75 protein-coding genes, 1 tRNA gene and 1 pseudogene (1 of these 77 only partly in view) are annotated in these 82,850 nt (G+C 32.0%); 43 read left to right on the top strand and 34 right to left on the bottom strand.

Translation table 11 applies throughout. The features are described from left to right. Positions 1 to 194, bottom strand: partial view of an HD domain-containing phosphohydrolase gene (locus DYH56_RS04155; RefSeq protein ID WP_199532973.1) — the 5' end (the start) only. Its footprint begins 1,303 nt before the window's first position; 194 of the gene's 1,497 nt are visible here — the first part of the coding sequence; its start codon is at positions 192 to 194; its stop codon lies beyond the left edge, outside the window. Beyond that, positions 187 to 1,161, bottom strand: coding sequence for an ABC transporter substrate-binding protein (locus DYH56_RS04160; protein WP_114641600.1), 975 nt, complete (start codon positions 1,159 to 1,161; stop codon positions 187 to 189). The genes DYH56_RS04155 and DYH56_RS04160 overlap by 8 nt, the downstream gene beginning before the upstream one ends. A gap of 910 nt (positions 1,162 to 2,071) precedes the next feature. Between DYH56_RS04160 and DYH56_RS04165 the strand changes: the two genes are divergently transcribed. The 3 genes from DYH56_RS04165 to DYH56_RS04175 all read left to right on the top strand — a co-directional run bounded on the left by DYH56_RS04165 (position 2,072) and on the right by DYH56_RS04175 (position 5,327). Continuing rightward, complete coding sequence (locus tag DYH56_RS04165; RefSeq protein ID WP_114641601.1) at positions 2,072 to 3,328, top strand: dicarboxylate/amino acid:cation symporter; 1,257 nt, start codon at positions 2,072 to 2,074, stop codon at positions 3,326 to 3,328. Between the two features lie 116 nt (positions 3,329 to 3,444). Beyond that, entirely contained in the window at positions 3,445 to 5,166 is a 1,722-nt protein-coding gene (ade, locus tag DYH56_RS04170; RefSeq protein WP_114641602.1) for an adenine deaminase, read from the top strand. 75 nt (positions 5,167 to 5,241) lie between these two features. After that, positions 5,242 to 5,327, top strand: a tRNA-Leu gene (locus DYH56_RS04175). A gap of 85 nt (positions 5,328 to 5,412) precedes the next feature. On the opposite strand, the gene DYH56_RS04180 is transcribed toward DYH56_RS04175, so the two are convergent. The 6 genes from DYH56_RS04180 to DYH56_RS04195 form a co-directional block, all read right to left on the bottom strand. Beyond that, complete coding sequence (locus DYH56_RS04180) at positions 5,413 to 6,828, bottom strand: recombinase family protein (RefSeq protein WP_114641603.1); 1,416 nt, start codon at positions 6,826 to 6,828, stop codon at positions 5,413 to 5,415. Between the two features lie 177 nt (positions 6,829 to 7,005). Next, entirely contained in the window at positions 7,006 to 7,173 is a 168-nt protein-coding gene (locus DYH56_RS15875; protein WP_158539047.1) for a hypothetical protein, read from the bottom strand. 9 nt (positions 7,174 to 7,182) lie between these two features. Further along, a complete protein-coding gene (locus DYH56_RS04185; RefSeq protein WP_114641604.1) occupies positions 7,183 to 7,641 on the bottom strand; it encodes a tyrosine-type recombinase/integrase in 459 nt (152 codons plus the stop codon). 106 nt (positions 7,642 to 7,747) lie between these two features. Next, a complete protein-coding gene (locus DYH56_RS04190; RefSeq protein WP_114641605.1) occupies positions 7,748 to 8,236 on the bottom strand; it encodes a hypothetical protein in 489 nt (162 codons plus the stop codon). 508 nt (positions 8,237 to 8,744) lie between these two features. Beyond that, positions 8,745 to 8,906, bottom strand: coding sequence for a hypothetical protein (locus DYH56_RS15880; RefSeq protein ID WP_158539048.1), 162 nt, complete (start codon positions 8,904 to 8,906; stop codon positions 8,745 to 8,747). A gap of 297 nt (positions 8,907 to 9,203) precedes the next feature. Next, complete coding sequence (locus tag DYH56_RS04195; RefSeq protein ID WP_114641606.1) at positions 9,204 to 9,425, bottom strand: helix-turn-helix transcriptional regulator; 222 nt, start codon at positions 9,423 to 9,425, stop codon at positions 9,204 to 9,206. A gap of 159 nt (positions 9,426 to 9,584) precedes the next feature. Here DYH56_RS04195 and DYH56_RS04200 point away from each other — a divergent pair, with 159 nt between their 5' ends. From DYH56_RS04200 to DYH56_RS04220, 6 genes are all read left to right on the top strand, one after another. Continuing rightward, complete coding sequence (locus DYH56_RS04200; RefSeq protein ID WP_114641607.1) at positions 9,585 to 10,256, top strand: helix-turn-helix domain-containing protein; 672 nt, start codon at positions 9,585 to 9,587, stop codon at positions 10,254 to 10,256. A 146-nt stretch (positions 10,257 to 10,402) separates the two neighbouring features. Then, on the top strand, positions 10,403 to 10,531 hold the full coding sequence (locus DYH56_RS16345; RefSeq protein WP_255414672.1) for a hypothetical protein: 129 nt from the start codon (positions 10,403 to 10,405) through the stop codon (positions 10,529 to 10,531). Next, positions 10,528 to 10,701: a P-loop NTPase fold protein gene (locus DYH56_RS16440; RefSeq protein WP_114641608.1), complete on the top strand. Its 174-nt coding sequence runs from the start codon at positions 10,528 to 10,530 to the stop codon at positions 10,699 to 10,701. The genes DYH56_RS16345 and DYH56_RS16440 overlap by 4 nt, the downstream gene beginning before the upstream one ends. A 528-nt stretch (positions 10,702 to 11,229) precedes the next feature. After that, on the top strand, positions 11,230 to 12,030 hold the full coding sequence (locus tag DYH56_RS04210) for a serine/threonine protein kinase (RefSeq protein ID WP_114641609.1): 801 nt from the start codon (positions 11,230 to 11,232) through the stop codon (positions 12,028 to 12,030). Further along, positions 12,002 to 13,150 (top strand): hypothetical protein, encoded by a 1,149-nt coding sequence (locus DYH56_RS04215; protein WP_114641610.1) that lies wholly within the window; start codon positions 12,002 to 12,004, stop codon positions 13,148 to 13,150. The genes DYH56_RS04210 and DYH56_RS04215 overlap by 29 nt, the downstream gene beginning before the upstream one ends. Before the next feature lie 4 nt (positions 13,151 to 13,154). Further along, positions 13,155 to 13,673 carry a hypothetical protein gene (locus tag DYH56_RS04220; protein WP_114641611.1) on the top strand — a complete coding sequence of 173 codons (519 nt, stop codon included), beginning with the start codon at positions 13,155 to 13,157 and terminating at the stop codon, positions 13,671 to 13,673. A 6-nt stretch (positions 13,674 to 13,679) separates the two neighbouring features. Here the strand turns inward: DYH56_RS04220 and DYH56_RS04225 are convergent, their stop codons facing one another. Together DYH56_RS04225 and DYH56_RS04230 are read right to left on the bottom strand one after the other, a co-directional pair. After that, on the bottom strand, positions 13,680 to 14,447 hold the full coding sequence (locus tag DYH56_RS04225; RefSeq protein ID WP_114641612.1) for a PP2C family protein-serine/threonine phosphatase: 768 nt from the start codon (positions 14,445 to 14,447) through the stop codon (positions 13,680 to 13,682). Positions 14,448 to 14,831: 384 nt separating this feature from the next. Beyond that, positions 14,832 to 15,122, bottom strand: a complete 291-nt coding sequence (locus DYH56_RS04230; protein ID WP_114641613.1) for a hypothetical protein — start codon at positions 15,120 to 15,122, stop codon at positions 14,832 to 14,834. Between DYH56_RS04230 and DYH56_RS04235 the strand changes: the two genes are divergently transcribed. The 13 genes from DYH56_RS04235 to DYH56_RS04295 all read left to right on the top strand — a co-directional run bounded on the left by DYH56_RS04235 (position 15,109) and on the right by DYH56_RS04295 (position 33,119). Further along, positions 15,109 to 15,546, top strand: a complete 438-nt coding sequence (locus DYH56_RS04235; RefSeq protein WP_147269587.1) for a hypothetical protein — start codon at positions 15,109 to 15,111, stop codon at positions 15,544 to 15,546. The two genes, DYH56_RS04230 and DYH56_RS04235, sit on opposite strands and share 14 nt — an antisense overlap. A gap of 176 nt (positions 15,547 to 15,722) precedes the next feature. After that, on the top strand, positions 15,723 to 15,908 hold the full coding sequence (locus DYH56_RS04240) for a hypothetical protein (RefSeq protein ID WP_114641615.1): 186 nt from the start codon (positions 15,723 to 15,725) through the stop codon (positions 15,906 to 15,908). A 250-nt stretch (positions 15,909 to 16,158) separates the two neighbouring features. After that, on the top strand, positions 16,159 to 16,791 hold the full coding sequence (locus DYH56_RS04245; protein WP_114641616.1) for a hypothetical protein: 633 nt from the start codon (positions 16,159 to 16,161) through the stop codon (positions 16,789 to 16,791). 454 nt (positions 16,792 to 17,245) lie between these two features. Next, a complete protein-coding gene (locus DYH56_RS04250; RefSeq protein ID WP_147269588.1) occupies positions 17,246 to 18,418 on the top strand; it encodes a tyrosine-type recombinase/integrase in 1,173 nt (390 codons plus the stop codon). Between the two features lie 102 nt (positions 18,419 to 18,520). Then, entirely contained in the window at positions 18,521 to 19,099 is a 579-nt protein-coding gene (locus tag DYH56_RS04255; protein ID WP_114641618.1) for a hypothetical protein, read from the top strand. Positions 19,100 to 19,106: 7 nt separating this feature from the next. Further along, the gene (locus tag DYH56_RS04260; protein ID WP_147269589.1) at positions 19,107 to 19,313 is read left to right on the top strand and encodes a hypothetical protein; all 207 of its coding nucleotides are present in this window, start codon (positions 19,107 to 19,109) and stop codon (positions 19,311 to 19,313) included. Between the two features lie 398 nt (positions 19,314 to 19,711). Then, the gene (locus DYH56_RS04265; RefSeq protein ID WP_114641620.1) at positions 19,712 to 21,058 is read left to right on the top strand and encodes a ParB/Srx family N-terminal domain-containing protein; all 1,347 of its coding nucleotides are present in this window, start codon (positions 19,712 to 19,714) and stop codon (positions 21,056 to 21,058) included. A gap of 54 nt (positions 21,059 to 21,112) precedes the next feature. Continuing rightward, complete coding sequence (locus DYH56_RS04270) at positions 21,113 to 22,900, top strand: radical SAM protein (protein WP_114641621.1); 1,788 nt, start codon at positions 21,113 to 21,115, stop codon at positions 22,898 to 22,900. A gap of 611 nt (positions 22,901 to 23,511) precedes the next feature. Then, positions 23,512 to 24,222 carry a hypothetical protein gene (locus DYH56_RS04275; protein WP_114641622.1) on the top strand — a complete coding sequence of 237 codons (711 nt, stop codon included), beginning with the start codon at positions 23,512 to 23,514 and terminating at the stop codon, positions 24,220 to 24,222. A 210-nt stretch (positions 24,223 to 24,432) separates the two neighbouring features. Further along, positions 24,433 to 26,346 carry a UvrD-helicase domain-containing protein gene (locus DYH56_RS04280; RefSeq protein WP_114641623.1) on the top strand — a complete coding sequence of 638 codons (1,914 nt, stop codon included), beginning with the start codon at positions 24,433 to 24,435 and terminating at the stop codon, positions 26,344 to 26,346. Positions 26,347 to 26,362: 16 nt separating this feature from the next. Then, positions 26,363 to 29,737, top strand: coding sequence for a DEAD/DEAH box helicase family protein (locus tag DYH56_RS04285; protein WP_114641624.1), 3,375 nt, complete (start codon positions 26,363 to 26,365; stop codon positions 29,735 to 29,737). 15 nt (positions 29,738 to 29,752) lie between these two features. Beyond that, positions 29,753 to 31,621 (top strand): DUF8724 domain-containing protein, encoded by a 1,869-nt coding sequence (locus DYH56_RS04290; RefSeq protein ID WP_114641625.1) that lies wholly within the window; start codon positions 29,753 to 29,755, stop codon positions 31,619 to 31,621. Then, the gene (locus DYH56_RS04295; protein ID WP_158539049.1) at positions 31,599 to 33,119 is read left to right on the top strand and encodes an NERD domain-containing protein; all 1,521 of its coding nucleotides are present in this window, start codon (positions 31,599 to 31,601) and stop codon (positions 33,117 to 33,119) included. Before DYH56_RS04290 ends, DYH56_RS04295 begins: the two co-directional genes overlap by 23 nt. A 320-nt stretch (positions 33,120 to 33,439) precedes the next feature. On the opposite strand, the gene DYH56_RS16445 is transcribed toward DYH56_RS04295, so the two are convergent. Beyond that, a complete protein-coding gene (locus DYH56_RS16445) occupies positions 33,440 to 33,649 on the bottom strand; it encodes a TM2 domain-containing protein (RefSeq protein ID WP_114641627.1) in 210 nt (69 codons plus the stop codon). Positions 33,650 to 33,983: 334 nt separating this feature from the next. Here DYH56_RS16445 and DYH56_RS04305 point away from each other — a divergent pair, with 334 nt between their 5' ends. Beyond that, positions 33,984 to 34,604 (top strand): recombinase family protein, encoded by a 621-nt coding sequence (locus DYH56_RS04305; RefSeq protein ID WP_114641628.1) that lies wholly within the window; start codon positions 33,984 to 33,986, stop codon positions 34,602 to 34,604. A 163-nt stretch (positions 34,605 to 34,767) separates the two neighbouring features. On the opposite strand, the gene DYH56_RS04310 is transcribed toward DYH56_RS04305, so the two are convergent. From DYH56_RS04310 to DYH56_RS04335, 6 genes are all read right to left on the bottom strand, one after another. Further along, positions 34,768 to 35,004: a hypothetical protein gene (locus DYH56_RS04310; protein ID WP_114641629.1), complete on the bottom strand. Its 237-nt coding sequence runs from the start codon at positions 35,002 to 35,004 to the stop codon at positions 34,768 to 34,770. 52 nt (positions 35,005 to 35,056) lie between these two features. Further along, entirely contained in the window at positions 35,057 to 36,883 is a 1,827-nt protein-coding gene (locus DYH56_RS04315; protein ID WP_114641630.1) for a hypothetical protein, read from the bottom strand. Positions 36,884 to 37,292: 409 nt separating this feature from the next. After that, complete coding sequence (locus tag DYH56_RS04320) at positions 37,293 to 38,345, bottom strand: ADP-ribosylglycohydrolase family protein (RefSeq protein ID WP_114641631.1); 1,053 nt, start codon at positions 38,343 to 38,345, stop codon at positions 37,293 to 37,295. A gap of 463 nt (positions 38,346 to 38,808) precedes the next feature. Next, positions 38,809 to 40,458 carry an IS1182 family transposase gene (locus DYH56_RS04325; protein WP_233499996.1) on the bottom strand — a complete coding sequence of 550 codons (1,650 nt, stop codon included), beginning with the start codon at positions 40,456 to 40,458 and terminating at the stop codon, positions 38,809 to 38,811. Between the two features lie 93 nt (positions 40,459 to 40,551). Then, positions 40,552 to 41,661 carry a hypothetical protein gene (locus DYH56_RS04330; protein WP_114641632.1) on the bottom strand — a complete coding sequence of 370 codons (1,110 nt, stop codon included), beginning with the start codon at positions 41,659 to 41,661 and terminating at the stop codon, positions 40,552 to 40,554. Positions 41,662 to 42,044: 383 nt separating this feature from the next. After that, on the bottom strand, positions 42,045 to 43,490 hold the full coding sequence (locus tag DYH56_RS04335) for an autotransporter outer membrane beta-barrel domain-containing protein (protein WP_114641633.1): 1,446 nt from the start codon (positions 43,488 to 43,490) through the stop codon (positions 42,045 to 42,047). 480 nt (positions 43,491 to 43,970) lie between these two features. On the opposite strand from DYH56_RS04335, the gene DYH56_RS04340 reads away from it, so the two are divergent. The 3 genes from DYH56_RS04340 to DYH56_RS04350 all read left to right on the top strand — a co-directional run bounded on the left by DYH56_RS04340 (position 43,971) and on the right by DYH56_RS04350 (position 50,376). Then, positions 43,971 to 45,527 carry a pectate lyase-fold domain-containing protein gene (locus DYH56_RS04340; protein WP_114641634.1) on the top strand — a complete coding sequence of 519 codons (1,557 nt, stop codon included), beginning with the start codon at positions 43,971 to 43,973 and terminating at the stop codon, positions 45,525 to 45,527. 836 nt (positions 45,528 to 46,363) lie between these two features. Then, positions 46,364 to 48,355, top strand: a complete 1,992-nt coding sequence (locus DYH56_RS04345) for a hypothetical protein (protein ID WP_114641635.1) — start codon at positions 46,364 to 46,366, stop codon at positions 48,353 to 48,355. Between the two features lie 920 nt (positions 48,356 to 49,275). Beyond that, positions 49,276 to 50,376, top strand: coding sequence for a YkvI family membrane protein (locus DYH56_RS04350; RefSeq protein ID WP_114641636.1), 1,101 nt, complete (start codon positions 49,276 to 49,278; stop codon positions 50,374 to 50,376). 91 nt (positions 50,377 to 50,467) lie between these two features. Here the strand turns inward: DYH56_RS04350 and DYH56_RS04355 are convergent, their stop codons facing one another. Then, positions 50,468 to 51,022, bottom strand: a complete 555-nt coding sequence (locus DYH56_RS04355; RefSeq protein ID WP_114641637.1) for a cupin domain-containing protein — start codon at positions 51,020 to 51,022, stop codon at positions 50,468 to 50,470. Positions 51,023 to 51,223: 201 nt separating this feature from the next. Here DYH56_RS04355 and DYH56_RS04360 point away from each other — a divergent pair, with 201 nt between their 5' ends. Continuing rightward, entirely contained in the window at positions 51,224 to 52,336 is a 1,113-nt protein-coding gene (locus tag DYH56_RS04360; RefSeq protein ID WP_114641638.1) for an alanine racemase, read from the top strand. Between the two features lie 92 nt (positions 52,337 to 52,428). Further along, positions 52,429 to 53,067, top strand: coding sequence for a DUF819 family protein (locus DYH56_RS16240; RefSeq protein ID WP_114641639.1), 639 nt, complete (start codon positions 52,429 to 52,431; stop codon positions 53,065 to 53,067). A gap of 101 nt (positions 53,068 to 53,168) precedes the next feature. Here the strand turns inward: DYH56_RS16240 and DYH56_RS04370 are convergent, their stop codons facing one another. Both DYH56_RS04370 and DYH56_RS04375 read right to left on the bottom strand, forming a co-directional pair. Further along, positions 53,169 to 53,492 (bottom strand): hypothetical protein, encoded by a 324-nt coding sequence (locus DYH56_RS04370; protein WP_114641640.1) that lies wholly within the window; start codon positions 53,490 to 53,492, stop codon positions 53,169 to 53,171. A 113-nt stretch (positions 53,493 to 53,605) separates the two neighbouring features. Continuing rightward, entirely contained in the window at positions 53,606 to 54,466 is an 861-nt protein-coding gene (locus DYH56_RS04375; RefSeq protein ID WP_114641641.1) for a DUF6694 family lipoprotein, read from the bottom strand. A 347-nt stretch (positions 54,467 to 54,813) separates the two neighbouring features. Here DYH56_RS04375 and DYH56_RS04380 point away from each other — a divergent pair, with 347 nt between their 5' ends. The 8 genes from DYH56_RS04380 to DYH56_RS04415 all read left to right on the top strand — a co-directional run bounded on the left by DYH56_RS04380 (position 54,814) and on the right by DYH56_RS04415 (position 60,116). After that, on the top strand, positions 54,814 to 55,590 hold the full coding sequence (locus DYH56_RS04380) for a GGDEF domain-containing protein (RefSeq protein ID WP_158539050.1): 777 nt from the start codon (positions 54,814 to 54,816) through the stop codon (positions 55,588 to 55,590). Positions 55,591 to 55,914: 324 nt separating this feature from the next. Continuing rightward, entirely contained in the window at positions 55,915 to 56,484 is a 570-nt protein-coding gene (locus tag DYH56_RS04385; RefSeq protein ID WP_114641643.1) for a toxin-antitoxin system YwqK family antitoxin, read from the top strand. Positions 56,485 to 56,648: 164 nt separating this feature from the next. Continuing rightward, the gene (locus DYH56_RS04390) at positions 56,649 to 56,921 is read left to right on the top strand and encodes a DUF4242 domain-containing protein (protein WP_114641644.1); all 273 of its coding nucleotides are present in this window, start codon (positions 56,649 to 56,651) and stop codon (positions 56,919 to 56,921) included. 80 nt (positions 56,922 to 57,001) lie between these two features. After that, positions 57,002 to 57,664, top strand: a complete 663-nt coding sequence (locus DYH56_RS04395; RefSeq protein ID WP_114641645.1) for a class I SAM-dependent methyltransferase — start codon at positions 57,002 to 57,004, stop codon at positions 57,662 to 57,664. Between the two features lie 758 nt (positions 57,665 to 58,422). Then, the gene (locus tag DYH56_RS04400; protein WP_114641646.1) at positions 58,423 to 58,902 is read left to right on the top strand and encodes an NUDIX hydrolase; all 480 of its coding nucleotides are present in this window, start codon (positions 58,423 to 58,425) and stop codon (positions 58,900 to 58,902) included. 45 nt (positions 58,903 to 58,947) lie between these two features. After that, complete coding sequence (locus DYH56_RS04405; RefSeq protein WP_114641647.1) at positions 58,948 to 59,298, top strand: hypothetical protein; 351 nt, start codon at positions 58,948 to 58,950, stop codon at positions 59,296 to 59,298. A gap of 176 nt (positions 59,299 to 59,474) precedes the next feature. After that, positions 59,475 to 59,747 carry a hypothetical protein gene (locus tag DYH56_RS04410; RefSeq protein ID WP_114641648.1) on the top strand — a complete coding sequence of 91 codons (273 nt, stop codon included), beginning with the start codon at positions 59,475 to 59,477 and terminating at the stop codon, positions 59,745 to 59,747. 153 nt (positions 59,748 to 59,900) lie between these two features. Next, the gene (locus tag DYH56_RS04415) at positions 59,901 to 60,116 is read left to right on the top strand and encodes a hypothetical protein (protein WP_114641649.1); all 216 of its coding nucleotides are present in this window, start codon (positions 59,901 to 59,903) and stop codon (positions 60,114 to 60,116) included. 292 nt (positions 60,117 to 60,408) lie between these two features. Here the strand turns inward: DYH56_RS04415 and DYH56_RS04420 are convergent, their stop codons facing one another. Beyond that, a complete protein-coding gene (locus DYH56_RS04420) occupies positions 60,409 to 61,437 on the bottom strand; it encodes a M42 family metallopeptidase (RefSeq protein ID WP_114641674.1) in 1,029 nt (342 codons plus the stop codon). Between the two features lie 17 nt (positions 61,438 to 61,454). Then, positions 61,455 to 62,957, bottom strand: a complete 1,503-nt coding sequence (locus DYH56_RS04425) for an ABC transporter substrate-binding protein (RefSeq protein WP_114641650.1) — start codon at positions 62,955 to 62,957, stop codon at positions 61,455 to 61,457. 454 nt (positions 62,958 to 63,411) lie between these two features. Here DYH56_RS04425 and DYH56_RS04430 point away from each other — a divergent pair, with 454 nt between their 5' ends. Further along, on the top strand, positions 63,412 to 64,176 hold the full coding sequence (locus DYH56_RS04430; protein ID WP_114641651.1) for a DeoR/GlpR family DNA-binding transcription regulator: 765 nt from the start codon (positions 63,412 to 63,414) through the stop codon (positions 64,174 to 64,176). A gap of 97 nt (positions 64,177 to 64,273) precedes the next feature. Here the strand turns inward: DYH56_RS04430 and DYH56_RS04435 are convergent, their stop codons facing one another. The 4 genes from DYH56_RS04435 to DYH56_RS04450 form a co-directional block, all read right to left on the bottom strand. Further along, positions 64,274 to 65,548 carry an ArsB/NhaD family transporter gene (locus DYH56_RS04435; RefSeq protein WP_114641652.1) on the bottom strand — a complete coding sequence of 425 codons (1,275 nt, stop codon included), beginning with the start codon at positions 65,546 to 65,548 and terminating at the stop codon, positions 64,274 to 64,276. Between the two features lie 25 nt (positions 65,549 to 65,573). Beyond that, complete coding sequence (locus DYH56_RS04440) at positions 65,574 to 66,497, bottom strand: PTS sugar transporter subunit IIA (protein ID WP_114641653.1); 924 nt, start codon at positions 66,495 to 66,497, stop codon at positions 65,574 to 65,576. Positions 66,498 to 66,684: 187 nt separating this feature from the next. Beyond that, positions 66,685 to 67,659: a sugar phosphate isomerase/epimerase family protein gene (locus tag DYH56_RS04445; protein ID WP_114641654.1), complete on the bottom strand. Its 975-nt coding sequence runs from the start codon at positions 67,657 to 67,659 to the stop codon at positions 66,685 to 66,687. A 101-nt stretch (positions 67,660 to 67,760) separates the two neighbouring features. Then, positions 67,761 to 68,621: a YitT family protein gene (locus DYH56_RS04450; protein WP_114641655.1), complete on the bottom strand. Its 861-nt coding sequence runs from the start codon at positions 68,619 to 68,621 to the stop codon at positions 67,761 to 67,763. A 162-nt stretch (positions 68,622 to 68,783) separates the two neighbouring features. On the opposite strand from DYH56_RS04450, the gene DYH56_RS04455 reads away from it, so the two are divergent. The 3 genes from DYH56_RS04455 (at position 68,784) to DYH56_RS04465 (ending at position 72,294) form a co-directional block, all read left to right on the top strand. Next, positions 68,784 to 70,055 (top strand): MFS transporter, encoded by a 1,272-nt coding sequence (locus DYH56_RS04455; RefSeq protein ID WP_114641656.1) that lies wholly within the window; start codon positions 68,784 to 68,786, stop codon positions 70,053 to 70,055. Between the two features lie 91 nt (positions 70,056 to 70,146). Next, on the top strand, positions 70,147 to 71,517 hold the full coding sequence (locus DYH56_RS04460) for an alanine/glycine:cation symporter family protein (RefSeq protein WP_114641657.1): 1,371 nt from the start codon (positions 70,147 to 70,149) through the stop codon (positions 71,515 to 71,517). Positions 71,518 to 71,529: 12 nt separating this feature from the next. After that, complete coding sequence (locus DYH56_RS04465) at positions 71,530 to 72,294, top strand: DeoR/GlpR family DNA-binding transcription regulator (protein WP_114641658.1); 765 nt, start codon at positions 71,530 to 71,532, stop codon at positions 72,292 to 72,294. 94 nt (positions 72,295 to 72,388) lie between these two features. Here the strand turns inward: DYH56_RS04465 and DYH56_RS04470 are convergent, their stop codons facing one another. The 6 genes and pseudogenes from DYH56_RS04470 to DYH56_RS04495 form a co-directional block, all read right to left on the bottom strand. Beyond that, a complete protein-coding gene (locus DYH56_RS04470; RefSeq protein WP_114641659.1) occupies positions 72,389 to 73,306 on the bottom strand; it encodes a cation diffusion facilitator family transporter in 918 nt (305 codons plus the stop codon). A gap of 51 nt (positions 73,307 to 73,357) precedes the next feature. Then, on the bottom strand, positions 73,358 to 74,014 hold the full coding sequence (locus tag DYH56_RS04475; protein ID WP_114641660.1) for a TetR/AcrR family transcriptional regulator: 657 nt from the start codon (positions 74,012 to 74,014) through the stop codon (positions 73,358 to 73,360). Positions 74,015 to 74,070: 56 nt separating this feature from the next. Continuing rightward, positions 74,071 to 75,750 (bottom strand): BCCT family transporter, encoded by a 1,680-nt coding sequence (locus DYH56_RS04480; RefSeq protein WP_114641661.1) that lies wholly within the window; start codon positions 75,748 to 75,750, stop codon positions 74,071 to 74,073. A gap of 151 nt (positions 75,751 to 75,901) precedes the next feature. Then, positions 75,902 to 76,069: pseudogene (locus DYH56_RS04485) on the bottom strand (cold-shock protein); the annotation flags it as partial. 136 nt (positions 76,070 to 76,205) lie between these two features. Then, complete coding sequence (locus DYH56_RS04490; protein ID WP_114641662.1) at positions 76,206 to 77,543, bottom strand: APC family permease; 1,338 nt, start codon at positions 77,541 to 77,543, stop codon at positions 76,206 to 76,208. Positions 77,544 to 77,556: 13 nt separating this feature from the next. Next, positions 77,557 to 78,741 carry a MalY/PatB family protein gene (locus DYH56_RS04495; RefSeq protein ID WP_114641663.1) on the bottom strand — a complete coding sequence of 395 codons (1,185 nt, stop codon included), beginning with the start codon at positions 78,739 to 78,741 and terminating at the stop codon, positions 77,557 to 77,559. A 443-nt stretch (positions 78,742 to 79,184) separates the two neighbouring features. Between DYH56_RS04495 and DYH56_RS04500 the strand changes: the two genes are divergently transcribed. The 3 genes from DYH56_RS04500 (at position 79,185) to DYH56_RS04510 (ending at position 81,701) form a co-directional block, all read left to right on the top strand. Then, positions 79,185 to 79,646 carry a MarR family transcriptional regulator gene (locus DYH56_RS04500; RefSeq protein WP_147269590.1) on the top strand — a complete coding sequence of 154 codons (462 nt, stop codon included), beginning with the start codon at positions 79,185 to 79,187 and terminating at the stop codon, positions 79,644 to 79,646. 517 nt (positions 79,647 to 80,163) lie between these two features. Next, complete coding sequence (locus tag DYH56_RS04505; protein WP_114641665.1) at positions 80,164 to 80,769, top strand: vWA domain-containing protein; 606 nt, start codon at positions 80,164 to 80,166, stop codon at positions 80,767 to 80,769. Positions 80,770 to 80,978: 209 nt separating this feature from the next. Further along, the gene (locus DYH56_RS04510; protein WP_114641666.1) at positions 80,979 to 81,701 is read left to right on the top strand and encodes a sulfite exporter TauE/SafE family protein; all 723 of its coding nucleotides are present in this window, start codon (positions 80,979 to 80,981) and stop codon (positions 81,699 to 81,701) included. 204 nt (positions 81,702 to 81,905) lie between these two features. On the opposite strand, the gene sixA is transcribed toward DYH56_RS04510, so the two are convergent. Then, positions 81,906 to 82,361, bottom strand: coding sequence for a phosphohistidine phosphatase SixA (gene sixA / locus DYH56_RS04515; protein WP_158539051.1), 456 nt, complete (start codon positions 82,359 to 82,361; stop codon positions 81,906 to 81,908). A gap of 63 nt (positions 82,362 to 82,424) precedes the next feature. Next, positions 82,425 to 82,619 (bottom strand): hypothetical protein, encoded by a 195-nt coding sequence (locus tag DYH56_RS04520; protein ID WP_114641668.1) that lies wholly within the window; start codon positions 82,617 to 82,619, stop codon positions 82,425 to 82,427. Between the last annotated feature and the right edge of the window lie 231 nt (positions 82,620 to 82,850).

Raw genomic sequence — 82,850 nt, forward strand, 5'->3', positions numbered from 1 at the left:
AGAATTGAAATTCCGAAATCCAAACCGGACAAGGTGGAGGAAACCTGGTCTTTGACTTGTTTTTCAAAATAATTATGAAAAATGTTTTCGGTCAGAGAAAAAGTTAAAAAAATATTTACCATTACTGCTGCTACTATTCCGGCAACAATTTTAAAATATAGTTTCATAAAGGATTTATTCCATTTCTTAATCATCTACACCGCCTGCCTCTTGAGCTACTGGGTTCCCATCAAAGAGTTTATCCGTATCAACATCCTTTGAAATTAACTTATGCTCAACAAGAAATACTTCAATTTCTTTTAATTCATCCCTGAATTTTTCCGAAGAAAAAATATTTTTATTTTCTTCCAGAGTAAAAAAATTAAAACTTTCGTAGAAACTTTTAAATTCATCATATGTCACCCCTTCCTTGGAAGCCATCAACTGATAAGCTTCTTGAGGGTTGTCTTTTACAAACTGCTGTGCCCTGTACCAGGCGCGGATAATGTTGGCATAGTCCTTTTTCCTGCTTTGCAAAACCTTGTCCCTGGCTACCAAGGTATCGGTATAATTTAAGGTGTCGGAAGTGGTAACCATTATTTTGCCGTCTCCCTCATCAGCTGCCCGGCTCAGAAAAGGTTCGTAGGTAAAGGTGGCATCGACCTCACCGGAGATAAATTTTCTCATCCCTTCTTCTGAACTCACAGAAATTATTGTAACATCTGTGTCCTCCAACCCTCCTTTTTTTAAAACTTTATGCAGTAAAAATTGTTCATCGGTTCCTACTTCCACCGCTATCTTCTTCCCATTCAGTTCTTGAATGTCCTCGATGTAATCTTTAACTACCAAACCATCTGCCCCGTAGGTTGTATTTGCAGAAAGGATTATCTTGGCCGCTTCTCCCCTGGAATCATAGTATACAGCATTAAAATAAGAGGAGTGCATCAAATCAATATTCCCAACATAAAGGGAGTCCATATTGTCCGACCATGTGGAAAATCTCACTATTTCCACAGGTGTATCACCGAAATACCCTTTTTCCTGGGCTATATACCACAACTCACAGGGAGGCCAGCCATTAACCCCTATTTTAATGGGTTCCTTATAGGAACTACATGCTGTGAGTAAAATCAGGATTACTGCTAAAAATAAATTTATAATTCTGCTGTTCTTAGCTCTCATATTCTCCTCCTCTGTAATTAAATAATGATCTTAGATAAAAAAGTATAATTTTATATCCGATCCCTTCTATGGAACTAAAATAATGACTACAGACTAAAATATTAAAAAGCCATTAATCTTAAACATAAAAGCATTAAATTTTAATTAAAAGGAATACGAATTATGAAACTATCCCTAGTTTACAACATAAGAGGGTAATTTCCTACAATTTAACTCAAATTACTATCTTAGTAAGATATTTAATTCTTCATCACAAAGAAATGAGATAAAGTTTTGAATAATCTGAGAAAATCTATGAAATCTGTAAAAAAAAATCTAAGAACCTCAGTGTACTCCGAGTCTCTGCGTTGAAAGGTTTTACTGGTTAAAATTGGCGATAAAAATAGGTTCTAAGGGTTCCGCCCTTAACTGGGGTCATTTTTCTCTTGAAAGAAAAACGAACCAAAAAGTTCAAGAAGTTTATAATTGTCTTATCGGGCAAGTGCCAGTGATTCTCATTTCTTAGTGGGATGCCTGACGGGCATGGTGGGTAGGACGAAACTCGCAGGGTGTTTACTGGGAAGTAGGACGACTATAAACTTCAAAAGAAGAAATCCTTTGTGTAACTCTTTATCTCTTTTCTTAGTGATGAAGGGTTGAAGTTTTCTAAGATTAAATACTCAGAGAAAATCTGTGTAATCTGCGACAAAGAAAAGTTCTAAAGTTAGATCCTTCATTACCTTTACTTTGTTACTCCCTCCTAAAGAAATCTTAAAGATTATAATACAATAGTATTATTTATAGTTTTTTCGTATAAATATAATATTATTTAGATATTTTTATTAATCCTTATTTTTTAGTATAATCATACTGTATTAAAGTTTGATAAGAATTAACATTATCATGTATATTATAGTAGGAGTGTGAAAGTATGAAAAAAATGACATTAACAACTAAGATCTTAGTTAGTTTAGCAGGTGGGATAATAGTTGGACTGCTGCTGTTTCCCCTAAAGAATATACCCTTTGTAGAGCACTATATAATCGGATTTTTCCTGAAATTAGGCGGATCTGTATTTATAAAATCAATTAAAATGCTGGTGGTTCCTCTGGTTTTTATTTCCTTAACAGTGGGAAGTTCTGCTATAGGCGACACCAAAAAACTCGGAAGGATTGGAATAAAAACTTTAAGTTTTTATTTGTTTACAACAGCTGTTGCAATAACAATAGCCCTTGTCTTGGCCAACATAATAGACCCGGGAAACGGTTTAGTCATTGAAAGTATCAGTAAAACCAGCACAGTTGTCAGCGACTCTAAATCTTTTGTGGATGTCCTTATTGATATCGTTCCATCCAACCCCATCTCAGCCATGGCCAAGGGGAATATGTTACAGGTAATATTTTTTGCCCTCCTTACAGGTATGGGACTGACTATCCTGGGAGATAAAGTCAGCAAGATAAAAGATCTATTTGACCAGTCCAATGATCTGATTTTAGAGCTGGTAAACCTTATCATGCAGCTGGCTCCCATTGGTGTCTTCTGTCTTATTGCTACAACATTTTCCACATTGGGATATCAGGCTATGGTTCCACTATTTAAATATATAATGACTACACTTTTGGCACTGTTAATCCATGTTTTAGTCACATATCAGGGTCTTTTATACCTGGCAGCTAAAATAAACCCCATTGTATTTATAAAAAAATTCATCCCTGCTATCTCTGTGGCATTTTCTACATCCAGCAGCGGAGCTACAATCCCTGTTAATTTAGAGATTCTCAGAGAAAAATTTGGTGTTTCAAAGTCTACAAGTTCGTTTACTATACCACTGGGAGCATCTATAAATATGGATGGAACCTCTATTATGCAGGGGGTCGCTGTGGTCTTTATAGCTTCTGCCTATGGAATCCAATTAAATATGGGGGATTACATGATGGTTATTTTAACTGCCACCCTGGCATCTATCGGCACAGCAGGTGTCCCGGGAGCCGGCCCTATCATGCTTTCAATGGTTCTTACCCAGGTGGGATTGCCCATTGAGGGAATAGCTCTTATCATGGGGGTAGACAGGATAATAGATATGAACAGGACTGCTGTAAATATAACCGGAGACGCTGTCTGTACCCTGATTATAGCTAAAAGTGAGGGGGAAGATATAAGTGGAGAAGTTAAAGCAGAATTAATTTAAAGGAAATTTCATAAAAAAAGCCAATTTATTGAGTAGAACCTTACTTTAAACTGGCTTTTTTTATTATGCCTATCGGGATCCAACGTCACGTTGCTTTTTTATTGGAGGAGATTATTATGAATAACTTAGCTGAATTTATAGATGTTTTGACCCGGAGAAAAAAATCGGACCTGGTTTTTAAAAACGCAAAAATTATAAATGTATTCAGTCATGAAATTATAGAGGGAAACTTGGCTGTCCATGGAGACCGGATCGTAGGAGTCGGTGATTTTTCCGGGATTTTTGAAATCGATCTTTGTGGTGCTTATATTTCCCCCGGTCTCATGGATGCCCATGTTCACATTGAATCTTCCATGCTGACCCCTGAAAATATGGCAAATTTAGTTCTTCCCAGAGGTACTACCACTATCATCGCCGATCCCCATGAGATAGCCAACGTGTCGGGGAGGAGAGGGGTCGACTATATTCTGAAAGCCACTGAAGATATCCCGCTAAATGTCTTTATCAACCTCCCATCCTGTGTCCCTGCTACGACCTTTGAATCTTCCGGGGCTGTTTTAGGGGCAGATGATCTGAAGGAGTTTATCCACCATAAAAGGGTTCTGGGTCTGGCAGAATTTATGAACTTTCCCGGAATTATAAAAAAAGATCCTGAAGTTTTAAAAAAATTGGATCTGGCTCATAGGAACAATAAAATTATCGACGGCCATGCTCCTAATATGGATAGCAATGATATCCGTACCTATGCAGGGGTAGGAATATCCACAGATCATGAATCTGAAACCTACGATGAATTATTAAATAAAATAAGAAATGGAATCTATGTGCTGATCAGAGAAGGGTCGGGGGCTAAAAATTTAGAAACCTTAGCCAGAGGTGTATCCAATAATCTTCTTCTTACAAGGTGGTGCTGTCTGTGTACAGATGATTCCCACCCCGAAACCCTTATCAGAGAGGGACATATAGACCACCTCCTGAAAAAATTAGTGAGGTTAGATATAGATCCTATTACTGCTGTCCAAATGGCAACCATAAATACTGCCAAATGCTATGACTTGGATAAATTAGGAGCTATTGCCCCCGGATATAAAGCAGATTTAGTTATTTTTCAGGACCTCATTGATTTCAAGGTGTTAAAAACCTATAAAGACGGCAGGGAGGTCTATGATGGTAAACATAAGGTAGAGGTTCAAAATACCTATATGGATAAAAAATTACTTTCCAGTGTAAATATAGACATAAATAAAAAAGACCTAAAAATATTTTTGAAGAATGGAAGGGTAAATATGATCGAACTTATCCCCGGGAGTTTACTTACAAAAAAAACTGTCTCTCGGGTAATTTTAGAAGAGGGGGAGTTTAAAACAGCAAATAATTTGGGAGTTTTAAAATTGTTTGTAATTGAACGTCATCATGGGACAGGAAACATAGGAAAGGGTCTCGTTACAAATTTTGGTGATTTCAAAGGAGCTATAGGTTCTACAATCTCCCATGATTCCCATAATCTAGTGGTTATAGGAGATTCAGATGAAGATATCTTTCTCGCCATTGAGGAAATAAAAAAAATGAAGGGAGGACTCTGCCTGATTCATGATAAAAAAATCATATCTTCCATCCCCCTTGAGATAGGGGGAATTATGACGCAACTTTCTGGTGAAAAGGTAGCATTAAAAGTAAAAGAATTATTAGATTCAGCCTATAAATATGGAGTAAATACAAAATTAGACCCATTAATAAACCTAGCTTTTTTAGCCCTCCCGGTTATCCCAGAAATAAAATTAACTGATCGCGGTTTATTTGATTTTAAATCTTTCACCCATATATCTTTAGAGTTATAAGTGTGGAAAGTTACAACTTTATTGAAAAAAGGCTTGCTTTTCTCTGGGACTTCTAGTATAATTATTTTTGTAGATGCCTGAGTGATGGAATGGTAGACATAGGGGACTCAAAATCCCCCGGGCGTATGCCCTTAAGGGTTCAAGTCCCTTCTCAGGTACCATATAACCCCTCTACGTTTAGAGGACTAATACAAAAATTAATTGAATAACAATAAAAAAAGAAGTATTAATTATAATACTTCTTTTTTAGTATTCTAAAATTATATCATATTCAAAATCTTTTCTATTATTTATATCTTTTATCACTATCTCTTTTATGATCATTCTTAAAAGTTCTCGCAGATCTATTAGTTCATAATTTTTATAGTTGTTTGAAACTTCTACCAATATCTCAAAATTTTCATCTGATCCATCTTCTTTCTTTTTTATTGTTTCTTCTAGGTTAGATATTTCTTCTGTTACAACTTCTAAATCTTTACCTATTTTTTCTCTATTTTTAGTAAATTCAGATTCATCTATCAACTCTTTCAAAAGTAGTGTAAGCAGCCTATCCTTTTCTTTTAATATGCTAATCTTTCTATTTTTGTATACTTCTAAACTTTTTACTAACTCTACATTGTCTATAGATATATCATTTATTTCTCTTAATTGCTCAAATTCTTTCAATCTTTCAAATATCTGTTCCTCTATTAGATCTGCATCAACTTTCTTTTTACAATTGTCACATTGATAACTCCTATATAATCTATCATATTTTTTTACATAGTTTCCATTCCCATACATCTTTTTCATACAGCTGCACTTGATTAACCCTCCTAATATAAAATTAGATTTTTTTATGTTTTTTTTATTTAAAGCCCGATTACCTTTGATATATAGTTGTACCTTATCGAACATCTCTTTATTTATAATAGCTTCTTGGCTACCTTCTACTAATATATATTCTCCTGTTCTCTGCTTTTTCTTGTTGTGCAGATTATTTTTTCTAACACCAAATCTATACTTTCCTATATAAAAAGGATTAGTTAAGATCCATCTCATACTTTCTACGGGTTTCCCAAATAAATCAGCCGTTTTTTTAAGAGATTGATTTCCTATAAAAGTAGTAAAGAAATTTTTTACCTGCCTTGCTCCTACTTCATCTATAATAATATTTTTTTCTTCATCCCTTTTATATCCTATGGGAAGCTGTCCTGCCATCCAATGACCTTTTTTAGCCCTCTCATATGCACTAGATTTTACTCTAGATGATATTTGCTCTCTCTCATATTGAGCTAATCCAGCATTTATTGTAAAAAATAACCTCCCTGTGGAAGTTGTAGTATTTAAATCTGGTTGAGAGATCGAAACAAAATCTACATTTTTTTCTATAATATTTGAAATAAATGAAATCATTGTATTACTTTTTCTCGATATTCTAGAGGTTTCATAAACTAATAATATATCAATTTTTCCATTATCTATATCTCTTTGTAACTCCTTAAAGCTTTCTCTTTCATCGTCTCCTCCACTTCCAACATCTTCATAAATTTTATGAAGGTGATAGTCGTGAAGTTCACAATAAGATTCTATCTTTGATATTTGAGTCTTTAAGGAATCATTTTCTTCCTGCATACTAGTAGAAACCCTCACATAGGCTCCTACATTTTTTTTACTTTTCATCTTTCTTCCTCATTTTTTTTACTTTTCATCTTTCTTCCTCATTTTTTTTAATAATTTTACTATATTAACTTTTCTTTCATTACTCATAAATAATCTCCTCCATTTTCTACATTAATTCATTCATAGAATTTATTCACTTTTTTCTTCATAAGGGGCTTATATACACCTAGCATGGTACTAACCAAAGTATCCAATATAATTGAAGATAGTTTTTCCCATCTTGGTGTTTGTAAAAATTTTGGTCTTTTTTATATCATATTTTTTACCTATTTCAATTAAATCTGATTCGTATTCATTGTAGTTATCTGCAAAGGCTAAAACTCCATTTGTTAGTTTTATAATCATGATCTCCTCCTATTTGTAAAATTCATTGTTGGCAGTATGTATGGCATTGTCAAAATGTTCATCGACATATTTTAGATAAATCAAAGTATTTCTTATATCTGAATGTCCTAAAAACTTTTGTAACTGGACTAAATTGACCTTATTGTTTAACAAGAATATAGTCATGGAATGTCTGAACCTATGCACGTTAATATTGTTTTTTAGATCCAGATATTCTAACCAGTCTTTTTTCGACTGAGCAGTTATCCCTTGCCTGGTAAGAGGTGCTTCGCCTATTTTCTTGGCTAAGATAAAATTATCATTGCATAATTCATTTAATAGCTTATACTGGAGCAAGGCAGTCTTTAATTCTACACTGAATGGAAGAGATCTATAGGTCAATTCTTTTTGGTTATCTGCTATATAGCTAATTTCTAATTTTCTAATAATGACCATTATTTGGCCGTTTTCCAATGTCTGCATTCTCATGTCTTATCCTCCTTGAAGTTCACTCTTGGATGTGATAAAATACCTGTGTTGGGGTGGTATTTATCACTCGTTAAGACTTAGATGTTTCGAGCATTTAAGTTTTTTTTCATCCCATTTCTTCTACTTTTTTTATTGCTGTTACTCTAGAACCATTAATTCTGCCTTTTATAAGTAATACTTTCTCCAGATTTTTATGAACAAAATGTTTACTCAGGCTCACATTATAGATTTTTGAATTTTCATCTTCCATCTTATAAAAATGTCTGCTGTTTATTTTAGTTCCTCTCAGATATCTCAATCTTTTTTCAAATGGTTTACTCTTAGTTTTGAAATGATTATTTAGTATTACCTTGGTGCCTTTTTCCACTATGATAAATTTCAAAACCTTTTCTTCTTTCAGCTCATGCATTAGATTTAAGAATAATTCATCTATAGGAAAATTCTTTTTTAATAAGATCACTTCTTCTCCAATCTTCACATCTGACAAAGCTTTTTTTATTTTATTCATCTTTCTCTGTACTTTGGTTACTTCTAGGTACTTTTTCTTTCCTGTTTCATATTTTTCTAACCCCTTATGTATCTTTTTTTTATTCATTTTTATCAACTCCTTAGGTATATAGTTATTTTATTTTTTACTTGACTTCCAGATGCGGTTTTTTCAAACTTATTGGAACAACGAGTTGCCAGTGAAGATAGTTATCCCATCAATAGGTTACAACTATCTAATATTCAAGCTTACCGTTTACAACTGAGAGCTTCATTACGAAAGTGTGAGTTTATTTATCCTCACCAGGTAGATTAGCTAATGCCACGATTCCCTCACCATTTCCCCGAAAGAAACCTACTATCCTGTATATTTGGTCCACCGCTGCTTATTTATTGAGTATGTCGCCAAGCCACGACACATCTTGCTTTTGTCTACTGCCATCCATTATTTCTTCATATAGAAGCCTCCTGGTTATGCAGTTCATCAGCATAGAACTTTGGGAGGTTATTTGATTGTCTTGTTACTGATTTAAAGAACTTTATATAATCCTTTATTTGTTATATTCTCGATATGGTCCACTCCAACACATATCTATCCCACGTCCTGTCCTTTACACTCAAAATAATCTAAACTGTTTCTCTCCAGTAGAAGTGATGTCATAGAGCCTATTTTCAATCTCTTTGGCTAATACCTTCATCTCCTCAGTTATCTTATTAAGTATAATTTTTTCTTTATTTCTAAATCTGATTTCTATAGGTACAGCATTTTGGATCCCCATGAGCTCCTCCTACAAATAATCTCCACCCTATATTCATAGGGGGAAAGGAACTCCTAAGAGATCCCTAATGACTTTTAACATCAAGTACTAAATAATACAGCCTACTAGTTGTCAAACTACGTGTACGTGCAAACAAACATTTCATAACTGATGAGGTTATATTGGCAAATGTAAAAAATAATTATTAATTTTAGAAGTTTGTGAGCTGTATAATTTAGAACTTAATATAAAGTCTTTTTTCACCCTAATTCTCAAAACTCAAGTTGTAAATTTTTAACGCATAATAAAAATAAATATTTATTTAGCGCACACGACAAAACTAACATCTAAAACCCTTGAATATTCTAGTAAAGTGTTCAATGATATTGCTTTCCCATCTTCTAAATTATTTAATGTTATTGATATAGAAGATCTAGTAATCTCTAGCTTCCTTGCCAATTCTGATTGAGATATTTTTTTAATTTTTAACGTCTTTCTAATCTCAAGAGCAAGCTCTTTTTTTTCAAGTATATATTTCAATTTCTCCCTCCCTGAGTGCTAACTGTTTACTTTACAGTCGAATATTATAATATTTCATCCAAGCTGTCAAGTAAATATTTATCATTTTTTTTTTAATCGTTAAACAAAAGCTTAACAGAACGTGTTAAATATACTATTATTACTAATAGGAGGTTGGTTATGAATTATAATAAATTTTTAAAGAAAAAACGTGAAGAAGTCGGACTTTCGACCAGAGGACTAGCAAATAAAATAGGTGTAACAGGATCATATATTTCAATGATTGAAACAGGAAAATCTAAAAATCCACCTTCGGAAAAAATATTAAAAAAACTTTCAGAAGCCTTACATATGACTCCTTCTGAAGAAAAAAAGTTTTTCGAACTTGTGGATGAAGAAACATTGCCAGAGAGAGTAAAAAAAAAATTAAAAGCTTTAAATCAAATAGAATCAAATTTGGGACCTAGCGAAATAGAGGAAATGATAAATGTCCCTGTCTACGACTCTGTCTTAGCAGGATGTAATGATGTATTTGAATCTGCCCCTGTAGATTACATCCCTCTTCCTAAAAGTATGGCTGAAGGTTGCGTAATTATCAACGTAAGAGGAGACAGCATGGAACCTACATTAAAAGATGGTGGGAAAGTTCTTCTAAAAAAAGATGTAGAGGTTGAATATAATGAATTAGGTGTATTCATCTACGAGGGAGAAGCATTAATAAAAAGGTATAAATGTTTTGATGGAAAACATTTCTTATATTCAGATAATCCTGATTATCCACCAAGAGAAGTAAGAGAAGAAGATGATTTTAAAATATGTGGAAAAGTTCTTTGGTTAATGGCTAAGTCTTAGAATAATAATAATAATAATAACAATAATAATAATAAAAGAGATAAGAACGATTACTAATAATAGTAGAATCAAATGAATAATTAACTTTAAACTCTGAATTAAAAGAGAAAGCAGAAATAGTTTAAAAAAATATTGCTAAAAAAGGGTTGAAAACATTATTTGAAATTATGCTTAAAAACTTTAAAATGACGGATAGAAATATTGAAAATTTAAAAGAATTATTTACTGGTCTTAATGAAAGTTCTTTAAATGAATATAAAGAATATAAAAAATGATAAATGACTTTAAGAGAACTTTATCAGAAGAAGCTATTATAGGGAATATTTTTAAACCTAAAGTCATCTTAGTCGATGAATTAGATAGATGTAGGCTTGATTTTGCTATTACAGTTTTAGAAACAATAAAACATATGTTTGATATAAATAACATAATATTCATTTTTTAATAAACAAATCACAATTAAAATCTAGTGTAAGTAGCATTTATGGAGAAGATTTTAAAAGACAATCAAAGATTGCATATAGTAATCGTTAATATTTTTACCATTCGTTGAATCACCAAATGTCTAGCAAACCTACAATTAAAGGTGTAACAAAAGAAAAATATGCACAGAAAATAATCAGGACATATACCGAGTTCAGAAATATTGATGAAATGAAGGATAAAGTTATTGAATTTTATGCGAAGGAGTAGGTTTGTAATCCATAAGAGAATTCTCTTATAAAAATAGATATACATGATGGTTTAAAAATATAAAAGGCAGAGAGAAATATCTTTTATCTATGCAAAAATAATTATAAATAATGAACCTCATTATAAATAAAAATCTAAAAACATTGTAAAAGAACTAAAAAAAAGTTAAAATACAATCAATTCCTTGTTATACATCATGGGAATTGTAAAAGTATACTAGGCTATTCTATTAAAGTGGCAGACTAAATGGAAAATAAAGTATAGAAGGAGAGATCATATAATGAAATATATTGTAATTGATTCAATGAAAGAATCTGGTCAAAGAGCCGTTTTTCTTGTTGACCATGAAAAATATGGAAGATGTATCTTAAAAAAATTACCATTATCTGGAATTGAAAGAGCACTTAGAGAGTGTAAATGGCAAGCCGATAATGAATCACCATACTTCCCCCAAAATTTAGATTTTGGTTTAGATGAAACAAAAACTTTTTTCTATATATATGAAGAATATATAGAAGGGAATACTCTTGAAGCTTGTATAGAAACGTTTAAAAATGATGAAGGTAAAGTGATAAATTTATTATTACATCTGATAGTAGGGTTACAAGAATTATGGAAAGAAGGGCATATTCATAGGGATATCAAACCAGCTAATATAATATGTACAGATGATTTAACTCCTATTATTTTGGATTTAGGTATTACAAAATTCTCAGGTGAAGCTTCTTTAACTGTTGGAGAATTTGTCCCACACACACCTACTTATGCTTCACCTGAGCAACTTAATTGCCTAAGAGGGTTGATCACATTTAAAACAGATTTATTTTCTATAGGAATTATTCTTTTAGAAGCTTATTTAGGAAAACATCCTTTTGGAGAGAACTTAGAAGAAATTAAAAGGAATATTAAAAATGGTTCGTATACTAAACCCGAAAATTGTAGCGAAAGTTTTTCAAAGTTAATAGATAAATTACTTTCTAAAGAACCTTTCAAAAGATTTCGAAAAAGTGAAAATGTAATTGATTTTATAAAAGAACACTGGAGGGATATTTATGAAAATTTTACACCAATTAGGTCATAATAATAAATGGAATCGTGACGCATATACAAATAATCTTGCGGGAAAGGGTTTTATTCTATCACCTGTTAACATCAAACCTAATAAAATTAAAACTTATTTTACTGGTGAAATGCTAAAAAACTCTTTTTTAGATCCACAATGCTATAAATTAGAAGATAAAAAAGAATCTTTGAATGCTTACCCATATTTTTTAGATGAACTTCAAGAAGGGTTACATAGTATTGCTCTTGATTCTCGTAGCGAAGAAATATCTCGAAAATGTATTGATTTTCAAATGGAGTTTGATTTTTCACATTTAGTTATTCCCGCAATGTATAGTGAAACTGATCTCGATTTTCAACTTAAAAGAAATAAGAGCATTTTCATTGATCCATTTTTGAATGATATAAAAAATAAAAATATAAATAAAAAAATTCTTTTAACAGTTATTGTTCACGAATCATATATTTGTAGTAGTGATTTGAGATTATATTTATTAAATTGGATTTCATCATTTCCAGAAATTGATGGAGTATATTTAATTCCAAAAACAACTTCCGAAGAGCCTATTGATAATGAAAAATTTTTATTTAATTTTTTAGAATTTATTAATTATTTAAAAGAAATGGAGTTAGAAACTTATATTGGTTATACAGGGATTGAAGGACTTATTTATTCCGCAGCTATGCCAGACGCTATTACAGTGGGAGTTTATAAGAATTTAAGAAGCTTTTCGTTAAATAGATTTTCAAAAGAAAAAACTGGTATGCGTTCTCCTTATCCACGTATTTTTTCTCATATTTACTTGAATTGGATTCGTTATGATAATGCTTTGCTAATGCCTAATATCGAAAGTTTTTTTGACATGACTAATTATAATGTAAAAAACTTCTATCCCGAAGGGAAAAATCCACATTTCAGTAATCCATTGCTTTATCTACATTACTTTGATTGTTTTAATAGGCTCTGTGAAAAATTACCTCATAAACAGACTGATAGAATCGATTGGCTCATTTCATATATTAACAATAGTATTAATATATTAATTAAGCAATCTGACCCAGAAGAATTTGAACATTTATATTCATGGTTAAAAGTTTTAAAAAAGTTAAAAAAAAATTTAGTTAAGAAAGGAATTTAAATTAGTGTTTAAAAAAGAGTTAGATATGTCAGATGACTTTAAAAAATTTTTATCAAAACAATTTAAAAATAAATCTTTTGATTATATTTTTGAATTAGAAGGGATAACAGGTATTCCAGATTGCATACTTTTTGAAAAATCAAAAAAAAATCTAAAATACATTGTTACTCTTGAGTTTAAATTGAAGAATTGGAAAAGAGCTATAGAACAAGCAATAAAAGCTACATTATATTCTAACTTGGTTTTTGTCGTAATGGATAAACAAGGAATAAATGCCGCTTTAAAAAATATAGATGACTTTAAAAAAAGAAATATTGGATTAGCTTTCTATGGAATAGATAAGAAATTTAAAATCCATTTTTTTCCGGAACCCAAACTCCCTATATCTGATAATTATTCTTTATTACTTTATAAAAAATTAGTTGAATCTAATAAAATAGAAAATTCTTCGAGAAAATATTATTTGTGGAATAAAATGAAAAAAAGAGAGCTTTATTATAAGCTTAAAAAATTTAAAAGTTAAGGCTTCTTAAACAGAAGCCTTAACTTTTATTAAAATAGCGGTCATATTATCACGGGCTATATCATATTTTTTTTCTTTAAGCCAACGAAAAGTATTTCCATATCGTTTATAAGAAAAGATATGTTTTAATTCCTCCTCTGAAAAATTTTCCCAAATTCCATCACTACAAATTAAAAATACATCATTTGGTTTATAATGAATTTTTTTATAAAAAAATTCATTAGGAAAATTGTAACTATTTGTTAAACAACTAGTTAATATATTTTTTTGTGGATGTGCTCTAATCATATCTCTAGAAACTCTTTCTTCTAAAAAAGCTCTATAAGCTAAAGTGTGATCTTCAGTTAATAGTTCTAAATTTAATTTGTCATCTTCTGTAGAAAATCTATATATTCTAGTATCCCCAATATTAAATAAAATTGCTTCTTTTGAATTAAAACTTATTGCTGATAAAGTAGTTCCTGTTTTTTCATTATTTTCTAGATTAGTTTTAGTTAATTCTATATTGATATCTTTTAACAATATTTTAACATCATTTTTATTTTTTATTTTTTTGTCTTTTAAAATGTTTAAAGCTGTTTCACTTGCTTCTTTGCCTTTTTTTAGCCCCCCCATTCCATCTGCTATGGCAAAACAATAATTTTTAGTGGCTATATGAATTTTTTTTTCCTTAACAACATCATTTGAGACTACCTTTGTTTCAATTAACAAAGAATCTTGATTATTTTCTCGATATTTCCCTTTATTGCTAAAGTATCTAACGTCTAATATCATGCAATATTCCTCCTGAATACTTGACAGATTTTCTTTTAACTAAATAAAGCTTCTCATAGATAAGGTTTGTCCTCACTCCTATGGAAGCATTTGTATATTTTATCAATATATTTTTATTTTATCTTTTATTGCTAATTCATTTTATCATAAAATAGTTCATAATAAAAACAAAAAACTTAATCTTTTTTCCAATCTACTTTCAAAGAATCTAAAATTGCTAAACACGGTTGTTTAATAGGCACTATATAAATTTTCTAAGCTAAATAATAAAAAAGAATATTTACTCTTTATCTCCCCAAAACAGACCCTTTATAGTCCTAGCCCTCTTAAAAATCTTAAACTTAAATAACTTTGTCTTATGATTCCATGGATCTACCTTAAACTCTAGCCCTTTTCCTTTGATTTTAAGTCCTCCAAATCCAGCGACACCTTATATTTATCCAACTCACTATCTATCTGGTCATTGGAGGTTAAATTAATATTTCCATTATGCTTAGAATTCTTCAGTCCCTCAGCAAAATCGATAAGCACCTTATAGGCTACATCCCTTGTTTTTTCTCCTCCTACTCCTTCAATAGTATCTCCTACCTTATCTCCTGTTTTTTTCAGTAATGGTGATGGCAAAATTAATAATATAAAAAATAAGTTTACTACCAATGAGGTGGAGTATTTCATAGAAAACTTTGATAAAGTTGTAGAAGTTTACCAAGAGCAGCAGAAAAAAGATTGGGGGAATAAAGTCGACAAGCAGATCCAGAAGGATATCAAGGAGTGTGAGAAGCTACTGATGAAGGACAAGGAGGCCAAAAATAGAAACTCCATAAATAGCATACTTAAAAATCATTCCATTTTAGACATAAAAATACTCTTAGGAGCGTTAAAAAATACAATTAGGATTGATAATTTTTCCAGAGAGGCAAGGAGAGCCATAACCTCAGCTTTGGAGATCGAAAGAGAGAAAATGGTGGGGAACATCTGTAATTTTAATGAAATTACCAGTAAATTACAGTACCCAAAAATAAAGAAAAAACCAACAGAAAGTATCGAAAAAGAAATACAAAACACACATCATAGACCCACCAAGTTTGATGGGCCTTGAAATATGCTTCTGAGCTAGTATTTATAGGGGGTAGGTTTGTAAGACACCTAGAAACTTTTTCAAAAAACTCCCTAATAACTAGGGAAGTTGTAAAGGAGAAGTCAAGAGGAATATTTATTCAGTGGAATGATTTAAGCATGTAATGTGTAATTTTAAAAAAAATTAGGGGGAATAAAATGGGAACTTATACAGCCAATCAAGAAAGAATAAATCTGAATAAGAGGAGAATAAAAAAACTCCTGACAGAGAACCCAGGAATTAACAACAGAGGTATCCAGAAGGAGGTAGAGGTATCTCATATGAGCTATTACAGGCACTACAGTGAGTATGTAAGTGAGCTAAGAAACCAGATGTTTAAATAGGGGTGATTGAAAAGATTAGAGAATTTAATTATATAGTGGAGGAGCAGGAATAGTCCCACAAGAAGTTGATGTTTGGTTTTTTGATTAAGTTAGGAGGGGAGAAATCCCCTTTTTTTATTTAGTTAATTTAAAAAGCTTGAAATATATATATATTTCAAGTACAATATATTGCGACGCCAATTTTAATCTTGTTAAGTCAAGTAAAAATAAGGTTAAAAAAACTATAGTTCAGCGTCAACAAGGGGAAGATATGAGTGAAAAAGTTAAATTATGTGCAAATGTTGTAGGACAATTAAGTTCTATAATATCAAAATGGCCTGTAGATAAAAATGATGTAAAGCAAATAGTTGGAATTTTAGATAGTTTTATAGGTGGTTTAAGTAGTTTTGATGCCGCCGAAAACATTTGTGAGATAAAGAAAGTAGCAAATTTCAATACAGAAGATGTTTCAAAATACTTAAAAGGAATATTGACCATCAAAGCAACTACAATTAAACGTTTAGTAAATTTTTATGAAAATTATTCAAAACTATTACCTAACTTACAAAATAATATCAAAGAATTTCTATCAGATGTTAAAAATACAGATTTTACGATTGAAATCTTAAGATCCCAAGATCCTGAGATCATTATTAAAGCTATTAAAGAAGCAAGTAATAATAATTTAGATATAAACAGAGTAAACGGTAGAAGAATTTTTGATCTGTTTGAAAATTTAAAAAAATTAAATTTTAATGTACTTGAAGCACAAACTAAATTTCTGATAGATGAAATTGATAAGACTCCACATAATCATTATAAAAAAGTTGTTCCACAATTGCTTACCATTATAAATGAAATAGTGATAAATATAGTCGAAAAAAAAATAGAGGAGGTGACCTAAAACAAGGAAACCTCTTTTTTTTATTACAAAGTGTAGGGGTAAAAAATGATAATCCATATAAAGTGTAATTTTTTGTAATAAATAGCGTAAAAAGTATGATGAAAATTGTACCTTGAAAATATGAGATAACCATTGGAAAGACAGGTGAGATCCCAGAAAGAGAAATTATAAAAATGTAGGTGGAATTACACAAAAAATAAAAATCCCACCACCAAGAAAAATGGAGCTGGAATCTCCGAAAGAAAAGATCACCTTAAAAGACACCATTCCTTATAAATAAAGGGGTAGAGAGCTGCACCCCTATTAAAAGTGAAACCCATAATATAATTTTATAGCTACTTAATAACTATTAAGTAGCTATCTATAGAATTATGAGCTATACTAGTAATAGCAACGGCTATACAACCAATATATATGTAGATAAGGAAGTGATTTTACGGTGAAAAATCCCAATATGAAGGAAGATAAGAGAGAAATTTTATTCGGAAATTACAACTTTAGTGATAAATTAAAACAACTTTTATCCAGGCTGAAGAGAAATTCTAAGAAGACGGTAACACCTATAACTTTAAAAAACTATAAGGTTTGGATAAATATTTTTTTTGACTATGTGAGAAAAGCTAAGAATGGGGTGCTCCAGGGGGAAGATGCAGCCAGGATAGAGGACATGGAAATAGTAGTCAGTGGATACATTAAACAAATGGAAAAACAAAGCAAGAAAGCAAGTACCATTAACCACTATATAGGAGCTTTGAACAGGCTGCTAGACTATGCCAAGGTGAAAGAGGTAGATGTTTACGAGGAAGTGCCAGAGGGAGAGGAAGAAGAACTTTATAAGGTAGCCAGGGTAAAGGAAGATCTCAATGTTACCCTGGCAGATGATAGGGTGATGGAGAATGAGGATTATTTGAAGTTAATGGAGGCAGCGATCGGGGATAAAAGAGCATTGGCCATATTCTCATTTCTCTATGACAGTGGAGCCAGAATCTCAGAGGCCTTACAAATCAGAATAGAAGATTTTACGGTAGATAAAAGAGGGTTAGAGGCAACCATCCAGAGAAAAGGTGGCGGAACTAGAGAACTAGACTTTTCCAATCATTCCATAAAATACCTGGAAGATTACCTCAACTCAACAACTAGATCCTTAGACAGTACAGGGCCAATCTTCACAAACAAGAGGACAGGGGAAGGACTCGTTGATAAGACTATCCACAAGATCATAAAGAAGTATGCAGGGCTCACAGGACTACCTACCTCGAAGTTCTTCTGCCACTCATTTAGAAAGTCTTATGCACGAACTCTATATAATAATGGGAAAGGGCTAGATATTAACGAGCTTCAAGGAGCCCTCGGCCACAAAAGACCAAGCACTACACAATTATACCTGAGGAAGAGTAGATCAGATACTAGAGAGAGAAAGAGGGAGCAAAAGAGGAAAAACTGGATAGAGACCATCACTAAAAAGTATATAGGAGATAAAGAGAGGGTGGAGATAATCAAATTACTAGCAGATAACCCAAAGATAACCCAGAAGGCATTGGGGGAAAAACTAGGTGTCGCAAGTTCAACATTTAATCGGAAATATGCTGGATTTGTGAAAGAGATAAAAAATGACTTAGATCTTTAAAATATAGAGGAAATCTAAGTACGATTAAGGTGTAAATATGAAGGCCTTGAAAACAAAAGACCTTAGAATGCAAATGAGAGGGTCATTTTTAGGGGGTGTACGATGGCTAGAAAAAAGAAGTTTTCACCAGGAGAAAAGAGGAAAATTTTAGAGGAAATCAAGCTACTGTGGGAAGGGTCAGAGAAAATAACGTATAGAGAGCTTGAGGAGATCCAAAAACAAAAGTGGAAACAGATCGTATACAAAGCAGGCACTTTAAGAAACTATGCTTACAAGGACGAGTGGAACAGGAACAAGGGTCAAGCAGTAGAAGAGAATAGAGAAGAAGTAAAAAACGATCTTATAAAAACGGTCCATCCAGAAGTACTGGAGAAAGTGGAAGAATCAGAAGATCATTCTCTAATTATGACGGGTCTAGGAAATAAATACAGATCCGATTTTGATAAAGCAAGAGAAAAATTAAGTCAAGCTATCGATGAGGAAGATATACAGAGGGTGAAATTTTCGAATGAGGCATTCAAGGCATTATCCAGAGCCAGAAAAACAGACTTAGAACTAATGGGAATATTAGACGTAGCAGATCAAAAGAAAATTGAGGTAGAATTATTCAAACTGGAAATGATTATGGTGGACAAAGCTATTAAAACAGGAGTTGAGCTAGATGACGATGAGCAATCTTAAAAAAGATTTGAAAAAATTTAAAGATCAAGCTAAGGAAAAACAAGCTGAAGATGATAACAATATTAACATTAAAATTATAGCAGTGGAAAATTTTAGAGATAAACCTAGGAAGTCCCTACTTCAAGATCTAAAGCATATGAAAGAAGAGCTAGAAAAAAGAGGGGAAGTTTTTAGCGATGTACTCAAGGAAATTGAAAATTTAGGGGAGTGTTAAAAAGTTGGATTATGTAACAACTGTAAAGTTTGTAGTTTTTAAATAGCAGAAAAAATTAAGAAGTCACTATATAGTGACTTCTTTTTTTATACAAAAAAATTGGAAATAACACATGAAATTGTAAAAAAATGATTAAAAAAATTGTAAAAAAGCTAAAAAAGAGTTAATATATCTATAATTCACTTGTTATTTATTAAGGAAATTCTCTGAGGGTAGAAGGCAATGTAATAAAACTGATACTTCGTATATTTGTTTAAGATATTACAAAACTGAAAATGAAAAGCTGAAGTTGAGGATAGATATTTAAAAGAATAAAGAGAAATAGAAATCTTATTTTAAAAATATTATATAGAAAGATTTAAGTTGCAACCAATCTAAACGAAGGAGGAGATATTAAAATGGGGAAAAACATTGTGATAGAAATAGAGAAAATAATTTTGGATTCTAAAAATCCAAGACTTCAGACTATTTATAATACAAAAGAAAAAACTTTACAAGAATTAATCCAAACTCAGGGTGAGAAACTTTATAATTTAGCACTCTCTATTTCAAAGAATGGGCTAAGTCCAATAGAAAATATTGCTGTAATACCTGAAAATGGAAAATATGTAGTAATTGAGGGAAATCGAAGAATAGCTGCTATAATGATTCTTAAAGATCCAAAACTATTAGAAACTACAGATAGAAGATTATATGAAAGAATTTTAAAAATAAAAAATAAAACTTATCCAAAAAATATTTCAGCGGTTTCATTTGATACAGTTGAAAGTGCAGCAGAATGGATTTCTTTAAAACATACAGGAGAAAATGGAGGAGCAGGTATAGTTGAATGGAAGCCTGAAAACAAAAGATTATTTGATGCTAGAGTTGGGAATGAAGAAACTCTAAGTAGTAAAGTAATAAAATGTTTTTTAGAAACAACTAAATTTAATGAAAATTTTAAAAATCGTTTAGGACGTTTGAAATGGTCTGTTTTAGATAGGGTTTTAAGTGATCCTGATATGAGAGATTTTTTTAATATAATAGGAAAAAAAGGTTCATACAATGTTGAAAATTTAAATTTAGAGAAGTTTGAAAAATTTATTTATGATCAAGTAATTCGGAATCCGAAAGCTGATGAAGTTAGAAATAAAAATGATAGAATAGATTATATAGACAAAATTTTAGATATTAATCCGGAGCCAACATTTATAAAAAGTAACATTGAAGTAAAAAAAGCTAAAAGACATAATAAAAAAGATTATAACTTTAATGATGAAAATGCTGAAATTATAAATGAAAAAGAAAAAAAGAGAAAACAAGTTAAAGAAATGTCTGCAAGTCGAAATCGAACTAAATTAATTCCATTAGAAACTAAATTAGTAATAAAAAATCAAAAACTTAATAGTTTATATAAAGAGTTAAAAAAATGTAAATTACAAGAGTATCCCTTGTTAGTAAATTGTTCATTTAGAATTTTTTTAGAATTAACATTAGATTATTATATAGAAACAAATAATGTTCCTAAACATAAAACACTTTTGGGAAAATTAGAAAAAGTACTAGAGGATTTATTAAAAAAAGAGTATATAAATAAAAATTATAAAAAAACAGTTTACACTAAAGCAAGTTCGGAAAGAAGTATACTTTCTATAGGAAGCCTAAATGCTGTTGTGCACAGTGCACAAATTTTAGATCATGGAGACTTAAAATTAGCATGGGATGTTTATGAAAATTTATTTAAAAAAATATATGAAAAGAATTAGATCTCTAGATCTGAATCTGCTATAATTAAGAAAAAAGTTTGAAATGGAGGTAAAATGGAAAATATTTTACTGGTGGAACCAGCATATAAAAATAAATATCCTCCTATAGGTCTTATGAAAATAAGTACTTTTCATAAAGAATATAAGAAAGATTATGTTAAATTTGTTAAAGGCATAGAAGATTTTGAAGATAAAAAGTGGGATAGAATTTATATAACTACTTTATTTACATTTGATTTTGATGTTGTAGTAAAAACAATTAATCATTATAAAAATTATGTAGTTAATCCTCAAAGCGACATTATTGTTGGAGGAATTCTATCTTCCCTTCTCCCTGAAAAAATAGAAAAAGCTACAGGAATAAAACCATTTACAGGACAAGTTACTTGTGCAAGTATGATTGGTTATCCAGAATATAAGAATATTAATGTTGATATTCAACCTCTAGATTATGATATCCTATCTGAAATAGAATATCAGTACCCTGTAGGAAATAGTTATATAGGTTATACAAGTAGAGGTTGTCCAAACAAATGTAAGTTTTGTGCAGTTCCAACTTTAGAACCTGAATTTAATACTACAAATAATATAACTCGTCAAATAAAAGCTATCAACGAAAAATATGGAGAAAAAAGAAATTTAATGTTGATGGATAATAATATTTTATATAGCCCATATTTAAAAGATATCACAGAAGAATTGAAAGATCTAGGTTTTAAACGTGGTGAAAAAACTTTTAAAAAACCTAACTATTCTAAAGAGGTTTTAAAAAGAATTAAAAGAAGAGAAGCAATTTCTAAATTAGCCTATCGAAAAGATATAGAAAAAGATATTATTTTGCTTATAGATGAAATAAAAAAAATAAAGGTTAAAAAAGATATAGAAAAAACTCTTGAAGAGTTTAAACAAAACATCATATTAGAAGAGACTTTAGGCTCTAAATTGAAATTTATTAAGCAAAATATAGCTTTATTAGATCATTTTTATGAAAAAGAGAAGAGACAAAATAAATTAGTTCGTTATGTCGATTTTAACCAAGGAACAGATGCAAGACTTTTAACAGAAGAAAAAATGTCATATCTATCTCAAATAGATATAAGACCCTATAGGATTGCTTTTGATGATATTAAGCTAAAAAATATATATTTAAAAGCAATGAAAATAGCGGCATCTTTTGGGATTAAACATTTTTCAAACTATATTTTATTTAATTATCAAGACACTCCTAAGGAATTTTGGGATAGATTAAAATTAAATATAGACCTTGCAGAAGAAATAGGAGCTAAAGATTTATTTTCATTCCCAATGAAGTACGCTCCAATAGAAAATACAGATAGAAAGTTTATAGGGAAATCTTGGGATAAAAAAACTATTAGTAGTATTTATGCTATTTTAAATGCAAAAAAAGGGATTGTTCCAAGAAATAAAAATTATTTTAAGAATGCTTTTGGAGAAACTAAAGAAGAGTTTTTAAAAATATTATCTTATCCAAGAGATTTTATAATATATAGAAATTATTTTAGGGACCTAGGTTTTACAAAAAAATGGGAAGAATTATTTTTAACTTTGACAACAGAAGAAAAAAAAATTCTTAGAAGGTTTCAATGTGGAGAAAAGATACTTACAGAAAATTTGATTTTGATCGAATTATTTAATTTAGAAAAAGTAAGTAAAAATAGGATGGACAAATTAAATAAACATCTAATTAAAAAAAATATAAAAGTAAGCGAAAATGAACTATACAAATTATCTTTAGGGTTATCAAAATTTAAGATGTGTGGGATGAAAAATATAGAAGAATATGTAAATGAGAAATATTCTAAACAAATTCGACTTGGATAGAAAAAAAGTGTACTGTTATCAGTACACTTTTTTCTTTCCCCCTATCTTTTATTTTTTCCCTTATATAATGAAATTGACCGAAGAAGATATGAGGAGGAATACATGAATAAAAATCAAAGATTAAGTTAAAAAAACTAGGAAATGTATTAGAAGAACAAATAAAAGATCAATTTACAGGATAGATTATAGTTGATTTTAATCGTGGGTATACTTTGCCCTATATAATTTGAAAATTGGAAGTAAAACTTTAAGTTGTATCCTCAACATACCGAGAATAACTTATCAGCATGAAAGTTTGGCCATATGTCTACGGATAAAATCGAGGCATGTGCACAGACTAGAATAAATAAAATTAGCATTATTACTATAAATCCAATGTTTGATGATGTCATTAATTCCTTTAAAATTGTACTCTCCTCCTAATTGTTTAAATTTTTCTTATATTCTATCTTATGTGTTTAAGTGCTTTTTAAGTATACCGCATCTAATGTCATTTTTAAGCTTCAGGGTTACAGTATTTAAATAAATTTATATTAAATGATTTGAAGAGGTGAAAACCTCTATTTTTAGTATAAAGTTATTAATTATTAATGTAAAGGAGGGATAATTAAATGAAAATACAAATAGAAAGTGGTAAATTTATAGGCTCAAATTCTAAGTCATTTGGAAAGTTAAAAGAAGAATGGTTATACAGAAATTCTTTAAATTCTCCTGTGGATATTTTTGGAAGAAGCCCTTGGGAAAGGGAAAGGCCTTGGGAGATAAAATTCAAAATAGATTGTAAAAATAAGTCAAAAAGCTATACAATAAATACCGTAGATGAAACAATTCCAGTTATATTTGAAGGAACTTCACTTATATTAGATAATTTAAATTATAATGAAAATGAAGAAAAAATATTCATTATCCCCCCCAAAAAAAAAATAATTTTTGAAATGATTTGCGTAAAAGTAGTGAAAAAATTAGGAGTGTTAAGTTCTGACAAAGAGTGTGCTTTAACTCAAAGTATGTTCCAGAAAACAGTAGGGAATTCAAATAAAAAAGTAAAAAAAAACATAAAAGAATTTATGAAAATTTTTTCTCCTATTTTAAATAAAATAAATGTTGTAAAAAAAATAGATGTCCTTACTAATGATTTTTTAGTTTTTAATGATAATACTGATGAGGTAGAAGAATTCAAAAAATTTATATGGAAATATTTTTCAGAAGAATTGTTGTTTATATATGTTAATCTAGAAGAAAAATTTGATATGATTGAGTTTAAAAAGCTTTCTGAGCGATATAATCCTGATTTAGATATTGGTGATATTATACTAATTTAGTTTTAGAAATTTAAAAGATATTATGATGGAGAGAGGAATTGAGGTGTCGTATACTTCTATTATGCGTTGAATTCACCAGTATGCTCCTATTAAAGGATATTAACTATAAATTTAGTATAATATAAGAATTATTTGTATAAGGGAATAAACTTATGTACTTTAATATAAAGCAATAAGAAGGAATCCAATTTAAATTTTGAGGAGGATAGTATGCTAAAAAGTAGATTAAGATTATTAAAAAAGAAAGAAGAGACTCCAAATGGGATCATAAAAGAAGGTGTTAATTTTTATCCAGCTTCTTATTTAAAACTACCACTGTCAAAAATTGAGCGTGAAATATTAAAAACCGTAAATAACCTATCAGTAAAATCTAAAGTATTTGTGAATCTTAACGCTATTAGTGATGAAGAAATACATGTTATTTTAAGTAAAAGTAAAATTTTATGTTTGATTCCAATTGCAATGGATAATCTTGAAAAATTTTTAAAATTGAGAGAGCTAATTTATAATGATCAAATAAAAAAGTTTAGAAAAAATATTAAAAATAGACTTTTAGATCACAGAGCTTTAAGAAAAGATGAAACAGAATTAAAGTTTGCTTTAGAAGTAAAGTTTATATTTAAAAGTGAGTCGGTAAAAAATTTAAGAAGAAATAATTTTAAATTTAAGAATGAAGAAAAATGTTATTTAGATGATAATGTTTTATTAAATGAGGAATTAAAAAAAGAAATACTGTTAAGTAAGAAAAGTAAAGAGATGACAGAGGAAGATCATAATAATATTATTCATTTATTAGCTCCTGAGTACGTAATCCCAAAAGCGAAAGAGAATAAAAATATTCCAACGATAGTAGAAAACCCGAAAGACATAGATATTACTTCTTTTTTATTAGACAGTTCACAGATAGATATAATTAACGATATTAAACTTGGAAATTCTTTGATACTAGCATCTGCAGGGAGTGGTAAAAGTGTTATTCTATTTTCAAAGGCTTTAAAAATTGCAGCTAAAAACCCAGATAAAGAAGTACTGGTTCTATGCTTTAATAAGAATCTAGCAAGCTATTATGAATGGAAAATATCTATTTCAGGTTTTAGAGTTCGTAATCTAAAGTGTCTAACTTTTCATAAATTTTTAGAAAATATATTGTCAGAAAATGTTATGAGTGTAAGATTTCGCAAGAAGGATGACGAGTATTGGACAAAAGTTTTTGAAAGAGCTAGGCAATTAGTTAAGACTTCTAACACATTAAAAAAATATTTTGGAATTTTTATAGATGAGATTCAAATATTTAAGCCAGAATGGTATAAATTTTGTATTGATATGTTAGAAGATTTAGATAAAAATTACCTGTCTATTTGTGGAGATGTTTCACAGAATGTAAATAAAAATATTAAAGCAGGAATAGCACCATGGCAAGGTAAGGGGCTACCAAACTACCGAGGTAGAAGTATTAGATTAAATAAAAACTATAGAAATACAAAAGAAATAACGAATTATATGAATAGTTTTATAAATAAAGTAAAAAAGAGTATTGAACAATACTCCATTGAAGTAGAAAATCAAAATGAAATGTATGTTCTAGGAGAATCACTCTACAGTGGTGATAAAGTTAGATATTTTGAGAGTAGTCGTTTAAATGTTATTGATAAAATAATTGAAGAAATAGAGTACTATAATGAAGTAAAAAAAATACCACTACAAGAAATAGCAGTATTATTTCCATATAGACAATATGGTCTGAAAAAATATTATATAGACTATTGGCTTGAAAACAAGCTTAAAGAAAAATATATTGATTTTACTTCTATAATATCAAGCGGAAATAATTTAGGAAAGTATTATAGTCAAATAGAAGGAGTAGTACTTTCAACAATAGAATCTTCCCTGGGTCTAGACTTTGATGCAGTTATTTTAACTGGTTTACTTCCACTAGGAGAGTATAAAAAGTCAAAACAATTAGCACGAAAAAGAAAAATAACAGAAGAAGTAAAAGAAGAATTCTTAGATGCAGTGAATAAAATATATACGGGATGTACGAGAGCAAGAAAGAATTTATCAATCATATCAGATGTTTCTTCAACAGAATCTGATTACGTTAAATTTATAAAAGAATCTATTTAATAGGCGGTACTACAATATGAATAAACATGAGATTTTTGCAAGACATATTGCAAATGAATTTAAAGAACTTTTGACAGGTGAGAGTCAAACAAGAGTGGTCGGAGAACAGCCACAAGATAAATTTTTTATAGGTCAACTTGCTTCTCGAAATGAAAAAGATAATTATTTCTCTTCAAAAGTAGATATAAGTCAAATAGGAGTAGATTTTTATGTAAGGGCTAAAGATATTGGAGAAACACAGTTAGAGATTGAGCCTTTAGGAAATATATTTTATAGGGTTATTCCAACTTATGAAGAGCAGAGGAATAAGCTTATTAATCACTTGGGGTTAAAAACATTTGATGAAGTTATTTCAAAATATGAAGATATAAAAGGGAAGAAAGGTCAAGAAAATAGGTTTAAAGTAAAACTAGAAGAAGTATATGAAAAAATTTCTTTGGCTGATGATATAAAGATAGTTGTTAACACTAGAGAAATTCTTAATGAAAAGAAAACAAAGGGGATTAAAAGAATAAGTTTAAATAATTTTTTGGACAATAAACTTAAGAATTTTCCTGATAATAAAAAATATAAAGTTGAAAAGGCAAAGGTGAAAGTTCATGATTTACTAGATAAAGAATCGTATGAAAACTTTCTTAAAAATAACTTAGGTGATTACAATAAATTTACTCCAGACATATCAGTAGATGTAGAAATAAAAAGAATTGATGAAAACTATAGAGCTTCAGTTAATATTGTAAATAGAACAGAAAATCTTAGAAATATAAAACACTGTAAAAGTATATTTAATAGTGGAATAAAAATAAAGGTAATAAATAATGAAGTTCAGCCATTTAAATTGAATTACTTTAAAGATGACTATAAATATAAGGGAGAAGTATATGCTAAAGGAAATAACTGTAGTGTAGATGTTTTAAATAATCAAATTATAAAAACTAATAATATTCCAACTTATGAACAGAAAAGGTTGAAAACTAAAGATGATGTAATAAAAGTGAGATTTGATGAACTAATAACTAATCCTGTGCAACAACTGAATCAAGTTTTAAATAAAATGAATCTAGAGCTTGATAAATGGAAACAAGACAGAGACATAATAGGTCTTGAAAATAGTAAGGCATTAAACCAATATGATGAAGAGTGTAAAGCTTTTGAATGGGAAATTTTTAGATTTAGAAATGGTATTAAAGAAATAGAAAAACGTGTAAGCGTAAGAAAAAGCTTTATATCTATGAATAGAACATTTAAAGAAAATGCTACGGATATAAAAATCGGTAAAGTGGAATTTGATAGCTGGAGACTTTTCCAAATAGTTTTTATTGTGTCACAAATACCTGATATTATAACAAGTGAATATAAAGAGGAGATAGAAAATTCAAAGATAGAAAATGTGGACTTACTTTATTTCCCAACTGGTGGAGGTAAAACCGAAGCTTTCTTAGGGGCAACAGTTTTTACACTTTTTTTTGACAGAATAAGAGGAAAGGAATGTGGTGTTTCAGCTCTTATAAAATATCCATTAAGATTATTATCGATTCAACAAGTAGAAAGACTATCAAAAGTTTTAGCATCTGCAGAAAATGAAAGAAAAATGAATATAAAAGATTATCCTGGTGAAAGGTTTTCATCGGGATACTTTGTTGGTGATAATAATACTCCAAATAAATTAACAAAAGAAAATGTCAAGAACTTAGAAGGAGCATCTAAGACGAAATTAAATCAAAAATATCGTATAATAGATATTTGCCCTTTTTGTGAAAATGAATCTGTCGAAGTCGTATTTGATAAAGAGAATTGGAGACTGAAACACATTTGTACAACTAAAAATTGCCATTCAGAAGGAGAACTACCTATATATATAGTAGATAGAGAAATCTTTAGGTATCTTCCAAGTGTAATAGTAAGTACTATAGATAAGATTGCTTCTATTGGAATCCAGTCAAACTTTAGGAATATCTTAGGAGAAGTAACACATAAATGCCCTAAACATGGATTTACTAGTAAGAGTAGATGTGTAGAAAGTACTGAGAGAGGGATCTGTAATGAAGATATCGCAGATTTTGAAGAAGTAAACATTAAAGATGGAGCTCCGACACTTATAATTCAAGATGAAGTTCATTTGCTACGAGAAAGCTTAGGGACATATAATTCACATTATGAAACACTGATTGATTACTTTATCAAAAAATTAGTTAAAAATAATAAAAAAGTAAAGTTGATAGGGGCAACAGCAACAGTAACAGACTATCAGAATCAAATAAGACAATTGTATAATAAAGACGCAATTAAATTTCCAGCAACGTCTACAAAGTTAAATGAAAATTTTTATTCTAAAATTTTTGAAGATGATTTAAATAGAATTATAATTTCTTATGCACCTTATGGACGGGCAATTGTAAATTCAGTTGTATATTCAATGAAATATTTTAGAACGATACTATTTAAATATTTAAATAACATAAAAAAATTTGATGATATAAAAGGCTTAGAGAGTTTAAGTAATAAAGAGAGACTTAATATCTTAAAAGACTACTGGATTTTTATTGAATATAATAATGTAAAAAGAGATAGTAATAGAGTAGAAGGAGCTTTAGAAAATAATATAAACATAGAATTAATAAATGAAGATATTCCAAAATTTAAAATAAGGAAAATGACAGGGGATAGTAACTTCCAAGAAGTTAGAAAAACATTATCTGAAATAGACAATTATGATGCTAACGGCGTTTTTAATGGCATAAATCTTATTTCTGCTACCAGTATGATATCTCATGGAGTTGATACGTCTAAATTCAATTTAATGTTTTTCTTTGGAATGCCAGGGAATACAGCAGAATACATACAGGCATATTCAAGAACTGGAAGGAAACATCCTGGAATAGTTATTGATATTATGAGACCAACAAGAGATAGGGATCTTTCTTATTTAAAATACTTTAATGATTTTCATGAATATAAAGATTTATTAGTAGAACCTGTACCAATAAATAGATGGGCAAATAATGCAATATATAGTACCTTCTCAGGAATATTTTCTTCTTTAATTTTAAATTATTATGATTTTAAATTAAAAGATAAATATGAAAATGTATATATGGATAAAAATTTAAAAAGTGCTATCGAAAATGGAGACATTAAAGCAGAAGAAGTAAAAAAACATATCTTAAATATCTATAATTGTCTAAGAGATGATAGAGAACTAGATATAGCGAAAAACTATTCTCAAGTTATAGATGAGACAGTAGATTTCTTTTTTGAAGAAATAAAACGAAAATCGTTTGATGGAAAAACATATATAACGACTTTATTGGATGAATTATTAATAGAATTTAGACAACCTATGAATAGTTTAAGGGATACCGATAAAAATGTGACAATAGAATTGACTTAAAATAGGGAGGTAATGATGAGTAAGAAAATGCAAAGAAGCTTAAATCAATCTATGTATAAGTATCTTCCAAATGCTTGGGTAGATTTTTATGATAAAGAAAGTAGAGAGTCTTTTGTAGGCTTAGTAAAAAAATGGTCATCTCAACCTGATCATTATGTAAATAAACAAAGAGTACTGGACTCTTTAAAAACTATCCTAGATTATTTTGAGGATTTTGGAGGAGTTGTTAGTGAGTTTGGTAAAATTAATGAAAATAATTTTCAAATAAAAAAACTAAATTGTCACGAAGATGAAAACTTTAGTGATATTATAGTAGAACTTAAACCTTTGGTATTCGTGTGTGAAAAGTGTAAGAAAGTAGAAACATATCAACATTCTGATTTATACTATAAACATAAAAAAACATGCAGTTGTGGAGGAAAGTTAAGTCAAATTCAATTGATATATTCTTGTGAGTGTGGTTGGTCAGATGGGATGACTTTGCTTCCTTGTAATAACCATGGCTTTGGAGACATGCAATACAAAGGAAAATTTAAATTTACTTGTAAAAAATGTAACTATGAAAGACCAATGATAATGACTTGTCCACAATGCCAAAAAAAAGGTTTAACCCCTCGTAATGCATTAGATCAAAGACACTTTCTTCCAGTGACACAGACTTTAATTGATATAGTTGACGAGTCAGAAGAAAAATTAATCAAAGAAAAGGATGATTTTTTTAATTTAATGATAGGATGGTGGTTTGGAGGAATTAGTTCTGGAGAATATAATCAGTTGATAAAAAAAATTGGAAGAACAGAAGATTTTGAAAATACAGAAGCTTTTAAAATTGCGTATAGTACTTTAAAAGAAATTGGAATTCCAGATGAACAAGCTAAAGAAGTAGCATTAAAGAAGGCAAAGGAAAGTCTTGGAATTGATCAGCTTAAAAAATTAGAGGAACTAGTTTCTTCTAAAGTTAAGACAATGAAAACTAGTGATCTTAAAGAAATAGCTATTTCTATATTAGAATATAAAAATATATTACAAAGTAAAAATTCATTATCACTAGACTATGCTCAAAGTAGAGCTTATTCTAATGGATTTATAACGGATGCTACAGGATATTCTTTAACAAATGAAAATTATGGGATTAAAAACTCACAAGTAAGTATGAAAGTTCCATTAGTTAATTGCTCGTTTGGGTACACAAGAGTATCAAGTGACCCTATTGCTGACGGTAGAACTGTGACAATAAAAAGTTTTGAAGAAAAACAAAAAAGAATAATTTATACAAACAAAATAGAAACAGAAGGCATTTTACTTGAATTTGACCGAACTAAAATTTTAGAATGGATGTTAGATAATAATTTTTTAGATAATAATTTAGTACCTAATCTAGAAGATGATGTATCTGCTAAAGCGTGGTTTTTAGATAATATAAATCCAAAGGTTTCAACTTTTGAAGATTTTAGTTTAGAACAAGTTGATAAAAAAAATGCTTATACGAAGAGTGTTTATACTTTAATTCATAGTATTTCCCATACATTTATGAAAGAAGTAAGTACCCTATGTGGTTTAGATAAAAATTCGTTAAGTGAATATATCTTTCCAAATATACCAGCGGTATTTATCTACTGTCAAAACTCTCAAGGCTTGAATTTAGGATCTATGCAAAATACTTTTGAGAATAGTTATCATTTGATTTTTGAAAAAATAATGGAAAAAATAAATAAATGTATATTTGACCCTATATGCATTGAAGACAGGGGAGCATGTTTAGGATGCCTTTATATAAATGAGATCTCATGTAGTAATTTTAATAAAAACTTAAATAGAAAGTACCTTATAGGATACACAAATACCTACACTAAAAATGAGGATGTTAAAGGATTTTGGGAATAATATGGCGATTATGTACCCCCAAAATATAGACATATATAGTCCGACAAAATCAGAAAGAATAATTTATAATGTTCTTGAAAAAGGGCTTTCAGATAGTTATCAAATTTTTTATTCTGTTAAATGGTACTCTATTGAAAATGGAGTTAGACAAAATAGTGAATGTGATTTTTTAATATTTAATCCAAGTTATGGTTACTTATGTATGGAAGTCAAAGGTGGAGAGCAAATACATGTAGAAAATAATGAGTGGAAATTAAAATTAAAAAATGGCACTAGAAATTTAAGAGAAAGTCCATATTCACAAGCTGAAAAAAGTATGTATTTTTTTAAAAAATATTATGAAGATGAATGCTTAGAATTTTATCAAGGAATATTTGGTTATGTCGTATCATTTCCACTTTATACAATAGATGGTAGTTTAGCAACTAATGCTCCTAAAAATTTGACGATAGACATGAAAGACTTAAAAGATATATCAAAAAAAGTAAAAGAGGTTTTTTCATATTGGAGAGGAGTTAGAAAAAATAAAAGTTTCTTTTCAGAAAGTCAGAAAGAAAAATTCTTAAATTGCATAAAGAAAAGAATATCTTTATCTATTGCTGCAGGATCCTTGATTGAACATCAGGAAAATCAATTTAAACTTTTAAACGAACAACAAGGAGAATTTTTAAGTTTTATAAGAGAGTATAAAAAAGTTTATATTTGTGGAGGAGCGGGAACTGGTAAAAGTTGGTTGTCTTATAAAAAATGGTTTTTGGAAAAACAAAAGCAGAAAGAGGCTGCAGTAGTAATTCCAGATGAAATTTTAAAAGAATTTTATAAGAAAATAAACAGCGATATCCAAGTTTTTACATATTCAGAGTTAATTATAATAAATCGAAATTTTGATTCTTTAATCGTAGATGAAGGTCAAGACTTTAGTAAAGAGATGAGTAACAAAGTTATCAGCTTTCTAAAAAATAAAGAATCTATTCTTTATGTTTTTTTGGATTTAAATCAAAACGTTAAAAGTATAGAATGGGATAATAATTTTTCTATTATTTATCCACCCTTTTATCTTAAAAGAAATGTTCGTAACACTTCAAGGATTTTGGAATGGACGAAGGAAAAAACTGAATTACTCATCGACTCTTTTCCAATGAGTGTCCAAGGTATTTATCCAGAAAAAATATTCGCTAAAACAAAATATAATCTTGTTAAAAATCTTGAGAAGATTATAAATAATTTATACAAAGAAGGAGTGGATATTAACTCCATTGTAATTTTATCTGATAAAGATTATAAGCAATCTAAATTAAGTGAAATATCAGAGATTTCTAAATGGAAAATATCACAAGAAGTAAAATTAAATAACTTAAGATTTAGTACAATAAAGAAATTTAAAGGTTTAGAATCTAATGTTGTAATTTTTTTAAATCATTTTGAAGCAACTGACATTGAATTATATATTGCTTATACAAGAGCTAAATTTTATTTATATGAGATAATTGTAGAATAAAAAAAACCTCTATTAAAACTATAGGGCCTTTTCCAAATTACATGTAAAATATAGGCTCTAACGTGTGCCTCTATTTGGATTATTATTTAGTAGGGAGACGCGTTGTATTCACTGATAAACTTGAACCCCCCAAAATTAATAAAAGATCCTAAAAAAGTTAGGATCTTTTTTAATTACTTTTGAGGACACAGGCTCTAACGTGTGCCCATACAATATTAATTAGAATGTATTTAATGTTACTTTTTACTCGCTTTGTAATATTCATAAATGAAGTCAATAAAATTAAACTTAAAAAGGACACTATTAATGGTGTCCTTTTTTTATCTCTCTATTTTGAAAACACCTGTTAAAATTAATGCCAGATCCAGAAGTATCAATGGAGTTGCTATAGGAAGTAAGTCAGTTAGATACAGCATCAATAATCCTGTTTTGTATTTACCATTATAGAACCTATGTACTCCTAGACCACCGGCTACAAAACATAGGGCAAATGTTATGATCCAGTGAATATCATAATCTTCTTTTTTTATTTCTAATCACCATCCACTCTTATATTAGTCTTACTCAAAAATTTTAAGAAGTCAAGGAGGGTATACCACTTCAGCTAATTTTATTTTCAGAATAATCAGTCCCACCCTTTTAAAAAAAATCTATATTTCGTCTGATTTTGTACAGTTTTGTGGTTAAAAATTAAATTTTAAAAGTTACGTTTAGAGCTTGTCCAAAACGAAATAATATTAAATCATCTAGTTTTACCGTTTTAAATTGATATTAAGTATTAAACAAAAAGTTTTTATTGAACTCTAGAATCAAAACAATAAATATAGTATAATAGAGTATAAAAATAATTTTTGGGGGTAAAAAATGAAAATAGGATATTGCCGTGTAAGTTCTATAGATCAAAACATTGATCATCAAATAAATATTTTGAAAGAAGAAGGATGCGAAAAAATTTATCATGAAAAAATAAGTGGGAAAAATGCAGATAGATTAGAATTGAAAGAAATGTTATCAAATTTAAAAAAAGATGATGTTGTAGTCTCAACATCATTTAATAGAGTTGCTAGGAACACAAAAGATTTATTGGAAATAGTAGAAACCATAGAAGAGGCAGGAGCATCGTTTAAAAGTTTAAAAGAGGATGTAGGTACTAAAGGGGCATTTGGTAAGTTTGTAGTTACAATGTTAGGTGCAGTCGCATCATTTGAAAGAGAACTCATGCTCGAAAAACAAAAAGATGGGATCGCCAGGGCTAAGTCATTAGGAAAGTACAAAGGGAAGAAGAGAACATTTTTTATAGATGATAGCTTAAAAAAATGTTTTGATATGAGATTAAATAAAATCATCACCTCTAAAGAGGCTTTAAGGATGTCAGGTCTTAAACAGAATACTTATTATAAATTATTCCAGGAATATAAAAGTGACCTTATTAAAAAATATGAAAAAGAACATGGAGCTGCAATCCCATTATTTTTAAAAAAATAAAGAGAGAGAAATTTATACTGTAACCTGTAAACTTTCCCACTCTTTTTTTCTAGTGTCTAGTTTACAGGTTACAGTATAGAATACATATGCCCTTTTCTTTGTCATCTAGATCACATCTATATTTTTTCGGTGTATGTGTTTTAGATACCATTCACTTATTTCATCAATCAATGATGGGGCAAATAGGCGTAATACTCTTCCTAAAGAGATATGAACTTAAAAATAAGATTAAAAATAACATTAAAGTAATGTTAGATATAAATTTTAATATGTCATCATGTACACAAATACCATTTAATTTTAAAATACCCGCAAAAACAAGGAGGATTAATAGTGTAAGATAGGGTCCTAGGACAATAACACCAAAGAATAGAATAATACCTAAATTTTCAAATTTCATAGACTATTCTCCTTTTTTATCTCATATAAGAATTCTTGTGAGTTTCCTTGGATCATGTTGTCGTTTCTTTAGGTGGCTTCCATTTTATATCCATTCTTAACTCTCCTGGTTCTACAGAGCGGATAGATTGAGCAAAACGAGGCCATTCTAATGCCCAATGTATATATTTAATTGCATCATTTATCAAACGTTCTAACCCTTCTTGCACCTTTGGATTTAAATCTTCTATCGATTCAATCTTATCATAATTTTTTTTATTTGGATTAAACAACCCCCATCCTATCCATTCATTATTTTTTTCAATTTTAAACTCTTTACAAGTAGAGGTGTTAAATTTTTTCTGAATGTCGCGTGGATCCCCCACCCATAATGCTGCAAAACTTTTTTTATCCTCATCAATATTTAAATTATTCCACAATTTTCTAACTTTTTCAATTCTCTCTAAAGCTACTTTTTGTAATTTCCCTTTTAATATCATCTCATCCTCATATAATTTGCCACGCTTTAAAGACTCGCTTAAAGCAATAGTAAGCGAACCACTTTTATCACTTAGAGGGATTTCTCCTTCTATATGAGCGTAGTTATATGTAGAATCCGGTTGGATCCATGCATCCATTATGGTCCCCCATAGTACCGTAGGGATATAACTTCCAAGTACATAAAAACCTACATTCGTTACAGGTCCCCTCTCTTTTTTTAACATACTATCTGGAATTATTGGAGTCCAATATCTTTCCGTACCCGGTATTTTTAAAGGCTCAGCTGATAAATGTTTTAACTCTCTGTGCAAGATATATTTTAAATGATCATCGATCCACATGACATTCAAATGAAAATTACTAAATGGCGGTAAATCTAGAATTGCGCCCTCACTTAGACAAAAGAGCGCCCCTGAAATAACAGAAGATATTGGATTACTGCCGATAACTTTAATTCCCTCATTTTTAATATTTGTTATTTTTCTAATGTTTTCAATATCTGTTTCCTCAAGTATATTCTCGATTCTTAATCTGTTTTCGTTGTCATTTATTCCATAAAACTTTTCTATTAATATGGGATCAAATGCATTTTCGAATACTTTTTCGAGACCTGCTTCCTTAATTCCTCCAATGCAATTAATAAGCTCAGGTTTTGCCAATAGCGCAGGGAATACACGAGTTGGAAATGCTCCAATCCAATCGTCTGGCGTCCAGTTAGCTAGTTGTATATTTAATGATCGCTTGAGTGGTCGCGTGTATGATGAAGAAAAAAGAAAAGAATAGATACGTGGATCTGAATTGCAATGCTCATAATTTACTCTAGATGAAGTTATTGAATTTTGTAATGGCGCCCCATCTGGTAAATTACTATTATTGAAAAGAACATCCCAATCTATACGAAACACGGGGATGTTAGACCCTATATGACGTAATCTTATTATTGCTTCTACAATTTTTGATGTATCATATTTCATCCCTTTTTCTTCACCACCTAAAAAATGTCTTAGCTTTATTGCTTCTAATCTAGAACGCTCTCCTCTCAAATTATTAACTATAGGATATAAATCATTTGCGGTAATAAAACGTATCCTTTGCACTAAAGTTTTATCTCCACTATTTCCATCTAAAGATATTTCATTTAGAAGTGCATTAATTTTTTTCTGTAATTCCAATGCTTTGTTATAGTGTTTGCAAAATTCATTCGGATCAAAATCAGCTCCCACAGTATTCAATAAATCTATCCAGCCTGGATCATAAAATAATACCAATATTCCTTCTTGCTCCGAGTGACTTAAAACTTCCTTTAACATTCCAACATATTTTTTAAAAATTTCGAATTCTTTATCTTTTCCAGGACAATAATGAGAAAACAAAATATACTTAACTGGTATATATGACATACAAGCACCTCCTAAATTTAAATTATAATTATGATAAAAATAACAAAGGGGACAAAAAATAATGAAATTCAGTCAAAATATACTCGACGACTATACAGTAGACAAAACAAATAAAACATGAAATTTTTTTATATTTGATTCTTTTTTCACCTCTAATCATAGCTAATATTAATGATAAAAATGATTCCCTAAATCAGTTGACCAAAACCATGCAAAGTATATTTTATTTAATTTTCAAATATACTTAATAATTAAGCGATAAGCTATATAATAAAACAAATATTAAATGACAAAATGAATTTCTATAAATATATCAAAAAAAAACTTAAAATCCTTTTTTATCTCAACAAGTGAAAGGACATCATTAAAAATTCTCTAAATTACAATTTCTTTAATACTTATGGCTTATTTACCACCCCGGATACTTCTTCCACCACTCGTTTTTATCTTTAAAGCAGATCAATAAATCATCTGCCAACTCAACTATTTCATAAAATAATTCTACATTGTCAGTCCATTTTTTTGGAATTGAACTTATACCTAAATATGCTCCTAAAATATTTCCTGTTATAGATCCGGTACTATCACTGTCACCACTATGATTTGCTGCCATACTGACTCCTTTTTCAAAATTACTGTCTGCTAACAGCGAGCAATAAATGGAAATAGCTATAGCTTCTTCAGCTACCCACCCTTCCCCAATTCTTTTTATATCTTCTTCAGTGGATTTCGATTCCAAAGCTAACTTTATAGCTAATTGTATTTTACTTAAACATTTTTCATGATATTTTTTTGTTTTTAATATCTCTAAAGAATTATTGATTGAATAGATTATAGACATACCTGAAATAATATTAGATATAACCATAGCAAAAACACCGGCTGCAAGATATCCAGAAGGATGCCCATGTGTAATGGCTGCTATTTCACACGCTAACTCAAACACCATATCCTCGCGGACACAAAGTCCAACAGGTGCAACTCTCATAACCCCTCCGCAACCCTTACTATTATTTATTGGCTTTTCAACATCTCCCATTACACCTTTAACAAGCGATGATATACAGGTATATCCTGGAGATCTCCTGGCATGTAGGTCCTCTACTTTAATCAGCCATCCATCATATTCAGTTTCTTTAAAATTTTTATTTTGAGTTTTCTCTCCCTGTGTGTAGAACCATCGTAGATAAGCGTGAAAAACTACTGATGTAGGATCACAAATACCCTTATAGTTTTGACGAACATTTCCCCGCAATAATCCCTCTGCAGTAAACATAGTCATTTGGGTATCATCGGTAATCTTTGCTTTATGCTTTTTATCATAAACTAAATCTTTTATCCCATTTTTTCCAAATTTCTTTTTTATTTTTTCCAAAGACATAAATTCTATCGGGGCACCTAAGGCATCACTAACAGCTCCACCAATAAGGCATCCTCTAAAATACTCATTACTTCTCTTCATGAAGAGCTCTCCTTTTTTTAAAGATTAATTTTTGATATAATTACTATTTATTCGATAATTATAAGACTTTCCTTTATTTCACATTAACTATGTCGTTTTTAACCTAACTCTAAAGCGTGTCAAAAGCTGTTAAAATAATGTATGAAATAATGTAATATTTAGTGTACTAAATTTAATGAGCGATAAATATAATACGATTTAAAAAAAGGAGTAAAAAATGAATATAATAAGAAATTAAATTGCATGTCATTTACTGGAGTTGTTGAGATTGAACAGATTTGAAGTGTTTTAACTACCTCGGACAGTCTGAACCCCAATAAAAAGGACAGGACTACAAACAAAAATAAAAAAAGGATTAAATAAATGAACAATAAATTACTTGTTGATTCATTAATTTTGGAACTTTCAAAAAATTGCTTAGAAGAATAGGTGAGCTGTTTGACAAACTAACCCACCATAGTACTTAAAGAGGGCGACTCATAAGTAGATTTTCTACTTGAGTCCCCCTCTTTTTATTTGTATATAATTTCAATAAATATAATAACATTTTATTTAATTTCGCCAAAGAAGAAATCATTTCTGACAACCTCTTCAGGTTGTGTGCGATGGAGATTAATCCCCATTCAATATTTACCTTTTTCATCCCTCTCAAGAGGAATCTTCTGAACGCACCATTGCCTTTGATCAATCCAAAGACTGCTTCTACGTCTGCGCAACGACGCTTACGTAATTTAGTGCCTTTTTCTGAGCAAAGGTTAACACGGGCTATTCTTTTGTATTCTTCCAGAGGCGCATTCACTCCCAACATCCTGCTAAATTGACCTCTAGTACATTTATCTTTCATCATACAATCATAACAATTATCATATTGGTAATATTTGATTTCCTGTAAATACCCATTATCTGTTTTTTGTTTTCTTGTGTGTTGATATGTTAACCGTTCTCCATTTGGACATATATATTCATCTGTTTTACTATCATATATGAATGAGTTTTTGTTCCATATTTTTGTGTTTTTTCCTTTAATATCTTTAAACCAAGTATTGTATTTAACATAAGCTCCCAATTCTTTTTCTTTTAAATAGCTATAATTTTCATGACTTCCATAACCTGCATCTGCAATAATATTTTCTGGTAATTTTCCAATCTGAGATTCTAAATGATTTAAATGTGGAATTAAAGTTGTTGAATCAGAAGGCTTTTGATGAATTGTATACCCTAGAATAAATTGATTTTCTGTACCTATTTGAATATTATATCCTGGTTTTAAATGCCCATTTTTCATGTGATCCTCTTTCATCCTCATAAACGTAGCATCATGATCAGTCTTAGAAAAGCTATTTCTCTTTCCTGCAATTTTTTTATATTCTTCATATTTCTTAGCTCTAGGTAAATAGTCATCATCTAAAATTTTCTTTTTTTTCTTTAATTCTTTATCCAAATTTTTATCATCACTGAGATGTTTATTGATGTTTTCGCTTATTTCACTTAAATCTTCTGATGTTATTTCTCTGCCTTCATATTCTTCAAGATCTTTTATCCCATATTCTTTGTTTTCACTATCCGTAACCTCTTTTATATCTTTTAACAAAACCTTTATTTTTTCTTGCAAAGATTCAGAATACCTATTAGTTGATTTAGACCAAACAAATGAAAACTTGCGCGCATTAGCTTCTATTTTTGTTCCATCTAAAAAATAGTTTTCATATTTAATATATTCTTTTTCCATAAGAAACATAAGAATATTTGAAAATATATTATCGATTTCATTTCCGAGTTTCTCACTTCTAAATCTATTAATCGTTCTAAAATCAGGCTTTTCATGCCCTGCAATCCACATGTAATAGATGTTTTCTTTAAGCTGTTTAGCGATATTTCTACCTGAATATACTTTTTGGGTATATGCATAAACTAATACCTTCAATAACATTTTAGGATTATACGCGCTTCTTCCTCCTCCATGATATTTTTCAACAAGCGCACTTACATCTATAGAATCAATAATATCATTGACCACCCTAACAACATGATTTTCAGGAATTAAAGTCATTATACTAGATGGCAATACCATCTGCTTTTGGTTATAGTCTCTAAAAACAATTTTCTTCTTCATAATCATTTATATACTTCAAAAAATCGAAGAGGGCAACCCTTTTGGGTCGCCCTTTTTGTTAAATAAATATTCATTTAGGATTTTTTTAACTTTTTAAACTGATACATGCTTAAAACATATATATATTGGTTTTTTTATAGTTGCTCCAATGGTTTCTGTGCCAAAATTTCGATAATTAACTCTTGCATAACATTGAAATCCTACAGAGTGGCCAAACTCTGGAACATCAGACACCTTCCAAACTGCTACACAATGAGGTTGTAAGTTTGACTCTGCTGAAGAAGAGTTATTTTTATTTATTTTGAAATCCCACTTTGCTACCTCTCCTGAACATTTATTTATAATCTCATAATCATTTATTGTCCACTCTTTACTCTCAGTCTCAGTCCAACTGAGATTAAAGCCTGGATCTTTTGCTATATCTACTCCCACAGTAAAAGATGTCTCCTCAGTATACGTAGTCATACTATTGTTATTTTCTGGAGAATTTTCAATCATTCTTACATCTACACCAAAAACCGGACTTATTATAGGACTCATTTGTAAAGTGATTAATTCCTGGGTAATGTCTCCCTTTTTTTCTTTATTAGGATTAAATCCTGTACCACCAGTAGATATTCTCAAATATTTAACTTTATTAGGAACATAATTAGGTTCAAATGATGCGTATAATTCAATATTAAAATCTATATCATTTGTTGCTATTTGATTATCATGTAGTGTAACTTTTTGAGGGCCATAAGATATGGTACACTTACGTTCTTGGTGAGCTGGAAGACCTTTCTTTTTTTCTTCTTTCATTTTTTTATATAAGCATAATAAGTTTTCTTGCATTAATCCATTTTCAATTTTTTCTAAAATCACAGCGTCGCTTATTTCTTCTATCTCATTATCCATAGGTTTTATAGTATAATGGTTATCATAGCATAAAACCATCACTGCTCTAGACGAAAGTCCGATGCCAAAAGCATCAGCCATCTTCTCTACATTGGAATCAGAATTTATCAGGAGTATTGGTACTTGAAATTTAATGGCATAAGAAATATGTTCTTTATTTATGATTGTCTCTGGTTCTTTTAAATCAAAAATTAATGCTGTCGTTTCCTGCAAATTATTTTCATCAAAATGTTGAATAATAAATTTCTTTTTAATTTCATTTATTAATGAGTCACTGCTTTTCCCTTTCAAAGATAATGTTTTCATTTCTTTAACCTCCTAAAAAAATAATTAAATAATTTTCCTTACATAATTATATATATAATTATGTAAGGAAAATCCTTCCATAATTAAAATATAAATACCTAAAATTGAAAGTTCCATAATATGCGATTTGGAATTTTCATAAATAACGTCAATAAAATCAAAGCTAAAAGGACACTTGTAATTAAGTGTCCTTTTATTTGGTACTATTTTTGTCTTGTCTTCGATTTTCTTTGGATTTTGTCCGCGATTATTTGATTTTTTTATAAAAACAAACTCTTATTTGTCTTATATCTCCCTAAATAAAAAGAGTGGCTTTTAATGTCACTCTTTTGCAGACTGTATTCTATTTTTCCAGGTTTGAAAGTAAGGGAAGCTGTTTTATATCAAAAGATATAAGATATATTCAACCCGAATTTAAATTGTTCTTGATTTTCAGATAATGTATAGTCTTCAGTCAGGTAAAAACCTAATCCATTTAAACTTTTTAAACCTTGTTTGAGTGAAAAATCAATGTGATAGATACTATTATCATATTTTTCTATGGTGTATTTTTCAGGGCTGATTGTTTTTAACCTGGCATCTAAATTTTTATAGGGATCTGCTATTTCTATATAGCTCATAACTTCAGCTCCTATATTTAATCGAGTAGTATAAGTTATGTCGAAGGTTTTTTCAATATTAAAACCAATTCCAGGCTCTATGGACAAAGAATTTATTTTATCTATCTCCAGACCATAGTCTCCATCTTCCTCTATTTCTTCCTGATGCAACCCTATAAGGTTAAGTTCCATTTTAGGAGATATATAAGATTTACCAAATTTAAATTTTTTATAAATAGAATTATTTAATCCTAAAACAAGATTAGTCATATTAGATTTATTTATAAAATCTCCCAAGGGGCTGCTATTATATCTATAAATATCGGTATCCGATCCGCCAACAGATAACAGCGAGGAGTAAATTACCGAATCAGCATCGTAAACGGCATACAGTCCCCCTTGATAATAAAAATCGTCTCTGGACCCTTTATAATTATCCATATCTGTAGTCGAATCTATAAAACTATGCATGGTTCCTATTTTTAAATTAGAATGAATCTTGGTTTCTGCTCCAACCGAAACAATGAGACTTTCTGTTTCATACCCATTAAGATTATCGACATTCTTAAATTTAACGTTATCAAATTTATAGTTACCCATCATTCTTATGTTTCCAATAAGGGAGTATTCATCTGTAGTTGATATAGAATTCATTACCGAAGTGTTAACATCGGTTATTGTTTCCAGCGTTTGTTTGGCTATTAGGGGATAGAAATTTATTCCAAAAGTTTCATCTATTGCTAAATTTAACTTTTCTTTGGAATCAAAAATCTTGATATCGTTATAGAATTTATTTTTTAATGGATTATTCTCATTAAAATATCCCGTTTCCAATAATTCACCGAGTTCGTTATTCTCAATAACTCCCCCGTTAAATTTATTCCTAGCTAAGATAAAATGAAATTCATTCGTAGATGGAACGGTGCCTATTTCAGCATTATATATAGGCGATTCAGATATAACAGTACCATTAAACATTAAAGCGGTAAATATTTCATGAGTTTGTATACTATCAGAATAATTGTCCTCTCCAAAATCTCCCCATACATATAATTTTCCGATTACATCATCATAGGGCTTACCATCAGGAGAGGTAATGATTCCGCCCTTGGCGTTTATAAATTTCCCGCTGCCGTTAAAGGCATCGAAATCTAAAATATCAGCTGATATAAATTTTACAAATATTATGAAGATACTAAGAAAACTTAATGTTCGTCTATTATTTATCATCGATCCCCCCTTCTTAGAACTGGAGCCCTTTGTTAATCATTTTTTCCAAATACTATTTTACCTTTATTGAGCATTGTGGCTCCGCTTTCTATTTTTATACCTATTAATCTCAATGTTTTTCATCTCTTTAATATAGAGATGGAATAAAATAGATGACTAATACAAAACATTTTGGAGGTAAGGCACTAACACAGGGCATACGACAAGAAACTTATTCAAGTGTTACTTAAGTCTGCTTTAAGATCTTGAATAATTCAAATAAAAAAAATTTTTATTTAAGAATTTTCTACTTAGTATATTCATCTAATAAATATAACTTAAACAGTAAACACCAACATTTTTATGAATAATTTATTGGCTAAGAAATGAAAAAGAAAAAAAGATGATCAATACTATAATAGGAGATGTTATTTAAAATAATTGGCTATAATAAGAATTTTTTGTCACTATAAATTTTTAAGGAAGGGGAGGGGGAGAGTTATGAAAGTTGATGAATTAAAAAAAAATATTAAACGAGTTTTTAAAGGAAAAATTTCAATCACCTATGGAATGATAATAGCTTTGATACTGGGTGCAGGCATGTATACGGAAGTAATTGCTGCCACCATATTCTATGACGGAGCTGGTTCTACAATAGTAGCAAACCCCGGAGATACAGCGATAAACACCGGGACTGTCACCTTTGTTGGAGATTACGGAATGTACGCAGAGACAGGAGCAGAAATAATAAACAAGGGTACTATCGAGAATGAGGGAAGATATGGAATGTACGCTGAGGCATTAGTATTTGGTGATGATAGTGATATTACCGCTACAAGTACGGCTATTAACCGTGGAACTATCATGAATTTTGGACAGTCTGGGGATGATGGAATGGAAGCTGATGCAAAAGCAATAGGATATGGTCAAGGTGATACTACCGCTATAAGTACGGCTACTAACCGTGGAACTATCATGAATTTTGGAAAGGAATATGGGGATTGCGGAATGGACGCTGATGCAAAAGCAATAGGACATGGTCAAGGTGATACTACCGCTATAAGTACGGTTACTAACTATGGTACCATAAATAATCATGGATATGATGATTATACTTACACTGGATGGTGGGGAATGAAAGCTGATGCAGAAGCAATAGGATATGGTCAAGGTGATACTACCGCTATAAGTACGGCTACTAACTATGGTATTATCCAGAATGAAGGAGCTCCTTCTGATGTGTGGCCTTCTGGTGAATATGGAATGGAAGCTTATACAGAAGCAATGGGATATGGTCAAGGTGATACTACCGCTATAAGTACGATTACTAACTATGGCACTATAAAGAATAGTGGAAATTATGGAATGTCCGCTGAGGTTCTGGCATATAGATATGTCGTTGATGGTACTGCTATAAGTACGGCTACTAACTATGGAATAATCGAGAATGGTGGAGATTATGGAATGAGAGCATACGCAAACGTAAGATCATTTGGTAATTTTAGCACCACAAGTACGGCTATTAACTATGGTACTATCGAGAATGGTGGAAACTTTAGAATGTATGCTATGGGGATTGGATATGGAGAGGTAAGAGTTGAAGCGATAAATGAGGGTGAGCTGGATACAGGATTTGATGGTACATCCTGGCATTACGAACCTGATGGTGATGGTTATGTGGTTATGATAGGAACTAATAGAGCTTCTATCACCAACAATGGGACCATAGATGTGGACCATGACTACGGTATAGCCATGTATGTAGACGGTGGTGCTGATGCCGTAAATAATGGTACCATTAATTTAAATGGAAAGAACGGTATCGGAATGTATGCTACAGGAGAAGGGTCTACAATAGAAAATTATGGTGAAATTCATTTGTATAAAAAAGTAGAAGATAATAGCTATCAAACTCCCGGGGATACAGCAGGAACAAATCCAGCACTTCCAGCATATACAATAACTAATGGAATGGATAGCAAAGGTAATATAGGTATGAAAATAGAAAACGGAGCTAGAATGATCAATAGAGGTCAAATAGTATTTGGGAAGGAATAATCAGTAAAGGTCTTTTTAGTTCTCAATATCAATAAATAATGGTTATTTAAGAACAAATCCTTATTTGCTAAAAGAACTCTATTTTTAGGGTTCTTTTTTATTGTTTTATTACAAAATTGATCATTTGTTTCTTTAAATTATATTCTTTATATTTTATGTAAATAAATTCTGTTTTAAAAAAACAGAATACAAAAGAAGGCGACTCATAAATAGATTTTCTACTTGAGTTAACCTCTTTAGGTTATGTGCGATGAGAATCAATCTCCATTCGGCATTTACCTTTTTTTATTCCTCTTAAGAGGAATCACCTGAAACCACCATTGCCTTTGATCAAACCAAAGACTGCCTCCACATCTACACAACAACGCTTACGTAGTTTAGGAACTTTACATAAGCTATTCTTTTGTACTCTTCTAGAGGCGCATTCACTCCCAATGTTCTACTAAAATTTACTAAAGCAAAATGGAATAAAACAATCAATGTCTAGAAGAGGAAATTGTTAGAATAATGCGCCAATGGAATCTTTTTTTGATCACAAGAAAGATCATTTAGAATTAAAAAAAGTGCAAAAACTTAGAAGACGTTAAAAAAAGAAATGAAAAGATTTATGGATTATTACATTAATCACAGATATCAATGGGATTTAAAAAAGATGACTCCTGTAGAATATAGAAATTACCTTTTAATTTCATCTATTATTATTCCACTTTTTTTTAGTGTCCTTGACAAAGGTTACAATTTAGTGAAGACTATAATAGGAGATGTTCTTTAAATGATTGGCTGTAGATAAATTTTTTTTATCACTTTAAATTTTTTTAAAAAGGAGGTTTTTTTTTATGGAAGTTGATGAATTAAAAAAAAATATTAAACGAGCTTTTAAAGGGAAAATTTCAATCACCTATGGAATGATAATAGCTTTGATACTGGGTGTAGGTATATACGGGGAAGTAAATGCTGAAACCATAATCAATAATGATACTATTGATTATAGAATGAGTATAAGTGGAGTCGGAAATACAGCAATAAATAATGGAACTATCATCTATGACGGAAATACAGGAATGTACGCAGGATTAGGAGCAGAATTAATAAATACAGAGGATGGAACCGTCGTGAATAATGGATGGTATGGGATGTACGTAATAAATCATAGTATGGCTAACAACTATGGGACTGTCATGAATAATTTTAATTATGGAATGTACGCATTAGATCATAGTACGATTAATAACTATGGGACTGTCATGAATAATGGTACGGTTGGAATGAGAGCATATCTCTATAGTACAGCTAATAACTACGGGACTATCATGAATAATGGTGCGGATGGAATTAACGCAGCTGATCATAGTACGGCTAATAACTACGGTAACATCATGAATGATGGAAATCATGGAATGAGTGCACAATTATATGGTATAGCTAATAACTATGGCACTATTATGAATAATTTCCATTATGGAATGAGCGCATCTGATCATGGTACGGTTAATAACTATAGTACTATCGAAAATGGTGGAGATTATGGAATGGGCGCAAACAGTTATGGTACAGCTAATAACTACGGGACTATCATGAATAATGGTACAGGTGGAATGCACGCATTTAACAATGGTACGGCTACTAACTACGGGACCATCATGAACAGCGGAAGAGATGGAATGTACGCTTATGCACAAACATCTTATAGTGGTGATAATGAAAGTGCGGCTACTAACTATGGAACTATAAAAAATAACGGAGATATAGGAATGTACGCTAGAGCGTATGTATATAGTGGTGGCGCAGCTGAAAGTATGGCTACTAACTATGGTACTGTCAAGAATAATGGTCGGTATGGAATGTACGCTTATGCATCCATACATGCTGATGGTGATGCTAAAAGTACAGCTACCAACTATGGAACTATAAAAAACAATGGAGTTTACGGAATGTATGCTCTTGCATCAGGAAATGGTGAAGGTGATACTGAAAGTACGGCTACCAATTATGGAATTGTCAAGAATAATGACAGGTACGGAATGCTTGCTAGTTCATCCGCATATGATAATAGTAATGCTAAAAGTACAGCTACTAATTATGGAACTGTGATGAACAGTGGTGAAAGAGGAATGTACGCTAGTGCATACACACATGATGATGGTGATGCTAAAAGTACAGCTACTAACTATGGTACTATAAAAAACGACGAAGACTACGGAATGTACACTTATGCATACTCATATGCTGATGGTAATGCTAAAAGTACGGCTACTAACTATGGTATTATAAAAAATAGTGGAGATTACGGAATGTACGCTGGTATAGGTACATTTGCTGGTGGTGCTGCTGAAAGTACAGCTACCAACTATGGTACTATAAAAAACAATGGAAACTACAGGATGTATGCTGAAGAAAGAGGATCAAAAGCAATAAATAAAGGTAAGCTGGATACCGGATTTGATGGTTATACGGTTATGAAGGGGTCTTCAGATGCCCTTATTATCAACGAAGGAACAATAGATGTAAAACATGACAATGGTGTAGCCATGCATGTAACTGATGGAGCTACTGCTGTAAATGAAGTGAGCGGCACCATAAATTTAAATAAAAATGACGGTATAGGAATGTATGCTGAAGGTTCTGAAACTACAATAGAAAATCGTGGTAAAATTTATTTGTCTGGATCAGTGGATACTGCTAGTGAAAATAACCAAACTGATTGGAGAACTGCACCATCCTTTAATGGAATGGATAGCAAAGGCAATATAGGTATGAAAATAGAAAACGGGGCTAGAATGATCAACAGAGGTCAAATAGTATTCGGTAAAACTAAAAAAGTCAAATAGTATTCGGGAAGATTTAATCAATAAAGGGCTCTCTAGTTCTCAATATCAATAAATAATAGTTATTTAAGAACAAATCCTTATTTGCTAAAAGAACTCTATTTTTAGGGTTCTTTTTTATTGTTTTATTACAAAATTGATCATTTGTTTCTTTAAATTATAGTAGGGGGAAGACGTGGTATTTACTATGAGACTTTAACCCTAAAAAAACAAAAGGTTTCTTTATAATTTACAGTTGTATGAATAGATAGAAATTAGAACCACTAGCACAAGCTACAGGGTGAAATATTCATAGACAAATAAAAGACTAGTGGTCATATATATAAAATTCATTTCAAACGTAGTGGGAGACATAATGGAGGGTCACTAAGTATATACCATAAATTTATGGTATAATACTAAAGAAATCGATAGTGTATTTATGTATATAACTTAGAGGGTAAAAACGGCACTTACTCAGGTACCATCATTAAATCTTAAGTTTTTACAAAAACTTTATACATAGAAAAAGAGGAGTACGATGTACTCCTCTTTTTATTGTTGTAACATGATCTCATACCTGTAGTTTTCTGTATCCTGCAGGAGTCATCTTTTTTTTACTTTTTAAAATTGAAACTTTTATATAAAAGACTAATCAAATCAAACTCAAGCTTTCTCATTTTATCTTCTATTTTTATCAAATTTTGTCCGCGATTAATTTATTCTTTTAAAAGGTATTGTAAATTTTATTTCCTCCAATCTTACCTTTCTTAAATTGCTTTTCATCAAATTTTGAGCTATATATACTTAGTGTGATTACTGCTATCACTACGGAGTTAAACTCTAATGACTATAGAGAACTTAGGCTTTCTAGAACAAATGTTCTGAGAGCCTTCTTGATTTTTTCGAACATAGGAGCAAACATTTTTTATGGAGGTATTATTATGGATAGTAAAACAGCAGCAGCAACATCTATAGATATTGTAACTGTAATGAAGGTTGCAGGTGCATTTATAGCATTACTTATCGGCTCAGGGTTTGCTACGGGGCAAGAGGTGATGCAGTTCTTTTCATCTTACGGTTTGATGGGCATTCTTGGTGCAATAATTACTTTGGCATTGTTTGTATATTCAACTCATTCATTTATAGTGCTTGGCATGGAAAAGGATATTGTTAAAAATGAAGATGTTTTTAAATACTATCTAGGGAAATGGATTGGCACCGGATTAAGTTGGTACACAATGATTTTTATTGTCACGGTGTTTGCGATTATGTTGTCAGGAGCCGGAGCTACATTAAACCAAAGTTATGGGATACCGCTATATATGGGTAGCGGCATAATGGCTGTATTGACTACTGGCACAATACTTTTAGGACTAAATAAACTTATTGATATTGTTGGTATTCTCGGACCTGTAATTATTATTTTGACAATATTTATTGCAATCGCAACTATTTTTAAAAATCCATTGGGAATCATAGAAGGTCACACGGTAGTAGGTTCTTTAGAGATGTATAGAGCATCTTCAAATTGGTGGAAATCCAGTATTTTATATGTTGGAATAAATATTTTAGGACTAGCAAGTTTTATTCCTTCATTAGGGAAGCTTCTCAAGAATAAAAAAGAGGCAGCAGCAGTATCAATTCTTGGACCGGCATTATTTATCAAAGCGTTAATTTTGGTAGCTCTCGCTCTTTTAAGTGATATTGTTATAGTAAATCAATCTGCAATTCCTGTTTTAACATTAGCAAAGGGAGTATTGCCTATTTTTAAAACTATTTTTGCAGCAATCATTTTTTTAGGTATTTATACATCTGCAACATCTTTACTGTGGACAGTTGTAGCACGCTTTTCAGAGGAAAAAACAAAGAAATATACAATATTAACACTTACATTAGGAGCGGTAGGATTCTTTGGAGGAAATATATTACCATTTGCACAGCTTGTTAATATAATTTATCCTACTGTAGGATACGTTGGATCAGTGGTATTAATAGGAATTATTGTTAAAGATGTAAGGGGAAGTTTTTTAATTAAAATCTAGATCACAGCAAAAAACCTGTAAACTTTGACACTCTTTTTCCAGTGTCTAGTTTACAGGTTACAGTTTAAAGCCGGCTCTCATTATTATTTCCTTAAAAACATGGGGGATTTATTGCAAATATAATTTTTGCATCCTCCTCTCCCTCATTTTTCCACTTGTGCTTCATAGCGGGGTTTATTTTGGCACTGTCTCCCTGAAGGAGGGTGAACTTTTCTCCCTCCAGATAGAGCTTTACACTTCCCTCCAATATATATGCCACTTCCTCTCCCTTGTGCTCCCTTCTCTTGTCCGAAGACTCAGTTCCCGGCTGAAGGCTCAGTATCATAAACTCAATATCTCCCGATAGATCCGGAGTAAGAAGCTCATAGGAAGTCCCTTCTCCCTTGAAGAAGGACATAGATCTTCTCTCTTCCTTTCTCACGATGAAGCTGTCCATTGGAGCCTCATTTTTGAAGAAGAGAAAGAGGGGGGTATCCAGTACATCTGCAATATGTTTTATTGTATTTATAGAGGGATTGGCACTCCCTTTCTCGATCTGACTGAGAAGAGATGAAGAAACTCCTGCTGCTTCTGCCAGAGCCTTAAGACTGAATTTCTTGGAAAGCCTAAATTCCCTTATCTTAGATCCTATATTTATATTATTCATTTGTTCCTCCTGAACATATTTTTTATACTTAATTGTATCAAATTTTTCCCAATATTAAAATTTAATTTTATTAAACTTATTTAACAAAATTTAATTTAATAAAATTTTTCTTGCATTTTTCCATCTTCTCAAATATAATTTAACCACAATGAATTTAATTTTAAAAATTTAATTTAATTAAATATAACTTAGGAGGAGATTATGAATATTAAAGAACTTGCAACACCTTGTTTTCTAGTAAATTTGGATATCTTGGAGGAAAATATAGACAGATTTCAAAAGATATCTGCTGAAAATAAAACTCAGCTATGGCCCATGTTAAAAACTCACAAGAGTACAGAGATTACAAGGATGCAGATGGAGGCTGGAGCTACAGGAGTTCTTACGGGAACCTTGGATGAAGCTGAAGCTGTAGTAGAAAAGGCTGGAGTTAAAAAAGTAATGCTGGCTTACCCTGTACTTGGAGAAGCTAACATAAATAGAATTATAGAACTCAAGAAGAAAGCTGAGGTATATATTGCCCTGGACGGTATAGAGGCCGCCAATGAGATCAGTACCCTTTTGGGAGATGAAGAGATCAAGTATCTTATTATCTTTGATTCAGGACTGGGTAGGTTTGGAGTGTCATCTGAGATGGCTCCTTCCCTTGTAAAAGAGATAGGACAATTTTCAAACCTGAAGTTCGCAGGAATCTGTACCCATACAGGTCAGGTATATGGAGTATCAGGAAGTGATGAGGTTCCAGGTATCGTAAAAACTGAAATAGAAATTACAAAAGATATAGTAAAGAATCTAGAAGAAGCTGGTTTTAAACCTGAGATCGTTGCCACTGGTACTACTCCGACATTCTTTGAAGCTGTGAAGGAAGAATCTATAAATGCTACAAGACCTGGAAACTATGTTTTCTTCGATGCCATCCAAATAGCCCTTGGAGCTGCCACTATGGAGGATTGCTCCCTTACTGTTATGGCCACTATCGTATCCCATCCCAAGGAGGATCTCTTCATTCTGGACTGTGGAAGCAAGTGTCTGGGACTGGATAAGGGGGCTCACGGTGCCTCACTCACAGAAGGTTTTGGAATGGTGAAGGGACACCCTGAGCTTTTGATGGCAGGACTTTCAGAGGAGGTTGCCAAGGTTAAGATTACAGGTAAAACAAATCTTAAGATAGGAGACAGAATAGAAATCATACCGAACCATTCATGTTCTGCTGCCAATATGACCAGCTATCTTACAGGTCATAGAGGAGGAGAGATCGAGAGACTTATAGAGGTAGATATAAGAGGAAACTCAAATAAACCTAAGGTACTATAAAGAGTCGATACCACTCTGTTGTTGCTTAGATCTTCGGTAAAAGCTTTGACCGAATATTAAAAAACATAATCATAAATATTAAATTTTTTTGAATTTTCTTAGCCCTATTTGGTCTTTTAGCTCTTGCTCTTGGTTCTGGTGCTCTATTTTCTTGGGTATCTACGTTACTACCACAAACTCAGTTCCTTACAGCTACTGCGTGGCTAATACTATTATCTACTGTCGCTGGTATCATTGGTGGAATGACTTCACTTAGCAGAGTTACCGGGTCAAAGCAGCTATCTAACATCATGCTATATACTATGATTGCTCTAATAGCTTCAAGTGCAAACTTTGGAGAGCTTACAGAAGCACCTGTATATATTATTGCAGGATTAGTAATCCTTGGTGTTCACGCAATCCTTATGGTTGTTCTAGCTAAGATATTTAAGCCGGATCTCTTCACCTGCTGTATTGCTAGTTGTGCAAATATAGGCGGAGTAGCAAGTTCACCTGTAATAGCAGGGGCTTACAATGAAGCTCTGGTGCCTGTAGGGGTTCTAATGGGGATATGTTCTCTAGCTGACGTTGTAAAGGCTGGAGTTTTCATCAAAGATATGAATGAGTTTGGAAAGATCAATGAGATCTATGCACAATACTTTACAGATACAAAGCCTGCTAGAGCTTGTGTTGAAGTTGCAAGGTTGCCAAAAGATGTAAAGGTGGAAATAGAAGTAATCGCTGTAAAATAATTCTTTCCTTAAATAAAATATAAAAATAAAGACCTCTTAACTGTATGACTATTACGGTTGGGGGGTCTTTTTTATTGCCAAAACTTCCTTGGTTCTTTGTCTTATGTCCTTTTTTCAGGGAGGGCTTCTTCTCCACTCTTAGACGGCCAGATCCAAAGATTTGCAACAAGTGCAACTGCAACACCTAGGAAAATGGAAGTACTTCTTTGAAAGATAAGGTTCAAGGGAAGACCCAAGCTCAACAGATGTATAGTCAGAGGTAGAAAAAACATAGGTATTCCTCTATGATACTCATCTCTCTCAAAGATCACCAGAAAAAATGTGTAGAGGGGTGAAATTATAAGTAGATATGAGGAGTTTACAGCTCCCAAAAGAATGGAGATTATAGATAGCAGAAAAGGGCTGTCAGTCCATGAATCTCCCATATTTCAACTACTGTATTTTTAAATTTCTTTTTTTTCATTTTTAAATTCAAAACCTATTTTTACTACTATTATTGTGAAATTAAATGAAACAGTACCTTGTTAGACTAATACATTCAATTTTGTGTAACTTTCTGCAATTCGGCCAGCTTTTCTTTCAGATCTTCAAATCTTTCGTTATCCCATTCCGAAAATTCTGAATCGGAATCTGAGTCGTAAATTGATTTTTCATCAGCTCCATCTATACGGGTTGTGGTTAAGGTAAGAATCATGTCTTCCTTGTCCTTTGGCACATTGTCCCAATCACCAAGCATATTTGGCGAAAGTTTGAAAGTGACTCGCTCTCCCGGCTGCAAACCACCTGAAATTTTACAGCTGAAAGTATCTTTCAGCCAAGGGATTGAGCGTCCAGGTGAGGCTATGATTCCGTGAAAATAAGCCTTCGATACTGCATGTTTCGTCTCATTTTTCACTGTCACTTCAATTATGGGATCGTCGCTAAATATTTCTTCTTGGAAGTAGAAACGAGATCGCACTACGATGAACTTTTTTAATTCCTTTTTTACCTCTGATTGTTTCTTTTCAAACTCAGTGATTTCTGTTTTGATTTTCTCTATTTCAGCAAGGGTTTGTTTTCGTTCTATCCTTTTTCGTTCCTGCTCCCTCTTTTTTTGTTCAGCAATTATGAGATCGCCTTGAGCAATCACTTCATCTGCTGTTTTACCGTGTAGCTTGTCTTTGATTTTTCGTTGCACCCCATCCGGATTAACTGCCATTTCAAAAGAATTATTATCGATCACAGAAGAAGTAAAAGACAGAATAGTTGCTTCAAATTCTTTCTTCTTTTCATCGCTCAACGAGTTTTTTATACTATTTATTGACGACTCAAATTTTTCATCTGTGGATGAGTCGATTTTATTACCTGCAAATCCTGTGATGAGACTCATCATAAAAATCATCAGAATTAATTTCTTCATCTCTCTACCTCCTTTTTTGAAGTAGTTATGTTATGCTGGATATATCATAATTGCCCCGCTGTCATTTGAACTTATTGACCTCAACGTGGAAAAATGTCTCTTACTTATAAGATACAGTCTTTTTTTATTTTTTATTTTTTTAAGTTAGTGTGTAATTCATAAAAAGTTTGTTTTTCAATATACAAATCTTAATTACTGAATGAATATGCAAGGTGTAAAATTCAAAAAAATAGAAAAAGTTAGAGAAATTGGCAGCAATCTCATATTAAAATTGTTGCACCAGAAGCTGCTTGTTTGCTATCATTAAGAAAAGTTTAATGTTTATAAAAAAAATTAAAGGAGTCTCAATGGAAGTTAAATTAAAGGAATCATTAAAAATTGTTGTGTATTATATGTTTATTTCATTTTTATGGATATTATTTTCTGATAAAATTTTATACATGATGGTTAAAGATATTGAATATTATAAGTTACTTCAAACTTATAAAGGATCATTTTTTATTCTCTTGACATCTGTTTTATTGTTTAAACTAATTCACAGTAGTTATTTAAAAGTTGAAACCTTAGACAGACAGTTACAAAATACTCTTACCCAGTTAAAATCTAATAAAATAGAGCTGGAAAAACTGGCATATGTAGATTATTTAACCGGACTAGCTACGAGAAGGCTGCTGGATGAAAAGTACGAGTTGTTGTTTGAGAGTGCAAAGAGATCGGAAACCATGTTAACCCTTGTAATGATCGACCTAGATTATTTTAAAAAATATAATGACAGATATGGACATCTGGAGGGAGATCGTGTTTTAAAGGCAGTAGGAAAGCTGTTAAAAGAAGTTTTTAAAAGAAATGGAGATGTTATAAGTAGATACGGTGGAGAAGAATTTATGGTTATCTTGTGCCAAACGCCTTTAAAAGATACGATATCTTTAGTGGAAAATTTTCAGGAAAAATTAAAAGGCTGTAATGTAAAACATGAAGATTCACCCTTTGGGGAGATAACAGCCAGTCTTGGAATAAATAATTGTAAGATTTCTAAGAATCAAGATTCAGAGAATTTTTTACGAAAAGTTGATCAAGCCCTTTACAAAGCCAAGGAAGGTGGAAGGAACAGATATAGTTTTTAGTGGTAGGTAACTCCTAAGAACTCCCAATTCATAATTGAAAAAAATAGAATACGGTCTGCAAAAGAGTGGGATAATTTACTGTCGCTGTCGCCACTATGATTTACTGCCATCCTGACTCCTTTTTAAAAATTACTGTCTGCCATTAGTGAGCAATTTTTTGATATAATTATTATTTATTCGATAAGACTTTCCTTTATTTCACATAAACCAATATATCCCTTTTTTTAAATTTGAAATTTAAAATATTATAGTGCAGACTTAAAATAATACTATAACTGTATAATTTCTTATTAAATTTATCGATTTAAAAAATGGAGGAGGAGAATGAAAAAAATATTATTAATATTACTGATCAGTTTTAGTTTAATTAGTTGTGGGAAACCAGAGCAATCAATTAATGGAGATCAATTACAGGATAGAAACGGGCTAATGTATGAAGTAAATAAAGAAACTCCATATACAGGAGAAATTATTTACTATTACGAAAATGGACAAATCAAAGGAAAAGGAAATTTAAAAGATGGGAAACAAAATGGAGAATTTATTGGTTATGATGAAAATGGACAAATTAATTTCAAAATGAATTCTAACGATGAGGGACAAAGTTTAGAATTTATTTACTATTATGAAAATGGACAAATTAAACATAAAATGAATTTTAAAGATGGGGATGGGGAAAGTATTTCCTATTACGAAAATGGAAAAATAAAAGAAAAAGGAAATCTTAAAGATGGGAAACAAAATGGGGAATGGATTTTCTATCATGAAACTGGAGAAATTGAACATAAAGCAAATTATAAAGATGGGGACCTAAATGGGGAAATTATTAACTATTACGAAAATGGACAAATCAAAGCTAAAAAAAATTATAAAGATGGAATGCTAATTAATTAAAAAAAATGAAAGTTAAAATTCTATAATCTAATCAATAGAAACAAATTATTAATTGTTAATATCAAAGGATTTTTTAACATTTTTTGTATACACCATAGTATGTATTTTATCGGTTAATGTTGGTTTTGTTATATATTCTATTGATATTTAAAAAGGAGGTTATTATGCCTAAGTATGTAATAGAAAGAGATATTCCCGGAGCTGGAAATCTATCTTCAGAAGACTTAAAACAATCTGCTAAAACTTCTTGTGATATTTTGAAGCAAATGGGACCAGAAATCCAGTGGTTACATAGCTATGTAACTGATGATAAGATCTATTGTGTATATATTGCTCCAAATAAACAAATGATAAAGGAGCATGCTGAAAAAGGTGGATTCCCAGTGACGAAAATCTCTGAAGTTCATACAATAATAGACCCTACGACATCGGAGTAACTTTATTTGAAATACTCTAAGGTTAGCCATTTGTTTTCACTATGTTATACTATTACATCATATATAGGAGGTAAAAAGGCATGAAAAAGTTTGATCCTATTGCATATAAAAAAATGGTCAAATCTTACCAAGACGAAGACAAACCTACTGATTGGTTTGATAGTATCTATACCGATGCAGAAGGAGATTATAGAGAGGTTTTCTGGGCAGACCTTGAACCTAATCCTTATCTTTTAAAATGGTTAAAAAAATGTATTTTTAAGCATACAGGACGCAAGGCCATTGTTATTGGATGTGGGGTTGGTGATGATGCGGAGGCCTTGAGTGAAGCAGGATATGAGGTGACTGCCTTTGATATTTCGCCTGAAGCAATACGTCTTTGTAAAAACCGTTATTCAGACACCACGGTCAACTATCTTATAGCAGATCTTTTTGATTACCCACCACAATGGGCTGAAAGTTTTGATCTTGTTTATGAGTGTAACACAATTCAAGTCTTACCAGGTAAGTATAGAATACAAGCACGAGATGCCATGGTCTCACTCCTGGCACCCCAGGGATATATTCTTGTCTCATGTAGAAGTCGTCTTAAGGGAGAACAAGAAGATGACATTCCCCTTCCTCTTGATAAAGAGGAAATAGACGGTTTTATACGATGTGGTCTAAGTGAAGAGAGTTTTGTGGCCTATGATGACACCCAAGAACCCCCTGTCCCTCATTTTTTTGCCTCTTATAAGAAGTAGATATGATGGAAAAATTAGGCTTTAGTAATATATACAATCTTAAAGGCGGGTTGAAGTCTTTTAATGACTGTAATACTTGAAAATAGTATGTTAATCTTCTAGGTAGAAGAAACAGTTGAAGAGTAAATTTAAATAATCGCCGTACAATTATTTTTTGAAAAAGGAGAGAGGATATTTATGAAGAAAATCATTTTATTTATAGCTTTAGTCAGCCTCTTACTAATTGGATGTTCTAATCTCTCAGTAGGAATTGAAGCATCAACTTATAATACTGAAAATAATAATCCTAAGGAAATCGAGACTTACTTCGGATGAAAACTACCAAATTAACAATTTTAATTGGAGAAATGGGAGTTGCTGTAAACAAAGGGTTCGGAGTTTGGCAGAGATAAACGGTCTCGGATATCCTTTTTTGAATCTTTGTAAAAAAATTTAAACTTTTTCCACCTAAGTGACATCTAATAGGTATAAGCAGATAAGAATAAGAATTTTTTCTTTCCTTAAATAAATATATAAATAAAGACCCCTTAACTGTGTGACTATCACAGCTTGGAGGTCTTTTATTTTTGACTATATGTACTACGAGTCAATAAAATCAACCTTAGAGTAAGAAGTAAAGTTATATAAAACCCATTAGTCAACTTTAGTTTTTTTTAATTAATTTTAGATTATTTTATATATTCATGGTATAAATATAATTGAAAATGGAAGAGTTGTTAAAGTTATTGGTGATCTGTAGGAAATAAAGGGGGATAATAATGGATTGTAAATTAATAACAGCTGACAAACGATTTAGGTATAGAGCAGCAGCTATAATTATTGAAGATCGGGATGTTCTTTTTGCTAAAAACGAAAGGGATAGTTATTATTACTCTGTAGGTGGAGCAGTAAAAATAGGAGAATCTGCAGAAGATGCAGTTAAACGAGAGGTTTTAGAAGAGACAGGGATAGCATATGAAATCGAAAGACTTGCCTTCATCCATGAGAATTTTTTTGAGGGTAATGGTGGGACACTAAAAAAAGGAGTAAAATGTCATGAAGTCTGTTTCTATTTTTTAATGAAGTCTAGAGGAATAAAAGAATTAAAAAGTGATAGCTCTACAGCAGATGGAATAAGAGAATTTATGCACTGGCTTCCAATAGAAAAGCTAGAAAATTATGAAGCACATCCAAGTTTTTTTGCCAAAGAAATACAAAATATAGGAGAGTATGTTAAACACATTGTAACAAAAGAATGAATAAATTTATTAAGTTCTAAAAAAAAAAAAATTGAGGTGACCAATTTGGAAAAATTACTGGAAAATAAAGAGATAAAAAAATGTTTAATTAGTTTAAATACTGAAGCTTTTAACGATTTTATAAATGGGGATAAGAAATTTGAATATAGAAGAAAATATACCGATGGAAAAACATTGGCTTTTATCTATGTAACTTCACCTGTAAAGCAATTAAAAGCTGCAATTTTATTTGACAAACCAATTATAGATACACCAGAAGAAATAGCTAAAATAGCTGAATCAGAGCATCTACATTGGAAAGAAGGAGCATTAGAATATTTAGAAGGTTGCAAAAAAGGTTATGCTATTCCTGCAAAAAAGGTTATGCTATTCCTGCAAAAAAGATCTTTATTTTAAAACCGATAGATTTAATTGATTTAAGAAAAATAGGTATTACACCTCCACAGTCATATGTTTACTTAATAAATGAAAAAAGAAAATTATTTGATGAAATTGAAATACAACAAAATATTGATATTAATTAGGAAATATTAGTCTTTATTAAAATTTGAGTTTTTAAATGGAGGTACTAAATGTCTAGTAAAGCTGCAATTAAAGGTGTTATGAAAATGTTGGATGAAGGATCTATTTCTACTGAGGATCTCCTTTCAGATGAATTTTTTAAGAGGTATTCCTCTGTGAGATCCCTGGAAGAATTTGAAAGTAAATTTGATACCGCTCCTGCAAATGGGGTGACAAAAGAAAAATATGCACAGGAGATAATCAGGACATATACCGAATTTAAAAATATTGATGAAATGAAGAATAAGGCTATTGAATTTTATGCAGAGGAAGAATCAGAGTAACCTTAAAGTCTCAATGGTACAGTTCAAGAATCCAGTCGATCAAGCAAACTCTTGAACCACACTATTTAGAATTTAAAAATTCAGCTTAAAATATATATTGAAAAAAATTATTTCAAGTAGTATCATTTAATTAAAATTTAAGGGGGGTTAAATATGTTAAATTATATTAAAGATGCTGGTTTTGATTTGGTAAATATCACTACTAATAGCGTTGGTGTTGGCTTCGAAACTGGTCATAAGTATAAAAATGTAAAAATCATTTCTGAAAAAGAAGGATTTATTACAATTGAATATCCTAATAGTAAAGATCATAAAATTATTCTTTCGAAAAATTCAATTCACACCATTGAAAAAGCTCATCGATACTAGGTGAAATTATTAAAAAGGCTTAAGTACCTTTTTTTATTTCATTTTTTCGGGGATGGGAACTCCTAAGAGCTCCCTAATGATTTTTAGCATGAAGCGCTAAATAATACAGCCCACTAGTTATCAAACTACGTGTACGTACAAACAAACATTTCATAACTGATGAGGTTATACTGGCATTTACTCAGGTACCCCATAATAAACGTTTCGACGTAGAAAAAGCAACGGCTTAAGTCCGTTGCTTTTTTATTAAATTTCCGATGGTTTCTAATATCCCGGTATTTCCTCCTAAAAATTATAGAACAGCTATTAAAAGCCTGACAGTTTCAATTATTCCGTCTTTATGAGTTCTTTCATAATGATGACTGGAATCCACACTGGGACCTATACAGGAAAAATTCACGTCAAATCCCTGGGTAGCTGCAATAGATGCATCTGAACCATACCGGTTGTGCACGTCTACAGTATACTTTATCTGGTATTCTTCACAGAGATCCACCAATTTTTGTCTCAATTTAAAATCATAGGGGGTTCTGCTGTCTTTAGCTATGATATTTACTTTTCTTTCATCCCCGTTGGAATAATCGGAAACCAGACCTATATCCAGGGCGATAAACTGATCCACATCTTCCGGAATTACCGATACCCCATGGCCTAATTCCTCATAGTTTGAAATATAAAAATAAACCTTATTCTTGGGTTTGATATCGTTGTCCCTGAGGTATTTAATATAACTGAATAACTGGGCAATACATACCTTATCATCTATATAACGGGATTTTAAAAACCCATTATAGGTAAAGGTAGTTCTTGTATCAAAGGAAACAAAGTCTCCGATGGATATTCCCAGATCCTCCGTTTCTTTTTTAGAAGACGTAAATTCATCGATCCTTACCTCTACATTCTCCTGCTCCCGAACTAAGGTAGTGACTTCCTCCCCGTATGTATGTCTGGAGGATTTTATAGGGAGGAGAGACCCGGTGTAATTTCCTTTTTTAGAGGTATGGATAGTAAGATTTTCCCCTTCTACACTGTTCCATGAAAACCCTCCTATATTGTTGAGAATCAATTTACCGTTGGGTTTAATGTGCTTAACCATAGCTCCTAAAGTATCTATATGAGCTGATATCATGGTAACCTCGCCGTTTTCTTCCCCATCCATCTGGGCAATTAAGGCTCCTTTTTTAGTCATATGAGGAGTGAGGCCGAATTTTTTAAATTCCTCCCTGCACCTGTCTATCCCGTCATAGGTAAGTCCCCCGGGACTTGGAATTTCCATAAGTTCTTCTGTTAGCTGCATAATATAATCCCAGTCAATTTTAATCATTGTGTCCTCCTAATTTAATTATTTAATTTTTTTATATCTTTTAAAATGTGATGTCCGCTCCCCTTGACTACAAAGTCTTTTATATTTTTATTGATTCCTACAATATTGTTTTTATAAAAAAGAGGTATTACAGGAGCATCTTCCATAATTACAGTCTGTGTCTCCATGAGAAGATTCTTTCTTTCCTCTCCTGTTTTTATTCTGGAAGATTCTATAAGGTTATCCACCTTTTCATTGGCATAAAAAGACCTGTTACCTGCTCCCCCCTTAGATGCCGAGTGAAATAAAGGATAAAGAGCATTATCTGCATCTCCTGTACCTGCATTCCATCCAATGATCATCAGCTGGTGTTCCCCGTTTCCGGTTTTTTGAATATATGTTCCCCATTCCAGGATATCTATACTGGCATCGATCCCTACATCTTTTAGATTTGCCTGGATTATCTGGGCTGACTGAGTTCTCAGGGGATTTTCATTTACCCAGATATTTATCCTAGTCCCTTTAGCAATTCCCGCTTCTTTGAGAAGTTTTTTTGCTTTTTCAGGGTTAAAATTATAGTTATGAATATCCTGGTTACTGCCGTATACATTGGGACTGACAAAGGTATCGGCAACTATCCCTTTTCCATAGAGGGTAACATCCACAATGTCTTTTTTGTTGATGGCATAACCGATGGCTTCCCTTACCCTTTTATCCGTAAAGGGTGCTTTTTCAACATTTATTCCTACATATTCAGTGGATAAACTGGGAGTGACTATCAATTCCAGCTTTTCATTGTTTTCAACGGTAGTCATATCCACCGGAGCTATCCCATATGCAATATCTATTTCTCCCGTTTCCAAACCAATAACCCTGTTGGTATTTTCAGGGATAGCTCTGAAAATTACTTTTTGTATCAAAGGAGCTCCCTCAAAATAATCATTGAATCCGGCCAGGGTAATAAAATCACCCTTACTCCAATTTACAAATTTAAAGGGACCTGTTCCCATGGGGTTTTGACCGAATTCTTTTCCTAATTTTAGTGTATATTCTTTATTTAGAATAGAACACAGGGGATGAGTTAAATTAAATAAAAAAGGAGAAAAACTGTTATTCATAAAAACTTTTACAGTATATTTATCTGTGATCTCCACCTTATTGACAGCTTCTATCATCATCTTACTAGAAGGCATTTCCAGCATTCTTTCCAAGCTGAATTTTACATCTTCCGCAGTCATTTCTTCCCCATTATGAAATTTTACACCCTTACGCAGGTAAAATACCCACTCAGTTTCTGTAAGCTGTTCCCAAGATTCGGCAAGGGAAGGGATAATTTCATTCTTCTCATTTGTAGTAACCAAAGTAGAATAAATTTGTTTTGCAACTGCAAGGGAAGGAACATCGTTGTAAACTTCAGGATCCAGAGTTTTAGGATCAGCACCCTGTGCAACAATTAATGTGGCAGTGTCAGCCTCCTTTTCTTTACCGCATCCCATAAGTAGAAATAAACCCATTAAACAAATCAAAATCTTTTTCATAAATAATCACACCCTTAAAATAAAATAAGATAAAATAAACAAATATTAAAAAAAACTTAAATGATTCTAGCACATTTTTAAATTATGTGCAATTAATTAATACAGGAGTTTGCCTAAAAAGTTTTTCGAAGACAAACGTATTATATAAATGTGATTTTATTCAAAATATTGAGATGAAAAAATTATTTTCCCCTACTTTAATACCATATTTTTCCCTATTTAGATAATAATTTTATATTGATTATTAAAAAAACCTAAAAAAAGAAAGATTAAAAATAACAGTTATTTAATTGTCTGTGGGCATATTTTAATAAGTTTTCCAGTTTCACAGGCTTTTATTGAAAAAATAAGATAATTGATCTATAATTAGTATTATTGACTTAAAGGAAGAATTATAGATTCTTTAGAACTTTATCTTAAGAATATATCCGGCTAGATAAAGGAGGTTTTTTATTTGTTAGCTGAAGAACGTAAAGAAAAAATAATACAACTGCTTGAAAAAAACGGGAATATAAAGGTCTCGGATCTGACCAGACTCTTTGATGTTTCCCTGCAGACGATCAGAAGGGACTTGGAGGTTTTAGAATCGGAAGGCCTCATAAAAAAAGTCTACGGAGGAGCCATCCTGAAAAAAAAGAGAGTTCAGGATCTTACCCACTCTTCCAGAGAAAAGCAGTCCTTGACCGAAAAAGAAGAGATCGCTGAAATAAGTCTGAAACTCATAGAAGAGGGCGATTCCATAGCATTAAATGACAGTACCACCAACCTTGCACTAGCAAGAAAAATAAAGAAAAAATTTAAAAATCTGACTATTATCTCAAATTCCCTCCTTATCATGAGTGAACTTTCCAATGTAGAAGGGTTTAACCTTATCCTTGCAGGAGGGATCTTGAATGTAAAAGAACAGGCATTTTTTGGAGAGATAACCGAAAGAATCCTGGATGAATTTATAATAGACAAGGCTTTCATTGCTGTCAGTGGTTTTTCATTGCAAACTGGGGTTACAGATTATCCCCTGGAAGAAGTCCAGCTCCAAAAAAAACTCCTGGAAATAAGTCAAAAGGCTATCATTGTTGCTGACAGCAGCAAGTTAGAAACCACATCTCTTATCAAGGTGAGGGATGCTAAGGATGTGGATCTTTTGGTTACCGACTCAAATATTTCTTCCGAGATTAAGAGTCGTTATGAGAAGGCAGGGATTCGTATAATTAACCGGTAGAAGTTTCTTGTGATTATATAATTGGGCTTTGCTTATTAAAATAGACCGTTGCAGTGACTGCAACGGTCTATTTTTTTACTTTTGGCTGGGCTGTTCTTTAAAAGTATTTAATCCATAGATAAAGATTAGCTGCAATTAAACTTTGAACAGCTATAACTAATCCGAACTTCATAAATTTACCAAAACTTATCTTACACCCTGCCTTAGTGGCTGAATTTATAGCCACCACATTGGTTGCAGATGCCAGAATAGTTATGTTCCCTCCCAGGAGTGATCCCATGGACAGAGCCCACCAAAAAGTTGTTGTCTGCATCCCTTCAAAACTGGGAATCATAAAATGAATGATCTTGGAAACCATGGCTGCATTGGCTACATTTCCAATTACCGAGGTGAATAATGCCGATACCCACATTATCATACTCACAGCCAATGGGAAATTTCCCCGGGTATGTTCTACGATGTTGTCTCCAACAATGTCCACGAGACCTGTGGCTTCTATCCCCTGGATCAGCATGAATAATCCCATGAAGAAAAACAAGGTATCCCATTCCACATGTTTAAAGACCTCTATAGGTTCCCTTTTGGTTATTACTATTAATACAACTGCACCAGTAAGAGCCATGATAGCTAACCCCTTGTCGATGAAGTTGTTCATCAAAAATCCAAAGATTACCAGGGCAAAGATAGTAGCTGATTCCTGCAGCAATTTCATATCTTTTAATGATCTGGATGCATCCAGCTCCATGACCCTGGCCTTTAGATCTCTCGATACAACCATCTTTCTGCCATACATAAAATAGACTGTAATTATTAACATAATCAGTGAAATGATAGCAACTGGAGCTGTATTGATTAAGAAATCATTGAATCCTATCTTACCCTCTGCCCCTATGATCAGCTGGGTAGGGTCACCGATCAATGTAGCTAATCCCCCTATGTTGGCTGACATTATAAGGGTTATGATGTATACAAAGGGGTCAACTTTCAGCTGATTTGCCAGTAAGATAGATACCGGTGCCATGAGTAAGATGGTAGTTACATTGTCCAAAAATGCTGAACAGACAGCTGTTATTACTGCCAGAAGTACCAGTAAGGGAAAGGGTTCTCCCTTTACTAATTGGGCTACCTTTACTGCTAAATACTGGAAGACTCCTGTTTCGGAGATAAAATGAACGATGATCATCATCCCTACCAGCAGGAGTATTATTTCCAGTCTGGAGCCGATGGCATGGAGTGCCTCATGTTCATTTATGATTCCCACAAGTGCCATGGACAGCCCCCCTAAAAGGGTGGCTATGGGACCCGGGACCTTTTCTGTTATTATTAAATAAAATGTCGTTATAAATATGATTAAACCTATTGTTAGCTGCATACTCTTTCCTCCTAAATACCTAAACTTATATATGTAAAACTTTTTTGATTATATGTGATCTTAAGATTGTACCGTAATATTTACCATTTTCAACCACATATATCCTGGTAAAGCCTTTATTTACCATGAGCAGGCATATTTCCATTATAGGAGTTTTTCTGTCTACAACTATTGTTTTTTTTCTGTATATATCCTGAATTCTAGCAGTCTTTTCATTTTTTAGATATTCCTCAAAGGGCTCCCCTATGGTGAAAAAATCTAAATCATCCATCACCGAGGTATAATTAGGCATTCCAAAGGAAATAAGCTCCCTTTCAGTCATCTCTCCCAAGAAATTTCCCTTGTCGTCTACTACCGGAAATCCTGGTTTTTCTTCGGTGATGAGTCTTCTGGCTATATCGTCCAGGGTATCATAGGGGCTTACCGGTTTTATTGTGGGATCCATAACGTCTTCCGCAGTGATCTTGTTTTCAATTTTGACATTGATATCACTCAAAAGATTATAAACCTCAGTTTCACTCTCTGCATTCTTGATTTTTTCAAGTAATTCCCTGTCTTTAAGAGCTATTTTAGTGATAGAAGACATGATCTTCAAAATGATCTTATTTTTCAAGGTTTCTGCAGTGATCATAAAGAATATTTTTACCAGATCTTTCTTTCTCAGGTCCGCCGTATCACATTTCATGGGTTCCTTCATGATACCTATAGAGATAAGGATATCATCATATCCGTCTATTCTGGCATGGGGAATAGCTATTCCATTTCCCATGGCAGTAGAAAGGTCTTCCTCCCTGGAAAGGACTCCTTCTCTGATTAAATCCACAGATTCATTAAATTTTTTATCGTGTTTAGCTGTATTATCGATCATTTGAACAATGATATCTTCCTTGGTATTTCCTTCTAAATTTAAGTAAATACATCTGGGATTCAGATAACTTGATAACTTCATATATAACCTCCAAAATTATTATTCCGTATAAATATTAACATACTGTAAAGCTTTAAATTATGTCAATTATCATAAAAAGAACATAAAAACACCCCCTTAAGTGCATAAGTAAATCTACCAGAATTAGGCTTTTTTACTATGTCTACTTAAAGGGGATTAAATTAAAAATGTAAATTAATTTTTTTGACTATCTACAATATTTATCTCTAAGAGATTTTAGATATTCCGCACTCTTCTTTGCTCCTTCAAACTGATCAGCCATCATCTTTTCGATAACTGCATCATCTACAGCCTTGTGCGGGAAATAGTAGTCTAACGGCTTGATAAGGTTTCTATCATATGGTGCCTCTCCTAATTTAAATGCTCCCTCGCCGACTTTATGAACTCCACCTGCTCCAGGTTCTCTTTTAAAGTCTGTACAATATGGGAAACACATTTCCATATTGATTCTTTTTAATGGAGATTTTTCTACCATTATTTTGAATGCCTTATCTAAGTCGATATTTCCTGTTCCTGCCGGGACACCACAAACTAAATAATCATATTTAGCATCTTCATCCTTTACGATTATATGGTCTTTGAAATGAGTAGTATATGTATAAGGAGCCATCTTTTCAGCAGCCTCAATAGGATCTTCCCATGCCATCATAGCATTACCGAAGTCATAGTGAAGTCCTACCCAGTGAGAGTTTACTTCCTTTACGATCTTAATAAGCTCATCAGCCGTTTCATACTCATGATTTTCAAGACCTACTTGTATTCTGTACTTTTCTAAAACAGGTACTATATCCTTTAAATCCTGAGTAGTCTGCTCATATACAGCAGCATCAAACTCATCAAATTTAATATAAGTCCTGATAACGTCTGCTCCGATATGATGCGCTACTCTTACAGCCTTACTAAGTTCTTCATGACTAGTTCCATTACAGTCGATCTCAGCATAAAGATTATATTTATCTATCTCGGCTCTTACCTTGTCTAAATGCTCTTTATTGTCATCTCCTAATTGACCTAACTCAGAATCTATTCCCCAGCCTGGAATCATGTTAAGTTCTACACCTTCGAATCCCATCTCTGCTGCTCTTCTTATAAAATCAAATACATCCATCTTTCCATATTGGAAATACAGGTGAAAACTTTCTGTCTCGATACCAATTTTCATGTTTTTTTCCTCCTAAATAATTATTAACTAAAAACAATTTATCATACTTTTATATTTAATTCAACACTTTTTCGTTTCTTTGTGTTACATTTTGTTGTTTTTCATTGTTTGAGTGGTTCAAAGCCATCTCCCTTTCCCCACACAGAGATAACCGGAGCTACGTTGATAAAGGCTTCCTTATCTATCCTTGCCACATATTCTTTCATGGCATGGGCTTCCTTGGTAGAACAGATAGATATTAATTTAAGTTGAAGAGAATTTGAATCGTTGGAGTTATTTCCAAGACTTACACCACGGTGTAAAACTTCTTTAATATATTTTTTTACTTCCTCGGTTTTAGAAGTAATTATTATAACTTTGACTAATTGTGCCCTCATTCCCATAAGAACGGAATCCAATGTCTTCATATAGACAGCCTGCATAACCAAGGCATAGAGGATAGAATTTAGACCAAAGACACTTCCGCATACGAAAAGTACAGCTACATCTATAACAAAAAGAATCTTTGCTATACTTATATGGGGAAGCAGCAATACATTGGTAATTCTGGCTAAGGTATCGGAACTGCCCTGGGAAAATCCCTCCCTCAATACCAGGCCGGATCCTATTCCTGTTAATACTCCATAATAGATACAAACCAACAGTTTATCATCCAATACAACAGTAAAGACATTTAAAAAATCAAAGGCCACCAAGAGGAGCGGATATGTAAGGGACAGTAAGATTATCTTTAAACCCGCTACCTTTCCTAAAAATTTAAACGCCATAATTAGAGTAATGAGACATAGGATATAATATATTATGCTATATCTGACCCCTATAATATTTTCCAAGGCCAATGAAAGACCGGTAAATCCCCCCACAGTAAGGTTGTTGGGCTTCAAAATTACATTCACTGAAAAAGCCTGGATAATACAACCTAGATAGACAAAAAAATAACTTCTTAAACTATTATTTTTCATTTTTACCTCCTTTTAGATTATAGTTTCTACACTGCTAACTATAACATCACACAACATTAAAAGCAACTTAAAACAACTAAAAGAAATAAAAAGCTTTACAAAAACAACAAAAACGGTTATAATCCAATCAAATCGTTTTAAAAAAGTTTTTGGAGGTTAATAATGGAAAGAAAGGGTAATTTTAAAAAATGGTTCACTTTTATTGTTTTAATTATAGGGGGAGGGTCGATCTATAAACTGTCATCCCTTAAAGATGCATTTTATATCCCAATGCAGGAACATTTTCATCTTACACACGGACAAATAGGAAATGCACTGTCAATTTATTCTACTGTGGCAACTGTTGGGTTTTTATTTGCAATCTATTTTGCAGATAAATTTTCAAAGAAGATAGCACTTCCTGCATCACTTATTGCAACTGGAATTTTAGGAATATATCTGTCAACTTTTCCGGGATATCATGGTATTTTATTAGTTTGGGCATTATTCGGGATCACATGTGACATGATGTACTGGCCTATACTGCTAAAATCGGTAAAATCTTTGGGAACAGATCAAGAGCAGGGAAGATTATTTGGATTTTTAGAAGCAGGAAGAGGTGTAGTAGATACAATCATCGCCTTTACAGCATTGGCAATATTTGCATGGCTTGGAAAAGGAGCCTTTGGTTTGAGAGGGGCAATACTATTCTTCTCAGGAGCTACCATAGTAATAGGAATTATTTCTTACTTCTGTTTAGAACACGATAAACCGGTGGAAAAGAAAGAGGGCGGACTAAAGGGAGAGTTCCAAGGAGTTATAAAAGCTGTTAAATGTAAGGAAATTTGGGTTGTTTCATTTACAATATTTTCTGTTTATGCGGTATATTGCGGACTTACATACTTCATTCCGTTTTTAAAAGATATATACGGGTTACCTGTAACACTAATAGGGGCTTATGGAATAATCAATCAATATGGATTAAAGATGATCGGAGGTCCATTAGGTGGATTCCTGGCAGATAAAAAGTTTAAATCTCCAAGTAAATATTTAAGATTCTCATTCCTTCTTTCAATAGCAGCTATGATCATATTTATCCTGTTGCCGCATAAATCTATGAATGTTTACTTAGGAATGGTATTCACCCTTGGTTTTGGAACTATTATATTTTCTCAAAGAGCTATTTTCTTTGCTCCCATGGGAGAGATCAATATATCTGAGGATATTTCAGGATCGGCAATGGCTATTGGAAGTTTCATAGGATATGCTCCTGCAATGTTTACATATTCTATCTATGGAAGTATCTTGGATAAATTTCCTGGTTTTACAGGGTATAGAATAGTATTTTTATTGATGGCAGGTTTTGCTCTTGGAGGATTCATAATAAGCAGTTACCTTGTAAAATTAATTAATAATTCGAAAACAGCAAAAGAAACAGCAACTATATCAAATTAGTTTAAAAGCCTGCGGAAATTCTGCAGGCTTTTATTGCAAAAACAAAGTATTTAATTTATAATGAGGTTTACTAGTTTGAAAAGGAGGAACTATGAATTCTTTAGAAATTTATTTTAAAAATTTATCCAATATAATATGGGGGAATTGGCTTATCATCACACTTGTTTTAGTTGGGTTATTTTTTACGATAACTCTGAGATTTCTTCAATTAAGACATTTTCATACTGCTATCAAGGGATCTATTATAGATCCCTTGATTAAGAAAAAAAAAATTGAAGGGGAGGGGAATATCTCCCCTTTCCAGGCTCTTACTACAGCCCTTGGAAGCTGCGTAGGAAATGGAAATATCATAGGGGTAGCTACTGCGATAGTGGGAGGAGGTCCGGGAGCATTGTTTTGGATGTGGCTTGCTGGATTTCTGGGTATGGCAACTAAATACTCTGAAATAGTATTGGGGGTACATTTCAGAGAAAAAGGGAAAGATGGTTGTTATACCGGAGGTCCCATGTATTATATTTCCAAAGGGCTAAATCTGCCTTTTCTTGGATTTATTTATGCGGCACTTTTATTTCTTCAAAATTCAGGGGGAACCCTCATACAATCCAATGCTGTCAGGGAAGTTATGGTCAATTTATTTAATTTAAAACCAATAGCAGCGTCTATATTACTGGTTATTCCGGTTTTTTTAATTATAAATGGAGGGATAAAAAGACTGGGTAGTGTAACTGAAAAGCTCATCCCCTTTATGACTGCCTTTTATCTTTTGGGAGGACTCATAATCATAGCGGTAAATATAGATCAATTAATCCCTGCCATAAAATTAATCTTTTTTTCCGCTTTCACTCCCCAGGCAGGAGCAGCAGGAGTAGCGGGACATTCTATGAAAAGAGCCATGAGGTACGGAGTAGCCAGAGGGCTTTATTCAAATGAGGCAGGAGAAGGAACTGCTGCGGTAATCCATGCTACAGCTATCACAGACCATCCTGCCAGACAGGGACTCCTCGGCATCATAGAAGTTTTGGTGGATACCATCCTGATCTGCTCTGTGACCGGTCTGGTAATAGTTATATCAGGGGTAAACAATTTGGATATATCTCCGGCTATAATGATAAGTACGGCTTTTTCAGGAATACACTGGACCTTTAAATATGTAATAGGAATAAGTATGATTCTTTTTGGTTTTTCATCTGTACTTGCCCAGTGGTATTTTGGGAATGCTACATTAAATTATCTGGTGGGAGAAAAAAGCCGGTCTTTCTGTAAATACTTATTTCTTTTATTGGTTTTTTTAGGACCATTTTTATCCTTGGATTTAGTGTGGTATATACAGGATGTTTTTTTGGGATTACTTATTATACCAAATCTTATCGGTATAACCTTACTGAGCCCCATAGTAAAGAGTTTAACATTTGATTTTTTAGAAAATAAAGTTAAAAATAAGAAAGTTTATACATCTAGATAAAGGAGGTTTTACGTGTTAGTTGAAGAACGTAAGGAAAAAATAATACAAATACTAGAAAAAGATGGGAATATTAAGGTTTCCCATTTAACCAAACTTTTTAATGTTTCCTTGCAGACAATCAGAAGAGATTTGGAGACTTTGGAAGCCGATGATCTTATAAAAAAGGTCTATGGAGGAGCTATCCTGAATAAAGAAAAAATTCAGGATATTACACATTTCACCAGGGAAAAACAGTCCTTAATGGAAAAAGAGGAAATTGCCGAAATTGCTGTGAAACTTATAGAGGAAGGAGATTCCATAGCTTTAAATGACAGTACCACCAACCTGGCAATAGCAAAAAAGCTGAAGGAAAAGTTTAAAAAATTAACTATTATTTCAAACTCCCTCCTTATTATCACCGAACTCTCCAGTGTAGAGGGATTTAATGTTATCCTTGCAGGGGGAATATTAAATATAAAAGAACAGGCATTTTTTGGAGAGATAACTAAAAGAATACTGGATGAATTTATAATTGATAAGGCTTTTATCAGCGTCAGCGGTTTTTCTCTGCAAACAGGTATAACAGATTATCCCCTGGAAGAGGTTCAGATTCAAAAGAAACTACTGGATATAAGTCAGAAATCTATTATTATTGCCGACAGCAGTAAGTTAGAATCCATATCTCTTATCAAGGTGAGGGATATTTCGGATGTGGATATTTTGGTGACCGATTCAAATATTTCTTCTGAGATCAAGAACACTTATGAGAAGGCAGGGATAGGTATAATCTGCCGATAGAGCTAAAGAATGAATTAGGCTGTTGCAGCGTGCTGTTACAGCTTATTTTTTTATAAAAAAAAGCCCCAGAAGGGGCTAGGGGGTAAAATAAAGTTTATTCCTTTAATTCACAATTAATTTTATTTTTTATGTGGGTGCCTGTATCTACCTGGATCAGGATGTGATTAAAATCATATTTTTTTAAGTTGTATTTAATCTTACCAGTGATCTCTTCTATTTCCTTTAAAATTAAATTATTATTTTTTAAAACTATATGAAATGATATAAAATTATATTTTGAACTGGGTTTATAGATGTGTAAATCATGGTATTCAATGATATTTTCATTAATTTTAATGATTTTATCCAACTCATGGGGTGAGATCTCTGTAATATTGGCATCCATCAGAGATAAAAAACTTTTTTTCAGTAAGGGATAGGAATGACGCAGGATATAGAACGAAAAAATAATGGTTAAAATGGAGTCAATATAATAAATTCTGAAAAAGTAAATAAATACTCCCGCTGTGACAACTCCTACCGAGATGAGAGCGTCACTGAGCATATGTAAATAAGCTGACTTAATATTTGTATCTTCTCCATGTTCGTGATGATGTTCATGGTGAGTATGGGTGGAGACATTCATATTATTTAAAAGATATGCACTGATACCATTTGCAATTACTGCGATAATTCCAACAACTATCATATAGATAGGTTCTATGATTTCCGGATAAAAAAATCTGGAGACTGCCTCATAGACCATATAGATCATAGTTATGGATAAAAATAGGGTGTTTACAAAGGCTGCCATCATCTCAGATCGCAAGAAACCAAAGGTATATTTGAAGGTGGTCTTTCTTGTACCTAATTTTAATGCAATATAGGTAATAACTATGGCGATGACATCTCCGGCATTATGCAGTGCATCTGCGATCAATGCAAATGAATTTGAAATTATTCCGAACAAGATTTCGGAAAATATAATGATTAAATTAAAGATTATGATCCATAATATTTTTTTCTCCTTCATCTTGCCCTCCTAAAAAAATCAACCACCATGATTTTTTAATCAAATACAATGTTAAAAATTATAGCATCTCTTTATATATTTAATGGTTTTGTCACATAAAGCTCTGCGTTCATCGATATTTTCAGTTTTAGCTGCTTCCTCGAGCAAACCTTTATATATAAGCAGCTGCAGATCATTTATAGATTCAACTTTATCCAAAGTTATAAATCCTTCATTAACTAGATTAATAAGAATTTCTTTATTTCTCTGGTAGAGGTCTAAATTTAACATTATACTCTCAAACTTCGATGAAAATTTTGAAATATCTTCTGGATAAATTTTATAAAACTCTTCAATTGCACAACAATTTTCAATATTTTTTTGATCATAGTCCAAGTCTGAAAAAAATATAGATCTATAAATTTTTGGCCTTTCAAAGGAGCATTTACAAAAAAACTCCCACATAAGTATGGCTTCCTCTAAGGAATCTTTAGCTTTAGCAAGATATTCATTTAGACCTTTAAAATATTCTTTTAAAAATTTAATAGAACTTAAAAGTATCAAATAATCTAAATTTCTAAAATAAGTATAGAGGGTAGCACTGTTATATCCTGTAATCTTTGCAATTTTTCTTATACTAACCTTTTCAACGCCTTCTTCTTTAATAATAGTCATAGTTGTATCTATAAATTTTTTTTTTATAGCTAATTTTCGTTCTAATCTTCTCATAATTTTCTCCCTGTAAACTAATCTATATATATTATATAGATTAGCTGGTTTTCCTTTTATTTGATTATTTTTTCAAATTCACCGTGTATTTTTTCATTAAATATTTTATTTAATAATTTATCTTCCCTATACTGTTTAAGTTTATTAAAATCATTTTTAAGACCTATGTGTAAACTATAAGTCATTGCAAGGAGCATAACTGTAAAAGGCAGACCTGAAAGAATTACACCTGTTTGGAGGGCACTTAATGCCTCGCTTCCACCGGCAATTAAAAGTGCTGCTGCTATGGTTCCTTCCATTACAGCCCAGAATATCCTCTGGGGAACCGGGGAATCCATCTTTCCTCCAGAGGTCAGGTTATCAACTACAAGGGATCCTGAATCCGATGAAGTGACAAAGAATGATATTACTAAGAATGTTCCCATTGTTGAAAGAACCATCTTAAAAAGTGAAGATATCTCTAAATTCTGAATCATAGCAAACAATGATGTAGCTACATTATTATTGACTGCATTCAGCAGAGCTCCGCCGTCTATACTGTTTTGAAATAAAGCTGTCCCGCCAAATGCAGACATCCAGATAAAACTTAATAACGTCGGCACTATAAGAATGGCTAGCATAAACTCTCTAACTGTTCTTCCTTTTGAAATTCTGGCAATAAACATCCCTACAAAAGGTGACCATGAGATCCACCATGCCCAATAGAAAATAGTCCATGAACCCTGCCACTTATTCCCATTTTCAGTAAAGAAACTTATTGAAATTAAGTTATTCAAATAAAATCCCAGTCCATTATTAAAACCTCTTACCATATAAAGAGTCGGCCCTAAAACTATAATCAGAATAAGAAAGACAGCTGCGACTTTCATGTTTAATTCTGAAAGGATTCTGACTCCCTTCCCTATCCCGGAAACAACAGATACAGTTGCTATAAATGTGATTACAATTATGATCAAAACTTGTACTTCCGGTGATTGAGGAACCCCCAATAAAAAATTTAATCCTGCATTTATTTGTTTTGATCCAAATCCAAGGGAAGTAGCCAGTCCAAAAAGGCATGAAATTACAGCCGTTATATCGATGATGTCTCCTACCCATCCAAATACCCTGTCTTTAAATATTGGATAAAAGACAGACCTTAAAGAAAGGGGTAATCCTCTGTTATATGCAAAAAATGCCAGAGATAAGGCTACAAGAGCGTAGATCCCCCATGGATGAAATCCCCAGTGATAAAAAGTTATACCCAGAGCTTCTCCAATGGAATTTCCATCGGTTATTGGCATTTTCGTTGTAGCGTGATAAAGGGGTTCTCCCACACTCCAGAACATAAGACCTATACCCATTCCGGCACTTATCAGCATAGAATACCACGCAAAATTAGTGTATTCCGGTTTTGCTTTGGGTCCTCCCAATCTAACCTCTCCTAATTTACTGAACATAAGATAGACAGGGAAAACTAAAAATATATTAGCACTCATTATAAAAAACCAATTCCAGTTGTCGGTTATACTGCTTTTAACACCACTCAAAATTTCATTGACCCTTGTAGGATCTTTTAAAGTAGCTCCTATAAAGAATAAAACTAACAATCCGGAAATAATAGATACCTGCGGGTGGAAATCAAACCCCCACTTACTAATATTCCTGGAATGCATTAATTTTGTTTTTCCTTTTAGTTTATCGGTTTCAAATTTCGGCTTTTGAGGTTTTTGTGGTTTATTTTTTTTCTCCTTCATTTTCTCCTCCTTCAAAATTTATTCAACTTCTTAAATAGGATATACATAAAAAGATGGAAATAACCTTTTAAATTTTTTTAGGTATTGAGATAAAATAATAAAAAAAGTGGTAGAAATTTCTACCACTTTGAATATTCAAAATTATATATAATTATACAGTTTCGATGTTTGAAGCCTGAGGACCTTTAGCACCTTCAGTGACTTCGAAAGTTACTTCCGCTCCCTCTTGTAAAGTTTTGAATCCTTCTTTGTTGATTTGAGAGAAATGTGCGAAATAGTCGTTCCCGTCTTCTCCTGAAATAAATCCAAATCCTTTGTCATCCGAGACCGTTTATCCCTGCCATTCTTCAGGGGACGAGCTCCAGTGGGTCTATGGGTGAGGCTCTCCCAGAAATAAATCTAGGGGAATCGACCTGATATACCGACCATATTTTTTTAATTCAATCATTTTCCTATTAAAACTCTCTTTGGAAAGAAATGGACCCTTTTTTATATAGAAACTTACTGTATGCGAATGCTAATAAAATATATACTCCAGCAACAACAAATATATTTGCCGATTTGTCAGCCAGTAGGAAGTAACCTTGGACACACTGGAGCACGACCGCGCAAACCACAAGAACTTTGATCAACCATTTAGGTAATTTAAGTGGTGATTTTTCATACAGATCTTTGTATTTATATGGCAAGACAACTGCTGCTATCAATGGCAATATGTTTGCAATTTGAATTGCGGCATTCCCCAACGAGGATATGAACTCCAAAGACATTCCCGTTACAATCGGTATCAAGCCGACGATATAGAAGAACGTCAAGATCCAGTGCGGTGTTCCATATTTTTCATTAACTTCTCCTAATTTCTCAGGCAACCAACCGTCATGGCAGGCGATCAGCAAACCTTTGGTAACCCATGAGAATGTTGCATTCAAAGTGGTAGCCAATGCTACCATAGCTCCACATACGATAAATACAATGAATAAGCTATGCGGAAGTATTGTCTTTGCCACATTAGTCAGAGGTTGAAATGCAGTTTGTTCTAACGGAAGGATACCAACAGCTACAGTGGATACCAAAGCATACACTACCCCAATGACAGCTGTAGATGCCAGAATTGCAATAGGGATATCCCTTCCTGGGTTTTTCATCTCTCCACCCATTTCTCCAATGACAATCGCTCCACTAGTGGCAAATGTCAACAGTGCAGTCGCTTTAAAGAAACCACTCATGCCATGAGTAAATAGCACTTCTTTACCACTTGTGAATATTGAATAATCGACTTTCGGCAAACCAATAACAACAAACATTCCTAATGACAAGATTAGAAGTCCCATCATGACAGATTGCAATTTAGCCGCTTTTTTAGCTCCTGTCAAATTTGAAAGAAAGAGAATAGTCAAAATGACAGCTGCTACCAATTTCATAGGAACTCCCGGGATGATACCTTCAAAGTATTCTGCAAATGAAAGTGCGTACAATGCAATAGTAATCTGACCCACAATGAACAGGCAGAGATAGAAAAACCCAATCTGTGGCGATAAAATTCTACTTGTATATCGATAGTTTCCACCTGTAGTAGGTATAGTTGCTCCAGTAGCCGCTATAGGTATTCCAACAATCATGGTGATCACAGCAGACAGAATGAATGCCAAAACAACACTTGGTCCTGTCATACCAATTCCGATTCCAGTTAACGCCACGATTCCAGCCCCAATGATTTGTCCTGCGGAAATGCTGATTGCTCCACCAAGCCCTATTTCTTTCTTAAGGTTATCTTCTTGATTTCTATTCGCCACTTAAATCCTCCTCCTATTTCATACTACTTAAAATAACATTCTTCATTCGTATCAGGCATTCTTCCAAGATAGTTCTTGAACAAGCAACATTCAAACGTTCAAAACCTTCTCCCTGTTTTCCAAATATATAGCCTTCATCAAGTATCAGTTTGGCCTTATTGACCATCATATCTTCCAGCTCTTTAGCATTGAAACCATATGCTCTCAAGTCAATCCAGGTGAAGTACGTACCTTCAGGAATAATATATATAGCCTCCGGTAAATGCTCTTTAAGAAACGAATCAACAAATGCTAAATTTCCGTCAATATATTCATTCACCTGATTCAGCCAGTCTTCTCCATAGTTATATGCGGCTTTGGTCCCTTCAATACCAAAAACTCCCGATCCAAACATGCAGCTTTTGCTGAAATGTTCATAGTCCCATTGTTTCCTCAATTCCGGAGTCTTGAGCAATATGGTAGACATTTGCAGGCCGGCCAAATTGAAGGACTTGCTTGCAGCAAGACATGTGATCGCCTTTTCGTGATTAGTTAAACTTCCTATTGGCGTATGCTTCACGTTTTCTCTTACTAAGTCGCAATGAATCTCATCAGATACAAGATAAACATCATTTTCAATACAAATGTCAATTACTCTTTGTAATTCTTCACGTGTCCACACTCTGCCTACAGGATTGTGCGGACTGCAGAAAATAAACATTTTTGTATTTGGATCCTTAGCTTTTTCTTCTAAATCTTCATAATCCATTGTGTAGTAACCATCATTGTTCACAAGTTCATTCACAAGTAGTTCCCTGTTGTTCTCGACTACAAGACTGGAAAAAGGATAATACACAGGATTTTGAATGATCACACCTTCCCTTTCCTTAGTTAACATACGTACCAACGTAGCTAGTGCCGGTACAACACCTGGCGAATTCACCATCTGTTCTCTTTCTATCTCAAAACCAAAACGACGTTTATGCCAAGATATAATTGAATCATAAAATGTCTCATCAGGTTTAGAATAACCGAATATCTTCTTGTCAACCCTATTTGTCAATGCTTCCAATATTGGCTCTGCACATGGTAAATCCATATCTGCAATCGATAGGGCTAATATCTCCCCAGTATCACCTTCGTTAACATTAAAAAAATCCCATTTTACCGAACTCGTGTTACGTCTTTGAAGTACCTCATCAAAATCATACTTTTTCATTGAATCACATCTCCTCTTTTTTTTTAGTCATCATTACATTAGTAGCTAAAGTGATATCATATTAGCAGCTAAAGTGACAGAGTGTCAATACCTAATTTTACACAATCCACACATTCAGTATTATTTAAGTTGCTTTTCTTTTATTTTTGGACAACTTTATTAGATTTTAATCTAATTTTGAATATACTTTAGGAAATATCCAGCACCAGCTCTGCTGTTCTATTCTTAGAAAAACTCCCCCCCTATAATTTCGTTGTTATATAGACTCATAAATGAACTCAGATAAGGCCATCCATTCTTTTTTGTATATGTATATGTAATATCGTTTGCAGAATACTCCAATTTGTTATACTATAATTTATAGAAAATAAAGGCAGGTAAATATATTGATTAATAAAGAAGGTAAACAACATAGAGAAGATTTAGATCTGTTCATCGAATTCATGAACAAATTATATTATTTTTCCCACGTATTTCAAAAATATGAGGCCATCCCCAAAATTTACAATACCGAAACAAAATTGTACATGAAAGAGGTCCATACATTAGAAAAAGTTTTTGATAACGAAGGCATTACAACCAGTGAAATTGCCACAATTGAAAAAGTCACCCAAAGTGCAGTTTCACAGAAAATCAATAAGCTGGAAACCAAAGGATTCATTGAGAAAAAAAGAAATCCGGATGAATACAAGAAAATCAATTTATTCACCACTGAAACAGGTAAAAGTGTGTGTAAAGACCATAAAAAACATGATAAATCAATCTATATGAGTCTTATACAGCAACTTCACCTTGATGAATTCAATGACAACGAAAAGATGCTTAATAAATTCATCGAAATTCTGGATACCATTTCAAGTGATATGCAGAAAAATGTAGAGCGTTTGAAAAAACTAAAGGAGTAGCACAAAGAAGTCTTAATATAATAAAAAGTTTTGTTGCAACAATTATTCTAACTTTAAGATTTCTAATTTAGTCTGTTTCTAAAGTATTAATTCCAAAAAAATTATTAATGTATAGGGAAAAAACAAAAGGACTTAGGAGAGAAATAAGAGGGACCCAAATTTTTCACTGTAAACAAAGAGTTTGAATTGGAAAAAAATGAGTAAATAGAGTTAACTGTATTCATTTTAGTTAATCATAATTTTCGATTAGTATATATAGTCAAAAAAATAAAAGACCTCCAGCTGTAATAGTCGTACAGGCGGGAGGTCTTTTATTTTTATATTTTATTTAAGGAAGGAAAGAAATGAAAAAAATCTATTTTCATTTGCTTATACTAATTAGTCGTAAAAAGTAGGGAAAAAGTTTAAATTTATTTAATTTAAAGGAATAACTATTCCATACCCGAATAACATCTTGAAAGCAGAGGTATTTTTTTGCACTACCTTATAAAATAAGTAAAAAACAGGAGATGATATAATGAAAAAGGATTATCATGAAGTAATATGTATAATTGACCGTTCCGGGTCTATGGATGAAATCAAAAGCGATGCTATAGGAGGATTTAATTATTTTGTGAAATCACAAAAAGAATTTGAAGGTGAAACTGCCCTTTCCCTTATTCTGTTCAACGATAACTACAATGTTGTATATGATGGGAAAGATATAAAAGAAGTCCCCGTATTAGATGAAAAAAACTACATACCAAATGGGAGAACCGCTATGCTTGATGCTATAGGTACAACCATAGACAGGGTAGGGGAGAGACTTTATAAAACCCCAGAAGCAGAAAGACCGGAGAAGGTAATTGTTGCTACCCTTACAGATGGTCTTGAAAATGCCAGTAAGGAATATAGTTACCAGCAGATAGCTGTTAAGGTGAAGTTACAACAGGAAATGTATAACTGGGAGTTTATATTCCTGGCAGCAAATCAAGATGCAGTGGTGGCAGCTGAAAAAATTGCCATAAAACAGGAAGATGCCGTTAATTTTGAAGCAAGTTCTAAAGGTACACATGAAGCCTTCAACCTTATGGGAAAAATGGTTTCCCATAAAAGAAGAAAAAATAAAAGAAGAAAAAAATAAATTTTAACAAGATAAGGGGAACTCTATTTTGGAATCCTCTTTTTTTATTATCTAGGAAATTCTAAAAATTATAAACCTCTAGATTATGCCTATCTGGATGCAACGTCACGTTGCATTTTTATTTTAGGGGCTTCCAGGGACAAAAGAAATATAAATAATCAGACGGATATGATATAATCTATCTTAATTAAATTATTTTGGAGGATATTATGGAATTTATGTATATTGGAGCAGCCTTATTTTTTTCAACCTTTGTTCAGGGATTTACTAGTTTTGGGTTTTCTCTGGTAGCAATTCCATTACTTTCACTATTTTTAGATACTAAGTTAATCATAATTATAACTGTGACCTACAGTCTTGTAATAAACTGCATCATCATTAAAAAATACTACAGGGATACTAATCTGAAAAAGATCCTTCCCCTGTTAATTTCAGCAATTATTTTTACCTTTGTAGGAGTATCCTACCTTCAGACTATAGATGAGTATATTTTGACCCTGGTTATCGGGATATTGCTGGTAATAATAGGGTTCATCAATAACTTCGGAATAAGGTTTAGTTTAAAAAAGCCAGAGAACTACTACCTCCCTGTAGGGGCAGTTTCCGGAGTTTTAAATGGAATCGGCGGAATCGCAGGACCACCGGTCCTTGTATTCCTGTCCAATATAGATTTAAACAGATCCCAGTTTAAGGCAACACTGTCATCTTATTTTTTGACTCTAAATGTGGTAACTATCCTTACCTATATCTACAAGGGATTTTATACCCCTGAAAATCTCAATATTATTTGGACATACCTTCCCTGTGTAGTTGTTGGTACTGCCATAGGGGTGTATACCTCAACAAAGGTAGAGGAGAAATTGTTTAAGAAGATAATTAATCTTGCTATACCGGTGATGGGATTGAATATAGTCTGGAAGTTACTTGGATAGATGTGTCATATAGCCAGATTTAAAGGTGTAGTGATTAATTTATATAGTCAATAAAAGACCTCCCAGCTGTAATAGTCGTACAGTCAGGAGGTTTTTTATTTTATATTTTATTTAATGAAAAAATTCTTATTCTTATCTGCTTATAACTATTAGATGTCACTTAGGGTGGAAAAGTTTAAATTTTTTTATTTTTTTAATAAATATTTAGACATTGCATATGGCTGGTTTTAAGTACCATTCGATATAGAAGTTTTCACCATCGCTCCCGATGCAGACGACACCACCATTTGCAAACTTAACCACACCTGCATCTTCATTGCCGGTGGTCAGGTAGGAAATCAGTTTTTCCATATGGGGTAGATGTCCCACATACATTGTATCATTTGATTCCAGGAGGGTAGCGAACACTTTAACACTATCTTTAGGCTCCATCCCTAATAGTTTGTATATGCTGCCGTCTCCAATTTGATCCGAAAAGATCTGAGCAGTTTCCTCTGCCCTTGTTTTACCGCTATGACAGATTCTGCTGGCAGTAACTCCCATCTTTTTCAGGTAGGCCGAGATACACTCTACCTCCCTTCGTCCTTCTGGGGACAGTGGACGATCTGGGTCTGCTTCTTTTGCCAGGGCTATACCATGCTGCACAAAATACATATTCATTTTGAACTCATCTCCTTGTTTAGGGTATTTTATTTTTTTAAATCTACTTAATGCTTCTTCATATTATTCGGGGAGCTTCAGAGAACAGTTTTCGCGATACATCTCAAAATAATAGTCACAAAAATAATCCACAAAGAACGAAGAATTCCAATCCATATGTTCTCCATACCACGTATCCTCCACCCTCTTTAGTACCTCCATCTCCTTTTCGGTAGGCTCCCTTTTGAAAACGGCCTTGAATCTTTCTTTAGGTGTCATAGATCTTTCTCCTCCCTATTTGTAAATAATTTTTTTTATTAATTTTCCTTGATAACTCAATGTATCTATTAAGTTTTTAACTTTGTTAATTTGACAAATAATTGCTTATTTATGGATATTTCATAGTATTTAATACTGAAAACAAGAATTTTTGTATAGCAAACAAACGTCCTCACTATTTTTTTTGAAGGCCTTATTCCCTCAATATTCTTATGGCAACTACCCTCCCAT

This window comes from Psychrilyobacter piezotolerans (assembly GCF_003391055.1).
GTDB classification, from domain to species: domain Bacteria; phylum Fusobacteriota; class Fusobacteriia; order Fusobacteriales; family Fusobacteriaceae; genus Psychrilyobacter; species Psychrilyobacter piezotolerans.

Bases quoted from the DNA above. Each gene is read 5' to 3' on its own strand.
- DYH56_RS04335 (WP_114641633.1), bottom strand. From the start codon at position 43,490: ATGATAAATAATAGACGAACATTAAGTTTTCTTAGTATCTTCATAATA.
- DYH56_RS04240 (WP_114641615.1), top strand. From the start codon at position 15,723: ATGGGAACTTATACAGCCAATCAAGAAAGAATAAATCTGAATAAGAGG.
- DYH56_RS04320 (WP_114641631.1), bottom strand. From the start codon at position 38,345: ATGAAGAGAAGTAATGAGTATTTTAGAGGATGCCTTATTGGTGGAGCT.
- DYH56_RS04165 (WP_114641601.1), top strand. From the start codon at position 2,072: ATGAAAAAAATGACATTAACAACTAAGATCTTAGTTAGTTTAGCAGGT.
- DYH56_RS04285 (WP_114641624.1), top strand. From the start codon at position 26,363: ATGAATAAACATGAGATTTTTGCAAGACATATTGCAAATGAATTTAAA.
- DYH56_RS04370 (WP_114641640.1), bottom strand. From the start codon at position 53,492: ATGGGAGATTCATGGACTGACAGCCCTTTTCTGCTATCTATAATCTCC.
- DYH56_RS04180 (WP_114641603.1), bottom strand. From the start codon at position 6,828: ATGAAAAGTAAAAAAAATGTAGGAGCCTATGTGAGGGTTTCTACTAGT.
- DYH56_RS04185 (WP_114641604.1), bottom strand. From the start codon at position 7,641: ATGAGAATGCAGACATTGGAAAACGGCCAAATAATGGTCATTATTAGA.
- DYH56_RS04280 (WP_114641623.1), top strand. From the start codon at position 24,433: ATGCTAAAAAGTAGATTAAGATTATTAAAAAAGAAAGAAGAGACTCCA.
- DYH56_RS04225 (WP_114641612.1), bottom strand. From the start codon at position 14,447: ATGATATTAGACGTTAGATACTTTAGCAATAAAGGGAAATATCGAGAA.
- DYH56_RS04330 (WP_114641632.1), bottom strand. From the start codon at position 41,661: ATGAAAACATTATCTTTGAAAGGGAAAAGCAGTGACTCATTAATAAAT.
- DYH56_RS04435 (WP_114641652.1), bottom strand. From the start codon at position 65,548: ATGCAGCTAACAATAGGTTTAATCATATTTATAACGACATTTTATTTA.
- DYH56_RS04200 (WP_114641607.1), top strand. From the start codon at position 9,585: ATGAATTATAATAAATTTTTAAAGAAAAAACGTGAAGAAGTCGGACTT.
- DYH56_RS04305 (WP_114641628.1), top strand. From the start codon at position 33,984: ATGAAAATAGGATATTGCCGTGTAAGTTCTATAGATCAAAACATTGAT.
- DYH56_RS04265 (WP_114641620.1), top strand. From the start codon at position 19,712: ATGGGGAAAAACATTGTGATAGAAATAGAGAAAATAATTTTGGATTCT.
- DYH56_RS04325 (WP_233499996.1), bottom strand. From the start codon at position 40,458: ATGAAGAAGAAAATTGTTTTTAGAGACTATAACCAAAAGCAGATGGTA.
- DYH56_RS04510 (WP_114641666.1), top strand. From the start codon at position 80,979: ATGGAATTTATGTATATTGGAGCAGCCTTATTTTTTTCAACCTTTGTT.
- DYH56_RS04480 (WP_114641661.1), bottom strand. From the start codon at position 75,750: ATGAAGGAGAAAAAAAATAAACCACAAAAACCTCAAAAGCCGAAATTT.
- DYH56_RS04345 (WP_114641635.1), top strand. From the start codon at position 46,364: ATGGAAGTTGATGAATTAAAAAAAAATATTAAACGAGCTTTTAAAGGG.
- DYH56_RS04450 (WP_114641655.1), bottom strand. From the start codon at position 68,621: ATGAAAAATAATAGTTTAAGAAGTTATTTTTTTGTCTATCTAGGTTGT.
- DYH56_RS04380 (WP_158539050.1), top strand. From the start codon at position 54,814: ATGGAAGTTAAATTAAAGGAATCATTAAAAATTGTTGTGTATTATATG.
- DYH56_RS04500 (WP_147269590.1), top strand. From the start codon at position 79,185: ATGAACAAATTATATTATTTTTCCCACGTATTTCAAAAATATGAGGCC.
- DYH56_RS04520 (WP_114641668.1), bottom strand. From the start codon at position 82,619: ATGACACCTAAAGAAAGATTCAAGGCCGTTTTCAAAAGGGAGCCTACC.
- DYH56_RS04445 (WP_114641654.1), bottom strand. From the start codon at position 67,659: ATGAAAATTGGTATCGAGACAGAAAGTTTTCACCTGTATTTCCAATAT.
- DYH56_RS04215 (WP_114641610.1), top strand. From the start codon at position 12,002: ATGAAAATTTTACACCAATTAGGTCATAATAATAAATGGAATCGTGAC.
- DYH56_RS16440 (WP_114641608.1), top strand. From the start codon at position 10,528: ATGATAAATGACTTTAAGAGAACTTTATCAGAAGAAGCTATTATAGGG.
- DYH56_RS04340 (WP_114641634.1), top strand. From the start codon at position 43,971: ATGAAAGTTGATGAATTAAAAAAAAATATTAAACGAGTTTTTAAAGGA.
- DYH56_RS04270 (WP_114641621.1), top strand. From the start codon at position 21,113: ATGGAAAATATTTTACTGGTGGAACCAGCATATAAAAATAAATATCCT.
- DYH56_RS04160 (WP_114641600.1), bottom strand. From the start codon at position 1,161: ATGAGAGCTAAGAACAGCAGAATTATAAATTTATTTTTAGCAGTAATC.
- DYH56_RS04455 (WP_114641656.1), top strand. From the start codon at position 68,784: ATGGAAAGAAAGGGTAATTTTAAAAAATGGTTCACTTTTATTGTTTTA.
- DYH56_RS15880 (WP_158539048.1), bottom strand. From the start codon at position 8,906: ATGGGGATCCAAAATGCTGTACCTATAGAAATCAGATTTAGAAATAAA.
- DYH56_RS04275 (WP_114641622.1), top strand. From the start codon at position 23,512: ATGAAAATACAAATAGAAAGTGGTAAATTTATAGGCTCAAATTCTAAG.
- DYH56_RS04505 (WP_114641665.1), top strand. From the start codon at position 80,164: ATGAAAAAGGATTATCATGAAGTAATATGTATAATTGACCGTTCCGGG.
- DYH56_RS04190 (WP_114641605.1), bottom strand. From the start codon at position 8,236: ATGAATAAAAAAAAGATACATAAGGGGTTAGAAAAATATGAAACAGGA.
- DYH56_RS04470 (WP_114641659.1), bottom strand. From the start codon at position 73,306: ATGAAGGAGAAAAAAATATTATGGATCATAATCTTTAATTTAATCATT.
- sixA (WP_158539051.1), bottom strand. From the start codon at position 82,361: ATGAATATGTATTTTGTGCAGCATGGTATAGCCCTGGCAAAAGAAGCA.
- DYH56_RS04290 (WP_114641625.1), top strand. From the start codon at position 29,753: ATGAGTAAGAAAATGCAAAGAAGCTTAAATCAATCTATGTATAAGTAT.
- DYH56_RS04375 (WP_114641641.1), bottom strand. From the start codon at position 54,466: ATGAAGAAATTAATTCTGATGATTTTTATGATGAGTCTCATCACAGGA.
- DYH56_RS04230 (WP_114641613.1), bottom strand. From the start codon at position 15,122: ATGAAATACTCCACCTCATTGGTAGTAAACTTATTTTTTATATTATTA.
- DYH56_RS04460 (WP_114641657.1), top strand. From the start codon at position 70,147: ATGAATTCTTTAGAAATTTATTTTAAAAATTTATCCAATATAATATGG.
- DYH56_RS04350 (WP_114641636.1), top strand. From the start codon at position 49,276: ATGGATAGTAAAACAGCAGCAGCAACATCTATAGATATTGTAACTGTA.
- DYH56_RS04410 (WP_114641648.1), top strand. From the start codon at position 59,475: ATGTCTAGTAAAGCTGCAATTAAAGGTGTTATGAAAATGTTGGATGAA.
- DYH56_RS04355 (WP_114641637.1), bottom strand. From the start codon at position 51,022: ATGAATAATATAAATATAGGATCTAAGATAAGGGAATTTAGGCTTTCC.
- DYH56_RS04255 (WP_114641618.1), top strand. From the start codon at position 18,521: ATGGCTAGAAAAAAGAAGTTTTCACCAGGAGAAAAGAGGAAAATTTTA.
- DYH56_RS04315 (WP_114641630.1), bottom strand. From the start codon at position 36,883: ATGTCATATATACCAGTTAAGTATATTTTGTTTTCTCATTATTGTCCT.
- DYH56_RS04415 (WP_114641649.1), top strand. From the start codon at position 59,901: ATGTTAAATTATATTAAAGATGCTGGTTTTGATTTGGTAAATATCACT.
- DYH56_RS04210 (WP_114641609.1), top strand. From the start codon at position 11,230: ATGAAATATATTGTAATTGATTCAATGAAAGAATCTGGTCAAAGAGCC.
- DYH56_RS15875 (WP_158539047.1), bottom strand. From the start codon at position 7,173: ATGATTATAAAACTAACAAATGGAGTTTTAGCCTTTGCAGATAACTAC.
- ade (WP_114641602.1), top strand. From the start codon at position 3,445: ATGAATAACTTAGCTGAATTTATAGATGTTTTGACCCGGAGAAAAAAA.
- DYH56_RS04385 (WP_114641643.1), top strand. From the start codon at position 55,915: ATGAAAAAAATATTATTAATATTACTGATCAGTTTTAGTTTAATTAGT.
- DYH56_RS04495 (WP_114641663.1), bottom strand. From the start codon at position 78,741: ATGAAAAAGTATGATTTTGATGAGGTACTTCAAAGACGTAACACGAGT.
- DYH56_RS04440 (WP_114641653.1), bottom strand. From the start codon at position 66,497: ATGAAGTTATCAAGTTATCTGAATCCCAGATGTATTTACTTAAATTTA.
- DYH56_RS04295 (WP_158539049.1), top strand. From the start codon at position 31,599: ATGTTAAAGGATTTTGGGAATAATATGGCGATTATGTACCCCCAAAAT.
- DYH56_RS04395 (WP_114641645.1), top strand. From the start codon at position 57,002: ATGAAAAAGTTTGATCCTATTGCATATAAAAAAATGGTCAAATCTTAC.
- DYH56_RS04400 (WP_114641646.1), top strand. From the start codon at position 58,423: ATGGATTGTAAATTAATAACAGCTGACAAACGATTTAGGTATAGAGCA.
- DYH56_RS04360 (WP_114641638.1), top strand. From the start codon at position 51,224: ATGAATATTAAAGAACTTGCAACACCTTGTTTTCTAGTAAATTTGGAT.
- DYH56_RS04245 (WP_114641616.1), top strand. From the start codon at position 16,159: ATGAGTGAAAAAGTTAAATTATGTGCAAATGTTGTAGGACAATTAAGT.
- DYH56_RS04425 (WP_114641650.1), bottom strand. From the start codon at position 62,957: ATGAAAAAGATTTTGATTTGTTTAATGGGTTTATTTCTACTTATGGGA.
- DYH56_RS04250 (WP_147269588.1), top strand. From the start codon at position 17,246: ATGAAGGAAGATAAGAGAGAAATTTTATTCGGAAATTACAACTTTAGT.
- DYH56_RS04390 (WP_114641644.1), top strand. From the start codon at position 56,649: ATGCCTAAGTATGTAATAGAAAGAGATATTCCCGGAGCTGGAAATCTA.
- DYH56_RS04310 (WP_114641629.1), bottom strand. From the start codon at position 35,004: ATGAAATTTGAAAATTTAGGTATTATTCTATTCTTTGGTGTTATTGTC.
- DYH56_RS04475 (WP_114641660.1), bottom strand. From the start codon at position 74,014: ATGAGAAGATTAGAACGAAAATTAGCTATAAAAAAAAAATTTATAGAT.